The organism is Sphingobacterium sp. UT-1RO-CII-1 (genome assembly GCF_026711005.1).
In the GTDB taxonomy this organism is placed as follows: Bacteria; Bacteroidota; Bacteroidia; order Sphingobacteriales; family Sphingobacteriaceae; genus Sphingobacterium.
On the sequence record NZ_JAPPVJ010000003.1, the window covers coordinates 403,700 to 519,042 of the forward strand.

Below are 115,343 nucleotides of genomic sequence, written 5' to 3' on the forward strand. Positions count from 1 at the left end.
TCAAAACTAGATTCTTTAAAAAACTTAGAGAAGGCGCTTAGCATCAAAAAAGACGGTTTCAGTGCCGAGTTAGTTGCTTTCCCCCAACATGGCATATTTTATACGGAGTCTGCCCCTTGGCTTAAAGAAGCAGCTAAAATGGACATTGATTTCATCGGTGGCGTAGATCCTTATAGTCTTGATGGCAGTATAGAGCGCAGCATAGATTTCATGGTACAGCTGGCACTCGATCATAATAAAGGTATCGATTTACATTTGCACGAATCTGGCGATTCAGGCCTACAGACCGTACAATATTTAACAAAAAAAGTAAATGAGAACCCCGTCCTTAAAGGTAAAACAGCTATCAGTCATTGTTTTGTTTTAGGGCGCTTAGAAGGTAGTGCTTTGCAAAAAACAGCTGAAGATCTGGCTGCCGCAGAAATAGGTATTATGTCAACCGTTCCTTTTGGCAACCTAATTATGCCTATCCCAACATTACAAAAATACGGAGTAAAAGTATGCGCAGGCAATGATAGTATAATCGATCATTGGAACACATTTGGTTCAGGGAGCGTTTTGCAAAAAGCAAACGTAATGGCTGAGCTATATGGGTATGGCAACGAATATAAACTTTCCCGTTGTTTAGGGATAGCGACAAGAGGTATAACACCCTTAAGTGATAATGGAGAGATGGTTTGGCCCAAGGAGAATGATAACGCAAATTTAACTTTTGTCGATGCTAGTTGTTCTGCCGAAGCTGTAGCACGTATATCTCCTGTAAAGTCACTCATACACAACGGTAATTTAGTTTTTTAATAATGAATAAAATGACATATACTATTTTAGCTCTACTTTTTTTCTCACTGGGCTCATGTGACGATAGCACCCAGCTTACAGAAGATAATAAACAACCCTTAGAAAACACGGCAATGAATATAGCAGAAAAGAAAATTGTACAAGCAGTAAGTAAAGGAAACATAGAGGAGGTACAAGCAGCCTTAAAAAACGGAACAAACGTGAATACTACAGATGAAAAGAAGCACTCTTTATTATTGTTGGCTACTATTAATAAAGATTTAGCTATGGCACAATTACTTGTAAGCAATGGAGCTGATGTCAACCAACAAGACGATATTCAGGACTCTCCTTTTTTATATGCTGGAGCAGAAGGACAGGTAGAGCTTCTTAAATTATACTTAGCAAATGGAGCGAAGTTTGACGTTTTTAATAGATACAGAGGCTCAGCATTAATACCCGCATGTGAAAGAGGGCATGTAGAAGCCGTTCGACTGCTCGCAAACACCAAAGGTTTTCCTATTGATCATATTAATAGGTTGGGCTGGACAGGATTACTCGAAGCAGTAATACTGGGCGATGGCAGTAAAAAATATGTAGATATTGTACATATACTTCTTGAAGCAGGTTCAGATAGGAACATAGCAGATGCCGAAGGGGTCACACCTTTGCAACATGCAACAAACAGGAATTACACAGCTATTGCAGAGGTACTGAATAAGAAACAATAAATTATTTAATAACAAAAAGCACCTATTCGGATAAATAGGTACTTTTTGTTATTAAAGTTCAGGAGCAGTTATAATGCAAACTTTAAAAGTCTAAATAATTCCATTTGCCCCGGTACGGTTTATGGATCATTTGATTGGCAAATAAATCATCAAATTTTTCTTTCTTCGGATTCCATTTTAATGGTCTCTGTAGTTCATATGCAATATTCACCGCGTTACAGATGGTAGCCGTACGATGACCTACCTCCACGGGAGCAATTGGAGTTTTTCTACCTTTAATAGCATCTAACCAATCCTGATGATGATTATCTGCATGATACACAAGTTTATCTTTAGCAGAAAACACATGGTTTGCCAAGGGCTTAGGAGTAGTTTCTATAAAACCTCGAGAAACTTCAATGGAGCCTTCTGTTCCTAAAAATTGAATAGCATTTTCTTTACCCCAATGTTTATGATAAACACGCACCCCGTTAGCATAATCAAAAAATAAGCCCTCTACATCTCCCGCCTGAGGAGGTGGAGTAAAAGATATTGGCCCTGCTCCGTCCATATCCAGTGCCCACTGAACTATATCAAACATATGGGCTCCCCAGTCGGTTATATATCCGCCTCCAAAACCTCTGTACCCTCTCCACCAGGCCCAACTATTATCTTCAATTGGGGGAGATAATATAGGGTGATACCCCCGATATAATGATGGACCTATCCAATTATCCCAGTCCAAATAATCAGGGATAGGCATTGAAGGCAAATCACATTGTTTAACGGGCTCACCTACAGAAACGTTCACTTCACGGACTTCACCTATATAGCCATTTCTTATAAGATTTACAGCCTGTCTAAAAGTCGGCATTGAACGTTGCATACTACCGGTCTGTAATACGCGCTTGTATTTTTTGACAGCATCTACCATAGCTCTGCCTTCCCCTATAGTCAAGGATAATGGTTTTTCACAATAAATATCTTTACCAGCTTTTGCGCTATCGATAACATGCATTGCATGCCAGTGATCCGGTGAGGCCACGACAATAGCGTCGATATCTTTAGCTGCCAATAGCTCGCGATACTCAGCATAACCACGCACATTATTTGCTGGTTTTGCTGCTGTCATTTCTGAGGTTCTTTTTATAAAAGCCGACAATTTTCGAGAATCAACATCAGAGGCAGCTACAATCATTGTCTCCTTTAGTTCATTCATTGCACTGGCCAACCCAGCAGCTTGTTTACCGACACCTATAAAACCTAAATTAATACGATCGCTGGGTGCTAAAAATCCATTCCCACCTAAAACATGTCGTGGCAAAATAGCAAAACCAATACTAGCAGCAACTGTGCTTTTAATGAACTCTTTTCTTTTCATCTTTATTTTATAAGTTTTTCTTAACAACTATTTGAAGCACTTTATTAGGTTCGTAATAACCTGAACGGTTAGCTACTTCACATCCTTTTAGTTAGCATGAATTCTTATTCTATTTGAAGAAAAAAGCCTAAGAATCCGAGGCATTGTATTACAATCTTAATAGACGAGTAATCAAAGGGACATAAGTCATTCATTGTAACCATCTATTTATCAAGCAAGATAAAGATAGTTACATTTTATATTCAAAAAATGAAAAATTTAAAATTCTTTCTGCACTAGTGCATAAACTAGCTATTATTGACGGCTTCTATATCTTTAGTAACATCCTGCAGTATATCAAAAGCCACCTCCGCCATTTTATTTCCGCGATTATCCAACAAAGGATTCACTTCAACAACCTCAAAACAGACCGTCTTCCCAATTTGTACCAGACCTCGAAGCAAGGCTTTTATCTCCACGGGATCAAACCCTGCTGGAACAGGTGTGCCGGTACCGCTTGAAATACGTTCACTATCCATACTATCCACATCAAAAGAAATATAGATGTAGTCACATGCCTGCAGTAAAGTCGCTGTTTGTGACACACAAACTTCCACCCCTTTACGTCTTACATCTTCTACTTTAAAAAGACGGATACCTAAACGATCGATTAACTGATCTTCGGGATCTTCTGTATCTCTCACTCCAAAATAGACCAAATGTTCGGGTTGTAATTTCGGCTCTTCACTGCCTACTTTTTTAAGCTGCTCCCAATAACTGACGACCTCACTTTCTACACGGTTAACCTGGCACTCCAGATTATCTAAATGCATGGCTGCCGCTAAAGGCATCCCATGTAAATTTCCTGACGGAGTGGTGTAAGGTGAGTGTATATCAGCATGTGCATCTATCCAAATAACGCCCAAAATTTTCTCTGGAAATGCTGCTTTAATACCGCTAATTGTTCCTAAAGCTGATGAATGATCTCCAGAAAAAACAATGGGAAATTTATCATTCTGAAGGGTTTGTTTGATTATCTCCGCAACATCGACACATTGCTCCAATACCTGATCTATACGCTTTCCATATGGGCTAATGCTTTTTTCATAGATTGACTCATTACGCGTGGGCACATCAATATGTTCGTATTCATTAAAATATTGATTTCCTTTATTAATTGCGGCTATTTCCATAGCGTCAATTCCCATATCAGCTCCACGAGTGCCTGCGCCTATATCCGATCTGTTTTTAATGAGTTTTATTGTCTTTCCTTTCATAAGCCCTAGTGCCTGTCAAACAATTTCATCGTTTTCTCGATGATCTCCAAACTTTCTTTAACCTGATCGGCAGTAATGACTAATGGCGGCGCTAGGCGGATTTTATTACCATGCGTAGGCTTGGCAAGAAGTCCATTTTCTTTAAATTTAACACAGATATCCCATGCTAAAGTATCCTCTTCATCACAATCGATTACAATAGCTGTTAATAAGCCTTTACCACGGACTGTTTTAATCAAAGAATATCGTGTAGCAATATCACGTAAACCGGACATAAAGATATCCCCCATTTGTTTCGCATTCTGAGCTAAGTTTTCATCAATAATGACCTGCACAGCTTCTCTCGCCACCGCACAAGCTAAAGGATTCCCTCCGAACGTAGACCCATGTTCTCCCGGTTTAATTGTTAGCATCACATCGTCGTTAGCCAGAACAACTGAAACGGGCATAACACCTCCAGAAAGTGCTTTACCAAGAATCAACATATCCGGTTTACTCTCGCTTTTTTCATCTTGAAAATCGTAAGAAGCAAACATGCTGCCTGTCCGCCCCATGCCAGTTTGAATTTCATCAGCAATAAAAAGAACCTGGTGTTTATGACATAAAGCTTTTATGTTCTTTAAGTAATCTTCATCTGGTAGAATTATACCAGCTTCTCCTTGTATAGGCTCTACAATGAAACCCGCAATATCTTTATCTGTCTGTAATAGCTGTTCAAAAGCAGCAATATCGTTGTAAGGTACTTTTAATACACCTTCAATAAAAGGGCCAAAATCAGCCCGAGCTGTTTCATCACTGGATGCAGAAACAATAGAAATTGTACGCCCATGGAAATTATCTTTAGCAAAAACAATTTTGGCCTGATTTTCGGCAATCCCCTTTTTCAAGTAGCCCCATTTACGGCATAATTTCATAGCAGTTTCAACAGCCTCTGCTCCTGAATTCATTAATAAAGCTTTATCGTAACCAAAGAGCGTGCAGATATACTCTTCAAAATCGCCCAATTTATCGCTATAAAAAGCACGAGAAGTTAACGTAAGCTTTTCCGCTTGCTTTTTCAATGTCTCAATAATGCGCGGATGACAATGTCCTTGATTAACGGCAGAGTAAGCCGAAAGAAAGTCTAAATATTTTTTGCCTTCCACATCCCAAACATGTACTCCCTGCCCCCGCTCAAGCACTACAGGCAATGGATGATAATTATGCGCTCCGTATTTTTCTTCTTTTGCAATATACATATTGCTTTTCGTTGATGTAGTCATAAGTAAATATATTTACAATGTTCAAAAGCTTCCATAAAGTTATTATTTAAACTTATTTAGCTAAATATTGTGAAATATAACTTATTTTTAGGTTTTAAAAAAATAATTTAAAACCACCTGTTTCATTACAGCTCCTAAACTAGTAAAACAATGCCTGTATTAGATGACTTCGATACGCAGATCATAAAATTCTTAGAACAAGATGGAAGAATAGCCTATTCTGCTATAGCAGCCACCCTTGGTGTTTCTAACACGATGATACACCAACGGATTAACCGCCTCATAGAAAGCGGTGTTTTGACGGGTATAAAACCTGTGCTAAATGAAAAAAAATTAGGCTATGACTGGGGGTCTTTCACAGGCATAACGCTCGAGAAAGATCACGATTCAGGCCGAGTAATAGAAGAATTGCAAAAAATACCAGAGGTCGTTGAGTGCTATTACATATCGGGGAATTACACCTTATACATCAAGATAATTGCAAAAAACCATGAACATATGCGCAAATTGCTATATGAAAAGATAGACAGTATACCTGGAATCGCTAAAACAGACTCTATTATGGAATTAGGCTGTGCTTTTAAACGAAATATAGTGATGTCTTAATATAAATTATATAAAAGGCGGGCCAAAGCAGTTTTCTGACTGTTCTTTTCTAACAATAATTATTTGATGTTAATATTCAAAGATCTAACTCAATTCACTCATGTCTTTTATAAAATTTTTGTGCAAATAAAGAACTGCATTAAATTTTGAAGCTGTCTTAAAAAAACCTCACAATCGAATTAAAATAGGTATAAATGAAAAAAGCTTCAAATTTCTTTGAAGCTTTTGTAGTAGCGGAGACGGGAGTTGAACCCGTGACCTCAGGGTTATGAATCCTGCGCTCTAACCATCTGAGCTACCCCGCCGTTTTGGTGATGCAAATATAGCAAATTGTGCTGAACTCCAAAATGAAAAAATAAACAAAAGACACTTTTTTCTCTAAAAAAGATGCAACACATTCATTTTTAAACTCATAATAATTAAAACACCTGTATTAAAAATTAAATATTGGATTCTATTTTGAATTACAAAATAAAACAGTATTATTACGGACAACAATAAACGTGGGTGTTAATGTTTTAACAAAATCAATTATATGGAACAAAAGGTCGAACTTCGCTTAGAGTATGTTATAAACTCGTCACCAAGAATATTATTTCCTTTTATTCAAGAGCCTAATGCCCTTGCTCAATGGTTTGCAGATGATGTGAACTACAAAGACGGTATTTATGAATTTATCTGGGAGGACGAGGTTAATCGCGCTAAACTAGCAGCAGTCAAAGAAAATAAATCTGTACGCTTTAAATGGTTAGATGACACGCCTTACTATTTCGAAATTGAGATTATACAAGATGAGCTAACAAATGACGTTGCATTACATGTTACCGACTATGTAAAACCTGACAACTTAGACGATAGAAAAAAAATCTGGAACAACTCGATTGAGTATCTACAAAGTGTTATAGGCGCTTAAAAAATAGTATCTTTGTATCGAAAATCACTTCTATTTGTTTCTAACGATTCAAAAAGTATATGAAAAAGATACACTTACTAATTTTACAAGCATTCATCAGGCCTTTCGTGGTATGTTTTTGTATCGTGATGTTCATTCTGGTGATGCTGTTTCTATTTAAGTATATCGACGATCTTATTGGAAAGGGCTTTGAATGGTATGTTCTAATGGAATTAATAGGCTACCAATGTGCTATCCAGCTAACAATGGCCCTTCCGCTTTCTATGCTCCTATCCTCCATTATGACCTTTGGAAATTTAGGAGAAAGCTACGAGCTTGTTGCCATCAAAGCCGCAGGATATTCTCTGCGAAAAGCAATGACACCACTCATATTTCTTGTCACCATATTTGCCGGAGGCTCTTTTATATTTTCCGAATATTTTCTACCCGTTGCGAATTTAAAAATGTGGTCGCTCATGTGGGATGTTCGGAATAAAAAAGCAGACTTTCTAATTAAACCGGGAGTATTTAATAAAACAATACCTGGTTATTCGATTCGTGCGAAAAGTAAAAATGAGGACGGAACGGTTCTTTACGATCTGATGATTTATGATCACAGAGCAGGGTCAGCATCCAGCAATGTTTTATTAGCGAAAGAAGGTTATATGCACAATTCTGCCGATAACAACTTCATGATCTTACAACTAAAAGATGGTGTGAGATATGAAGAGTCTCGTGCAAAAAATGCGAAACGCTATGACCCAAGACAGCAATTTACACGCTTTAGGTTTAAATCGACAGAACAAAAATTTGACATGGGCACTTTTCAAATGAAAAGAACCGATGAGAATGCTTTTAAAAACCATTATGCTATGCTTAATTTAAAGCAATTAAAAGTCTATACGGATTCTAATAAAACACAAATAGACAGTTTAGGTAAAGGTTCATTTGCGGAACTCAAAAACTATATCAGTCTACTTTCTCCTTATTACCATCATAGCGAAGTAAAACATCAAGAGGTAAAAGAATTCAAAAATTTTCTTGAAGACTTTGTTCCAAAAGACCAAAAAAGAATGGTTATTAGCAATGCATTAGGCCAGGTGCAACAAATCAATAATACAATGGAGATGAAAGAGCCTGAATACAGGGCTTTTTTAGATAAGGATATTCGCTATCACTTGGAATTTCACCGTAAGTTTACACTTGCAGTTTCCTGTCTTCTGTTGTTTGCTATAGGCGCCCCTTTAGGTGCAATTATTCGTAAAGGAGGGCTAGGGCTACCCGTCATCGTTGCTATCATATTCTTTTTGATATATCATATCATATCAACAATGGCGGAAAAAGCTGCTAAAGAAGGTAGCTTAGACCCTATCATGGGCATGTGGATGGCTATTTTTGTACTAGCTCCTTTAGCTGCCTTTTTAACCTACAAATCGGCTACAGACTCTGCCTTATTTGATTCGGATCAGTACAAATTAAAAATTGAAGCTGCTTGGAGATGGTTACAGGGAAGATTTAAAAAAAATAACAAAGAGCAGTCTATTTGACAAGCTCATTATACAAATAGCAGCAAAGAGACTTACCTTTGCAATAGAAAGAATATTTAATATATGGAGATTAAACTGAACACAATTGAAGAAGCAATTGAGGACTTAAAAGCAGGGAAGGTCATCATTGTGGTCGACGATGAGGATCGGGAGAATGAAGGAGACTTTATTACTGCTGCAGAAAATGCGACACCTGAAGTTATTAACTTTATGGTTACACATGGTCGCGGACTAGTATGTGCACCACTTACTCAAGAACGTTGTAATGAGCTAAACCTAGAATTAATGGTAGGGCAAAATACAGCCGCTTATGAGACAAACTTCACTGTATCTGTAGACTTACAAGGCTACGGATGTACAACTGGTATATCTGCTTCCGACCGTTCAAAAACTATAAAAGCACTTATTGACCCTAACATACGTCCAGAAGAATTAGGTCGTCCTGGACATATCTTCCCTTTAATAGCTAAAGACGGTGGCGTCTTAAGACGTACAGGCCATACAGAAGCCACAGTAGATTTGTCCCGCTTAGCAGGCTTTCAACCGGCAGGTGTATTAGTAGAAATATTAAAAGAGGATGGCGAAATGGCCAGACTCCCTGACCTAATAGAAGTCGCTAAAAACTTCGATCTGAAAATAATAAGTATTGAGGATCTTATCGAATATAGACTTAAACACGACTCTCTTATACAGGAGGAACAGACCGTTAAAATGCCTACACAATGGGGAGACTTCAATTTGAAGGCTTTCACACAGAAAAACACAGGCGAACAGCATTTAGCTTTATATAAAGGCACATGGACAGAAGATGAACCAGTCTTAGTACGTGTACACAGTTCATGCGTAACAGGTGATATATTTGGTTCCTGCCGCTGCGACTGTGGTCCTCAACTACACAAAGCTATGGAGATGATCGAAAAAGAGGGAAAAGGTGTGGTTGTATACATGAATCAGGAAGGTCGTGGAATAGGCCTTATCAATAAGCTAAATGCCTATAAGCTACAGGAAGAAGGCGTAGATACAGTCGATGCTAACACACAATTAGGATTTAAAGCAGACCTAAGAGATTATGGTGTGGGAGCACAAATACTTAGACAATTAGGTGTTACAAAAATGCGATTGATGTCAAACAATCCGACCAAAAGAGCGGGCCTGATAGGATATGGACTAAAAGTAGTAGAAAACGTTCCTATTGAAATAGAACCAAACCCCTTTAACGAGGAGTACTTAAAGACAAAAAGAGATCGTATGGGGCATACGATTCTAAAAGAAATATAAAAGAAGATACAAAAAGAGAGCAATATGCTCTCTTTTTGTATTATAGCACATCTAGACAGCTTCACAATCAGTAATGGAAACACCTCAAGAAATAAAGAGTTTGCTAAATTCATCGGATATAGAGCTTATTGTGCTTTTCGACGGGGTATGCAATCTGTGTAATTCTACAGTAGATTTTATAATAAAAAATGATAAAAATAAAAATCTGCGATATGCTTCTTTACAATCTGAACTTGGCTCACGTGTTTTAGCGTATTTTAAGACAAGACCGGATAGTATTATTCTTGTTAGCCCTAACTACCTCTATACGAAAGCTGATGCAGCATTGCTGATTGCTAAAGAACTTAAAAAACCTTACTCCCTCTTATATTATTTACGGGTTGTACCCCTAAAAATACGTAACCTGATATACGATGTTATTGCAAAAAACAGATATAAATGGTTCGGAAAAAAAAATAGCTGCCGCCTTCCCAACAAAGAAGAACAAAAGCTATTTATTGAAAAGCTTTAGCAAAATAAAAACCTCTATACTACCAAATGTGGTAACGAAGCCCGAGCATCAAAAAATTAGCATCAACTTCTTCCCATTTAAAATTATATTTTACTTTGTAGCCCGTATAGACCGAAAGATCAACGGAAGGGAAATAATAACTAACTCCTGCCTGCCCATTTGCTACAGTAAAGTTATCTCTCTTATCTGGAATTGCCGTTACGTCCGAAGGAATCTCGTTGTATCGATAAAAATCCTGACTGGCCCCTGCCCCAAGGAAAATATTCCAATTTGTTTTTGTTTTATTTAAGAAAGAAAACAAATAGTCTGCCCCTACAGCAAAGTATCCATTTCTACCGTAGACCTGCGCTTGTACGGCCGATCTATTATCTACATCATATTTACTCTGTACACCAAATGTTCCAAGTGTTTTCGAATCAAGCTGTACATCTCCATAAAAACCAAAAGCCCATTTATTTTCCTGTGCTTTACCCATCAAAGCAATTAGAAATAGAGCGAAAAATACCGGTATTATTTTAAATCTCATTTTTGTTTATTTTGTAGCGAGCCGTATAGCTCTATTCAATATCTATAAACTTACACTTTGCTATAAAAGCAACCTTTACACATTCTCTATCCGAAGATTAGACTTTCTCTCCTTTTTCTTGTCTATATTTTTTGTAAAGCTTGATCAGTACCATCAACAGTATAGCTAGGCCGATTAAACCAAACAGCCCATAAAGCCAATGTATAGACGTTCTAAAAATAACTAAAAAAACAATAGCAAAAAGTAATAGCGTAGAAACTTCATTCCATAAGCGCAAATGATTTGAAGTCCACTTCAAACGTTCATTTGCTAACAAAAACATGATATGTTGACTCTTAAAATGATAAAACACCAATAAACCAACAAAGCATAATTTAAGCTGCATCCAGCTTTGTAATAAAAGGCCCGGAGATAAATAAAGCATAACAGAGGCAGAGATAATAGTTATGTACATTGCAGGTGTACTTATAACCCACCACAGTCGACGTTCCATTATCTTAAACTGTTCATGTAAAACATGGTACTCCGCTTGAGTTTTTCTCTTCGCTTCTACATGGTATATAAATAAACGGGGCATATAAAATAAAGCCGCCATCCAGCATACCATAAATATTATATGTAAAGATTTAGCGTATAGATAAACCATAATTAAAGGTGCAAATAAAAAAGCGGAAACTATATTTGTAAATCAAACTGTTTCCGCTTTATAATTTTATAGATAATTAATATCTAAATTCCTTAATAACCTCGACCGCATATTTCACGTGGTCAAACGGCATATCCGGCATAATACCATGCCCTAAGTTAAAGATAAAACCTTTCTCGCCACGCATACGTTCAAACAGCTCAAGAATTTTCTTTTTGATTACTGCTTTATCTGCATACATCACAATAGGATCAAGATTCCCTTGCACAGCTATCCCCTCAGGTAAAGATTGTTTCAAGTTCTTCAGATCAGCGTTCCAGTCTACCGAAATTACATCAGGTTTTGACTCAATCATTAGCGGTGCAAATACAGAAGCTGCTTTACTAAATGAAATCACAGGAACAGTTCGCTTTATATTATCAAGAATATATTTATTGTAACGGTGAGAAAACTCTTTATAATCGTTCCAGGATAAAGCATTTGCCCAGCTATCGAATAATTGAAGAGCATCTACTCCTGCATCTACCTGCATATTCAGGTAATTGATTGTCAAGTCAGCAATTTTTTGTAAAATACTGTGTGCCAGCTCAGGTTCATTATTCAACATTAGTTTAGTTTTTTTAAAGTCTCTTGTAGAGCCACCTTCCACCAAATAACTTAAAATAGTAAAAGGTGCTCCGGCAAACCCTATCAAGGGCAACTTTCCTGCTAAACGATGTTGAATTTCTTTGATAGCATCAGCTACATATTGCAATTTATCTAATGAGTCTGCGTTCAAAGCATCAGCATCTGCCTTAGTTCGCACAGGATTACTAAAACGAGGTCCCACTCCCTGCTCGAATGAAAGATTTCCTCCCATTGCTTCTGCTGTCACCAAAATATCAGAGAACAAAATAGCCGCATCAATTCCCAATAAATTAACGGGTAACATGGTAACGTCAGCCGCTATTTCAGGGGTTTTGCACATTTCTAAAAAACTATATTTGTTTTTTATCTCCCAATACTCAGGCATAAAACGTCCTGCCTGACGCATCATCCACACGGGTGGACGTTCCGTCTGCTGCGAATTAGCAGCTCTAATAAATAAATCGTTCTGTAAAATTTTACTCACTTAAATATGTTTATTTAATTCTAATTCTATTTTTTCCACAATATTATTTTGTCTCTCGGTAAGCCTAAGCTTCTTAACCAACTCAAGATAAGCAGGAACTCGATCATATCTTTTCTTCCTTAAATTGATATTAGCCAAGTTAATCAATACAAAGGCTTTCTCCGAATCGCGTTTCCAAGGCAAACGTGAGGCGAGTTGAAAATGATATTCTGCTTCATCCAAACGCTCTTCTTTTAAAGCAATATTACCAAGCATAAACTCGTAATAATGACGACGCCCTTTTCGTAAAGTATCAGGATTCTTAACTTCACTTAACAGACGCTTCGTCTTTTCATAATCCTGTTTGTGAAAAGCCTGTGTTGCTAAAAAAACTGTTCCCTCTCTATAATGACTCCAAACTAAATATCCTATACCTCCAGCTATATAAACAACAAAGTTAAAATGCTGATGATACAATGCATAAAGTAAAAAGACAACTGCAATAGCTATAACAATCAGTCTGTATTTCGTATTCATTTTAGCGCTATACTACAGGGTTGTCCGTGAACTTGTAACCTACCCCACGTATAGAGTGAAAGAAAACCGGGTGTTTCTGATCCGGTTCAAAATATTTACGGAATGTCAAGATGAAGTTATCAATGGTTCTTGTAGACGGGTAAACGTCGTAGTTCCATACAGTTTCTAAAATCTGCTCTCTTGAGACCGCTTCATTCTTACGTTCTATCAATAACTTTAGCAGCATTGTCTCCTTCTTCGTTAAAGAAGTAATGGTTCCATCCGCATGGTGCAGCTCGAAAGAATTGAAATAGATCGTTTTATCACCTATTACGTAAGAGTTAAATTCCTTCAAATCGTCTGGCTTTAAGCCACGACGGATTAAATTACCAACACGTAATATCAACTCTTCTAAATTAAAAGGTTTAACCAAATAATCATCGGCTCCTTTTTTCAATCCTGTAATACGGTCTTCACTACTATTTTTCGCTGTAAGGAACATAATAGGCACCTCAGTATTTTGCAGTCTAATGGTTTCTGCGACTTGAAAACCATCAATTTCAGGAATCATAACATCTAGAATAATTAGATTAAATCGTTCTTCCTTAAAAACTTTTAATGCTTTTTTTCCATCGGTTGCCGTAGTCACGCGATATCCTTCAAGCTCAAGGTTTAATTTGATCGCTTCTAAAAGATGCTCTTCGTCTTCTACTAATAGTATTCTTTGTTTAGCTTGCATAGTTTTCAAATGTTACTTCAAAAATACTCCCTGATGGAGTGTTATCTTTCACTTTTATAGAGGCATTGTGCTTTTGCAACACTGTTTTCACAATGTACAGTCCCAAACCAGTACCTTTAGCTTTTCGAGTAGATTCCTTTCCTACTCTATAAAATTTATTAAATATAACTTTTTTCTCTTCATCTGGTATACCATGTCCATGATCTGCCACGGAAAACAAGAGTTTTCCTTCCTCTTTTTCAGCAAGTTTCACTACTATATTAGCACAAGGAGGCGAGTATTTTATTGCATTTTCAATAAGGTTATTAACCACATTAGTAATAGCAAACTTATCGGCATAAATATATACGCCTTCCTGAATATCAGTTTTAATAATTTGTGTACTGCAGGCATTCTTCTGTAACCTATCAACAACATCATTAATAACCTTAGTGAATTCAAAATCTTCCTTAGGTAAGTTAAAACTTTTGCTTTCAAGCTTCGTTGTCAATAAAACATTTTCAACTAAATCATCCAAGCGTTCAATGTCTTTTAGTGAATTGGATAAGAAGCTTTTCTGTTGTTCTCTATCCAAATCTCTTTTAAGAATAGTTTGAATATATAGTTTTACCGATGCAAGTGGTGATTTCAATTCATGGGTGACAGCAAGTAAAAAGTTTTGTTGCTGCTGTTGATCCTTATGCTCACGAATAATCAGTTTTTTTAAACGGATAGCCCCCCAAAGAAATATCAATAAAAAGAAAACTCCTTCCCCTATGATCATTACTTTGCGTTCGGGTTCATAATTCACTAAAAGATACCCCCACCAAAAGAGCTGCGTAATAGCATAAAAAACCAAGAAGTAAAATAAAACCAGCGCTCTCTTCATATATGTGAATATCAATGTACACAAAAATAAGTAATTGCTGATAGCAATTAAAGCAACAGCTTACATTTTGACACTAATACGAAAAACTATTTCTTTCAGTTGAGTGAGGCTCAACGTATCCGTAAAGCAAACACAGTCTCCCAACAATTATGCTGATTTTTTGTAAATTTGTCTATGTTTTTAAGCAAGAAAGATATTTTCTTTGATTTGGATCACACTATTTGGGACTTTGATCTAAATGCAAAAGAAACCTTACACGAATTATATTACAATTACCGTTTTGATCAGTTATTTAACACGAAAAACTCTGATTTATTTATTGAAACATATACTGTAAATAATCACAGATTGTGGGATCTCTATCATCATGGTAAAATCGATAAAAAGACACTTCGCAAAGCAAGATTTGAAGATACGTTTACCCAATTAGGTGTTGACCCTTCCTTATTTCCTGTTGCTTTTGAAGAGGAATATTTAGCCATTTGTCCTACAAAAACAAATTTGTTCCCTCATGCCCACGAGACATTAGCTTATTTGTATAACAAATATACACTTCATCTTATTTCAAATGGATTTAAAGAAGCTTGTGAAAAAAAACTTAAGCACAGTAAGTTATCTCCTTATTTCAAAACAATAGTTATCTCTGAAAATGTTGGTGTAAATAAACCTCACCCCCAGATTTTCGAATATGCTGTTACAGAAGGCAATACTAACAAGGAATTGTCTATTATGATTGGAGATAATTTAGATGCTGACGTTCGGGGTGCACAAAATTTCGGAATGGACGCTATATTTTTTAATCCTACAAAAATAGAAAAACCGACAGATGTAAAACACATGATTATGGATCTAAAAGAATTACAATCTGTACTATAACGACAATTCCATTTAACAAACAAGGGGTATATTTTCTTGAAATACACCCCTTGTTTAATAGGTTTCAAAAACTTAATTACAACGCCTTAACTGTCACGTTTTTAAGCCACACATCATCGCCATGATCTTGGAAACCAATAACTCCTGACTTAGACTTACCACCAACATTACTCAGTAAAGTAAAAGCCAACGGCCATTTTTCAGCACTAAACTTACTGCTTTGTAAAAGTTCTATCCATTCTGGAGAACGCAAATCATACTCCACAACTTTAACATCATTTTGGTAATGTGTTACTTTGCCCTTGTTTACAACTATTTTAGCTTTATTCCATTCACCAGCAGGCTTCGCATTCTGTGGATTTGCAGGAATCATGTCATACAAAGATGCAGATTTACGATTGCCATTCACTCCCTGCTTCGCATCGGGATGATTCTCATTATCCAACAACTGATATTCAGGACTGGAAATATAAATAGGCTGGCCTTTTACTTCTTTTGCTAAAAAGAATACTCCCGAATTTCCTGCGTGAGAAATTTTCCATTCAAACTCTAATTCGAAATTCTTAAAATCATATGCAAAAATGATATCACCGCCCTCTGGTTTTTCGATTCCAGCAGGAGATTTAGAAAATTTCAATGTTCCATCTTCTATCGACCACTTAGAAGGGACATGATCTTTATTATAGCCTCTCCACCCTTCTAAAGAAGAACCATCAAAAAGTATGTAAGCCCCGTTAGCATTTTTCTTAAAAGACTTTATATTAACTTTTGACAGATTATTCAATTCATAACTTGGTACTTCTATTTTACCAATTTTACTTTGTCCCATACTTGGAGTTGCTAAAGATAACAATGCAAAAGCTCCAATAACGCCTGCAATTTTTCTATTCATATGTTTATAATTTATTTTCTTAATACAATTATTGTGAAAGATATATATCATATGTTTCACAAATTTAATTTATCATGCTAAATGAGTATAAAAACCTGTCGTCTTAATTCCCTTTAAAACACATAGCATGAACATCTAATATTTTTAAGTATTCGTTTAGTTTGATTATTATCTAATTTAACGCAGTATCATCTTTCTCTTTTGCTATTTTTCACGTCTCTTGAAAGATGATTGTGCCAATAAAGATAATAAAGTTAATGAATTTATCTAAAATCCAACACCTCCCATTTCTTCATCTCCTCCACTATACTCACTACGGTTATTCTTTTTGTTTAAATCTTGGATTCCGAAACGATATGAGAAAGACAAATTAAATGTGCGAGGCATCCATCTATGTTCCATTTTAATAAGCTGATTAGGCAAATGATTTTCCATTCTAAACTTACGGGTATTAAACACATCACGAACATTGAACATAACTGTTCCTTTTCCTTTAAGGATGTCTTGTCGTAAAGCCACATCAACCCCGGTCATAGACTTCATTTTTCCCTGCAACCATTCTTGAGGCGCTCGATAGTCCGCACGGATCTGCATAGATGTTGCTTTCGCAAATTTAACATTGGTATTGATATTTCCATTCCAACTAAAGTTTTCCGCTTCATTGGCTTCAAACTCTTTATACGGTGTAGTATGATTATAGAATACGTTGACATTCGCTGTCGCATCCCACCATTTCAATAAATTCACTTTGGAAATCAACTCCACACCAGCGGCATCTTGCTTCGCAACATTCTCCCACCTACTGTATGTAACATTACTCTTATCACCAACAATATGAGCTATCTCTGCAGGGTCTCTTAAGAATGGGCTCGTCATATCACTAACGTGTCTATAATAAGCGGAAGTTATAAAATTCCATTTTTCATAAAATTTAGCAAAACTAAGCTCAAAAGAATGTATATCTTCAGGCAAAAGGTCTGGGTTTCCTTGTCGGTAATTTGTTTCATCCGAAATATTTAAAAACGGATTAACTTGCCATCCTCTTGGTCTTTGCACTCTTCGGGTATAAGACATCTGTACTTTATCACCTTTTTCTCCTAACTCATAGGTCAGGAAGAGACTTGGGTAAACTCTAAAAAAGTCCTGCTTTCCCTTCGTTACTCTTTTATCCTCATCTGCATCAGGATCTAGATTATAATACGTCGAATTTAAATATGTCTGCTCTCCTCTTAACCCTACCTGAACACCTACTTTTTCAGTCAACATACGTTGATAATTAGCATACAAAGCGTGTACGCTATTTTTTAAATCAAAATCATTACTCACCGTATAGTCGGGCTTATATTGCCCAGAAGCAGCATCCATAAGCTCAGACCATTGCGAGTCTTCACTATTTCGAACAATACCACGATAACCTGCTTCAAACTTATGGTTTTCGGCAAAAGGCAACACATAGTCTGTCTGAAAATTCCAGTTCTTTCCTGATTCACTTGTTACATTATTTCTTTGCAGAGGGGCGATTCCACTAGCATAAGTCTGATAATAATCATTTGTACCATCTTCCTTATCACTGCCGTACGTGACATTTGCAGTCAGTTCCTCTCCTTCTCTTTTCAGCTCTTGTTTAAAATCAAAAGTAAGATCAAAACCTAAGTCATCCTCATACTGTTGTGTATTTCGTTCGGAACTTGCTCCGTAAGCTGGTATATTAAAATATTGATAATTTATATAAGAGCGACGATCATTGTCTCGCACACTTACGTTAGCACCAATACTTAATGTTGTCTTAGGTGCGGCATAAAAATCAGTTCCAAAACGAATTGTGTGGCTATTATTTTTACGTTTATTTTCTGTCCGACTTATAGTCTGCTCGCTCTTATCGCTTACAAGCCCATCGATCAACTGTATATTATCATTAAAACTATCGCCAGGATTATTGCGTCTAGCATAGTTATAGCCTCCAAAGAAATTGAACTGACGATCTCGATAGTTGAGATTTAAGCCTGCACTATAATTGTCATAAGATCCTCCGGTTGCCGTTACATTGCCATTTAGACCCGTACGGATATCCTTTTTCAATACTATATTAATTATTCCAGACTGTCCTTCTGCATCATATTTAGATGAAGGATTAGTAACGACCTCCACTTTGGCAATTGAGTTTGCCGGCAACGATTGTAATAAGCTATTTATATCTGAGCCTGCCATAGCTGACTCTTTTCCATCAATCAATATTTTAACACTAGTAGAGCCCCTTAGAGATACACTACCATCCGAATCAACTTGTATCGTAGGTACATTCTGTAAGACATCACTAGCAGACCCTCCCACACTAACTAAACTTTGAGATACGTCAAAAACCTTTTTATCAATACCCAATTGAACATCCGGCACTCTACCTTCCACAACAATTTGCTCTAAAACACTCCCATCACTTTTCATGATTATGGTTCCTAAATCTAATAGTTGCTCTTTATCAACCTTTATCGACTCTTTAAGAACATCCAACATTCCTAAAAATGTGATACGCAACATATATGTTCCATAATCCACACTTTCAAACATTATTTGCCCATTGACATCACTTTGCGCACCATCAACATAGGTATTGCTTCCCTGTTTAAGAAGGGCTGCACTAGCTCCGATCACAACTTCTTTAGTTTCACTATCAACTAGAGTGATTTTTATTTTACCTTTTTGAGCGATTGAGAAGAAAGGGATAAGAATAAGAAAGAAAAATAGGGGTGATTTTTTAGTGTACAACATTATAAAGTTCGTTCGTTTTCACAAAAAAACAAAATAATACCAAGCACTCAACTATCGTAACCGCATTATTACGAACAACAACTATTCTACAGAAACAGTTAACCCCTCTGATTTGAGTATTTTACGATAGATTTCCATTTCTGTAAATGAGCCTTCTAAGACAGCACATTTACCTTCATTATGCACTTTCCATGCAATCTGTTCGGCCTGCACTTCAGTATATTGCAAATGCTTCATCAAACATACAATCACGTGATCAAAAGTATTGATTTCATCGTTCCATAAGATCAATCTATTTGAAGGTTTAATAGCTGATAATATTTCCTCCAGCGTAAAAGTTTCTTGCTCAGTCTGTACACTCATTTTACAAAAATAGCTATTTTTTAAAAATTACGTAGCTTTGCTTGTGATCTAATAGAATATATTTATGTATCAATCAACTATTGCGGGCATTGGTTATTATGTCCCGAAGAACGTCTATACAAATAACGACCTTACCCGCTTCATGGATACAAGTGATGAGTGGATACAGGAAAGGACTGGAATTAAAGAACGCAGATACGCAGATAGGCTGGAAGAAACAACCACGGGAATGGGAGTCGAAGCGGCAAAAATAGCGATAGAGCGTGCAAATACAACAGCCCAAGATATAGATTTTATAATTTTCGCCACACTATCTCCTGATTACTACTTCCCCGGTTGCGCAGTCCTTTTACAGCGGGAAATGGGTATGAAAGAAATCGGAGCACTTGACGTAAGAAATCAATGTTCGGGATTTATTTATGCGCTGTCTATTGCTGATCAATTTATAAAAACAGGGATGTATAAAAACATCTTAGTCGTAGGCGCTGAAAAGCAATCTTTTGCTATTGATTATGCGACGAGAAGTCGAAATGTATCTGTTATTTTTGGAGATGGAGCTGGCGCCGTTGTTATGCAACCTACAACAGAGCCCGGTAAAGGAATTTTAAGCACACACTTACATTCGGACGGCGCCGAAGCCGAAAAGTTAGCTTTATACTACCCAGGCGCTTCAGCAGGAAAATGGTTAGATAAGAAACCTACTTTACCCGAACAGGAATTAGGCGGATTGTTTATGACAAAAGAAATGCTAGAAGATGGCTCTATCTTCCCGCACATGGATGGACAAGCTGTCTTTAAAAAAGCTGTAGTCAAATTCCCGGAAGTAATTCATGAAGCACTCAGCGCTAACAATTTATTGACCACTGATATCGACTTATTAGTTCCGCACCAAGCCAATCTACGAATTTCCCAATTCATACAAAAAAATCTGGGTCTACGAGATGATCAAGTATTTAATAACATTGAAAAATACGGTAATACAACTGCAGCATCTATCCCTATTGCTTTATCGGAAGCCTGGGAACAGGGTAAAGTTAAAAAAGGCGATTTAATTTGTTTGGCTGCATTTGGAGCCGGTTTTACTTGGGGGGCCGCACTGATTAGGTGGTAACTTTATTTTGATAAAAAAAACGGGCACCCAAAGGCCGCCCGTTTTTTTATATTTCATACACAAACTTTACTTAAGCCTCTATTTCGTCTTTTTTTCTATTCGCTCGCTCTGCTGCTGCTTTCTTCACTCCTTTTTTCGGAAAGCCTGATCCAAATATTACATCCCAAATATAAGAACTTACACCAAATCCTTTTTCAGGGTCAGCATAGTGATGTAACATATGATGATCTTTAATACGTTTGAACAAACCTGATTTAAAATTTGCGTGATGCATAGCATAATGGCACTCGTCATATATGAGGTAACCAAAAAGAAAGCCTGCGAAAAAGGCAGATAATGTGAATTCGCCAAAAAACCAACTCAAAATAAAATATATAATAGCGGCCATAGGAATACTTGCCGATAAAGGCATTACTAAGCGCAATCTATCTTTTGGATAATCATGATGTACACCATGGAAAATAAAATGTATCCGTTGTCCCCACGCTGAGGTAGGATGATAGTGAAAAATCCAGCGATGTAAAACATATTCTGCCAGCGTCCAAAATGCCAACCCAAATATGAAATAACCAACCACACTCCCTGTCGTCATCTCTCCTATAGCATAAGCCTTATAGATTAAATAGACGATAACCGGAACCCAAAAAATAATAGGTACAAGATAATGAACCTTTGTCAACGACTCTAAAAAATCACTTTTAAACATTCTTTGTGATTCCGTCGAGTTGGATACATATAACTTCTTTGCCATAAAAACATTACTTTTCCAATGTCCAAAAATAAGAAGTATTACTGCCTAATCAAAGTTTTGCAATTTGAACTTTTTCACTTTTTTGTCAAAAGATCAATTAACCTTTCATATTCCACATGTATATGTCTTGTTCTAATTTAATTTTCTCTTTATCCAGCATCTCTCGCACAACCTTCAACTTCACTACGTCATCGCCCGTGTTAAGCGCCTCAATTAATGTTTTAATATCTTTTCCTCCAGCTCGTAATAACGCTTCAATTTCTTCTTCTAACGCTCTCTCTATACGCTGTCCATGACTTTTCATTAAACAAAGATCGCAAGCTCCGCATTCTGTTTGTTCAGGTTCTCCAAAGTAATTTTGCAAAACTATACTTCGGCATTGCTTCTCTCTTAAATAACTTTCAATAGCTAATAATTGTTTTCTTTTTATTTCTTTTCGTTCAGCAATAAATTGTGTGTCGATATATAAGTTTTTATAATCTATCCTAGGTCTAAGAAACTCCAATTGGGGAGCATCTGTCTTGGGTAGGTAGGAAGCGAACTGCAACTTTTCCAGCCCCGTTAAAAGCTCTACTACGGTCTGATAAGAACTTTTTAATTTGCGTGCTAATTCATATTCATTAATATTGATATAAAAATCAAACGCACCACCGAAACTTCTTAAAATCAACTTAATTACCGCGTCATAGCGTTCGGATTGAACTTGCAATTTATACAATTCCTGAAAATCAACTTCAAACTTAAATCTGGAAGGTATAAAAACTGCTTCCGAAACGGCTATCCATCCATCTCGTTCTAAGAACTTTAAAGCACTCAAGGTCGGTCTAAGTTCAAGTTGATATTTCCGAGAAAAAGCTACGACATCAAAATCTAGTGATAAACCTACTCCTGCCCCGTAAGCCATTTGAAAATAATTTCCCAAATAATGATAAACCTGATGAATAAACTTAGCAGAAGGAAAACTAGTGTTAAAATTATCCCACAAACGATCCACATCTGCCTGTTGGTACATAAGTACCGGAAATGCTTTTTTTCCATCCCTTCCTGCACGTCCCGCCTCCTGATAATAGGCTTCTAAAGAATCTGGTATATCTAAATGCAAAACAAAACGAACATCAGATTTATCGATTCCCATACCAAACGCATTGGTCGCAACAATAACACGGACTCTATTATTTGTCCAAGCCTCTTGTTTTAGACTTCTTGTATTATTATCCAGTCCAGCATGATAAAAATCTGCCGTTACACCATGGTTGTTTAAGTATGCTGCAACTTCTTGCGTTTCCTTTCTATTTCGAACATAAATGACTCCCGTACCGCCTAATTTATGGATCATGCGTAACATACGCCCCATTTTGTCCTCTTCTTTCAGCGCCATATACGCAAGATTCGAACGCCTAAAACTAGTTCGAAAAACATTTGGCGATATGAAATTTAGCTTTTCCTGGATATCGTCTACAACCTTAGGTGTTGCTGTCGCTGTTAAAGCTAGAAAAGGTACTTTGGCATGTAATTTACGTAACTCCGTCAGTTGTAAATAAGGTGGACGAAAATCATACCCCCATTGCGAAATACAGTGTGCTTCATCAATTGCGAATAAACTCACTTTCATATAGCGGATCCGCTCCTTTACCAAATCGCTATATAGTCGCTCAGGCGATAAGTACAAGAATTTTATTTTCCCGAACACACAGTTATCTAAAGTAATATCTATTTCTCGTTTAGACATCCCCGAGAATATAGCAACAGCTTCAATTCCTCTCTTCTTCAAGTTCTCAACCTGATCTTTCATCAAAGCAATAAGCGGACTTATTACAATGCATATCCCCTCAAGCTGCATAGCAGGAATCTGAAAACAAATAGATTTCCCTCCCCCTGTGGGCATTAGAGCAAGTGTATCTTTTCCTTCCAAAATGGAATTAATAACATCTTGCTGTAATGGGCGAAAACTATCGTAACCCCAATATTTTTTTAATATAATTAGACTTTTATCTTCCACAGATTAATCTTGCTTAGACCAAACATAAGAAAAATTATCTTTCAATATATAATAGCTCCGTTTCAGGGAATCTGCTTGCTGAATTAATTGATTAACATTTTTTTCCGTATTCGACCCATCAAAAATATAAGGAACATTGGGTGCTTCTTGTAGATTTAAATTTTGTCTACCTTTTACATTTTGTCGAAATAGTATCAAATCACAGTCTTCCAAATCCGGAGGCACATACTCACCATGGATTATAGCTACCTGAAGACCATACCCCTTCAAAACAGCAGTAGAATCCGCTGTAATTTTAACCTTTTCAAATTTCACAGAATTTATAGTAGTGTAGCGCTCAATATCAGGCCAGGTATTATATTTTATTTTACTATGTTGTAGAGACTCAACATTGGAAAATAAAGAAACTTTTCCTCTCTTAAAAAAGGCGATGGCAAAATCGTTGTTGATGTTGTAAATCTTAATGCCATGAAAAGTACTAAGTCGAAAAACATTTAAATAAAAAGTCGTAACAAGTATTATCAATAGCAATAAGGACAACATAATTTTCAACCCCACTCGCTTATTCCAACCTAGCGTTACAAACACAATAATACTATAAAGCAAGCACACGTGTAGTATGGAAAAATCCACACCGGACACTACAGCGTAGGGTAAACGTTCTACAGAATATAGACCCGACAAAATAAATTCATTTAGGTATTCAATAACAGCACCTAAAAATTTATTTAAAAAATGAAATGGGCTAAAGGCTAGAACAATACCTACGTACATCAATAAAGTGGAAGGAATAGCAATAAATAGATTCCCTAAAAGAAAATAATTAGGGAATTGATTAAAATAATAAAGCACCAAGGGGGCTGTAAATAGTTGCGCAGCGATTGATATAAATATGTACTGCTTTATTTTATTAACTAGTTTATGCTTAACGACAAAAGTAGTATTAAGCAAAGGATACATCGTAAACAGACCTAAAACCGCTGTATAAGATAATTGGAACCCCACATCAAATAATAGTTTTGGGTTAATCAGAAGTATAAAAAATGCTGACGAAAACAATGTATTTAAGTTGTTTTGTTTTCTACCACTTAATTCCGCCACAAGAAAAAAAGAAATCATTATACCGGCCCGCAATATTGCCGGAGCCATTCCTGTTAATACAACATATACCCAAACAGCAAACAACACAATATACAGACGAACGAGACGTCCATTTCGATAACGATCAAGATACCGTAACAAGCTATTCAACAAGAAAAAAACAATACCAACATGTAAACCCGACACACTTAATACATGAACAGTACCTGTTTTCACAAAAGCGTCTAGAAGATCTGGTGAAAAATCTTGTCTATAACCAAAAATTAAAGCCGAACTCACTTGAAGTGCAGTGGAGTCAGCAATAAAACCCTTAAATTTATCTACCAGATTTTCTCTAAATTGAAGCGCCTTACTGATTATGACATTTCCCTTACGAGCATATAACAAACTAATATTTTCCTCTTCAACATAAGCTTGGTGATAAATATTTTTATTTTCTAAATATTGAGCATAATCAAATTGCTTCGGATTGTAAGCTTTAGAAACAGTTGTAGTCCGGTTAGGAATAAGTAATTGATCACCATAGAAGTAATGGTTTACATCTGATGTTTTTTTTATCGTAAGCATAACCCGTCCTTCTGCGGGTTTCATTTCTAATAAAGAATCTATTATATAATCTATTTGAAAAGGGAACCGCCAGTTTTTGTCATTTTCGATAGGTTCATCGGCTATTTTACCAATAAGGTACACCCCAGATTGATACTGATAGTAATTATTACTGCTACGCGGTTCATTAAACTGGTGCACCAAGCCCCCAAGCAGCACTAAAATAATAAAAACAAGCAGGGAAGACCAGCGACTCATATCGCTTTTACATAGAAAATTTAGATATAAAAAAACACTTACTGCTAACAGAACCACAATAAAAAAAAACTCATTGCTTAGCAAAGAAACTGGCAAGCACGACCGCACAGCGATACCTAAAGCAAAGTACAAGAAGATACGGACAAAAGGCATCCTTCCTTTTTCTAATACAATGACATCCTTTACCATTGATATCTAAATTGAATTTTTATATCCGACCTTCTATTTCCTTCACTTTTTTCCAATCCCGAACCCACAGAATCTTCGTTTCTATATACTGTAATCGCATAGCGTAACCAAAAGTCTACATGACGCCCTAAACGATATCTGGCATTTATATAGCTACGCCATCCTTTTTTATTATATAAGGGGAAAGAGCTTGCATAAAGAACATCATTCTCATAAGCATAAATTCGCGTTTCATAAGAGTCCGTGTTAAAAAAGGCTAAGCGGCTATTAAGCTGAATCTTCTTATTTAAAGGCTTCCAGAACACATCTTGATAAACAAGCCCACCATAATCTTGTACACCGTCTTTCTCATAAAAGGCGGCTTCAACTCTCGACCGTATTTCCCAAATTTCATTTAACTTGTACCTAAAACTCACACGGACCTGCTGTCTTTCCACATCTGCCAGATATCTTTCCGGAACAATAGCTGCCGTATTTTCTTGTTTAAACCTATAGCGATACCGAAAAGATAATTCTCCGATCTTGTACCAACTATAGCTCAGCTGCGATAAAAAATCAGCCCCAGAACTAGGCGCATCGACCCGATATCTTAACCAAGGAAATTTAAATAAATCTATGTAGTTAAGCCATGAAAAGGTTCTATTTGGATGATAAACGATTCCTGTATAAAGCCCAGTTTCATTGGTAGTGGCTCTAGTTTCACCTAAGCCTTGAGCAAAAGCAGAGAAATATTTCTTATCATAATTTCTATAATTGAAAAACAAAGAAAGTTTTGGGTGAAGACTCGCAATGACACCATTATTTGTTGCCCAACCTTGAGACAATTGATGAGCAAACTCACCATATAAAAAAATATTACGAAATGTATATTGATAATTAAACCCAACATTGGTATTATCTGGCTTTCTAAAAGCATACAAATTTCGCAAATTATCTTCTGGCATATAGGGTGCATTCAACCTATTATAAAGAGCCAAAAAACCAAGTTGCAATCGCTTATTTTTATAGCGCCAATCAACCCCAGTTGTAAATTGTTTAATAGCATTCCGATACTGCTGCTCGGTCTGCGTACGATGCAAGCCTGATTTTGAAATACTTTTAATTACTGATCCTTCATTTTCAATTATTAAATTCCCTGACAGCTTACGCCACGAAACAAAGGGCGTCACCTCAAATTTACCCGCAGTTAAGGTAGCAGCTACTCCTCTTAGATAATCAGATTCATTCATAGAAGTATAACTATTTAGCCCAGCTGCTTGCCGTGCGCTACTTGTTATCATAGCCCCTTTTCCAAAGCTCAACCCATTCCATAATACTAAGCCCTGACCTGATTGCAGACTATAATCTCCTAAAACTATGGATTTAAAAATCCCTTTATTTCGGATATAAACACTAAAACCATAATGATCAAAACCATACCGTTGCTTCTCTTTAAAAAAGGGCTCGCCAGCATCTTTCTTCATATTAATAGCTAAACGAATATCATTTTGATAATTCATCCTATAACGTAACATATAACGATTGGGGTCGCCTAAATATCTTGAACGACTGGAATCTCTAACATGATAACCATGTTGTTTTTCTAAGATCCGGCCATAACGAAGCATTAATTGTTGCTCGCTATTAGTTATAAAATCTTTAACACTTGTCTTTTCAAAATAACCTTCATTGACCGTTATAAAAGGTTCAAGCAATTCAACTGTTTTTACATCAAAGCCAGATACAACCTGTAGCTCTAGTATAGAGATAAAGTTCCCTGTCTGCGCACGATGCTGAAGTAGAGATGTTATTTGAAAAGGATTTAAAAAAAGTAATTCGGTTAATTCCGTCCCATCTGTTTTATTAATATCTATAGGATGCCTATAGTAATAACGTAATCGTTCCGTAAATTCACTAATATCTATACCTTCTTCGAGCTCATCCATTACCTGCTCAACGATCTGCTCTTCCACCAAATTTATGTCCTGAGCTTTAGCTCCATGAGATATTAAAAACAAAACAATAAAACAGAGCCCTGATAAGTAAGACCAACACATTTTAGAAGGCATAAGACATCGCTAATTGAGGAGACATATTTAAGTACCTATGGTAGGTAAAAGAAAAATCTACAGTCCATTTACCATCTGCAAATCCACATCCTGCAGTATATTGTAAAGGTCCCGAGCTCGCACCTGTACGCATGCAGAACAAAGGAGTAAAGAAATAACTGACCCCTGCTCTATACAATATATCCGTCGAAAAATCCTTTACCACATCAGCAGCAATATGTATATCGGAACTTATTTTATATAAGAAGCCTATTCCCAACTCACGCTCTAAACGTTCATCTACCGTTGTACTCAACCTACTATTCCCTATATTTTTAAAGAGAATGGCTGTCTGCAAAAAATCAGTCCACTTATACATGAAAGACAAATCTGCCGAAAATGTAGACTCACTTTGGTATTGTTTAACTGCATAAAGATGGTGGTTAGCTGACAAAGATGCCGTTATAGTATTTCCGAAATTTTTAGAATAAGAAAGACTTGTGCGCACAAAACTATTTAAATCAAAAATGCCGTAGTTTACAAGAGCTAATCCTACAACAGAATTATTTTTTAGTGGCAAACCCAACAAAATTGCTTGTGTTGCAATATCAGTAGCTAAAAAGTGTTGTTGATACGCCCCTGCTATTGTCGCTGACTTAATATCTACAGCCCCCACTGGATTATAAGCTAATGCAAACACACCCGATTGGGCTAAACTGGCTCCCCCCATACCTTGAAAAGGAGCTGGAACAATATGTTGCGCTGACAACTGATAAGAGGTCAGCAGCATCACTAACAACCTGATTATCATGCTTAAAATAATTAATTAGTATAACTCAATAAAAGCTTTACTAAATAGGAAGCATAATAATAAAGTAATATAGAACTAGTCTTAGTTATATAGTGTCTTAAAAAAAACAGTTTATAAATTATTAAACAGCGATTTTCAATCTATCAACAGTATAGAAGGAGTTTTGAATAAAAATAAAATTTTTAATAAATGAATTGCTTTTATATAAAACTTAAAAATGGAACGACCATTTGTAACACAAAACAGCAGAAAATAAGATAATTGCGTTTTACTTCTTACGTAAAATTCGTCAAGAACCTTCTTTTTAATCAACTAAAAAACAAAAGGTTACTAGACAACAAAAGTATAAATCGAGATAGAAAACCTCTTATTTACAATATACTCTCCAAGAAGAAAAAATGTTTGATCAAAAAAATAAAGGACTAATTAAAATCCCTTTTTAAAAAAGTTTAATAAAAAAAGGCCTTCAATATGTTGAAGACCTTTTTTTATTAATACGGTTAAATATTAACCATTCGACAAAGCCGCCGCACCGGATACAATCTCAGAAAGTTCCGTTGTAATAGCTGCCTGACGCGCTTGGTTATAGGATAATTTGAGATCACGCAATAAATCTCCTGCGTTCTCTGTTGCTTTATCCATAGCTGTCATACGTGCTCCATGCTCTGACGCATTCGAATCCAATACAGCTTTATATAATTGTGTTTTAATAGCTTTAGGTATTAGCTCTTCAATTATTTTTTCCTTTGAAGGCTCAATAATATACTCTACTTCTGTAGATTTAGCATCTGCTTCATTTTCAGGCGGCAACAATGGTAAAAGCTGTTCAGAAACAAGCTCTTGCATAGCTGCGTTTTTAAACTGATTATATACAATTTCTACACGATCAATTTCACCAGCTTTAAACTGATTCATAATTGATTCTGTAACTTTAGAAACGTCTAAAAAGTTTAAGTCCGAATACAAATCATGATTATTACCAATAACATTAAAACCACGCTTTTCAAAAAAGTCATGTCCACGCTTACCTATAGCTACTATACTAAGGTTTCCACGTGCATGTTGCTCGGCATACTTTCCAAATATCAGATTATTCGCAGTTTTAATAGCATTGGCATTGAAAGCACCTGCTAGACCTCTATTAGAGGTCATCACAACGATCAAAACCTTAGTAGGCTCACGATCTTGCGTATACGGCGAGTCGCTACCTTCTACAGAAGCAGAAACCTGTGCTAATATTTCTCTCAGTTTCTCTGCATACGGGCGCAACTGTACAATTGCATTCGTAGCACGTTTCAATTTAGCCGCAGCAACCATTTTCATTGCTTTGGTAATTTGCTGCGTTGATGTAACCGAGGTTATTCGATTTCTTACTTCTTTTAAATTTGCCATAATTTCAGAATAGTAAGTGTCTTTCAACACTTACTTTTAAATTCTAATTAATATTTTGCTGCTAATTCTTTAGCTACTGTATCTAATACATTTGTTAACTCATCTGTAAATTTACCAGCTTTCAATGCCGATAAAACTTCAGGATGACGCTGCTCAAGCTGAGTTAAATACTCTTCTTCGAATTGGCGCACTTTATCCACAGGCACAGTACGGAACAAACCTTTCGTACCTGCGTAAATAATCGCAACCTGCTTATCAACAGCAACTGGAGAATACTGTCCTTGCTTTAGAATTTCTACGTTACGTATACCCTTATCAAGAACGGCCTTTGTTGCCGCATCTAAATCAGAACCAAATTTAGCAAATGCCTCAAGTTCACGGAACTGAGCTTGATCAAGCTTCAATGTACCCGCTACTTTCTTCATTGATTTAATCTGCGCATTACCACCAACACGAGATACTGAAATACCTACGTTAATAGCTGGTCTGATACCTGCGTTAAACAAGTTAGACTCTAAGAAAATCTGACCATCCGTAATAGAAATTACGTTTGTTGGAATATATGCAGAAACGTCACCAGCTTGTGTCTCAATAATAGGAAGAGCAGTTAATGAACCACCTCCTTTTACTAAATGCTTAATAGATTCTGGTAAATCGTTCATGTTACGAGCAATATCATCAGACTCATTGATTTTAGCAGCTCTTTCCAATAAACGGGAGTGCAAATAAAACACATCACCTGGATAAGCTTCACGTCCTGGTGGGCGACGTAGCAATAAAGAAACTTCACGATATGCTACAGCTTGCTTAGACAAGTCATCGTATACGATCAATGCCGGACGGCCCGTATCACGGAAGAACTCACCAATTGCAGCACCTGCCATTGGAGCGTAAAACTGTAAAGGAGCAGGATCTGCTGCAGAAGCAGAAACAATTGTTGTATAAGCCATTGCTCCTTTTTCTTCCAAAACACGTACAATGTTAGCTACAGTAGAGTTTTTCTGTCCTACAGCTACATAAATACAATATACCGGTTCACCTGCATCATAAAACTCTTTTTGGTTTAAAATAGTATCAATACATACAGCTGTTTTACCAGTTTGACGGTCACCAATAACTAACTCACGTTGTCCACGGCCAACAGGGATCATCGCATCAATAGCTTTAATACCTGTTTGAAGTGGTTCAGTAACCGGCTGACGATAAATTACGCCCGGAGCTTTACGCTCGATAGGCATTTCGTACGTCTCGCCAACTATTGGTCCTTTACCATCTATAGGCTGTCCTAACGTGTTTACAACACGTCCTAACATACCTTCACCTACTTTAATAGATGCAATACGCTTTGTACGTTTTGCTGTATCTCCTTCTTTAATATCGTCTGAAGAACCTAAAAGTACAACACCCACGTTGTCTTCTTCTAGGTTTAATACGATACCTTCTAATCCGTTATCAAATTCAACCAATTCACCGGACTGAACTTTGGTTAAGCCGTATATACGTGCAATACCGTCACCTACAGTAAGTACGGTACCTACTTCTTCTAGTTCGGCTTCTGATTTAAAGCCTGACAATTGCTCTCTAAGAATTGCCGAAACCTCATCTGGTCTTACCTCTATCATGTTGTTATTATAAGGGGTTTTTGATTTTATTTCTTAACTCATATTAACCAAGTATTAAATACCTTGGCTAACAAAATGTTTTTCTAATTTATTCAATTTACCTGCAATACTTACATCTATCTGTCTGTCACCTACACGCACAATAAACCCACCTATCAACGTCGGATCGACAATATTTTTCAAGATAACCTGTGCATTAACCTCTTGTGTTATTTTATTTTGCAGTTCAGCTAAATTTGTTTCTGATAACACAGTAGCTGATGTAACAGTAGCTTTTACAATTCCCTTTTTCTCATTGTATTCACGAATAAACTCTTCCATAATATCAAGAAGTATATTCGATCTACCTTTTGAAACCAAAATATTGAAAAAAGCTACAATTAGCTGATTCGCTTTATCTTTAAAGATAGCAGCCAAAATATTCTGTTTCTTATCAACAGCAATAATAGGGTTTTTAAGCACAGCCAATAGCTCGGAGTTAGATTTCAATATCGAGATCACTGCCTCAACATCTGACTTAACTGCATCCAAATTATTCTGTTCTTCTGCTAGCTCAATAAGTGATTTCGCATATCTAGATGCTACTGTAAAAATTGACATATTACTAATTTAAAACTTGAATGACCAATTAATTTAACCTCACGTCTTTTAGCAAGTCGCCTACATAAGCTTCTTGTTTAGATTGGTCTTCAAACTCTTTTGTTAAAACTTTACGCGCAATATCCAAAGATAGTGAAGATACTTGATTCTTAACCTCGGCTAAAGCTTTGTTCTTCTGATCTTCAATCTCTCTTTTTGCGTTTTCTATTAGCTTACCTCCCTCAACCTGAGCCTGCTCTTTTGCTTCGGCAACAATTTTATCTTTCAGCTCTTTTGCTTCTTTCAAAATAATATCACGTTCCTCACGAGCTTGCTTTAATAATTGCTCATTTTCGTTTGTTAAACGAGCCATTTCCAATTTTGCTTGTTCGGCAGCCGCTAAAGCATTCTCAATATTACTTTCTCTCTCTTTGATTGCGGAAAGTACTGGCTTCCAAGCAAATTTAGCTAAAAGAAATAATAAAATTAAAAAGCTAATCGTATGCCAAAAGACTAAACCAATTTCAGGAATTAATAAATCCATATGATGCTTATATAAGTTATATGTATATTACTATTTATATTTTTTCAACTTTAAAATTAATTAAAGAACCTGTTGGCAACCCCAAAACAGGTTCTTTAAAAACAATGTGTATCTGATTATCCGTTAGAAATCATAGATACAACCACAGCAAATAACGCAACAGCCTCGATAAAAGCAGCAGCGATTAACATTGCAGTTTGGATTTTTGATGCTGCTTCAGGTTGGCGAGCTATAGACTCCATTGCAGATGCTCCAATTTTACCAATTCCTAAACCAGCTGCTAGAGCTGCTAAACCCGCTCCAATTGCGGCTAATGTACCAGTCATATTAATATATATTAGTTAAAAAAAATCTTAATGTTCACTACTCTCATCAATAGCCATTCCAATAAACAATGCCGATAAAATCGTAAAGATAAACGCTTGTATAAACGCAACTAACAATTCAATCAAAGCAATAAAGATCGTAAACAATACTGAACCACCAGCAATCACACTCGCATTAAATAGGAAAGGCAAACATAATAAACAAAGCACTAAAATATGCCCTGCAGTAATGTTTGCAAAAAGACGAATCATCAAAGCAAAAGGTTTCGTAAATACACCTATGATCTCTACAGGAATCATCAACGGTTTCAGCCACCATGGAACTGGTGGGTTAAATATATGTCCCCAATAGTTTTTATTACCATTAAACAAGATAATGATCATGGTAAAAACTGCAAAAACCATAGTTACTGCAATATTACCTGTAACGTTTGCCGAACCTGGAAAGAAAGGAATCAACCCTAAAACATTTAGAAACCAAATAAAGAAGAAAACGGTTAATAAATAAGGCATGAAACGTTCATATTTATGTCCTAAGTTAGGAATAGCAATTTCATCACGAACAAAAAGGATTAATGGTTCGAAGAATGACTGAACCCCTTTAGGTGCTTTTCCTGCATTTTTCTTATAACCTCTAGCCACTGCCGTAAAAACAACAAACAGTAAAGCTATTGTAAACAGAATAGTGAAAACATTTTTAGTAATCGAAAAATCTAAAGGACGAGCATTTGATAGCTTATGGTCTTCATTATAGTTAACATATGCACCCTGTGAGTTTGTGATATCATCAGCATAATAAATCTTACCATGATACTTAACAAACTTCTGTCCTTTCTTCTCTACAATTTTAGTAGCATCATCATTACGTTCAAATTCGCTAGACGAAAAAGTGACAATACCATTGTCGGTATATAGAATCACTGGCAAGTACAAACCTACCCATTTTACTTTACCCTCAGCATCACCACCCCAAATTGTAAACTCATGAGAATCGCCGATGTGATGAAAAATAAATTCAGTGATATTAAATCCTTTTTTCTCTTTAGTACCAATTTCCTCATTAGTGACCTCAATTGACTCATTTTTGCTATCGTGAGCATACAAATTTGAAGAAAGAAAAAAGAAAGAAGCTAGAAAAACGCACAAAACTGACAAAGTCCTGATTCTTCCTGATGTTAAAAAGTGGCTTAATTCCATTTATACTGTGTTTTTACCTATTTTATTTTGCGTCGCAAAATACGTAACAAAATGATAACTTCAAAACACGACATTAATAAATATATACAAAAAAAATTCAGACCTAAAATCACTCGATTTTCATCAGGAAAACGATACATAACAAAGATAAAAAAACTAAGAGAAACAATCATTTTAATCGTCATCCCACCTAAAATACCGACAACACCTAGCTCCGAATTATGCATCATACCTAAGTACGAAACTGTAAAAGCTAAAGCCGTTACAAGGAATAAAAAAACACACAACTCAACATAGTAATTGCTTAAAAAAATAAAGTCAGTATAATTTTGTAAAAGGAGGATTCCCCCAAACACTAATAAACTACTCCCAAGCAGCAAAGTACTAAACGAAAAAATATCTCTAAGCTTCTCCAATTAATATTTTATTTAGATTTCTTCTCTATTCTTTGAATTTGTTTCACAAGCTGATACAGGGATATTAATAAGGCAAATAAAGTAAGTCCAATGGTACCCCATTTATTATTTATCTTAAAACTATTATCTAACCACGCCCCTCCCCAGTACCCTACAAAAACTATCACAACCATTTGAAAAGGTATACCTATCCAATTCACATTTATTCTTAGCTTTGTCCTTTTATCATCTTTCATTACACAAAAATAATTAATTACCTTTGAATTTTAGCTCAACAACACGCTGACCAATTTTTATATCCGGATAATCAAAATCGTTACCTAATATCATTTTGAGTTCGGAGGATGATTTCTCTGGGTTACTTTCAATCACTTCCACTATTTTCTTAAGTTTAGCTTCATCGATCAACTCTTCCGCATCAATATCTGTACCCACAAAATTAATTAAATGCCCATATATTGTACCTGATACCATGTCTCTTTTCTTAGCTATCTCATCGATTGTCAAGCCATCCATAAACATATCTAAGGAAATTGTTTTGGTATCTTTCGTAATATCTTCATCATCCGATACCCGAACAGAACTATCTTTAGACTTCTCCAAGCGATTCACTTCATCCACTACTGTAGATAGGTCTCCGCTCTGTGTTAATATATCTGCTATCGTTAAGCAATGATTTAGCTGTTCTTTTTTTCGTCTAAAGTCCAACAGTAACGAGCGGAGCTCATCCACATATTTTTTTGTCCTCTTTTTTATTTTCCAATCTTCAATATGCTCCTGTGTTGCTAACAACACCTCCACATCAAACTTAGAAAGAAACCAAGCGACAGCGGATTTTGTACGGTCACAAATCTTATCATAATCCAGTGCCTGTTTATCACTTAGCATCGCATACAATTGTGTGATAAACTTATTAGCGACCTTCTCTTGCTCTTGTAGCACACCTAGCATCTTCTCCAAATACAGCAATGCTTCGGCCTTGCTATCAATATTACGCGAAGACAATGATTCTTTAATTTCAGAGGTTCCTTCCACTAGAGCATTCCAACGAAAACTTTGCAGCAAAATTTGTCCTAAATAGTTTCGTTGGCATATCTGTAATATTTCATCAACTTTCCCTTCCGAATTCATCCGCTGCATAAAATCTACCACTTGCCCATCTGTCCGTATAGAATGCATAGGTATTTTAGATTTTAAAACTAAACCTTCCAAACTCGTCAATCTACTCAATGCAACATAAACTTGACCTGCTGCAAAAGAAGTCCCAGCATCAATCACTGCTTTATCAAATGTTAACCCTTGACTCTTGTGTATTGTTATCGCCCAAGCTAAGCGCAATGGGAATTGCGAAAACGTCCCCATCACCTCTTCCTCTATCTTATCTTCCCCTTTATTATACTTATAGCGAATATTCTCCCAGGTCTCTCTTTTTACGATTACATCGTCAGAGCCATCTGCAAAACCTACCACCACTTGATGTTTATCTAAGTTCAGTTCCTTAACTGTCCCGATCTTTCCATTATAGTATTTTCTATCCTCACCACTATCATTTTTAATAAACATTACCTGTGCATTAACCTTTAGTGGCAAAACTTCATCCGCTGGAAAAGAAGAATTTTGGAACTCATCTTTTACAACAGCTTTCACATTATGCATTGTGCCCGCTAATTGCATCAATCTTTCTTGATTTATGCTTTCGGCCAACTTATTATGTGAAGTTAAAGTAATATACTGTTCATTATCTGCTGGCTTAAAATCTTCCTGATAGTGTGCATTTAACAACTCTAAGTCTGCTGCGGTACAGTTATTATTTCTGATATTATTCAGCAGCCTGATAAAATCACCATCGCTTTGTCTATATATTTTATTGAGTTCTAATAAAACAGATGGATTTTCTCTTAACACTTTGGCATCAAAGAAAAAAGGACTGGTATAATGCTCTCTTAAAACCTGCCACTCATGATCGCGCACAACAGGTGGCAACTGATACAAATCACCTATAAATAGCATCTGAACACCGCCAAAGGGTCTCATATCCCGTCTAACCGACTTCAAAATAACGTCAATAGCATCTAGTGTATCTGCCCTTACCATCGACACTTCATCAATAACCAGCAGCTCCAGCTCTTGTAATATTGCTCGCCGTTGTTTTGTCAGCTTAATAGTTGAGAACAATCGACTTTTATTATAAATATGGCTGTCTTGCTCATCCCATTTCAACTCATAGTTTTCAATAAACGTCCCGAAGGGCAGCCAAAAGAGAGCATGCAACGTTGTTCCACCAGCATTCATGGCTGCAACACCTGTCGGAGCCGTAATAGCCATTTTTTTATATGAATTTTCCCGTATATATTTTAAAAAAGTTGTCTTTCCTGTCCCCGCTTTCCCTGTTAAAAAAATCTGTTGATTAGTTTGATTAACAAAAGATACAGCTTGCATAAACGCTCTATTATGTTCGTCAACTTTTGATACTGCCATTGAATTTTGCTCCTTTTTTTAGTATAGGCAAAGATATAAATATATAATCTTTGTGAATAACCTTATATCGAATCTCATTTTTTTTATCTTATTTTTGAATAAAAATAAACGACTTTTAAATCATAAACAGAAATGGCAGAATATATTGACAAAGGAGAACTATTCAGTCAAATAGAACAAAGCTTGACTTCGCAGGGTTTTACGATTGAAAACATAGATCAAACACGACCGTGGGGAGGTTTTTTTGTAATAGATGAAACACAGGCGCAAAAATTTGCAGATCATTACTTTAATGGTTTAGATACTCAAAGTTTAAAAATATCAGAAAAGCTAAGTCCAAAAATACTAGTTGTAGCTCCACAAAAGAGGCTATCTTGGCAATACCATCACCGCCGTGCAGAAATATGGTGCGTAACACAAGGAGAAGTGGGTGTCATTACCAGTAACAACGATGATGAGAACGAGCTTAAAAGATTAAAACAAGGAGATGTTATCCGTCTTGAAAAAGGCGAACGTCATCGTTTAATTGGCTTAGAATCATACGGTGTCGTTGCAGAAATATGGCAACATACCGATACCAACAACCCATCTGATGAAGATGATATCACTCGTATACAAGATGACTTTGGACGATCATAGCCGTTAAACCGGGCTTACTCTGTCCATTATTATGTTAGTTATAACATATTATTAATTAACAAAAACATCCCTTAGCCAAAAGGAAAAACACCTCTTTGTTTATTAGGATATTTATTTTTATATTTTTGCTTGTACTTAGCAATATTAATTTTAGATAGAACGCATGACAACATATAATGAAGATAGTATACGGTCGTTAGATTGGAAAGAGCATATCCGCCTACGTCCAGGTATGTACATCGGTAAACTGGGAGACGGTTCTGCCTATGATGATGGCATCTATGTATTGTTAAAAGAAGTGGTGGACAACTCTATAGACGAGTTTGTAATGGGGGCAGGAAAGACAATTGAAATCACTGTTCACGATAATAAAGTTTCTGTGCGCGATTATGGAAGAGGTATCCCTATTGGCTCTGTTGTCGATGTGGTTTCTAAAATAAATACGGGAGGGAAATACGACAGCAAGGCATTCCAAAAATCTGTCGGCTTAAATGGTGTAGGTACCAAAGCTGTAAACGCACTATCCAACCAATTCACAGTACAATCCTATAGACAAGGTGTGACAAGAATTGCGCAATTCAGCCGAGGAGAACTTGTAAGTGACGAGCAGAAAGACACTACCCAAAGAAATGGAACTTCAACAAGCTTCTATCCTGACGATAGTATTTTCAGAAATTACAAATTCCGTTCAGAATTTGTAGAAAATATGATCTGGAACTATGTGTTCTTAAACTCAGGACTAACTATTAGCTATAATGGGCAGAAATTTGTTTCGGAAAATGGACTAAAAGATCTATTAGAAAGAAACATTGATAATGAAGCCATGCGCTACCCCATTATACACCTAAAGGGGGAAGACATAGAAATTGCATTAACCCACGGGCAACAATATGGTGAAGAATATTATTCTTTTGTTAACGGCCAGCACACCACACAGGGCGGTACGCATCAAGCGGCCTTCCGAGAAGCTTTAGTAAAAACAGTTAGAGAGTTTTACAAGAAAGAATATGATGCTGCAGATATCCGTTCGTCGATAATAGGTGCTATTGCCATTAAAGTACAAGAACCTGTTTTCGAGTCGCAGACAAAAACCAAATTAGGATCGCAAAGCATCGGCCCCGACGGACCGACCGTTCGAACGTTCATCAATGACTTTCTAAAAAAGGCATTAGATGATTATTTACATAAAAACCCAGACACTGCAGATGCCCTATTAAAACGCATCCTACAGTCAGAAAGAGAACGTAAAGATATAGCTGGCATCAAAAAACTAGCTAATGAGCGTGCAAAAAAAGCATCCTTACATAACAGAAAGCTACGTGATTGCAAAATACACTTTACGGACAAACATGAACGCAATCAGGAAACCACTCTATTTATAACGGAAGGGGATTCTGCGAGTGGTTCGATTACAAAATCCAGAGATGTCCAAACACAAGCCGTTTTTAGTTTAAAAGGAAAGCCACTAAACTCGTTTGGGATGTCTAAAAAGATAGTGTATGAAAACGAAGAGTTCAATTTATTACAGCATGCATTAAATATTGAAGACGGACTAGATGGCCTACGATATAATAACATTGTAATTGCCACAGATGCCGATGTGGATGGTATGCATATTCGTTTATTACTTTTAACTTTCTTTTTACAATTCTTCCCCGATCTAGTAAAAGCCGGACACGTTTCTATTTTACAAACCCCATTATTTCGGGTGCGAAATAAAAAAGAAACAATCTACTGCTACTCAGATGAAGAACGGCAACGTGCAATAGCAAAATTAGGAGGTAAGCCAGAAATCACTCGCTTTAAAGGTCTGGGTGAAATTTCACCTTCTGAGTTTGGCCTATTTATCGGTAAAGATATTCGTCTAGACCCTGTAATCTTATCAAAGGAAAACAAGATTCCACAGTTAATGGAGTATTACATGGGGAAAAATACGCCAGAAAGACAAAAGCATATTGTTGAAAACCTGCGTATAGAAGTTGACTTAGAGGAAGAATTAGCGCAAGCAATTCCTGCTGCCATATAAAACATTTACACTTTGCTCAAGGCTTAAAATAAGCCTTGAGCAAAGTTTTCTGATTAAAAACCATGACCAACCAAACCTTAATTTTAATTCAATGCCGTGATGCCATTGGGCTCGTTGCACATGTATCCAGTATCATAACAAAACATCAGCTCAATATTACTACTATGCGCGAGTATGTAGATGATGTTAATCAGCAGTTTTTTCTGCGTGTGGTATGCAATGGTATATCGCCCAATATAAGTGATCTGGAAAAAGATCTCCAAGAGCATCTACCTGCAAATGCTACTGTACGCATCAATCCGCCGCATCAAAAAAAATTAGTCATCCTAGTGACCAAAGAGTACCATTGTTTAGCCGACATACTCGTACGACACTTTTTCAAATCACTAAATGCTAGTGTACTTGCCATAATAGGCAACTATGATCGACTTCAAGGTTTTTCAGAAAAATTTGACATACCTTTTCACCTTGTTTCACATGAAAACAAAACAAAAGAGCAATTTGAGGCCGAGCTAATCCAAGCTATCTCACCCTATGACACGGATTATATCATCCTTGCAAAATTCATGCGAATACTTTCCCCCTCTTTTGTGGCTACGTTTGAAAATAAATTAATCAATATACACCACTCTTTCCTTCCTGCATTTATCGGCGCAAGCCCTTATCGCCAAGCACATACGCGTGGTGTAAAAATAATAGGCGCAACAGCTCACTTCGTGACAAATGACCTCGATGAAGGCCCTATTATTGTCCAACAAACAAAACGAATTAACCACAGCTACGATGTAGCCCGACTGATTACGGCTGGGCAAGAAATTGAAAAGGCAGTACTAAGTGAAGCCATACAACTACTCACCGAGGATAAAGTAATGTTACACGGCAATAAAACGGTTGTATTTGAGTAATCTTCCCTTATCTTTTTTATTCAAATGATATAAATCATCTTTTTTAGCCAGTACAATTACTTTATAAAGGTCTAATTATCTTTTCCTTTGTAGAAGATACATTAACCACATGAAGCACTTATTTCATATTCCCGTATTGGGTTTGGCGTTTTCTATTGACTCTGCTGTGAAAGTAGCGAGGTATGGTATATCAAGCACTTTATCAATTGTCGATGACGAACTTATTGAACGCATGAGACTCTATTATTCAAAAGAATACAACTACCAAACCTCTGCCATCACAAAAAAAGAAGAAGACTTTAGGGCCAAACGCATCACAGCTTACTTAGACCTCCTAGCTTTAATTATAAATAAACAGATTCAAGACCTCAAAAAAGAAGACTTTGTAGCAGGCACTGATCTAACAAAGTACTTTGAACTTTTACCTGAAAGCACAGAAGAAAAGCAACTGTATAATAGCATGCTATTGAGCGATGACATACAAGTGAAACAAAAACTGCAAGACACATTACGTAACCTTGTTAGCCCCGGAGCTATCGACGTAAACATCATGTCAAAGCTTGATAAAGTAAATTACGATAAAGATGGGCAGGAGTTAGACGCAGCATATTGTGATGCAGTTGCTGCCTTAAGAGGCTTTGCTAACTCTAAATTAAACTCATCTGTCATACTTTCTGCGGGAATGAACCCGAGACTCTATAGCCAGCTTGCCGAATTAAATGCTTTCAAACCGGATAAAGATGGTCTATTACCAAAAAAAGTCATCTTAAAGGTCTCCGATTATCGTTCTGCGCTAATCCAAGCTAAATACCTAGCAAAAAAAGGCGTATGGATTTCCGAATTCCGAGTCGAATCTGGATTAAATTGTGGGGGGCATGCTTTTGCTACAGATGGATATCTCCTTGGTCCAATTTTGGAAGAATTCAAACAAAAGAAGCAAGAGTTAATTAATGAATTATCAGCCACGTACCTCGCATACTGGCATGAAGAAGGCAAACAACTTAAATCTGCACCTAAAATACGGTTTACCTTACAAGGGGGCATAGGTACAGCAGAAGAACAAAACTTCTTACTCCAGCATTATGAATTTGATGGAACGGGTTGGGGTTCCCCTTTCCTACTCGTACCCGAAGCCACAACCGTAGATGATAACACGTTGTATGATTTAGCGCACGCTAAAGAAGAGGATTTCTATATCAGCAACTCTTCACCTTTAGGTGTTTTGTTTAATAACTTTAAAAAGAGCACTGCTGAAGCTAAACGTCTGGAAAGAATAGAAAAAAAACGTCCAGGCAGTCCCTGTTTAAAAAAATACCTGGTCGCTAACAAAGAGTTTTCAACCCAACCTATCTGTACCGCTTCAAGGGAATATCAAAATAAAAAGATATTACAACTTAATGAGCTCAACCTCACGGATGAAGCGTACAAAAAAAGCTTCGACGAAATAACAGAAAAGACCTGCCTTTGCGAAGGTTTAGCAACCGCAGCATATATTAAATACGATATTGCAAAGCGAAAAGAAGACACTTCAGTTTCTATCTGCCCTGGGCCGAACACGGCCTACTTTAACGGCATATATTCGTTAAAACAAATGGTAGATCATATTTACGGCCGCGTAACACTTAATTTAGCGCCTCACAGACCGCACATGTTTATTAATGAACTACAACTCTACATTGAATATTTTGAGCGCTTCATAACTACAAAAGTCAATGACAATAAACAGCTTAAATTTGCAGAAAAGTTCAAAAATCAACTTTTAGATGGCATAAGTTACTACTTCTCTATATTTGATAAATTGAGTACTTTTCAAGATTTTAAAGAAGATAGCTTCTTAAAACTATTGCGAGAGAAAAAACAAAAATTAGAGCTCGCCGTACTACCATCTCCTTTAATTTAAAACTACAAACTACTCCATAAAAAAAGGTTATTTAACCATACAGTTGAATAACCTTTTTTCCTCAAAATATACGTAGTATCTCTATTTTGATATTTTTCTAAATTTACCAAAAACTCCAAGCGGCAATTTCGACCCTGCCGAAGCCTGCAGGTAAAGTTCGCCTACTTCTAAATTTTCAACCTTTGGAAGTGATGTACGAATCAGGTTCTCAACAATCACAGATGAGAAACCCAATGAGTAAGTATTTAATATCAAAAAATGCTCTGATGGGTCAAGTAACTTTACCACATCCCGCATCATCTCTGTAATATGGTCTTCTAGTTTCCACTTCTCCCCCTTAGGTCCATGCCCGTAAGCAGGAGGGTCTAAAATTATACCGTTATACGTATTGCCTCGTTTTAATTCTCTTTTCACAAACTTAAGAGCGTCCTCTACCACCCATCTTATATCCGTTAGCCCAGACAGTTCTTGATTTTCATTTGCCCAAGTCACGACCTGCTTTATCGAGTCAACATGTGTAGTGTCCGCACCTGCTGCTTTAGCAATCAAAGAAGCGCCTCCGGTATATGCAAAGAGATTAAGTACTTTAGGAGTCTTAGTTTTAAAAGATTTTACTGTGGAAGATATATAGTCCCAATTGACTGCCTGTTCTGGAAAAACCCCAACATGCTTAAAGGATGTGAGCCCTAAACGAAGTTTAATAGCTACATCATTATTTTTATACGAAACATACCAACGGTCTTTAGTTTTTGGACTTTTCTTCATCCAATCGCCCGTTGTTGCCGATCGTCCATTAAATTTTATGTGATAACGTTTCTGCCATTCATCTTCTGACAAAGATTTTGGCCATACTGCCTGCGGTTCGGGTCTTATGAGAATCACTTCACCAAAACGTTCCAACTTCTCAAAATTACCACAGTCAATTAGCTCATAGTCTTTCCAATTTTCTGGAGACAATAATTGTATGTTCGTTTTCGTCATGGCGAAAAAATAGAATAAGATGTAAAAATAAATCCCGCAAAAGTACCAACTTATTCCCGCCCCTACAACATAAAACCCAGAGGATATTTAAATCATTTACTTTATAGCCTCCCTTGCCGCTTTCATCAATGGGCTTGCAAAAACAAAATCATTCAGTTCAGGAGCATCAGACTGTAACATATCCTTATTAGACCCCTCCCAAAACTTCTGTCCTTTATATAAAAAAAGGATATAGTCACCAATTCCCATCACCGAGTTCATATCATGCGTCACAACAATGGTTGTACATTGATATTCCTCAGTCAGTTCTTGAATAAGCTCATCTATCAGAATGGAAGTAGCAGGATCCAATCCTGAATTTGGCTCGTCACAGAATAAGTATTTTGGCCCCATACTAATGGCCCTTGCAATACCTACCCGTTTTTTCATTCCTCCTGAAAGCTCAGCAGGATATAATTTATTTGTATTTTTCAGATTAACCCGCTCAAGACAAAAATTCGCTCTATCAAGTTTTTCCTCTTTGCTCATGTCGCTGAACATATCCAATGCGAAAACAATATTTTGCTCAACAGTCATGGAATCAAATAATGCTGAATTTTGAAACAGCATACCTATTTCTCGTCGAATAGGGACCCTTTCTTCAAAGGTCATATCGGTGAACAGCTGCTTATCGAATAAAACTTCACCTTCATTAGGCTCATGTAACCCCACTATACATTTCAGGAGTGTGCTTTTTCCAGAACCTGAGCCTCCAATGATTAAGCTTACCTTTCCTGGTTCAAAAATAGCATCAATCCCACTTAACACTATATTATCACCAAATGCTTTATGTATATTTTGAATCTCAATCATTTCTATCCTTAAAAAAACATGTAAATACGGCGTAAATTATAATAAACTAAAGCATCAGTGCTGTAATTATATAATCGCAAACCAATATCGTAATACAACCGATCACTACCGCCTGCGTACCGGCTTGCCCTACTTCTAAAGCCCCGCCTCGTACGTTAAAACCTTTATAAGCAGGCACAGTTGTAATGACAAAACCAAATATAAAAGCTTTAGCCAAAGCGACTACTATTGTAAAACCATTAAAGCCTCCTTGTATACCTTGTATATAGTCATTCGGAGCTACTGCTCCGGATAAAGCTCCACCGATCAAACCACCGGTAATAGCACAAAAAATAGCTATAACAACCAAAACCGGCATCATCACAACCCCTGCTATCACCTTAGGTAAAATTAAATAGCCGGGAGCATTAATACCCATAATCTCTAAAGCATCAATCTGTTCTGTAACACGCATTGACCCAATTTGAGAAGATATAGAAGAGCCCACTTTACCCATCAGCACCAAGGCAGAAATGGTAGGGCCTAATTCTAAAATGTTAGAATCTCGGTTAATTTGCCCTATAACGGTTGATGGGATTAGGTCTGACACCAACTGGAAGGCAATCTGCAAAGTCATGACCGCACCTATAAAAGTGGAAATAATGACAATCAAACTGATTGATCCTACGCCTATTTCATTCATTTCATGAAAGATCTCTTTTATGTATATGCGCCACTTTTCAGGTTTTTTAAAAACCTTTTTTAATAACAATACATAGGCACCAAAATGATGAAATATCATAAAAACTATAACTCATTGATTAAACATTACCGCAAGATACACATTTGTAGTTAAGATTTCTGACCGTTTTTTCTCTTTATTTTCATTCAGATATCTCTTAATTTTCAAAAAAACACAAGCTAACTGTTCTACATTTCACCTCCCCTATTTAACATTGGCCAATGTAGTTAACAGCCTTACTTGTATGCTCGATAAACGTGCTATTTACAATTTACCCTATATTTTTCAATATTGCAATTACAATAACTAACTTTGCGGTAACAGATGAGCACGAAAAATACGATCAAATTAGCAGGAGGGTATTGCAACTCCAAGACAAACTATCATAGGTTTTTAACCAGAGAAATCAATATTGGTCATATTCCTATGGGAGGCAATAACCCTATACGTATTCAAAGCATGACAACAGTCGACACGATGGATACAATGGGGTCTGTCGAGCAAACTATCCGAATGGTAGAAGCCGGTTGCGAATATGTACGCATTACAGCGCCAAGTATTAAAGAGGCTGAAAATTTAGCTAATATAAAAAAAGAGCTCAAACTCCGCGGATACGATGTACCGCTAGTTGCAGATATTCATTTTACACCCAATGCTGCAGAAGTCGCAGCAAGAATTGTAGAAAAAGTAAGAATTAATCCTGGCAACTATGCTGACAAGAAAAAATTCCAGCAGATTGAATATACAGAAGCAGAGTATCAGGGAGAATTAGATCGTATTTTTAAGAAATTCACACCGCTTGTAAAAATCTGTCAAGAATATGGTACTGCGATGCGTATCGGAACCAATCACGGTTCTTTATCAGACCGTATCATGAGCCAATATGGAGATACGCCTGAGGGTATGGTAGAATCTGCCTTGGAATTCATGCGCATGTGTGAAAGCTTAAGTTATCATGACCTTGTCGTTTCGATGAAATCGTCAAACCCACAAGTCATGATAAAAGCCTACAGACTTCTAGTAGAGCGTATGACCGCCGAAGGAATGAATTATCCGCTTCATTTAGGGGTTACAGAAGCTGGTGATGGCGAAGATGGTCGCATCAAGTCTGCCGTTGGTATAGGCACGCTCTTGGAAGATGGTATCGGCGATACAGTACGTGTATCACTAACCGAAGAGCCAGAGTACGAAGCTCCTGTAGCCATAGCACTTGTTAATCGTTATATCGACAGAAAAAACAATTTAGAAAAATCAAGCGCGAGCGATATAATAAACATCGCAAACGATACCTCAACAGAAGCATATTTATCAAAAGAGGTAAATACATTTGTCGGCGGTTCTTTAGTACCTCGAGTAATAGTAGATATCTCAGGCGAAAATCTTAAAGACCCTTTCATATTAAGCAACGTAGGCTATCGTTACGATGCCATTAACGACAAATATCACATGGGCGATCAGTCTGTAGATTTTGTTTACTTAGGCACAAACCTACCGTCTTTTACTTTACCTGGAAACTTAAAAGTAATATACGATTATGCCACTTGGGCAGAATTAAAAAACAAGGCAAACAAACACCCGCTTTACAGTCTGGCGACATATAATGCTGCCGAATTAAAAGATGCCGCATTAAACCTGATTGAACTGACAAATGAAGATCTTTTAAGTGAAGACTTTGCTGCACTAGAAATCAGTGATAATATAGTATTCATACTAGAAACTCAGCAGATTCATGGAATGGCAGACCAGCGTCAGTTCTTCAGAAATCTACAATCTTTAGGTCTACAAGTTCCGGTCATTATCAAACGTTCGTACGCAAAAGAAGATTTCAGTGGCTCATTAGGCGATATTATGAGCCCAGAAGAACCTATTTCAAAAATACAGATTTATGCGGCCACAGATATGGGCGCACTACTTGTAGATGGGCTAGGATCTGGTATTTGGATTGACTCTATAGCAACGCCGATAGATAAAATTGCTTCGCTTTCTTTTGGCATACTACAAGCCACGAGATCTAGGATATCCAAAACCGAATACATTTCATGTCCTAGTTGCGGACGTACCCTCTTCGACCTGCAAGAGACCACGCAAATGATTCGCAGCAGAACCAATCATCTAAAAGGGTTAAAAATAGGGATTATGGGATGTATAGTGAATGGCCCTGGAGAAATGGCTGATGCAGATTATGGTTATGTGGGCGCTGGCCCAGACAAAATAACGCTCTATAGAGGAAAAGAAGTGGTTAAAAAGAATGTTAGCTCAGCCAATGCGCTTGATGAACTTATTGAAATCATTAAAAATGATGGGCATTGGGTAGAAGCAGAATAAGCAATTACTACCTAACAGATATACGCTTAACAATTGTTTCTGTTCCTGAAGTAACACGAACAAAGTAAAAACCGGTTGATAATTTAGAATTCGTATCATAGGATAGGTTTTGCACCCCTTCATCCATTCGAGTGTTTGCTAAGTTTAAAACTTCACTCCCTAACGCATCCATTACTTTAATAGATACAACCTGTTGTTTATTTAATTTAAACGTTACGGTTATTTGCTCCGCAATGGGATTATAAAACACCTTAACATTTGTTATTATTTTTTCCACCTCTTCATCTACCAATCCTGAAGGCTGAGCAGAAGATTTAAAGACATGAGTAAGATTTGATGGCGATTTTAGGTTATAACGCATAGCGAATGCTCCATGCGAGGTTAATATCCCCACACTCAAAATCATCACTAACACTATATTCCTAACTATTCCTATCATTCTTACTTTTAGACTAACAAAGAGATCTTCGGTTTAAAACCTAAATATACACTTTTTATTATCAATGTATATATACAAAGTTATATCTTTTGATCCCAGAACTAACATAATGTTAAAAAAAAACACCCCTTTTAACAATTTTTAACAAGATTACACGTTGTATTTAAATTTAGCATAAATTTGTCGCCGGTTTTACGTGCATTTTGAGCACAATATACGAGTATGAAAGCAACAAAACTACAAGATAACCACAAGCTTAGCCTTGCTGGACTGCTTATAAGTTTAGGTATTATTTTTGGAGATATCGGCACTTCGCCTTTATATGTGGTCAAAGCTATTTTTAACAAAGGCATTATAGAAAAAGACCTGATTCTAGGAAGTCTGTCCTGCGTATTCTGGACATTAACTCTTCAAACAACTATCAAATACGTCTGGATTACTTTAAATGCAGACAACAAGGGTGAAGGCGGAATTTTGTCGCTCTACTCCCTTGTAAGGAAAAAAGCAAAATGGTTAATAATCCCCGCTATAATCGGGGGTAGCACACTCCTTGCGGACGGGATGATCACCCCTGCTATTACAATATCTTCCGCCATTGAGGGATTAGCCATTAACAACCCTACCACGCCCACTACGCCAATCGTTATAATTATCATCAGTATACTATTTCTCATCCAGCGATTTGGCACTTCGATTGTCGGCCGAATCTTCGGGCCATTAATGTTGATATGGTTTACGATGATAGGAGTATTAGGTTTTTTATATGTAAAAGAAGTGCCGAGCATCTTTCAGGCTATAAACCCCTATTATGCAATCAGTACTATTATTAGCCATCCAAATGCCCTCTTCTTAATCGGCGCTATCTTTCTATGCACCACAGGTGCCGAAGCCTTGTATTCGGACATGGGGCATTGCGGGAAGGCCAATATTAGAATCAGTTGGATTTATGTAAAAATAGCACTCATACTAAATTACTTTGGGCAGGGAGCCTGGTTGTTAAAACATGCCGGGACAGCTATTGGAGAACAGAACCCTTTCTATGCGATAATGCCTCCTAGCTTTGTGGTTTACGGAGTAGCTATCGCTACTATAGCAGCAGTTATTGCCAGCCAAGCGATGATATCCGGTTCTTTCACTTTAATTTCAGAAGCTGTACGTCTAAACATATGGCCTAAAGTTACTATACGCTACCCAAGTGATCATAAAGGCCAGCTCTATGTGCCTTCTATCAATCTTATTCTCTACATCGGGTGTATGCTGATCATAGCCGTGTTCGAAAAATCCAGCAATATGGAAGCTGCATATGGTTTAGCTATAAACATGACCTTTATCATGACTACTATCCTGATGTGCTTTTTCTTAGCTCGGGTACATGTACCCAAAATTTGGATAATTATTTTCGCTTTATTCTATTTTACAATAGAGTTTTCCTTCTTATTGGGCAATTTCGTAAAAATAGAACACGGGGGCTGGCTAACACTCCTATTAGCTTCTGTATTATTTATTGTTATGTTCTCCTGGCATAGTGCGCGAAAAATTAAAAACAGGTATGTTAGGTTTGTTAACATTAAATCATATTTTCCGATGATTTCCGAACTAAGTGAAGACACTTCTGTACCTCTTTTTGCTTCGCACCTGGTATATCTGACCAGTGCAAACAATAAAGATGAAATTGAGTCGAAAATCATTTATTCTATTATAAATAAGAAACCTAAAAGAGCCGACGTTTACTGGCTAGTCCACGTAGATGTCATGGACAATCCGCATACCAAAGAATACATAGTGGAGCAGCTTATACCAAACAAGCTTATACGTATAGATTTTAAACTGGGCTTTCGTGAAGAACAGCGCATCAGTCTTTTATTCCGCAAAGTAGTTGAAGATATGGTCAGTAAAGGTGAAATTGATATTACGAGCAAATACAACACCTTGCGCAAACATAAAATAGCAGGCGACTTTAACTTCGTCGTACTTGAAAAAACATTAACACCAACGAGCGACATAAGATGGCATGAAAAAATAATACTCGACATCTACAAACTATTAAAACGATTCAGTTTATCGGAGGAGAAAGGTTTTGGTTTAGACAGTAGTTTTGTCACTCTAGAACGTGTACCTCTCAATATACCCGACACCAAAGAGGTTGTTCTACATCGGTTAGATAAGCCTGTATAAAACTTATATCGAAAAGAAAGAAGGGGTGACATCAGCCCTTCTTTCTTTTATTTTTCTATTCCTAATCTAGATTTTAAATTATTTTTAAGCTTCGAATTTTTATAGCCATATAGAAAATAGATACCCAAACCAATAATTAACCAAATAAGAAAAATAAACCAATTACTAGTTCCCAATTCAGTCATTAAATACAGGTTGACCAAGATTCCCATTACCGGTAGCAGAGAAAAACTATGTTTAAAGCTCAACACGGCCAACACCAACCACGTCCCCCAAAATACCACTACTAATGATTTATGGAGAATTACCTCTTTTGTGCCCAAAGTTTTCCATTCAGCCAGACTATCCTGCCCGTAATAAAACTGCGCTATAGCAGCTACAATAAAACCTAAGGCAACCAAATATTTACCATTCACATAAGGCACCCGAAATTTAGCCTTTTTAGACAGTCCTGATTTATCCATATATAACACGCCGCCGCATACTAATATAAATGCGAAAAATGTGCCGACAGAAGTTAGGTCAACAAAAAAATCCATTTTCAGAAAAAGGGCCGGTATAGCCACGACAAACCCTGTCACAATAGTTGCAAATGATGGTGTTTTATACTTCGGATGTATCTTTGAAAACTTCTTCCACAATAAACCATCACGGCTCATGGTCATCCATATCCGGGGTTGAGCTAGCTGAAAAACTAACAAAGCACTTGTTATCGCTATTACAGATGTCACGGAGATAATACCCGCCATTTGATCAAAACCTACGTATGAAAAAACATACGCTAATGGATCTTTCACATTTAAAGCCGTATAATTCACCATACCGGTCAGCACTAAAGTTATCGCCACATACAAAACCGCACATATAACCAAACAATAAATCATAGCTCTCGGGAGATCCCGCTGTGGGTTTTTACATTCTTCTGCTGTGGTCGATATAGAATCAAAACCGATAAAAGCAAAAAACACCGCAGCAACACCACTCAGCACTCCTTTCATACCATTTGGTGCGAATGGTGTCCAATTTTCAGGTTTCACAAAAAAGGCGCCTCCTATAATTACTGCTAAAATAATACCCACCTTAATAATCACCATAATATTACTGGCTTTCTGCGACTCCCGAATACCGATATAAACAAGCAGGGTCACAAAAACGGTAATTAGCCCTGCCGGAAGATCAAAAATTATAGGAATATCACCTATTCTAGGAGCACTTTCATAAGCTTGTACTGCAATTTTATCAATACCTTCCAATTGCTCAGCCCCTATCTTCAACATCTTCTCATGCGCTTCCAAGGCATAACTAGGCGCCATGGTTAACCATTTAGGGATTATTAAGCCAAAGCCCTCACACATGGACACAAAATATTGAGACCAGGATATTGCTACAACCATATTAGAAACAGCATACTCTAACACCAAAGCCCAACCTATTATCCATGCGAAAAGCTCGCCAAAAGCGACATAGGCATATGTATATGCGCTTCCCGAAACAGGAACAGTACTTGCAAACTGAGCATAAGATAGTGCTGTAAACACACAGGCAAAAGCTACGAAAACAAATAAAAGAGAGACAGCGGGGCCGCCATTATACGCTGCCAGACCTATTGTACTAAAGATTCCAGCCCCAACTATCGCTGCAATACCTAACGACACTAAATCGCGAACGCCCAATATTTTTGCCAATCCGGAACTATGATTTTTAGAATCTTCCAAAATTTGGTCAACGCTTTTCTTCCTGAAAAGTTGATCTTTCATATTTGTATAGAATAATTGCTGTTTACTTTTGTATCAACAAAGATGATAATTTTAATTTATCTGACAAGCCGACCTCGGTTTTATTGACGTTCTTTTATTTCCAGATACTATTTAAAGGAGTAATCGTTTTCACCAATTCTTCGGTCTTATCCAGTTCCCCAAGATATGCTGTATAAAGGGTATTATACTCTTCGATATACTCGTCTAATAATACGTATACATCATTTGTTGTTTTTAGAAACTCCTTTAGGTCTTTATCCAAACTTGTTATATCTACATTGCTATCCTCGGGATGCTTCGTTAATATTTCGTCCAATAGTGTGAAGTTTGCGGGGTCTATATTTGCTGCTGTTCTTGTAAAATACTTTTGTACAATCTCTCCGTAGAGAGTCTGTTTAGGTCCTAAATGGTCGTAAAATTTTATTAAGTTCTGTTGGTGTTTATATACTGTATTGCAGTAGTCCCGAAGCTCTATCTGCAGCTTCATATCTAAATCAATGTGCAGGTTGGGGTTTCCAAAATCTATCTGTGGCTTGTAGAAATTATAAATATTTTCTAACTCTTTTCTACCCCCTATCAGCCTATTTAAATCTATATAGTAGAGCATGGCGTCTGCTTTTTCTTTTTCAAACTCTACTTTCATCTGCCACACAGTATTATGTGCATATACATAATTTTGTAATGCTTGTTCCTCTGCTACAGAATAAATACGTTCTTCCTTAAGTTTTAAGTGGTAAATAATTTCTCGCAGTGGATGTCTTATTAGAATTGTTTCCATTTTTTATCTTTCTGTCCGACTATGCACAAATCTATATTTGCTATTAGCCCTGGATTTTACAATTGGTAAACTAAACTTACATAAAAAACCCACATGAATGAAATACAGTATTGAAATTCACATTTATGCAGGTTTTTTTATGTTCATCTGCCTAGAAAGTTTGACCTATTGGCAGAATCTTTTGAAAAAGCAAGCAGAGAAACTTTATACGAAGTTGCCCTGCTTGCCAGATTCACACGACCACGCAGCGTGCAGTTTCACTGTAGTTTATCACAAGCGGATCAGAGCTAAGATATGCAGCTCTAAATTCATAGACTTTCAAATACTCGAGATTCGTCAGAAGTGTTTTCGAACTAGAACTCAGTACTTTTGTCCACTGCGCTTCTTCATCCGCTTTCCTGTATTCGAACTGGTAGAACCGTGCCGGCTTCCAGTGCTTTACACGAATATGCACGCTGTTTGTGCCCGGGTGCAACACTTCAGCGCGCAAGTCAGTCGGTTTTGGTGCTATACCTATAGGTGTGCGGTTGTCTTTTGAGGGGGTAAACCCAGCGGCTAAAATTAACGCAGGATCGCCTTGCGCAATAGTTTCGACATACAACGATAGGTTGTACAGCAATTTTTTTAGCGCAATTGCGTGCTGGTTTTTTAATACCACTTGTCGCATGTCGCGAAACCTAGCTTCTGTCATGCTGCGTTTAAATGTTTCTATTGCCGCCTCCAAATCATCCATAGTTGGGTTGGGCTCTGTGAAAATACTGGCATTTTCTCTTGTTTTTACCAGTACTGATTCGGCGTAGTGTAGCAGCTTTGCTGCGCTTCCGATTTTTGATAATAATGTTGGCTTTGCCATAATAATAAAAATTTAATTAAACCATCTGTTTCATTGTACTACAAACGTAGAGACGAAAAACCTATAAGAGGTGGGGAATCGAGCCAATCTGAAAAACAGAGCTCACTTTCTGCTGGCTAGATATTATACCTTTAGCATAATTGACTTTGCAAAAAGTTCATTAAGCATCTGTAAAAGCTGTTTTTTAGGTCTTTTTTCTCATTCTGCAGGCAGAAACTTGTAAACCTTCTGCAGAATATTTCATTCTGCATATACGATGCAGTATTTAGTAGTAGTTTTACGGTGGTCTGGATGCAGAATTTTCTATTCTGGTGCCACTCTGCTCCTATCTGAGCACACGATGCGGTATTTAGTAGTAGTTTTACGACGGTCTGGATGCAGAGTTTTCTATTCTACTATCAGTCTGTTTCACTCTGCATGCACGATGCGGTATTCAGCAGTAACTTTAGGTTACTCTGCATGCCGAGCTCTCTCTTATGTTGCCATTCTGCTTCTTTCTACGTGCACTGTATTGTGTTTAGCAGTGGTTTGAAGTCAGTTGTATGAGGTGTATCAGCTAGGGACAGCTAGGACAAATCAATATACTATCAAGATCGCTTTTGATAATATGGCATACGTAATCCTAATTGTGCTTGTTGCGTTTGAGCCCTATAATTTCTAGGGCTTTTTTGAAATTTTCGTTTAAATACACTGCTGAAATATTTAGGACATGAAAAGTGCAGTGTATAGGCAATATCACTGATCGGTAGTTCTGTAAACATAATTAGCTCACGGGCTTTGTGAAGCTTGAGGTGTAAGATTAATCCGTTCACTGTGTGCGGCCTGCCTTCGAAGCTCCGTGTTAAACTTCTCACGCTGAGATGCATTGCTGACGCTATTTTTTCTAAGGTTAGATTTTCAGCATAATGTGTTCCGATGTATTTCACTGCTCGATGATAATTTTGAATATCACTTTGCTCGGGCTCTGGACTTATCGGGCTTTTGTTTTCTTGCAGAATATGATTGAGTAGCTTTAAGTTCCATGCCGCCATCATTATTGGCCCGCTATAGGGCAGGAAGTCGAGTTTCCTTAAGGATTCTAAAATACTGATCAGTCGAGCCGAAACTTTGGCTTTACCCACAGGCCAATCTTGCGTCTGCTTGCTTGCAAACTCTTTGAGAGGGGCTAAAGCTGGAAACTCTTCTGCTAGTGGCTCAAATGTTAGTTGCCGAAACCTCACTGCAAACAACCAAAATTTTGTTTTATAAATATCTATATCTAACTGATTACGCTTACTGGCCAATGTAAATGTTTCACCATATTCGAGGTTAATCTGTGGCTCGACATTGAGTTTATAGTCACCCAGCAGAGCAATAAATATCCAGAGGGAAGGGCTTTCTTGTTTCAAGCTAAGTTTATCGTTGCCTTCGCTTGCTTGGTCTTTTACTTCTATCCATTGAAAATCATTATTCTTAAAACTACGGTGTCCCAAAGCGGTCTGTATGGTTTGCACAGGCATGCTATTCAGAAAGGACAGGTAGCCGCTGTATTTTGTTGATGCTGGCACCCCATGCCTAGCTGAGAGATGGGCGAAGTTTAATGACATAATCTAAATAAGTTGGATAATTAAACCAATATACAGATAAATATAGTTGTTTCACATTGATGGAAGTGTCTTCTGCAGGATAAGCTTGATATATTTTCTGTCGCTATAGCCCGATCTATTAAATCGTCAGCGCGCGGGTAAATAGAACCTTAACGACACCCCGCCGTGCACGCGGTTATAGCGGCCGTTCTTTAATTTCATAAATACTAATCAAACTTAATTCATGGAGTCAAATTCAACCAAAACAGTTAAACAATATGTTTACTAGTAATAAGATATAAGTTATTTTAATACAAAACATTGAAAATAAACTACAATATTTTGGATTGTAGGAATATTACATTTGTATCGTAACTAAACATAAAACTAGACTGATTATGAAATATCTGTTCATTTCTTTACTAATTGCATCATGCCTTCTGACATTTGGACAACATAACGAAAGCCAAATTCAACATACCAAAGTGTTTCACGAGAAAGGTATGTATGCTGGCTGGCCCGCCAACCACGGAATATGGATATGGGACAATGAAATACTCGTTGGTTTCTCAAAAGGCTACCATAAAGACATGGGGCATAGCAAGCATAATATTGATCGCGACAAACCTGAGGTACATCTTTTTGCCCGAAGTCTAGATGGCGGGGCTACATGGACTATTGAAGATCCCTCCAAGAAAGGTTTAGTATCTCACGGATTCTCTGCAGGCAAAGCACGAAAAGATATATCCAAACCAAAAAAATTAACACAGAAAATAAATTTCAAACACCCCGATTTTGCAATGACGCTAAGGTCTAACTCAATTTCAGCAGGGAGCTCTTGGTTTTGGTATTCTTACGATAGAGGGAAAAGCTGGGATGGTCCATTTGAATTAGCACAGCTGAAGCTAAAAGGCACGGCCGCAAGAACAGACTACTTAATAGATAGTGAAGATCAGTGTACAGCTTTTATTACCGTTGCAAAGGCGAATGGTGAAGAAGGACGAATAGCAGCTATACGTAGCAAAGACGGAGGAATGTCATGGAATTTTTTATCGTGGATAGGTGACGAACCTGAAGGCTTCGCTATTATGCCGGCTTCGGTACGCCTATCGGAAACAGATATTATAGTGGCACAAAGAAGAAGAGAGGAAACTCAGCGGTTTATCGCTTTGAGCCTCTCAAAAGATAACGGACGCACCTGGGAATCTCTGAATAACCCTGTGGAAGATACGGGAATAGGCAACCCGCCTGCAATGATCAAACTACAAGACGGTCGGTTATGCTTAGTTTATGGATATAGAGCGGATTACGAAAGTATTCAAAAAGGCACTAAAACAAGTGGCATCAGAGCTTTATTGAGTAGTGATAACGGACGGACTTGGAGCAAAGAGTTCGTATTACGCAAGGATGGCTCAGGGCAAGACATTGGTTATTCCAGAATCGTACAACGTAAGGATGGAAAGATCGTCATCGTTTATTACTTCATGGACAGCATTACAGGACCTGAACGGTACATAGGATCTACAATATGGACACCGCCAGCAGAATAAAATAATCTTGAGAACTTCGTTTCTCTAAATTTTAAATGCACTCACACTGTCTTAGCCTTGACAGTGCGAGTGCATTTAATCATTTTCTGCGTGCCTAAAACTAAGCTATAGCGGTATCAGATCTAAGTGAAGAAGGTGTTTAGCAAGCCACTGGTGAGCTAGGGGAAAACACACGGCTTCAGTATGGCTTTATATTCCATTCTATTGGTTTCAATCTATCCGCTACTGTTGTCAAAGTTTTTAGTATGTCCCTTTCGGATGGAAGTTCGCTGAAAACCAATTCGCTGAAACTTCCTGTGTAAACATCTTTGATTTTATTACAAGTATCTTCCGTATCAGAAAAAATAATTGCTGTCGTTGGGTGATTGCCTAACCACTCATTGTTGTTCTTGAAACTTATTATGTCATCATTTTCTACTTGCAAAAGCATTAATCAAAACGCTATTTCGATTCATGAAGTCTAGTGGATTTCATATAGAAGATTCCCATGTTACTGATCTTGACAGACTCGAAAAATTATTCATGCTTATCTTGATAGCATGACTGTGGTGCTATAAAGTTGGAAACTATATTCATGCACAGATTCGACCCATTAAAATAAAAAAGCATTAAAGAAAAGCCGTATCAACCATCAAATATGGACTTGATTATATCGCAGAATGTTTATTATCAGGATTCAATAAGCTAAACATCAATCTAATCCAATTTTTGTCATGTACTTAGATTATGTTTATAACTCCGTTGCCAAACTCCGTGCTTGACAATACAAGTTTACAGAGCAACGGCTTAGAAAGCTAAACCTTATAGATTTAATTCATTCTTCTCGTTTTTCTCATACAGCTGCACTGTCCTATTTTCTAAAAGGTACAATCTATCCGCTATTTCACTAATTATACCACGATGCGTGATAAAAAGAATGGATATACAGTGTTCTGTTTTCAACTTTTGGAGCAAAGCGAGGATAAAGGATTCCGTAGTGGCATCCAGTGCAGAGGTAGCTTCGTCCAACAATAATAATTGTGGTTTTTTATATAAAGCCCTTGCCAAGGCAAGAATCTGCCTTTGCCCACCGGACAGTCTGACACCGTCATCTCCTAACGGGGTCTGATACCCCATAGGCCACTGAATGAAGAATTGGTGAAATCCATAATTCTCACAGAATATCCGAAACTCTTCTATGGAACATGGTTTGTCCATTACTACATTTGAATAAACATTCCCGTTAAAAAGCTTGATGTCCTGCGGTACTGTAGCATAAATTGACCTCCATGCTAAGGTTTTAGTCAAGTCTTGCGTATGACCATTTACCGACGTACAGCCGCTATCTATTCCGTACAAACCTTGAATAAGCTGTAAAAGCGTACTTTTACCAGCTCCGCTATAGCCGACAATGCCAACAAGTTCGCCCTTGTTCACTTCTAAATTCACCTTTTCAAGTAATTGCTGCTGCCCCTTGAATCGAAAGCCGACATTTTGCAGGCATAAGCTGTCAAAGCTTAATTCACGCTGTTCTTCATCGATTACTTCCTCACGCGTATTGGTCAGATCATACATTCTGTTAAAAGCAACCTTAATTTCCTGTATCTGCAAATTAATCTGTGCCAATCGCACGACCGCAGGTAAAATAGACGAAACCAACGAAATGATAGCAATGATAGTGCCCACGGTCATTTTATCCTGATAATACAGGTAAACACACATCGAGATAACAGCTACCGTAATAAAAGAAGCTAATACATCAACTTTAGCGGTTAATTGATTGCCATACTGCCCCAGTTTAAATACAGCCTTTTGATACAAAGAGAATACGTTCTTGCCTATATCAGCAAAAAATGCATGCGCATGATTCTCTTTAATAGCAGAGATGGCATTCAACGTGTTGATATAATAGCTTTCTGTATGAGCATAGGCAGTCATAACCTCCTTTTGACCGAAAACGAACCTTTCCGTATAACTGTATATCAGAAGAATGATGATAGGAATAAATATCAGGGTAAGCAGCCCAACGGGCAAAGAATAGACAAACACCGCGACTAAACTAACTATACTGATCAACAGATCAACAACGACATTACCCACCATATAGTTGATATTGCGTTGGATACGCTGGGTATCATTCAGACGTGCAATCATATCGCCGCTTTTACGGCTGTCATAAAATATCTTGGGCAACCGTAGTATTTTGTCGATAAAATAGCCTGTTAGCCGTTCATTATAGGCCTGTCCTTGCCTGAGCATCACATGCTGGCGAAGGTATGACAGCAATGATCGGCTCAACAAAACGACAAATAGCAAGACCAACCCTACAACAATATATTGGCTGTTTCTATCCGGTAGGAACTGGTCAATCAGCTTTTGGGAAAAAATAGCCGTGGACAAACCAATAACAGCAATAAAAAACCCAAGCAGAACACTGATACCCAACAAAGGAACATCTTCCCGCAGATTATCGATAAACCAGGTTCTTTTTTCTTTTGCCAATGATTTTTCTGCTTGTCGGAAATTATTGTTAGGCGTCATCGTCAATGCGCTTTTGCTTGCCCATAATTTGATGAGCTCATCTGGAGAAAGAAGTTTCAACCCCTCAGCCGGGTCGCCTAAAATTATCTCTTCTTTACTGGTGGAGTAACCGAGATAAACCATATAATGCAGTCGCTGACCATCCAACAATAGATGGAGAATACAAGGTTCTTCCTGCTTCAAGAGATGCTCCACATCCATCTCGTAGCCTTCCGCATCCAACCCAAACTCCGAAGCTGCCTGATAAAGCCCAAGCATGCTGGTGCCGTTTATATTTGTGCCTGTTCCGATTCGAATATCTTCCGAAAAAGCGATACCACCATGCCACTGAATAACGGTCTGAAGAGCTGCCACACCACAGTCGGATTGATCCTGCTGTCGGACTATTATTTTTTTCAGCGCCTTAAGGGAATAATTTTTTTTCATTGCAACGCTATTCATTGGTGAGTTCTTCAATGATTTTTTCTGTTTTTATCAATCCTTCATGTTTGACGACCATATTCCCTTTGACATTGTAGACAATTGTTGTAGGTGTGGTTGCTGTATCGAAAGTCTGTGGAAAGAGCAGGTCTGCGTCATACAATAACTGGAAGTGTGGATATTTGTGCAGTTCTATCTGTTCGGCGTATGCCCTTAGCTTCTCTTCCGGTGCAGGCGATACAAAGAGCACAGCCATATCGTTAAAAAGATGTTGCTTGTCTAACATATCCTTGACCTGCTCCTGGCAAAAAAAACAATCCGGGTCGATTTGTACCAAGCATAAGGCAGAATCTCCGATATATGTTCTTATGTGGATGTCTTTCTGTTGTCGCATATCCCGAAAGGTAATATCCGGCATCGTAGCAATCTCAACAAGTAATTGCTCTTTCTTCCGCTGTTTGGCCATCGTAAAATAAAGCAGACTGACAACCAACGCAGTAATCACAAAATACAGGCTGTAAATAATGATTTTCTTCATAATTTATAACTAATCGGTATCGAATAAGAAATTGCTCGGCTAAGCGGGCGATATGGTTACGGTAAGGAACATCACAAAAGCAACCCAAAGCAGCAGAGCCGGCAAATAGGATTTGATGACCAGAGAAAAGGACTCATCCAAACTGTTGTTCAAAAGTTGTTTTAGCCCATAAGCCAAAGCTATCCAATATGCCACTTCAAAGACACTAAGTGTTTGGAAAGGGTAAATCCACAGGGCATCTATGCCTTTTGGGTTTACAAGATTGAGCAGAGATAAAGGGGCAAAATACTGAACATCTTCTAAGGTAAGTTGCTTGGGCGTTACATTGATCCAGATGACTTGTATCACCAAAGGAATAATAAAAATAAAGTCCGCTTTTAGAGCTATACTGAACAGATCTTTGAATCGCACTTTCATATCTGCCAAGGTCGTGGCGGTATATATTATCGCTGAGGTTATAGAAACTCGAAGAAAAACCAACAATACCAAAAGAACATAACCCAACCAAGCATAGCGATGCCCTTGCTCAATCAGGGTTTTTATCTGTATCTCCGAAAGATTGTCTCTTAAGCTATCGTAATACAATTCTTTCGTCGGAGAATAGTTATTCATGTAGAATGCTATGCCCAAATAGATAAAAATCAGGACACAGAATAGTGAAAAACTATTGTATAAAGGTTTGGAATTGGTTTTTTCTTGCATAGGAAAATTTATAATGGAAGACAAAATAATACCATGTCAGAAGCATGGTTAAATAAACATTTTATTTTAGACATTTTAATCTTCAAGATCTTTCCTTTTTTTCTATCCATCCATAAATAATAACAACCATTGAAACTAAACCAATAAAAAATTGAATAGGTTTTTCCCAAGACGCAAATTTACTATCCTCTACTCCCCATATGAAAATCAGTAAAAATAGGAATAACACTATAACTATAAAGCTTAACACTCTTAATATTATTTTAAAAAGGTTGTTTGTCATTGTAATATGGGTTAATAAAACGGTATTGTTAATTTAAAGAAAATATGCCCTTGAAATTAACAATACCGAGCAATTAGAAAAAATATTTTATGTTTTTATTTACCACCATCCAAATCCTCGTCCTACAGCATAAGCTCCACAACCAATTGTAATCAACACAAAGACAACTTATTTCTTCTTTTTTACTAAAATGTAGACTATTATCAAAATTATATTAGCGAATAATACCTTTTTATATAAAATGTCGTATTTTATATAAAAGAAAGCAACTAATACCATGACAATGCTAAAAACTACAACAATAAATAATTCAGATTTTTTTGTCATTTCCTCCTATTTAAAATCAAAGGCTATAATAAAAATACAATTACAGCCTTTGATTAAGCTTTTTAGGCAACTTTACCAATCTCCAAATAATACACCACAACCTACAACAGCAATAGCTAATCCTGTCCCCCCTGAAGCAACAGTTGCTCCTATTGCTAGTCCACAAAGAATTCCACTTACGAAATCCTGTCCATCACCTTGTGCACTAATCTTCTCCATTTCTTCAAAATTGATCTTTTTCATATCTAAAAATTTAATTAAAATTATCTATTTGATCCACTATCACTTACTAAACAGGCTAATGTGCTAACAGCAGCACCAACAAAAAAGGTAGCCGGAGTAAAAAGCAGACCTAGTCCAATTCCACATACAACAGCTTGTGCATTAGACTGCCCACTCTGGCTCTCCATCTGTTCTAAATTTAATTTTTTCATAATTGAAATAAATTTAAGTAAAATAAATTATGTTTATAACTCCATTGTCAAGCTGTGCACATTTGACAATACAAGTTTACGGGACGCCCAATTAAAAACCTAAACCTTATATGTTTAAATTATAGTTATAAGCTCTAAATTATAGCTTATATGTTTAAAAGGGGGCTATTTCCTGTTTTCGGCATCGTTTATTTGTCTTTTCCCTTTTCGGTCAGCAATTCCACTTTCACATTGATGTCCAATATAACGGCTATCTGATGTAACCGTTCAATATCCAGTTTAACTGTTCCACGCTCTATTCGTGAGTATACATTTTGGGATATACCCAGCTGTTCCGCCATATATTCCTGACTGATACCCTTTCTGATACGCTCCAACCGAATGGTTTCTATAAGTTCTTTGTATATTGTTTTTTTTCAATTCCATAATCAGATGAATATTTACCTCTTCGCAGGAAGTTATGAGGCAGCACAACGCGCAGCCATGATATATTCATTCTTTGCCATCATACAAGAAGCATGAGGTAAACCCGTTCCAATGGTTGAAGCATACCCTAGAAAATATAGCCTCAATCAATCACAAGGAACTTTGGAAGCTTTACCCACAAAACTTCTATAAATCAGCTGAACTGTAGTTCATAGGGCGGATACCTCTCACCTTTAAAAATATCCATGATATAAAAATACGTATTTAAAGTTAAATGAATAGCTCTATAACTAAATAAGAGGAGTCTATAAAACTCCTCCTATTTATTATAATCTATATTAATCGTTTTTTTTTCTTATTCACTATATACAATTCCCAAAATAAACCAAGAGAAAGTAAAAAGGTTGAGATTACTCCAGAGAGTTGTATAAATATGTTTTCACTTTCACTAATACCATTTTTTAATAAATCATATATGTTTATGCCTAAAAAAAATAAAGCACTATATAATAGTAAAAATAGGATTTGTCTTCGATTTTTCTGAAAAAAATTCATAATAAAAATATTATTTGCAACTACCTGCTAAATCAACACTTCCCCAAATAAAAGAAGCTGCAAATAATCCTGCTCCTATTGGACCAGTAACTAAAAAGGCTCCAGCTAAAGTTAATCCTAAAGATATTGCAGAATCTGCACAGTCACTAAAAACTTTTCCTCCTTGAAGTTTTTCCATTTGGTTTAATTCTAATGTTTTCATTCTAAAATAAATTTTAATATAAACACTAGCAATAAAAGTATCATATTAACAGTGTTTATTGTTTAACTTTTCCATGATTTTTTAGGTCACTCAGAGCTTTATGACCATTCTTGCAAAAATATTTTTAGTATTCTTATGGTAACTTGGATTCAAGTAAAATAAATTATGTTTATAACTCCATTGTCAATATCCGTATTTGACAATACAAGTTTACAAATATTTTTTTCTAAAAAAAGACTAAATCAGCTTATAAATAGTAGTTTAGATTCTTTGAAAATTCTTTCGGTAACGATTTGGTAATGGTGCTGATTGCATTCACCTTTACTCAAATTCCATATAAATCTTAAGTAAAGATACAAATTTTATACTCCTAGATCATATACACTATGCGTAACTTTGATGGAAAAGTGACTATAGACTGCTACAATCTTACTTTGATATGCTGATCTCATATTGATTTTCATTGTTGATTCTAGTTAGTTTTGAGGTTCTTTTTTTGCTTATTTCAAAAAACAAGCCCCCCAAGCTCCTTAAAGAGTGAATTATCATATCGATTTTCATCCTTAGAAGTGACTTTCCTTCAACATCCTTCTGGATCTTCAAGGAGACGATATATATCGACATAATTCATTAATTGATTTCTGATCAGAGACACCATATTTGAAAATGCTCATTGGCGTTTTACCTTACTTTTTACCAATGTAATTAATAGATTAGCCAGCATAGCTGCCCATATCTGTATTTCAATGGCATTTTCATTGTCTCCCAAGAAATATTTAAGCGGAAAGTTCTGTTTTAGCTGCTTGAATAGTAACTCAATTTGCCATCTTTGTTTGTAACTCAACGCTATTTTCTCTGCAGACAACTCAAAATTATTGGATATGAACTCGAATAATCGTTTGTTTTCATCGTCCCAGTAAGCAATACGCCTGGTACGGTGTTTATTCTGTTTGTTTTGTCCGTAATAAAACAATATTAAATACAATAAAACAATGGTTATTTCTAAATTAATTTACTTGTATCTTAGTTTATTCCTCTTAATGGGGACTAGCTATGGACAGACTTTACCCAACTTACCCTATAGTCCAGGTACTAATCTCGATCAAGTAACGCCTGTCGGTACGCTTGTTCTAGGAAATGGTTATGAAATGGTCAATGCGCCATTTGATGATGTTAGATATTGGCATATACTGAGTATGCGATATGAGAACCCATAAAATTATTATACGACGCAAATCGCGGGTGAGTTTTTCGGTAATAGATTAAGTTTTTTAAATGATTGCAATATGGGGCTTTCGAACTCTGCATTTTCGCTACGAAAAATAAGTCTTTTTTCTCTCACCTTAACACCACTCAACAATTGATAGTTTAATGAGATAGCCTCGACAATCTTCTCAAACTTTTCATAATAGCATTTATCAAAAGTGTCGAAAATCAAAAAATTGTCATCATTAATCTTTGACAAGTAAATATGCTACCGGATACCTTTTACAAGGATTTTCAACAATCCTCCAGCATGCCTAACAGATTCCGTTTCAAACAAAGATATGATAAAGTATGAAATCAAATTAGCTTCCAAAGTACTTGGAAAGCCGAAAATACACCGAAAGAAATATTTCGCCTCATTATCAAAAGCAAGAGGCTTAAGTTCAGAAATAGTTCCACTATATGCATACTCTTCGGAATGGTTCATTTTAAACGTTTTCATCCCTCTTTCGATTAGATACCCTGCATTATCCCCAAAAATTAAAAATAGTTCACAAAACCCATAGCAAAATCTCTGATAAATATATCGCTGATTCTTTAAGTTCCGATTTAAGTTTTTCGCTCCAAGACGAAATTCAGACTTATTAAATGTCAGAGCACAGTCAATGCCATTAATAGTTTCAAAATCAGATTCAATTTTATAATCTGTTTCCAAACCTAATCTTCGTACACATTCTTCTGTAGATCGAATAAAAATTTTCTCAAAAGATAGCTTATCACTCATTTAGAATACTATTTATTAATCCAAAAGAAACAATCGTGAGCCAATTATGAGCCAATTATTTCGTAATAACTTCCTGCCCCTTTTCCAGTATTTCTAAAAACACCATATTCAACTAACACTGATAAATCACGGGTTGCAGTTGGTTTGGCTACTAAATTTATTTCTTGATACTCTCTATTCGTAATTTTCCCTTTCTCTTTCACCTATTCAACAGCTTTTAACTGTCGCTCGTTTAAGCCAAGTTTCGTTAACTGTTCTACTGTCAATTTATTTTTGAAAAGGGTTACTGAAAACCCTCCGTCTTGTTCGATAAGTTCGGGTTCGGGAAGTTCAGCGTTTCGTTGTAAAATTCTTCCATTTTGTTTTTGATTGATACGATATGATACCCACAAAAGATCGTCTTTAATCAAAATCACTATTTTCTTTTACAAGTTTCCTCATATCAGTGTTGAACGATTTTTCTTTCGATTGTAAAACAGAGAAGAAACTATTATCGGTTTCTTCAACGATTTTAATTGCCTTTTCCAAAATTGTCTTTCCGCTTTTTGAAAGAGAAATGTTTTTTGCCCGTGTGTCGGTTTGGTGTTCATGTCGATTGATAAACCCTTTTTCCTGCAAGGTTCTCAAAACTTTTGATACCATCATTCTGTCGGTATTGCTGTGATTGGCAATATCAACCTGTGTAACCGTTTCATTGCTTTTGGAAAGCCACGCCAATACGGCTAATAAAACGTATTGAGTATGCGTTAAGTCCAGTTTATCCAGTGCTCTTTTCATCTTTCTTTGCCAAAGCATACTAACCTGCCAAAGTAGATAGCCCGAACTTTCTTCGGGTTGTTCGTGATAAAACTCTACGGTATTATTCATAAATTTTCTTTTAACATTAACGAAGAAATCAAGTCAAAATCTTTTTTGTTTATTTCTAAAATACCAAAGCGAAACGGATAGCCCCAACTTTTTTTATTAGGTATAAATTCCAACAGATTAATTAACGGTATAATGGAAACTTCTTGACAATTTAAAAAGTCGATATTTCTTCTGAACGGACAAAAATTTTCTGATATCTGAAATGGATATACTTCATCGTCTTTCACTTTTCCTATCGCTGTAAATTTCTGACATTTATCTGTCTTGCCAAAAGTTTCCTTACCCGAATAATAAATAACAAAATCGTCTTTTTGCATTCGTTTTAATGGTGTTGCCTTTCCGTGACAGGCTTGTGCAATTCCTTGTTCTACCCCCGTTTTTACATGGTCTTTTGACGCTACGACAATCCAATACTTTGTATCTTGCATATTTACGGTATTAAAAGATTGACATATTCAGAACGATAAGCATAAACCAAAAACACATTCATCAGAAATATAAATAATCCTGGACCGACAACAGGCGGAGCAAGGAATACGTGAAATAACAGAATATTGATAGAAATAGGTAATAAAATCATTAGTACCAATGGTGTGAAATAGCCCAAAAGCAAGGCAATTCCGATAATTAATTCCGTTCCCTGAATAAATGTCAATAAATAACCTGTTTCATTAAAAGCATTCATTACCATTTGAGCCTTTTTGGGCATTTTTGGTTTGAATGCTTTAATAAATAAAGCGTTTACAGGGAAAACTACCAATATTATTCCCAATAAAATCCGTACGATAAATGTTGCTAAAACCATGTTAACTGCGTTTGTTGTCGCAAAGATAATATACTCGACAACAATATAAAATATTAAACTCTTTTTTTACCGTTCACTTTGCGTGAGGCATAGAACTTACAAGCAAATCACAACCTCCTACCTTTCTTCTTCATTCGGTTGGCGAACTGTTCTTCTTCGTAGTCCTCGCCCTCTGCTTGGGGCAACAAGCTGAACAATCCCAAATCGGTACTCTGCGAATGTTCCTGCGAGATAAATTAAAAAACTTCTCTCGTTGGTTGGTTCGTGGAATTTATCAATACTAATTCTTGGATTTCAGTTAAGTTGTTTCTTACAAAAAGTTAATATGCGAAAAGGTCTCTTAACAAAAAGGATAGTAAAGTTAACGGATATCAATAATTCTGCACGCATATCGCCCCAAATCGTCCCTCGCTGTGTCACCCGTTGGTGACTTATAATGATTCGTTGTCTTAATATCTGTTGATAGAATGGCTTTCTTTTTTTCTATTTTTTCTTGGAGTGCATTTAATTGGGTGGCAGGATTACCTTCGCTTTGCTCGGTGATCCTGTGTATAGGGGTGCCACAAGAAATATAAAAGCTTCGCTTCCTTTTCTTGTATTATAGGCTTACACGAGCAAGCTCGCGACCCCTTAAAACAAGAAAAGCCGTCTGTTTTGCAGAGAGCTTTTATTTTCTTGGTCGGGGTGGCAGGATTGCTTCAGCCCCACACCCCCCAACACATCCCTGAATCTCCTTCGGATCGAACCACGGTTCTCATCAGCCAACCCCGTAAACGAAAAAAGCCCTAACTTTCGTTAGAGCTTTTTTTGTCGGGGTGGCAGGATTCGAACCTACGACCTCCACATCCCAAATGTGGCGCGATACCGGGCTACGCTACACCCCGATTAATTTGGTATCACCTTTTTTGTGTGGCACAAAGGTACAATAATTTAACATTAAAACAACTTATTTAAAAAAATATGTCCAAAAGCCCCACAAACATCACACAAACACCACAACACTCTATTCTTTATCAGAAAGAAACAAAACAACAACTCATAAATAATGAAAATATTCTTATTATCCCATTGTATTATAAAATGTTTTACCTTATCTTTGCACGCACTTGCAAAGTGTATAAATAAAAAACTTGCAAAGTGTTTTTAAATTAGAAATAAAAGCTGTAATATTGCAATCCGATTTTTACAGGATATAAGTCGTTAATAATACTCAAAATCATGGATTTAGTAAAATTTGTAGAAGAACAAGCGGTAGTAAAAAATGAAGTTCCCGCTTTCAAAGCAGGAGATACCATCAGCGTTCATTATAAAATTCGCGAAGGAAACAAGGAGCGTGTCCAGGTATACCAAGGGGTAGTTATCCAATTAAACAGCGAAGGCAACAACGCTACTTTTACTGTTCGTAAAATGTCTAACGGTATTGGTGTTGAACGTATTTTTCCTGTAAACTCACCTAACATCGAAAAAATCGATATTAACAGTCATGGTAAAGTACGCCGTTCGAAATTATTCTACCTACGTGGATTAACAGGTAAAGCTGCGCGTATTAAATCAAAACGCATTTAATTTTAAACGCTTGTTTACAACATAAAAAAAGGCTTCCTTAAAACAGGGAAGCCTTTTTTATCCCCCTCCCTTTTCCTCCCATCCATTAAATAAAAACAAGATATCTCCCACCCCAAACGCCGAGGTTTCACTTTTTCTAAAATCCCCATGATAAAGCATTAATTTAATTTCAGATAATCTTTAAAAAACCTTATCTTTGTATCCCGTACATCAAGCAAGTTTCAGCAACAATTCTGTCGCTTAATCTTCTTGAAATTCCATCAAATACTATGAGTAAATACATCTTTGTTACGGGCGGCGTAACCTCGTCGTTAGGGAAAGGCATAATAGCAGCATCTCTTGCCAAACTCCTTCAAGCTCGCGGCTTTAAAGTAACCATCCAAAAGTTCGACCCTTATATTAATATTGATCCTGGCACTTTAAACCCCTATGAACATGGAGAATGTTATGTAACAGAGGATGGAGCGGAAACCGACCTTGATTTGGGCCATTACGAGCGTTTTCTTAATGTACCTACGTCTAGAGCAAACAACATCACTACAGGACGTATTTATCAACACGTTATTGAACAAGAACGTGCAGGGGCTTATTTAGGAAAAACAGTACAAGTTGTTCCTCACATCACAGACGAAATTAAGCGCCGTATGTTATTGCTTGGCGAGAACAATGAATATGATATTATTATAACCGAGCTAGGCGGTACAGTAGGAGACATCGAATCTTTACCTTTTATCGAGGCTGTTCGTCAATTGCGCTGGGAGCTTGGCAACAACGACTCTTTAGTTATTCACCTTACTTTAGTTCCTTATTTAGCTGCTGCGGGCGAATTAAAAACCAAACCTACGCAGCACTCTGTTAAAACACTACTAGAATATGGTATACAACCCGACATTTTAGTTTGTCGTACAGAACACAAATTAACCCACGAAATAAGAAAGAAACTAGCGCAGTTCTGTAATGTAAATATCAATGCTGTTGTTGAGTCTATTGACGCCCCTACGATTTATGACGTCCCTCTTAATATGCTTAAAGAGCAATTGGACAAAACTGCTTTGGCGAAGTTAAAACTATCTACCAAAAACGACCCCAATCTTGATAGCTGGAAAGTATTTTTAGGTAAACTAAAAAACCCGACCAATGAGGTCACTATCGGACTGGTGGGCAAGTATGTTGAACTTCCGGACGCTTACAAATCTATCATAGAAGCATTTGTACATGCTGGCGCTAATAACGAAACGCGAGTAAAATTAAATTTTATTGCTGCAGAAAGCATACACAACGAAAATGTACAAGAAAAACTCAAAGGTCTGGATGGTGTTTTAGTAGCACCGGGATTCGGAGAGCGCGGACTGGACGGAAAGCTAGCTGCCATCAAATATGTCAGAGAAAACAACATTCCGTTCTTCGGAATATGCTTAGGTATGCAGTGTTCAATCATTGAATTTGGCCGTAACGTTCTAGGCCTAGCTGATGCCAATAGTACAGAAATGGCGCCTGAAACCCAAAACCCTGTTATTAATTTAATGGATGACCAAAAAGATGTAACCGACAAAGGTGGAACAATGCGTCTGGGCGCTTATGATTGTGAGCTAAAAAAAGGCACGAAAGCTTTTGCTAGCTATGGCAAGACAAAAATATCGGAAAGACATAGACATCGTTACGAATTCAACAACGACTATCTTAAACAATATGAAGAAGCCGGCATGATTGCCACAGGCATCAACCCAATAACTGGATTGGTAGAAATTGTAGAAATAAAAAATCACCCTTTTTATATCGCCACACAATTTCACCCAGAATTAAAATCAACAGTTGCAAATCCTCACCCACTTTTTGTTAGCTTTGTAGCCGCCTCTTTAGCCAATAAAAACTGTTAATAAAAAGAGATAGGATATTAAAATATAAATAAAAAACACAAAATGGATAGAAATACCCTAATTGGTTTAGTCCTGATTTTCGGCATTCTAGCTGGTTCATTTTACTTAATGAAGCCGACAGAACAGGAACTAAAGCAAGAACAATTACTTCAAGACTCTCTCAAACGAGTAAGAGCCGGTGATATTTCAGTTGCAGACACATTAAAAGCAAACACCATAACAACGGTAGATACAGCTTCACTTAGCGCTCAACCTTTTGGTATGGCTACAATAGGTGAAGAACAAGTTATCACGTTAGAAAACGAGCTTATAATCGCTAAAATAAGCTCAAAAGGTGGCCGGGTAAAATCAGTAGAACTGAAAGGTGAAGAGAATTATGACGGAAACCCACTACTGATATTTGAAGGAGAAAACAATAAATTCGGTTTCGTTTTCAAAGCTAATGGTGAAAATATCAACACAAACGAGCTAAACTTTACACCTCAGGGCGGAGACATTAGCGTAGTTGAAAACAATGAGCAATCATTAACCATGCGTTTAAGCTATAGTGAAAACCAATATTTAGACTATACTTATACTATTAAAGGCAACGATTACAATGTAGGGCTTGACGTAAAGGCTGTAGGAATCCATAATTTAATGGACCCTAAAACCAACACCATCATGTTGGATTGGCAGACTACTTTGTTACGTAAAGAGTTAAATGCAAAGTCGGAGCGTGAGAAATCAAGTATATTTTTCAAAGAAGTTGACGGCGACGTAGACAATCTTTCGGAAACAAGTGATGACTCTGAAAAGCCTAAAAACAGTTTAAGTTGGATTGCCTTTAAGCAACACTTCTTCACATCTGTGCTACGCTCAAACCAACCGCTAACAAACACAGAATTAACTGTTACAGCTGATAGCGACCCGGAAGTAATTAAGCATTATAAAGCATTAGCAGATTTAGAATTCTCTGCTCAAAAAGACAACCATTATAGTTTTAGTTTCTTTTTTGGTCCCAACCAGTACAAAATTCTTAAAGCACAGGGGAATGAATACCAAAAAATTATTAAAATGGGCTGGGGTCCGATGGGCTGGATAAACAAATTCATCACGGTACCTCTTTTTGACGTCCTTGAAGGGTTTAATGTTAGCTACGGAATTATCATCCTGATATTAACAATTTTCCTAAAAGCTGTCCTTTTCCCATTAACATATAAATCTTACCAGTCGATGGCTAAGATGCGTGTACTAAAACCTCAACTGGATGAAATCAAGGAAAAAGTAGGCAGCGACAATCCTATGTTGCTACAGCAAGAACAGATGAAGCTCTATAAACAAGTTGGCGTAAACCCACTTGGTGGCTGTCTTCCATTGCTATTGCAAATGCCTTTTACATTGGCCTTCTTTTTCTTCTTCCCTAACCTATTTGAACTTAGAGGGGAAAGTTTCCTTTGGGTAAAAGACCTGTCAACATACGATGCTCCAATTTCGTTTTCAGCGATCCCGCTAATCGGGATAGACCACATTTCATTAATGTGTGTACTCATGACGCTGACAACTCTATTGACTACATGGTACAACAACTCGACATCGGGTGCGGCGAATAACCAAATGAAATATATAGGTTACTTCATGCCACTGATATTTTTCTTTGTTTTAAATAACTTCCCTGCGGGACTTAACTACTATTATTTCCTTTCAGCGGTTTTCACCTTCTTAACGCAAGTTGCTATTCGCCAATTTGTTGATGATGAAACAATTTTAGCAAAAATAGAGGAAAAGAAGAAAAACCCGAAAGTACAGAAGAAATCATCTTTCCAACAAAAAATGGAAGATATGATGCGCCAACAACAGGCTAATCAACAAAATAAGAAATAAAAAAAGAGCCGCTCACTAAATAACGAGCGGCTCTTTTTTTATACCGGCCTAAACAAATGCACTAAATCCAGTGATGCTACGCCCGACAATCAAGGAGTTGATCTCCTTCGTCCCTTCATAAGAATAAATTGCCTCAGCATCAGCCAGGAAACGGGCTACATTATATTCTAATAAAATACCATTACCACCCATTACCTCTCTCGCACGCGAAACTACATCTCGTGTTCGCATCGTACAAAAGACCTTTGCCAAAGAAGCGTGTTCATCTTTCAGTTTCCCTTCATCCTGTAACTCCGACAACCTAAAGACTAAAGTTTGCATCGCTGTTAAATTCGATAACATTTCGACCAGATGATTTTGAATCAACTGAAATGAAGCAATGGGTTTACCAAATTGCTTACGTTGCAGCGTATAATCTAATGCATTCTCATAAGCTCCTCTAGCACAGCCGACAGCCATCCAGGCAACACCAGCACGTGTCATTTGCAAAACCTTAGCGGTGTCCTTAAAACTATTTGCTAAAGGCAGCCGATCTGACTCGGGCACCAAACAGTCAGTTAACGTAATGAGCCCATTTTGAACAATACGCAAAGCCATCTTCCCTTTAATTTTTTCGACCATAAAACCAGGATTCTCTTTCCTAACTATAAAACCTTTAACCTGATTATCGTCTAGATCTCTTGCCCAGATGATACTAATATCTGAAAATGTAGAATTGCCTATCCATTTTTTCTGGCCATTGAGCAACCATCCATCTTTTGTCCTTCTACAAGTTGTTGTTAATCCACCAGCAGTAGCGGATCCCACATCAGGTTCCGTTAGACCAAAAGATCCGATCTTTTCCATTTTTTGCATTTTTGGCAACCATTCTTCTTTCTGCTCTTCAGAACCGCACATATAGATTGACCCCATTGCCAAACCACTTTGTACACCTAAGAATGTCGCTATGGAAGGATCAATACGGCCAAATTCTGCAGCAATTATCCCATCCATCAAAGAACTTCCTCCGGCACAACCGTAACCTTCATACACATACCCGCATACGTTAAGGCTAGCTAATTTTGGAATAACCTCGAAAGGAAACTCATCATGCAACCAGTACTTGTTTACGATAGGTTTAATTTCCCTTTCTAAAAACTCACGTACTTTTAACTGCAAAGCACGGTCTTCGTCCGATAGTTTCATTTCTATTCCATAAAAATCAGCGTTGATTGGAGGAACTTCTCTTTTCTTAGCCCCGCTCGTCAACATTTTCTCTACAGCTTTCAACTCCTTATCATCCATCTTAGATATAGCAGTAACAACTGCTTCTATATCTACTTTCTTTGCAATGCTCTCTAGTTTTTTAAAATCAACCGATTTTAGCAACTGTATAATGCTTTTCATTTTTCTTATCATAATCACATCCGATTATATATTTTCCATTTATTTTTTCACAAACAAAAAAACTATTTGTATTACTGTAAAACAATATTACCTTTGCACCTGCTTTTAAGGAGAACTACACAGAAATGTAAAAAGTTTTTATTTTTTTTCAAAAAAGCTGGGTTACCTTTTAAAGGTAATGGTATTAAAGGATAAATAAACAAGTTTGTTTCAATTAAATAGAAAATTAAGTAAAATGAAAAATTCATTCAAATTCGGATTCTTAGGTTTAGCTTTAACTATTGCTTTCGCATCATGTGGTAACGAAGCTACTACAACTACAGAAGAAAAAGCTGGAGAAGTTGCTACAGAAATTGAAAACGTTGCTGATTCAGTTGCTGATTCATTAAACAACGTTGCTGATTCAGTAAAAGCTGAAGCAGATTCAATCGCTGAGAAAGTTGAAAACGTTCAGTAATTCGAATAGTATTTAAAATACTTCTAAAAGCCTGTACAAATTGTACGGGCTTTTTCTTTGTTCCAATAAATTGCAACAAGCGCCTGATTTTCTTATTTTTGTTGAAAATTTATTAAAAATGAACTTATCCCCCCTAACAGCTGTTAGCCCCATAGATGGAAGATATTATACAAGTACAAATTCACTATCAGAATATTTCTCAGAGTTTGCTCTAATCAAATTCCGTGTACTTGTAGAAGTAGAATATTTTATTGCGTTATGCGAATCGGGCATTCCACAATTATCTCACTTTGATGGGTCGCTAAACGATCGTCTCAGGAATATTTACAAGAATTTTTCAGTAGATGATGCACAGTGGATAAAAGATCAGGAAAAAATCACAAACCACGATGTCAAAGCCGTAGAATACTTTTTAAAAAATGAGTTTGAAAAACTTGGCTTACATGACTCCTTAGAGTTTATACATTTTGGATTAACTTCACAAGACGTCAATAACACAGCTATACCTTATGCTTGGAAGGCTGCTATCAACAACACATACCTCCCTCTTATTGATGCTCTACTTCAAACTTTAAAAACACAGGTAGAAGAATGGAAAGATGTACCCATGTTGGCACGTACACATGGACAGCCAGCTTCGCCTACCCGCTTAGGTAAAGAAATCAAAGTGTTTGTTGAAAGAATAGAAATTCAATTAAATACTTTAAAGACCATTCCGTTCTCTGCAAAGTTTGGCGGAGCTACCGGTAACTTCAATGCACACCACGTTGCCTACCCTACTATAAACTGGGTAGACTTTGCAAACAAGTTTGTCTCGGAAAATCTGCAACTTAACCGTTCGCAAACTACGACGCAAATAGAGCACTATGACAACCTTGCTGCCGGATTTGATGCGTTAAAACGTATAAATAACATTTTAATAGATTTGTGCCGAGATATGTGGACCTACATATCTATGGATTATTTCAAACAAAAAATTACAGCCGGACAGATAGGCTCGTCTGCAATGCCACATAAAGTCAACCCTATTGATTTTGAAAATGCAGAGGGCAATTTAGGTTTGGCAAATGCACTCTTCGAGCACCTAGCTGCTAAGCTCCCCATTTCCAGATTACAAAGAGATCTGACAGACTCTACTGTATTAAGAAATATAGGCGTACCTTTTGCGCACTCTATTATTGCCCTTAACTCGACTATCCGAGGTTTAAACAAACTTATTCTTCACGAACCTAGTTTACAAACAGACTTAGAAAAAAACTGGGCTGTTGTAGCCGAGGCAATACAAACAATATTACGCCGAGAGGGCTATCCAAAACCTTATGAAGCATTAAAAGATTTAACACGCACAAATACGCACATTAGTAAAGAAAATATTGCTGCATTTATTGATGGATTAGCTATTTCCGATGACGTTAAAAAAGAAATAAAAGCTATATCACCAAGCAATTACACGGGAGTTGCCCTGTAAGCTTTTACCTGACGATGACCGGCACTTATTAACTTTTAACGTATATTTGTTTTTGAAAAAATTAGAAACATGGCAACTATTAACGTATATACAGAATCAACTCCTAACCCAGCCACGATGAAATTCTTGGTAAACAAACTATTAATCAATGGTAGTTTGGATTATCCTTCTCGTGAAAAAGCAGAAGAATCTCCGTTTGCTAAAGAATTGTTTAAATTTAATTTTGTAGAAGGAGTGTTTTTTGCAAGCAACTTTGTTACAGTTACAAAATCGGAAGGGATAGATTGGTCAGATATTGAAGCTATTTTAAAAGATTTTGTAAAAGGAGCGGTAGAGTCTGAACTGGCAGTAAAACCCATAGAACACTCTGAAGAGGTTGACTTCGAAGGATCGGAAATAGAAATTAAAATACAACAGGTACTGCATGATTATGTACGCCCAGCTGTAGAACAGGATGGTGGAGCAATTGCTTACCGTTCTTTCGATCAAGGTATTGTCACTGTTGAGCTTCGTGGCTCGTGCAGTGGATGCCCTTCATCAACAATTACATTAAAATCAGGCATTGAAGGTTTACTTAAAAGAATGGTTCCTGAAGTGGAAGAGGTCGTAGCTGAATCTATGTAAGAGCTATTGAATTATAAATAAGTGAAGGCGGACCTAGGTCCGCCTTCACTTATTTATAAGAAAAAAACAAACATACTTTTCCTATTACATGAAGAGATCGCTTCTATGTTGTGAGCTCTCCCCACCCCTACCTGAGATCTAAAAGCTACAATGCTCTTACTATGTATTTAAACAAAGAGTCTTAAATAAAAAATCACTAACTTTGCCTTTCAAATAATCGAAAAATTATATATCAAAAATGAGTGCAGATATTAACAAACTTGAACAGATCGCTACGCAAGTAAGACGTGACATTGTTCGTATGGTTCATGCCTGTCAGTCTGGTCACCCGGGAGGTTCTTTGGGATGTGCAGATTACTTTGTTGCATTATACTTTCATGCAATGAAACACGACCCCAAATTCAATATGAATGGTATAGGCGAAGACCTATTCTTCTTGTCCAATGGTCATATTTCCCCTGTTTTTTATAGTACTTTAGCACGCGCAGGTTATTTTCCAGTTAGCGAACTGAGTACTTTCCGTAAAATCAATACCCGCTTACAGGGCCATCCGACTACACATGATAACCTACCAGGTATACGTGTAGCATCAGGCTCTTTAGGTCAAGGTCTTTCAGTAGCTATCGGCGCAGCACAAGCTAAAAAACTTAACGGCGACACAAACTTAGTGTATGTACTAATGGGAGATGGCGAGCAACAAGAAGGTCAAGTTTGGGAAGCTGCCATGTATGCTCCTCATAATAAAGTAGACAACTTAATAGCAGCTATTGACTATAATAAAGCACAAATCGATGGCTCAACAGATACAGTGTTATCACTTGGCGACCTACGTGCTAAATGGGAAGCTTTTGGCTGGGATGTTCTTGACGTTGAAAAAGGAAATGATATGGCTTCTGTTGTTGCTGGTCTAGCTGAAGCTAAATCACGTACAGGAAAAGGAAAACCTATTGTTATCCTTCTGCATACTGAAATGGGTAATGGTGTCGATTTCATGATGGGTTCGCACAAATGGCACGGTATTGCGCCTAATAATGAACAATTAGAGAGTGCTCTAAATCAGTTACCAAGCACTATTGGAGATTATTAATTTTTAGATACGAGATCTCAAGCGTAAGCTAGTTTTAAGAGTAATAAACAGCTTATACTTCTCAATTTTAGTAAGAATGAAAAAATATACATACACTGAATCAAAAGATACACGTTCTGGTTTTGGAGCTGGGTTAGTAGAGGCTGGAAAACAAAACGAAAACGTTGTTGCTCTTTGTGCAGACTTAATCGGGTCTCTGAAGATGAATGATTTCATTAATGAGTTTCCTGAGCGTTTTTTCCAAATAGGTATTGCAGAAGCCAATATGATGGGAATCGCAGCCGGTTTAACAATAGGTGGTAAAATACCTTTCACAGGTACATTTGCGAACTTCTCCACAGGTCGTGTTTATGACCAAATACGTCAATCTATTGCATATTCTGGAAAGAATGTGAAAATATGTGCTTCACATGCGGGGTTAACCCTAGGTGAAGATGGTGCTACACATCAAATACTGGAAGATATCGGTTTGATGAAAATGTTACCGGGAATGACTGTTATTAATCCTTGTGATTACAATCAGACTAAAGCAGCAACTATTGCTTTGGTAGAACACGAAGGTCCGGTTTACTTACGTTTCGGCCGTCCGGTAGTTCCTAACTTTACCCCTGCCGACCAAAAGTTTGAAATTGGTAAAGCAGTAATGCTTAACGAAGGTGCAGATGTTACTATAATTGCAACAGGTCACTTGGTTTGGGAAGCTATACAGGCGGGTGAAGAGTTAGAGAAACTAGGCATTAATGCTGAAATCATTAATATACACACAATTAAGCCACTTGATGCTGACGCTATACTAAAATCTGTTACTAAAACAGGCTGTGTAGTTACTGCGGAAGAGCATAACCGTCTTGGAGGCTTAGGTGACAGCGTTGCACAATTATTAGCAAGCAAATTGCCAACTCCACAAGAATTTGTAGCAGTAGATGATAGCTTCGGCGAGTCAGGTACACCTGCAGAACTTATGGATAAATATGGTTTAAACTCTGCTGCTATTGTAGCGGCTGCACGAAAGGTAATTACAAGAAAGTAAGCTTTTTAAACAAATGGATGACGCCCTAATCATTTCTAAATTTGCTGATGAGCGTACGCGTGAAGAAGCGTTCGGACATTTGTTAGAAAAATACCAACAAAAACTATATTGGCATGTACGTCGAATGGTCATTAACCATGATGACGCCGATGATGTTATACAGGATGTTTTTATTAAAGTATGGCGTAACCTAGACAAGTTTCGAAAAGATTCGCAACTCTACACGTGGTTATACCGTATTGCGACAAATGAATGTATAACATTCTTAAATAAGAAAAAACAAAAGCAGAACCTGTCGTTAGATGACGACAGTTCTGCTTATTTAGCAGAGTCGTTATCCGACAGTTCATATTTCAATGGTGATCAAGCACAAATGAAACTTCAGCAAGCTATTCTAACACTACCTGAAAAGCAACGCTTGGTTTTTAATATGAAGTATTTTGAAGACCTAAAGTATGACGAAATTTCAGAAATCGTAGGTACTAGTGTAGGAGCATTAAAAGCTTCCTATCACTTAGCGGTAAAAAAAATAGAACAGTTTCTTACCACTAACGATTAAACCTTTTGATTTTTTTTTATTCTATATTGGTAGCATGAAAGAAAAAGGTATATATCATAACGGAGCAGAAGGTATCAGCCTTCCCGAGATACTACGTAAAAATCCCTTTACCGTACCTGATAACTATTTTTCTGAATCAGCAAATACTATTCGTAAGTTAATTACTATTGAAAAATCGAGAAACAACTTGGAGTCTACAGCTGATCTCCCAGTGAATTATTTCGAAGATTTAAAACAACGTATCCTAGAACAAACGAAGCTTGAAGGCTATCTAGAAAAGCCAGAAAACTTATGGGCAGTTCCAGAAGACTACTTCGCTAACTTAACGGAACAACTTAAAGCCAAATCACGTATAGACACCATTACGAAAGATAATGTAGGCTTTACAGTACCCGAAGATTATTTTAACGAGCTCTCTTCTACTATTGCGAGCACCTTGGCTGAGCAACGTTTAAAACAACAAGCATCGGCAAGTGGCTTTGAAGTTCCAGAGCAGTACTTTAACAGAAGTTCTGAACTTATTAAAGAAAAAGTTTTTCAAACCGCTCATTCTAATAAAGTTGAAAAAACTATTAGGCGTCTGCCTATACAAAAATGGTTAAACTATGCAGCAGCAGCTTGTATTAGTTTTGTATTAGCTTTCGGTGCTTATTATGCTTTAAAACAAGAAAATATTAACCATATAGAAGAGCCAGCTCTTTCAAGCATATCAGATGATGAGATTATCAATTACCTTGCCTCATCAACCTGTAATGAAGATGTTTATTATATAATGGAATACATGTACCACCCGGGCGATTCGGACGGTATTTGCAAACATGTTGAAGAAGATGACATCAAGGACTATTTAAATTATATGCTATAATGTTTCGTATTCAGTTTTTTTTCATCACTGCTTTTTTTTCTATTCTACTCATCAGCGAATCAGCTGTTGCACAAGACAGGGATTCAAAAAGATTTGAGGCAATTGAAAATGAAAAAATAGCTTATATCACTAAAGAGCTTAATTTAACCCGTTCTGAAGCTCAGAAGTTTTTCCCGATTTACAATCAATACACAAAAGAAGTATGGGCTGTACGCTCGGCAAAAACAGGCTCTGCTGCTAGCAGCTCATTACAGAATAATAAAAACTCATTCCGGGGCACTGGCCAGCGGGATATTTTATCCTATGATGCGCAGGAGTTGAATATAAAAAAACAATATCGAAATAAGTTCGCTGAAGTAATAGGTAACTCCAGGGCCGCTCAGTTTTTTGAAATCGAACAGGACTTTAGAGAATTGCTCTATAAAGAATTACAAAGAAGACAGCGCTAGATAAAATCAGCGCTTTTTTTATAAAAACCACCACTACATCAGTACTATTTTATATCAGCTATACTTTTTGCAACAATAGAGTATACTGACATAATTTATATTCTTAATTTTATCTTTTTATATATTACTATGATTAGCAATCGAGAACTTTTTCTTCAGAACACAGCGCAAACGTCTACTTCTCCACGCTTATTTGAAATTGTAAAAGCAGAGGGAATCTATCTTTACGGCCCTAATGGAGAGAAATATATAGATTTAGTGTCAGGTTTTAATGTCAGCAATATTGGTCATCGCCATCCGCGTGTTATTGATGCTATCACAGATCAGATAAATCGATATTTACATGTAACAGTCTACGGAGAATTTGTTCAGGCCCCACAAGTACAGTTTGCCACCGCATTATTAGAGATCTTACCAAGCAGTTTTCAATCCGTTTATTTCACAAACAGTGGTGCTGAAGCTGTTGAGGGCTCGATGAAAATAGCAAAAAAATTCACAGGCCGGCGTCAGATAATTGCGACAGAGAAAGCATACCACGGCAGCACACAGGGAGCTCTGAGTCTAATAGGAAATATAGATTACCGCACAGCGTATGCCCCACTTTTACCCGAAATTGATTTTATCAAATTAAATGATAGCAAGTCATTAGAAGCTATCACCGAAAATACGGCTGCAGTAATTATTGAAACAATCCAAGGTGAGGCCGGTGTTCGTGTTCCTACTCTTGAATTTATCACATCATTGCGCAAAAGATGTGATGAAATGGGAGCACTTCTGATATTTGATGAAATACAGACAGGGTTTGGACGAACAGGCCGAATGTTTGCGTTTGAGCATTTTAATGTACAGCCTGATATATTAATGTTAGCCAAGGGAATAGGTGGTGGTATGCCATTAGGAGCTTTTGTAGCCCGTAAAGAAATAATGGATGTTATTAAAGACAACCCCATCTTAGGACATATTACCACATTTGGCGGGCATCCAGTAAGCTGTGCAGCAGCAAAAGCCTCTTTGGCTGTCATTCAAGAAGAAAAACTAGTTGCACAAGTAGAAGCCAAAGCACAATTATTTAGAAGAGAACTAGAATCTGACAAAATAAAGGAGATTCGCGGATTGGGCCTCATGATGTGTTTACAACTGGAATCATTTGAACAGGTATACAATGTGAGTAGCTATTGTGCTGCCAATGGATTAATGATTGATTGGTATTTACATTGTGAAACAGCCCTGCGTATTGCCCCTCCATTGACTATCTCTGAGGAAGAAATTAAAAATGCATGTAAAATAATAAGAGAGGCTCTTGATAAATTCTGTTAAATAACTTAATTTCAAGATCTAATCAACTTATACAACACACAATGGAGTCTAGAAGAAACTTTATCACAAAGAGCCTATTAGCATTAGGTAGCACTGCTGCCATAACCCACACTATAGCAGCAAATGAGCGTATAACAACAAACATAGCAAGGATCAATATCAAAAAAGATGCTGTAATATTATTTCAAGGTGACTCTATAACGGATGCCGGAAGAAATAAAGAAAATATGCAGCCTAATGTGGCAAATGCTTTTGGTAACGGCTATGCTATGTTAGCTGCAAGTGAGCTTTTAAATAACCATGCTTCTAAAAACTTAGCTATCTACAATAAAGGAATAAGCGGAAACCGTGTCCCCGATTTGATCAACCGATGGGAAAAAGATACATTTTCCATTAACCCTGATATTCTAAGTATCCTCATAGGCGTAAATGACTTTTGGAGAACAAAAGATAGTGGAGCTAGCAACAGCCCTGCCCAGTTTAAACAGCAGTATCAACAGCTTCTTGAACAAACTCTACAAAAGTCTCCAAACGTTCAACTTATTATTGGAGAACCTTTTGCTGTAAAGAATGTAAAACACGTGACCGAGGATTGGTATCCAGACTTTCCAGAGTACCAACAAGTGACAAAAGAAATTGCAAAGGAGTTTAAAGCAACTTTTATACCCTATCAATCTGTTTTTGATAAAGCTGAAAAACATGCCCCGGGAAGCTATTGGACGACTGACGGTGTGCACACAACATTAGCTGGTGCTAATCTTATGGCACAAGCATGGCTAAATGCTTTTAAATAAACACAAGGTATTATTAAAATAAAAAAAGCTCGATTCAAACAATCGAGCTTTTTCACTTAGTTATGGGCTAATAAATATTCCTTAAACAAACCATAATCGACAGGCATCTCGACTGTTTGTTTTTTCTCACTCCCAAGAGAATCCACTCCTTTCGGAGATTTCACCTTAACAAAGAGCTCTTTATCTATAGCATCTGGAAATTTGCATGGGTGGGCAGTAGACAGAAAAATTGACGCAAAATTACCTTGATTATGGCTTTTGTAAGCTTGAGCAGCCTTAAATGCAATTGCCGTATGTGGGCAGGCTATGTATCCATACTTATCGTATAATTCCTGCATACCTTCTTGTGTTTCTTGGTCTGTATAGGTATACGAGGATATTAGCTGATTCAAGTCAGACAAAGAATTTGCAAACATATCCTGTATACGCACCCAATTACTCGGGTTTCCTACGTCCATAGCATTAGCCAATGTCTGGACAGAGGGTTTTGGCTCATACTCGCCACTCAATAAATAACGTGGAACGGTGTCATTCACATTTGTTCCTGCAACAAAATGCTTTACCGGCAGCCCCATTTTATAAGCTAACAAGCCTGCACCAATATTGCCAAAATTACCGCTAGGTACTGTAAAAACGCCCTCTTCAACCCCTTGTGACTTCAATTGCGCATAAGCCCAAAAGTAATAAAATGTTTGTGGTATCAAACGGGCAATGTTGATAGAGTTAGCTGAAGTTAACCTAAGAGATGTTTTCAATTCTGCATCATTAAAGGCTCTTTTCACAAGATCTTGGCAATCATCGAAAGTACCGTCCACTTCTATAGCACGTATGTTCTGTCCATTGGTTGTTAATTGTTCTTCTTGCACTTTAGATACTTTACCTTTCGGGTACAGTATAGTAACACGAGTGCCTGCTACACCTAAAAACCCAAGCGCAACTGCTCCTCCCGTATCGCCAGATGTGGCAACAAGCACATCTAACAATTGATCGTCGGCACTCGAAAAGTAGCCCATAACCCGACTCATAAAACGTGCACCAAAATCTTTAAAAGCAAACGATGGCCCGTGAAAAAGCTCTAAAACGGCGAGATCTGCATCAAGAAATTTAACGGGGGCATCAAAGTTAATCGCGTCATAAACAATCTTCTTTAGGTCGTCAAAAGGAATGGCATCTCCAATAAGCGCATGGGCAACTTTTACTCCGATTTCCTGTAATGAATACTGCTGAATATTTTTTATAAAAGCGGCATCAAGTTGAGGTATAGATTGGGGCATATAAAGCCCATTATCAACAGGAAGCGAATTAAACACAGCGTCGCGAAAAGACACTTCAAGAGACTTATTATTTGTACTGTATAATTTCATTATTTATATCTTTATTCAAATGTGTATAATCTGTTTTTTTATTACTTAAACAACCCTCGGTCCATTCAGGTTGACAGCAGACACATACTTAAAACTTTCAATATCACAATTTGTTAAATGTTCCTGAATGCGCTCGACAACTTGTTCTGCTCCCTCCTTCCCTCTTGATATAGCAACTACAGATGGTCCAGAACCCGAGATACCAAAACTTAAAACACCAACTTCTTCCGCTATACGTCTCATTTCATAAAATTCAGGAATTAAAATTGCTCGGGTTGGTTCGATCAATACATCCTTCATACTTCTACTAATCAAACTATAGTCAGCTTCATACAAACCAGCCATTAATCCAGCTATATTTCCCCACTGTGTAACCGCATCTTTTAATAATACCTTTTCTTTTATCAGTTTTCGAGCATCTCGTGTAGGAACATCTACCTTAGGGAAAACAATACCTGCATATAGCTCTTCAGGGACTGGCAATTTAATGATGTCCAAAGGTTCATGCCCTCTAATCAATGTAATACCTCCCATTAAAGCAGGTGCAACATTATCAGCATGACCATGCCCGCAAGCAAGGCGCTCCCCTTCTACACAATAAGGCATCAACTCGGCTTTTGTCAATGGCCGCCCTAATAGCTCATTAATAGCAAATAAACCTGCTACTGTGCTTGCTGAGCTTGAACCCAAACCACTCCCTATAGGCATATGTTTGATAAGCTCTATTTCAACACCGATCTCCTTCTCCATGCCTAAATCGATAAGCAACATCTTCACACAAGCACTCACTGTGTTTTTATCCGCATCCAAGGGCAACCTGCCTTCATCTCCCACTATAGATCGTATTCTCACGCCTGGATTTTCAACTCTGTACATTATTACCTCGTCGCCTGGATAATCTACAGCAAATCCTAAAATATCAAAACCGCATATCATATTGGCCACCGTAGCGGGAGCAAAAACATGTACTTTATCTTTTATTCCTGCCGGGTTGACCCGTAAATTACTCTCAAGAATAGTATTACTATAATTCATCATTTTCTTTTTTTAATTCTTACTCTACGAAGAACTACTTATTAACTATTTATACGCCTACATTGACAAGGTCAGCAAATACACCTGCTGCAGTAACCTCTGCGCCTGCTCCAGGTCCTTTTACTACCAAAGGCCGCTCTTTATACCTATCTGTCGTAAAGGAAATAATATTATCACTTCCAGATAGACTATAAAAAGGATGTTCACTGTCCACGAGCTCCAAAGCAATAGATACTTTACCGTCTATCAACTTACCTATATACCTAATCACCTTATTTTCAAGCAATGCCTTCTCTTTAATAGCCTTGAAATAGCCTTCCTCTTTCAGCAACTCTGCATAAAAATCTTCTACAGACTTTGCTTTCAGGCACGACTCTGGCAATATTGCACCTAAATCAACATCCTCTGCTTCAATAGCATAACCGGCATCACGAGCCAAAATCAACATCTTTCGCATAAAGTCTATTCCGCCCAAGTCATCTCTCGGATCAGGCTCGGTATAACCTAACTCTTGCGCTTTTTTTACAACTTCATAAAAAGACACATCTCCTATAAAATTATTAAATATATAAGATATTGTTCCTGATAATATGGCCTCTATCTTCACGATTCTATCGCCACTCAACATCAGATCTTTCAGTACCCGAACAATAGGTAAACCTGCTCCTACATTTGTCTCATAGAAGAAATCTACGCCATACTTCCTTGCGGTATCGTGCAGTAATTTATACTGTTCATAGGCTCCTGAGTTTGCAATTTTATTACAAGTAACGATCGAGATAGTAGATTTCAATATATCAACATAATGCGTAGTTGGTAAACTACTTGCTGTATTATCTACAAATACACAATTGGGCAAATTCATGGCTTTCATCCGTTCAATAAAAACAGTCAAGTCTGCTTTCTCTCCATTCTCATCTAAGCTTTTATCCCAACAGGCTAAGTTTATCCCATCATTTTCAAATAACATCTTTCTAGAATTAGATATCCCTACGACTTTAATTTCTATATCACTATGGTCGACTAAAAAAGCATGTTGTTCACGGATCTGCCTAAACATTGTTGCACCAATATTTCCTGTTCCTAAACTAAACACGTGTAATGTTTTTTTCAGTTGTGAAAAGAAGGCATCGTGCACAGCATTTAAAGCTTTCGCTAAATTCTCTTTACTGATTATAACAGATATATTAAGTTCTGAAGATCCCTGTGCAATAGCACGTACATTAATACCGTTGCGTCCTAAAGCAGAAAACAATCTCCCAGACATTCCAGGAGTTCTTTTCATGTTCTCTCCCACTATAGCCAGTACCGACAGGTTATCTTCTATAACAGGCATAACTAACATATTCGCTTGCAACTCGAGCTCAAACTCCTGTTTAATTATTTTAAGCGCTTGAGCAGCGTCACTTGGATGTACGGCAAAACTGATACTGTGCTCCGAAGATGACTGTGTTATGAGCACTACATTTATTTGCGCTCTGGCCAAGAGCGTAAACAGCCTACCACTAAAACCGGACTTCCCTACCATACCACTTCCCGATAAATTAATAACAGATATATCTGCTATAGAAGAAATTCCTTTAATAGGATAATTAGACTCACCGCTATCAAACTGAATCGTTGTTCCTTCAAATTCGGGCTCAAAAGTATTCTTTATGACAATAGGTATTTTCTTCAGAAAAGCAGGAATCATCGTTGGCGGATAAATCACTTTTGCCCCAAAGTAAGAGAGCTCCATAGCTTCTGTGTAAGACAGAACCCGCTGCGAAAAAGCCTTTTTAACAATCCGTGGGTCAGCTGTCAGCATCCCATTTACATCAGTCCATATTTCAATAGACGACGCATCAAGAACCGATGCGAAGATAGCTGCTGTATAATCAGAACCGCCGCGTCCTAAAGTTGTTATTCTATTTTCATCGTTAGATCCAATGAAACCGGTCACAAAATAAAGTCGATCGGAACGATCTTGAAATAAGCTCTTAATTAGCGTTGCAGTATATGCTTCATTAATATGTGCATTGCCAAAGTTAGAGTCCGTTTTTATATATTCTACAGCATTGATATAGGCGGTTTGCTCTATATATTGCTCCATAATTTTAGACATCAGGAAAGTAGAAAGTCTCTCCCCAAAAGATATAATAAGATCCCTACTTTGTGTACTTAATTCTTTAATAGCACTAATACCCTGCAAGATATCATCCAACTCATTTATTAACAATTTTAACCGCGTAAAAACCGGATTCTGATATTTGACCGAAATTAATTTTCTAACAATCTCAAAATGTCTTTCTTCTAAATCAGATAAATCATCTTCAAAAGGGAGGCTATCAGCTGCGTTATCTGCCATGGCAGTTAATAAATTGGTCACTCCTGACATGGCAGAAAAGACAACCAAAGGTTGCTCACCCCGCTCATATGAAGACTTTACAATGTCTAAAACAGCCTTTATGCTTTCTACATTGCCTACAGATGACCCTCCGAATTTTAATACTTTCATTTCAATTGTTATGTTAAGTTATAAATAGTGTCAGTAAAAAAATCAATAATCAGTTATTAGTTACTAGCAATAAAAAAAGCCTTCCACTTGTCGAGGAAGGCTCTATTTTATATGCACATATTTAATTACACAATAGAATTACTCCCTCCGATGACTTATCCCGGTGGTAATAATAATAATTGTAATTGTTGTACCTAATATCATGTCTTATTGAAAATCAATTCAAATATAAAACAATTATTTTTAATATATCAAGCATTTGACCAATAATTTATCAAATCATTAATAAAAGTACCTACAGCGTGCTTTTCCAATATTTAACACAAGGGGCGTGAGAATACTTTTCAACGCTCATATGTTAAAAATAGTTAATATTCTGTTAAATATCCTCCATTTTGTTTGGAAGCGTAGGCATATTGTAGTAGATTTGCCACAGTATCATTGAAACACAATCGAATTAATTAACAGAAGGTGAACTAATTAGGAATAAATGGACTTTAAGAAACTAGTAGCAGGAATGCTCTTATTTTCAGCATTATGCTCTGTATCCCAGGCTCAAACATCAAAGCCTAACTCTACCTCAACCGACCCTGATAATCTAGCTAAAGAATATTTCTCTCAAATAATGGGTGTTGCTACAAACGCAATGTCCAATACTAAACTATATCAGTTTGTTTACGAATGGTTGGGAACTCCCTACCGTTTAGGAGGAGACTCGAAAAAGGGAATAGACTGCTCTAAGTTTTCACTAGCCGTTTATGAGAATGTCTTTAATACAACCATAGGATATAACAGCCGTAACCAATATGCCAACGTTAAAACTATTTCAAAGAAAGAGCTTCAGCCCGGAGATTTAGTTTTCTTTAAAATCCGTAGTAGAAACATCACACACGTTGGTGTTTTCTTAGGTGATGATAAATTTGCGCATGCCTCTACAAGTAGAGGGGTAATGGTAAGTGACTTAAATGATGCCTACTGGAAACGCTACTTTTATAACGGTGGTAGACCACCTGAAGATGCACGTGTCATGACGGCTGATGCAAGTACGGAAGACAATCTTAATTTAAATTAAAGCTAGTAACATACTAATAGGAAAAGGCCTGAACGACTGTAAAATGTTCAGGCCTTTTTTAATGGAATAGGCCAGTCGGGGAGTAAAGTTTTTATAGTCTATAATGCACTCAAATAAGGATTATATTTAAAAAATTAGTACTTTTACTCATATACAATAAACAAACATGTCTAATAAAAGAACTCTTATTTTAAATAAGGAACAGATTCGCCAAAAGTCTATTCGGATTGCCTATCAGATTTTAGAAGACAATTTTGAAGAACCATCCATTGTACTAGTCGGCATTGCCGAACGCGGTTATATATTTGCGCAAAGATTACAAAAGATTCTACGCGAAATTTCTCCTAACAAAGATTTTGAACTTATCAAAATAACTATTGCTAAAGATAAACGTAGCTTAGAGGGTTCTACAGATAAACCGATAAATATAGCCGAAAATAAAGTTATTGTTTTGGTAGATGATGTACTGAATAGTGGGCGTACACTAGCATATGGGCTTGGTGTATTCTTAAATATTCCTCTTAAACGCATCAGGACAGCGGTTTTAATAGACCGTTCACACCATCAGTTTCCCCTTTTCAGTGATTATTACGGGCTGAAGCTATCTACAATTCTAAAAGAACATGTCGAAGTAGAACTTCAAGAAAGTGATAATAAAGAAGATGCAGCTTGGCTATACTAAGCTGCATAATTATTACAAGGCGTTAATCTTCCTGCTGCTCTAACAAGGAGATAATTTTATTGGTTGCCTCATCCGAATACAAACCATAACTGTTAACTAATACGCCCTTTTGCTTACCGTCTTTCGAAGATATGGCATAAACTATAGCTTGATCGTCGGGATCACTTTGTCCTTCAAACCTAAAATATCGATCGATTTTAAACTGGTTGGGATCTAATTTTGTTTTCCCAGGAACAAATACCATATGATCTTCTACAACATTAAAATCAAGTGTATACCCTTCCGTTCTTAGTTTATCCAGAATATCGGATAATGATGTCATTGCCTTCATATTTCTACTCTTTTAAAAAACCTAATACAATATAAACAATATTAAAGCTTTTAAGTTTACTAAAACTCAAATATTACATAGATATCTCAATAGTTGGCAAACTTAACCTACGGTAACTAAAACAATTATAGCTTCTTGGAAGCGAGCGCTGTAAGCTTAAGCTAATGTCTATAGACCTCTTTCTACAGTATTTGACAAATACTAGAGAATTGATAGTAAAAAAATAAGGGTTAAAGTGATTTAACCCTTATTTTCAATATGGTCATTTGCTAGGAACAACTGACCCAAACATGATCAGCAATTATTTATCTTTTAATTTTACATCTCGCACTTTCACTCCCGTAAATGGGCGCGTACCTGGTCCTGGCGAATTGGTATACTCAGCCGTTATACGTAATACTGTGGCATCATGAGCTGGGGCACTATCTGCTGTAATTACCCCTTTTACTGGAAGACTTTTTTTAGAGCTAGCTTTATCATCTGAAAGTGATAAAATCCACTTCACTATTTGTTCTGCTTCTAAAGCTTTCATATCGGGATGTGCTGCCATAGCAACTTGCCCCCAAACACCACTACCACCCTTCATAACCTTATCTTTCAAATACGAAACCGCATCATCACGTTTCTTGTATTTCTCTGACACCTGCATATAAGAAGGTCCCACACTAGTTCCCGACAGCTTGTGACAGGACTGACAATCGGAAGCCATCATCAGGCTACGACCTAATACAAGTTCAGAAACCTGCTGATGCCCAACACTAGCTTTTGCTACCTCTTCTTCTTTTAAGTATTTAACAGAAACAACTAGATTTTCTTCATCCAATGCACGTCCAGAATCATCAATTTTCACTTCATAATCGATGCGATCTCCTATCTTATAACTATTGTCGCTGTTATTATTCAAAACAATATCAACTACCGGAGGTTGATTCCCAGCATACACAGCTATAGATGCCGATTCACTTTTCGCATTGTGAACATCTTTCACTACAACACTTATTTCATATTCGCCTTTTTTATCAATAACATAATTTAAAACAGGCTCATCTGTTTCCTTGATAACATCACCAATTTTCCAGGAATATGACATTTTATCTCCTTCAAAATCGGACGCATCAATTGTTGCTTTCAAAGTAAATGGCAAATTACCACTCATTTGTTCTACTTTTAACTCTCCTACTTTCGGTGGTAAATTACCCTGAATGTAATCTATTCTGACTATACCTGCATCGGCATTTTTCGAAAACCATCCACTGCCATACTCTAACACATACAGCCTTCCATCTTTTCCCACCTCCATGTCTATAGGATTGGCAAACACCTCTCTTTCCATAAAGGGCTCCATCTTCTCAAAATCACCATTTGGAGCTATAGTAACGGCTTTCACCCATCGGCGTATCCAGTCATATACGATTAGCTTACCATTATAGTATTCAGGATATCTCGTTTCTTTAGGAAACATATCTGTATAGTAAACAGGTCCTGCCATTGCGTTTCTTCCACCTGATCCGACTTGTGGAAAATCAGCCGAAGCACCATAAGGATACCAAATATAAGCAGGCTGTGCAGCAGGTAAATTTACTAACCCCGTATTATTAGGTGATAAATTCATTGGCTTTTCTGGATTAAAAGGGTCGCCAGACTTACCGCTATTATAATCATACTGCCTATATGCATAATTATCGCCTACAAAAAATGGCCATCCATAAAATCCAGCCTGACGAGCTTGATTAATCTCATCATAGCCTCTTGGGCCTCGTGTCTCTAAACTGTCATTACTAGCATCCGGCCCTACTTCACCCCAATACAGATAATTATTTTTTTGATCCACAGAGATTCGGTAAGGGTTACGATTTCCCATCACAAATATCTCTGGACGAGTTTTTTCGGTACCTACTTCAAATAAATTGCCTTTCGGAATACTATAGCTTCCATCCGCCTCTACCTTAATCCGTAAAATTTTACCTCTTAAATCGTTGGTGTTCCCTGAAGACCGACTTGCATCGTACTGTTCAAAGCCTTCACGTCCATCTATTGGAGCAAATCCTTTATTCTTATACGTAGTTGGCTGATCAAAAGGTGTAGAGTTGTCACCCGTAGATACATACAACAACCCATCGCCACCAAATGCAATAGATCCACCAGTATGACAGCAAATCTGACGTTGAGAATAAAACTCAAGTACTACCTTTTCAGACTTCATATCTAAGCGTCCATTTTCAAATACAAAACGAGACAACCGGTTAACAGATGTATCTGCGGGACTATAAAAGGCATATAAAAATTTATTGCTTTCAAAATTCGGATCTAAAGCCAATCCCATAAACCCTTCTTCAGCATTAACATTTTCCACACCACTATGATGATAAACATCAAGAAAACCTGCTTCGACTACTTCTCCACTATTTTCTTTAAAAAGCATCAACTCTCCGCGACGCTGAGCAACCAAAATATCATAATTTGGAAGAATAGCCATCTCGGTTGGTTCAAAAAGTGAACCTGACAAAAGCTGTGTCTTCACAAAACGCTGTCTTTCTGGCACTTCAAGTGTTTTTGCTTTACTGTAATCTAACTTGCGGTTCTCACCAATAGCATATTTGATTCCCCCAAGAAAATGAGCTAAATGCAAGGAATCACTATAAGACGCTATAGAATGTCCAAAGCCACTAAAGAAAGAACGACCTCCATCATATTCATGATACCAGGCCATAGGATGATCTTCACCATTTTCACCACCTTCATAGGAGCTTTCATCAATCGTGATCAAAACATTAATAGCTGGATTTATCTTCTTATAATTATACCATTCATCATCATAAGAAAATGTAGACGGTAAGTTTTTAGTTGATTCATGATTGGCGTTTACAACAGTAAAATTAGCATGTTGAGGACGAGGGTGATTTTTAAAATAAGCACCAACCAACCTTCCATACCAAGCCCAGTCATATTCTGTATCAGAGGCAGCGTGTATGCCAACGAAACCACCACCGGCTTGAATGTACCTTTCAAATGCTACTTCCTGATAGTGGTTTAGCACATCTCCTGTATTATTAAGGAAAACAACAGCAGAGTATTCACCTAATTTTTCTTCATTAAACCACTCCGCATCTGTTGTGGTATCAGCTTCAATGTTATTCTCTTTCATCAGCTTTAACAGTGCTTCATTTCCCGCAGGGATAGATTCATGATAAAAAGCTGCAGTTTTGCTAAAAATCAATACTTTTGGAGGGCCCTTTCGCTTGTTACAGGAGTTCATTCCTACAATAGCTAGGAGCACCATTAAAAAGATAAAATTTCTTTTAAATAATTTGAGGTTTCTTTTCATTTTTAATATAATGTGGTCAAGGTTTTTTTATTTGTCGTAAAGTACTAAAATGATTAATTAAGCACAATCATTAAAGCACTAAACATGTAAGTTTAATGATACAAATTCACTCCAAGAATATACAGAGTCCCCCCTTGTCTCCAACAACAACTAGGCATTACCGATACTCTTTTAAAACTTCCTTATTAAGATTGTCTTATTCTCAATTTCTGGCCAATTTTTAAAGAACTTGAACTCAAGTTATTGTCCGATTTCAGCTGCGACACTGTTACTCCCTTATGTCTTGCTGCAATATGGGATAACGTATCCCCTTTCTTCACAACATAAGCTAAAAAAGAACTTTTCGTTATTGTGGTCTTTTTTGTATTGTGACTAGCCAAACGAACAGGTTCATCTCTTTTAATAGCCAGCGTACGTCCAGTAATCTTACTTTTCGCAGTTAAATTATTCCACGCTCTCAAGTCCTGAACAGACACGCCCAGTTTATTTGCTATACCACCTAATGTTTCTCCTTTACCTACAGTATAAGTTTTAGTCTCTGCTAAAAGCTGCTTTCCAGAACCATTAACCTCATTGGGAATTAATTCATTATTTAGAGCCGCATACAATAAACTATCATTAAACTGTTCTGTCGTTGGTAAGACAAGACGTTTAGGACTTTCCACACTTGCTTGGACTATTGTCTTTTTATATGATGGATTAAATTGTTTTACTGTTTCCAAAGGTAAATCTACCGCCTGCGCAATTTGTTGAAGGTTAACGCTTCGATCAACCATTATTACTTTAGGCTTCCAATCAAAATCTGTTTCAGCCACTCCGATACCAAATGTCTCTGCATTTTTCATGGCATAAGTCATTGCCACAAATTTGGGAATATAATTCTGTGTCTCTTGTGGCAAATAAGGAGATAAACTCCAAAAATCAGGATTATCCAGACCTGATCTTTCTATTGCACGTCTCACAGCCCCACGCCCACAATTATAAGAGGCAAGTGCAAGCAACCAGTCACCGAACTCCTCATAGGCATCTTTGAAGTAACGACTTGCTGCATAAGATGCTGCATAAGGATCTTTACGCTCATCAACATGGCTATCCATAGTTAAATCATAATATTTAGCCGTTCCGAACATAAACTGCCATAAACCAACTGCACCTGAACGTGAAACTAAATGAGGGTCTAAGGACGATTCAACAACAGAAATATACTTGATTTCATCAGGCAAATTATTCTCTTGAAGTACTTGTTCAAAAATGGGGAAATAATGCTGAGACAATCCTCTCAGTTTGCTCATATAAGGATTATAGTTTTTTGACACATACCGATCTATATAATCTTTAATCTTATCATTATACGCTAGAGGTATTATTCTTTGTGTCTTTCTAAGGCGATCATAAATAAGCGAATCTTGATAAGTAGACAAGGGAATACTGTGCGAAAGCTGTTTTAATGAATCTAAGCTCTGAAGGATACTATTTCTTTGCAAGGTAGCGACTTCTTGAAACTCTAGAGATATTCCGTCATTTTCAAATTCTGTTATATCTTGTGCGCGTACCAACATGACCTGACCTACGACAAATAGTATCAGCCCCATACATAATCTAACCATACATATTTATTTCTCGAGCTAATATTTTATTAGCCTGAACAACAAATCATTAAATAAGTTCACACCGACTAGGGTGTGAAAAATATTTTCACAAAAAACTAAAGAGTTTCATGGTTTCATGAAACTCTTTAGTTTTTTGCCGTCATTGACATTATTATTTTTGAGTAGTGTTATCTGTTTTCTCTGTCTCGTTATCTGGCATAGGCTCTTCACGCTGTCCTTCTTTAAACTCCTTAACTCCTCTTCCCAAACCACGCATTAATTCTGGAATTTTCTTTCCTCCAAATAATAACAATACAATCACTACTATAATAATAATCTCTTGGGTCCCGATAAATAATAATCCCGTTGTATACATAATTTCTAATTTCTTATCTCGCCTTAACTACCAGCGTATTACAAATATATAATTAAAAAGTTAAATTTCTTGTAACTATTTTGCTAACCATGAGGTTGGATCTGTTGCTGTTTGCCCTTGGAACACACCAAAATTAACTACAGAGTATCCTGCATCAGGATCATCATCGGCAGTACCTATCTGCTGTCCTCGCGCTACTTTTTGCCCTTTCTTAACCGCCGAGCTTTTCAAATTTGAATACGATGTAAAGTACTCACCATGTTGAATAACAACTACACTTCCAATAACCTGCACTACATCTCCATCAAAAACAGCTCTTACTGGCGCATTCGTAGAAGTTCTGATTCCCACATCCAGATGATCGATCCGAACATTTCGCTCGACAGTTTCAAAACCAAATTTTCGCACCACATTCCCTTGCCCTACAGGCCAAGGCAACCTTCCTCTATTAGATTTAAAATCTGCAGACAATTTAGCCGCTTCAGGGGTTGAACGTAATATTTCACTATCCGACTTCCTAGGTGTTTTCTTTTCTACCTCTTCTACCGTTTTACCTGTACGTTGCGCCTCTGCTTCTGCTTCTTTTCTTCTTGCTTCCTCTGCTTTACGTCTTTCTTCCTCAATTTCTCGACGAATAGCAGCTTGAATTTGTGCGTCAATACGTCTCTTCTCTTGCTGTTTTTGACTCAATTGCCCTTGGAAACTTGACTCTTCCTTCTTCAATTCGCTTAACTCTTTAGCGTGTACAGACCTGTCTTTCGCAATGATAGCCTTTTCATTCTCCTGTTCTTTCAAGAGGTTATTTTGTGTCACGCGGTCACGCTCTAATTGTGCAATCTTTAATTCAATCTCTTTTTTTGTAGCTTCTATCTCTGCAGCTTTTACTTTACGGGCATCACTAAATTGCTGTAAATATTTAATTCTTTTAAAAGCTTGGTTAAAATCTTTAGAAGCAAAAATAAACATCAATTTATTATAACTGTTCTTATTTCTAAAGGCAAAAAGAATCATCTTTTCATAATCTACCTTCATTTTTTCCAGTTCCGCCTTCAGGCTATTTACTTGCTTCGTATTAGTCTGTATACTATTATTAATAAGCCTCAGTTCTGCATTTATGGTATTAATCTTGTCTTCACGCAACCCCAATTGCCTGCTCAATGCATTCACCTCGCGTTGTGAAAGGATTTTTTCTTGAGTTTTCTCACGTAAAACTTTTGTTAGCTCGGCTATCTCGGCATCAATTTTTTCGCGTTGCTTTTTAAGCTCTGCACTACTTTGAGCCGACACAAACACTACACTACAAATGAAAAAGAAACTAAATAGTATTTTTTTTAAATCCATGAACTGTTATTCTCTAATATACTTCGGATTAACACAAGCTTACAAAAGTAAGAATTTTTATCTAAGTGTTCGACTTTATCTATCAGAAAGACACCCTACTTTTTCCGCATTTTTACTTGTAAATCAATTGAAACCACACCTATCACTTTATTACCTTATATCGTTCAGAAACAGAAAAAGGCATTTCCACAGCCGTATTAAAGTCTACTTTATTATAGCTTATTTGTGCTTTCAGCGCCAATTCTGATCCAGAAAAATTAAATATCACCGTATGTGGAAAATTATATCCTTTTGTCAACGTGTGATCTCCATAATAAGTTTCTAGATTGTGTGTTCCATTTAACTCTTGTAAAAGAAAGTTAAACGGCCTATTATCTGCGTTTACACGATATTGATAGGATAAATTCTGTTGTGTGCCAACAACTATAAACTCATCTTCTGCACTGGCTACCTGTACATTATCAGTGCGCAAAAGATTAGGAGAAACATTCCCTAAAAAAATATCCTGTAATATATTAAATGTGATACCCTGATTGACATAATTATAAATATAATCAAATGGCTTCTCAATATATTCTCCCTGCCACTTGTTCAATATTTTCACCCGATCAGGAGCAATAAGTATCCGCGCGACCTCTACTCCCAGCATCGCTGTAACAGATATCCAGATAGCTTTATCTTTCTCAATACGTACGTGAATATTGGCATCATGTGTTTTTTTATCCAGTTCTATAGTTGCTTTTCCTCGCCCAGAAAACGTAAGAAAATCCAAGTTACTTAGCTCAAAACTTTTGATGCTCGCAGCATTTCCCGCTTCGACGGCTGTCGGCAGATCGGTAGTTGGTAAATTTATTTTCTTTTTTGTCTTACAAGAGGCAAATACCGTAAATAGCAAAACAAAGCAACAGACCCTACTCCACATAATTTCTATCCGTTATTTTTTTCTTCAATCGTTCCATATCAACCTCTTCACTATTGTTTAGTGCTAATGCTTTTTCCCACTGCTTAACAGCTTCTTTGCTACTACCCGTCTTAAATAAAATATCGCCGTAATGTTCATATAAAACTGCAGAAGGTTTAGAGCTGCGCACTGCTTTCTCAATCCAAACCAGAGCTTCTTTATATTTTTCCTGCTTAAAAAGCACCCAAGCATATGTATCTTGAAATGTCCCCGACTCCGGATCCAACTCATTAGATTGTTTTGAAAGCTTTTCTGCCAATTCCAACTTTTCATTTCGCTCCGACAGATAATAAGCATAATTATTCATTGCCGTTGCGTTGGTACTATCTAGCTTGATAGCTTCTTCATAAGCTACATCTGAAACAGCAGCCTGCTTAAGTTTATGATACACATCTCCTAATCCTGCATAAATCAACGATTGTAAATAAGCATTCTCCGTACTACTATTATCCAGCGCTCTTTCCAACATTTTTCTTGCATTATCCATATCATCATGCACGATATAAGCTATACCTGTAAAGTATAACAACATTACGTTATTAGGGTTCGCATTCAATGCTTCAAACCCATGGGCAATCGCACTTTGTGACTCATTCATTGCGAGCTCCACATTCATCAGCATACGCCAGGCATCCACATGATTAGCATTTAAACCGACAGCTGTTAAAAACAACGCCCGCCCTTCTGCTAATTTCCCTTGCCTCCACATCACATCACCTTTAGCAACATGGCTATCAGCTATACGAGGGTATTTTAAAACCAAAACGTTTGCCAGTTGCTGCATTTGTTCCAATGTAACATCTGTTCGTCCACTTAAAATAGTAAACATCACGCGGTGCTTATCTCCATAATCTATATTAGAAGATTCAAATGCTTTATTTAGCACTTCAAAAGCCTGTTTATTTCTTTTACCTGCAGCATATGCATCTGCCAAATCTAAATACAACAAATCATCTTTTGTATTTTCGACTCCCTTCTCCAAAATTTGAATAGCCTGCTTTACATTCTTTTCACTTATATAGATATAAGCCATAGCACTGTAAACCTGCCTAATTCTTGACTTATTATCTGCCCACGGCTTTAGCACAGTCAAGGCTTCATCCTTTCTCTGCAAATCACCTAAAATTTCCGCTTTAATAACATCTAGCGTATCAGAAGCGCCAAATTTATTCACAGATATATCATATATTTCAAGAGCTTCTTCCGATTGCTTACTGGCGTGTAAAAGCATCATTTTCTCTCTCATCAATGCAGCATTATTAGGATTATCAAGTATCACTTTATCCAAAACATTAATAGCAGCTAATAAATCACCACTTCCTTTATATAGTTCAATCAGGTAATTTGCATATAATATATTGGTCTGCTCCAACTCATAAGCTTTCACAGCTAACGGGACTGCCATTTCAAAATTACGCGCCTGTCCGAATAAAAGAGCCTTTGCATAGTATACTTCTGCTGCATCCGGATATTTTTCAATGATACCATCTAGTATATCAATAGCCCCGATAAGATTACCAGTCCGAAGCTGACCTTCTGCTAACATCAGCTCATTCTTATAAGGTTTTTCCTCCACAACCTCCTGCGCATTTCCATGAACACTCAGAAATAATAGGACCGTTATCCCAATATAAAATATTTTTTTACTCAAACTCATTTGATATTTTTAAAGTTCCTCACTTGTAACTTCTATAAAGATGACAAAAAAAAGCAAAAGTTTAACTACGTAATCTTAAATCATGTTAAATTTACAAAAAGTAAAAATCATTTTTATTTTACAAACTATTTCTCGTACCTTTGCAGACCTCTTTGTAGTGATTATATCGAGGATATATTATTATTTTAATTAATTAAACAAAAGCAAGTGAATACGTTAAGTTACAAAACTGTCTCTGCCAACAAGAACACCGTCAACAAAGAGTGGATTGTTGTTGATGCTGAAGGCGAGATTTTGGGGCGCTTGGCTAGCGAAATTGCGAAAGTAATTCGTGGCAAACACAAGCCTTCATTCACCCCACACGTAGACTGCGGTGACAACGTGATTGTTATCAATGCAGACAAAATCCGATTGACAGGAAACAAATTAGGCGACAAAGTATATGTTCGCTATACAGGCTACCCAGGTGGTCAGCGTTTTGTTTCTCCTAAACAATTATTGGCTAAACATCCTGAGCGCATTATCGAGAAAGCTGTACGTGGTATGCTTCCTAAAAACCGCCTAGGTCGTCAATTGTTTAAAAACCTTTACGTTTATGCAGGTTCAGAGCATAAGCATGAGGCACAAAACCCAAAACCAGTTAAATTTTAAGGAGAGCAAACATGTCAACAACTAATACTTCAGGAAGAAGAAAAACCGCTGTTGCCCGCATTTACTTAACTGCTGGTAGCGGAATCATTACCGTAAATGGTAAAGACTACAAGGATTATTTCCCAACATTGCCATTGCAATACATCGTTACTCAATCTACTGAGGTAGCAGGTGTTGCAGGAAACTTTGATGTGAAAGTTAACGTTCAAGGTGGTGGCGTCAAAGGACAAGCTGAAGCTGTACGTTTAGCAATTGCTAAAGCGTTAGTAGAGCTTGACCCAGAGGTAAAACCAGCTTTACGTGCAAAAGGCCTAATGACTCGTGATGACCGTATGGTTGAGCGTAAGAAACCAGGACGCCGCAAAGCACGTAGAAAATTCCAATTCAGTAAACGTTAATCAAGGGAGGATCAAAAAATGGCAAGAACAACTTATCAGGAATTATTGGATGCAGGTGTCCACTTTGGCCACCTTACCCGTAAATGGGATCCGAAAATGGCAAAGTACATTTTCATGGAGCGCAACGGTATCCACATTATCGACTTGAACAAAACTTTAACCAAGTTAGAAGAAGCTGCTTCAGCTATCAAACAAATAGTAAAGTCAGGTCGTAAAGTATTATTCGTAGCAACGAAGAAACAAGCGAAAGAAATCATTGCTCAGCAAGCGAAAGAGGTTAATATGCCTTTCGTTACAGAGAGATGGTTAGGTGGTATGCTTACAAACTTTGCAACAGTTCGTAAGTCTATCAAAAAGATGTCTAACATCGACAAAATGCAAAAAGATGGTACATACGATGTATTATCTAAAAAAGAAAAGTTGATGATTCAACGTGAGCGTATTAAGTTAGAAAGCCTTTTAGGAGGTATCGCTGACTTGAACCGTTTACCTGCAGCTTTATTTATCATTGACGTGAGAAAAGAGCACATTGCAGTAGCTGAGGCTATGAAGTTGAATATCCCTACTTTTGCAATGGTCGATACAAACTCTGACCCATCTAACATTGATTTCCCAATCCCATCAAATGATGACGCTACGAAATCAATTACTTTAATCGCTAGCATTATCGGAAAAGCTATTCAAGAAGGCTTAGACGAGCGCAAACGCGACAAAGAAGAGGACGCAGAAAAAGAAGCTGCTGCTGCTAAAGCTGCAATCGACAACGGTGAAGCTAAAGAAGAAGCTAACACTGTAAAACGCCCTCGTAAAGAGAAAGACGGAGAATAATATTCTTATATTAAAACCGGATGGACACGTGTTAGCTCTTGAAGATACTCTTCAAATTCAGCAGCATGCGTTTGTCCGGTTTTTTGTTCCTTAACAGAAGCTTAACTTTAAAATGGTATAAAAAATGTATACTTGCTAAGCTTTAGATCAGTAAAATAAATAAAGAAATAAAAACATGTCAGTACAAATTTCTGCTTCAGATGTAAACAAATTGCGTCAACAAACAGGCGCAGGTATGATGGATTGTAAAAAAGCGCTAGTAGAAGCTAATGGAGACTTCGAAGCTGCTGTTGATTACTTACGTAAAAAAGGTGCTAAAGTAGCTGCAAGCCGTCAAGACCGTGAATCTAATGAAGGTGTTGTTATTGCTCAAGCTGCTGCTGATGGAAAATCAGGAGTTGTGGTTGAAGTAAACTGTGAAACGGACTTCGTAGCTAAAAATGCTGATTTCGTAGCTTTTGCTGAGAGAATTGCAAATATTGCTTTAGAAAACAAACCAGCTACACTAGACGAATTAAAAGCATTACAAATCGATGGTAAAAACATCGCAGACGCTTTAATCGAACAAACAGGAGTTATTGGTGAGAAAATTGACGTTTCAAACTATGAAACTGTAAATGCAGAAAAAGTAGTAGCTTATATCCACGGAAACTACCGTTTAGGCGTTTTAGTAGGACTTTCAGCTGATACAGAAGGTGCTGACGAAGCAGGCAGAGACGTAGCTATGCAAATTGCAGCTATGAACCCGATCGCTATTGATAAAGACGGTGTAGATCAAACAACTATTGATCGTGAAATTGCTATTGCAAAAGAGCAAATTATCGCTGAAGGAAAACCAGCTGAAATGGCAGAAAAAATTGCACAAGGTAAATTGAATAAATTCTTCAAAGATAACACCTTGTTAAATCAAGAGTTTGTTAAAGATTCTTCAAAAAACATTTCACAATTCTTAGATTCAGTTTCTAAAGGATTAACGGTTACAGCATTCAAGCGTACTCAATTAGGTGGATAATAACCTTAACTTTTGTGAACTAATTCATCTTCACAAATAAATAATATAATAAAAGCCTGTTCGTCTACTCGACAAACAGGCTTTTATTATATCCGGTTATATGTTAAAATATTACGAATTACTTTTTTAAAGTATCTTCAAATAACCTGAATATACGTTTATATTCATCAGTCCAGCTTGATGGGTGTACAAAGCCATGGTCTTCGACCGGATATACAGCTAAATCCCAATTATCTTTACCTAACTCTATAAAACGCTGGGTTAAACGCACAATATCCTGAAACTGTACATTCACATCTACCATCCCATGCAACATCAGTAAATTTCCCTTCAAAGAATCTGCAAAATAGATTGGCGAACTTCGTTTATAAGCAATGGGGTCATCCACCGGAGTATTTAAAATATTAGACGTATAACCATGGTTATAGTGTGCCCAATCAGTAACAGATCTTAAAGCTGCTCCTGACCTGAAAACATCAGGTTCATTAAACAACGCCATCAACGTTATGAAACCACCATAAGACCCTCCATAAATACCTACATTCTCAGGGTTTACATTATAGTTGTCAACCAGATACTGTACACCATCTACATGATCCGACAAATCTACTCCCCCCATGTGTCTATAAATTCCTGTACGATGATCCCTACCATAGCCCGAACTTGCTGTATAATCAATATCGATTACCGTATAGCCCAAATCTGCCAACATATTGTTAAACATATACTCTCTAAAATATTGGCTCCACCAGAAGTGTACGTTTTGCAAATATCCTGCCCCATGCACAAACACAACAGCAGGTCTATTAGGATGCTGCTCTTTAGGTGTATATACCCGAGCATATACCTCATTACCGTGTCGGTTTTTAAAACTAATCATATCCGGCTTCCTCCAGGCATAACTATCAAATTCTGCTGTAGTCGACTTGGTGATCTGTAAGGCTTTGCTCCCTTTTTTATTTTCTTGCAAATAAAGCTCCCATGGTTTGTCCATATAGGAGTGGTTCACAGCCAACCATTTCTCATCAGGAGACAATAAAACTTCATTCCCACCTTTCAACTCTGTGAGCTGTTTCATCTCTCCGCCAGTTATAGGTAAAGTATAAAAGTGTTTTATCCCCGGATGTTCTTTATTAGCTGTTATGTAAAAATATTTTTTATCAGCCGATAGCTGCACAGCTTGCACTTCCCAATTACCTTGTGTCAATTGTTTCTTACTTTCTGTCGATACATTATACGTATATAAATGTGAATAGCCGCTTGCCTCGCTTTGAAAGTAAAACTGATCATCATCAATCCAAGTAACATCGCGTCCAATGCCTGGCCCTGCCACCCACGCTTCATCACGTTGCCTGTCTATCAACGTCACATTACTTGTCGATGGATCCACTTTTAAAATCCAGAAATCTTTATTATCAAGAGATTTTACAGTAACAACACCATCCTTCCCATTGCCGGACCATCTTACAGTTCCCCAATTCACATCCCTATTTTCATTCTTTTCGCTACGTTCTTTCAACTGTTCAGGATAATCTTTTAGATAATCTGGCAAATCTTTTATCCCGCTAATCTGATTTACATCCAATCTCATAGATGTATCGCGGTCTACAGAATATACAAACGACTCGCTAGTCCCATACGTCGCTCCAACTTTTGTGCGGATAAGCATATTGCTTACATAGCCCGACTCTGTTACATATTCGGGCACTTCGGTTACTTTACCTCCACGATTACGATAATGTAACCGATAGCTAACATATTTGCCATCGGGGCTAATTGAAAGCCCTGACAACCCTGCATCTCCATAGTAGATGGGCTTAGGCATTAGTTGCTCTTCTTTATCTGCCTGCGCTTCTTCTTTTTCCTTCTTCTTTTCTTTCAAAACGTCAAAAAGAGCCAATTGATCTTCCTCCAACCACAAATCATGATCAGATGTTCGGTTATGTTTTGCTAATCCGCTTCTCGGATTAGCTCCACTTAGAAAATTTGTCAATTGCACGACAGCTCGCTTTTCTCCCTGCAAAAGAAATACATTACTCCCCCGCTGATAAACGATATCATTATTATTCAAAAAACCAATAGGTTGCTCCTGCTCTACAGTAGTGGTCAAACGCTCTGTTTTTCCATCTTTTATCGTATATAAATAAACATCTCCACGCTCAACAAATAAAGCCAACGACCTATCCTTGTTAAAAATAAAATTTTTCAACCCTTCTTCTCGTCTTTCATCAATGGAAGATAAAGCATATTTCTTCGTGTTTACGTCCAATTTATACACCTCACTTTTAGCCTTATTATCGGGGTTCCATTCAAAAAAAAGATATCTACTATCTTTTGACCATAAATAATCTGTCGGTGGTGTTCCCATCCATTTCGGATCACGCATTATTTTTTCCACCGTTAAACTATCCAATGTTTGACCACTAACACCAAGGACCAAACATGTTATAAAGCAAAAATTTAAAAAGATATTTTTCAGCATCGTTTATTGTTTGATGCTAATTTAGTTATTATTTAATGAAATAATAGTGACAAACACTTATATAGGACAGACAAATATCTTAAACAAAAAACACCTTTTTTTCGGACTACATTTTGCGTATTTTGTTCATCATAAGAGCAGCTCATGAAAGAAAGACAGATCAATAACAACTCCATTAATCAGATTATGCTGATTATTATCATCATACTGATCAGTATATTAGTATTTAAAAATTTGACCTATTACCTACCCGGCTTTTTAGGTGCAATTACACTATACATATTATTTAGATCTTGGTATTTCAAGCTCACCGAACAGAAAAAATGGCGCAAAGGACTAACTAGTATTTTATTTATTGTTTCTTCTGTTGTATTCATTGTATTACCCGTTTGGGCAATAATAGAATACATCGTATCTCAGATCACTGATTTTCTAGACAACAAAGAGGAAATCGTCGAAAAGTTCAATACATTAAAGGCTTTTATGAGCGATAAGCCCTTTCTACAGGATATAGACCTTTCAGATGCTGCTTTACTGACTTTTGTGCAAAATTTAACACGATATGTTCCCAATATTCTAAATTCAGTAGCAGAAGTAGCCATTAATATTGTAGTTACTTTCTTTGTTCTTTTCTTTATGCAAGTTCATTCAAAAAAGATGGAAAAAGCGCTATATAGAGCTATTCCGTTTTCCAGAACGAGTAAAAAAGAAATTTGGGATGAGGTCAACATGATGGTTAGGTCCAATGCTATAGGAATTCCGATTTTAGGTTTTTTTCAAGGGCTAGTTGCCGTTTTAGGCTATTGGATCTTTGGCGTAGACAACTATATATTACTAGGTCTACTAACCGGTATATCATCCATTATCCCGATTGTCGGGACGATGGCGATTTATATCCCCATCTGCCTTATTACTTTAGCCCAAGGCGAAGTGGCTAATGCTCTTGCTCTTTTCGCCTACTGCTTTGTTATTGTCGGTGGAATTGATAATGTTTTGCGTTTCACGATCCTAAAAACTATCGGTGACGTTCCTCCTATGATTACGGTATTTGGTGTACTACTCGGCTTAAAACTTTTTGGCATGTTGGGTTTAATATTTGGTCCATTGATATTATCCTCTATAGGTTTACTTATTAAAGTATATAGCCAAGAATATGGCAAAGGTTTCACACAAATGCAATCCATCAGGCGAAGTGTACGTGTGTCACAGCCTGATAAAAACACGCAGTTAAAAAAAAAATAAGTCAGCAAGATTTGGATTTTTATTATAAAAAAAGAAAACCATCTTTGTTTATGGATTCAGAACAAGACCTTCTTAATTATAAACGCGTGGCGGCAGCAATTGAATTCGTTCAAGGACATTTTAAAGAACAACCGCCATTGGCAGCGATTGCGGAGCATGTACACCTTAGTGCAGATCATTTTCAACGTTTGTTTCAAGACTGGGCCGGCACAAGCCCTAAAAAATTCTTGCAATACACCAGTCTACAGTATGCCAAAGAAGTACTTATCCAACGAAACGCTAACTTATCCGAAGCTACTTTCTTAACAGGATTATCCAGCAGCAGCAGATTACACGATCTATTTGTCAAAATAGAAGCTATGACTCCAGCAGAATATCAACACGGGGGACGAAATCTACAAATAGATTATAGCATATATCCTAGCCTCTTCGGCAACATACTTATAGCATCAACAACAAAGGGCGTCTGTTCACTCACATTCGAAGATACCGAAGAAGGTAGTATCGAGTATCTACACAAACTGTACCCTCAAGCCAAATTTAAAAACGCAGTTAGTCCGTTTCATTTGCAAGCACTTTCTTTTTTTCAAAAAGATTGGAACACTATACAAGAAGTAAAATTACATCTTCGTGGTACAGATTTTCAGATTAAAGTGTGGGAAGCTTTATTAAAAATACCATTTCAAAAACTAAGCTCCTATCAACAACTTGCCTGTTCTATAGGTCGCGAAAAATCTTCAAGACCAGTAGGAAATGCTATAGGTGCCAACCCGATCGCATTTATTATCCCTTGCCATAGGGTTATACAAACCTCAGGCTTATTAGGTGGTTACAGGTGGGGGTTAACCCGAAAGAAAGCACTTATTGCTTGGGAAACCGCACAACACAGTAGAAAAGATGATGGAACTGTTTGATCAAGATAGCAATCCAAATAATAATATACTCCCTTACGGTGGAACTGTTTACTATTACGGCAAGCTATTTCCTAAAATAGAAGCTGACAATTTCTTCCAAATACTTTTGGATGAACTACTCTGGCAACAAGATCAGGCTGTTATTTTCGGCAAGCATATATACACCAAACGAAAAGTTGCCTGGTATGCCGACCAACCATTTACCTACACATATTCGGGTATAGAAAAGACAGCGATGCCGTGGCACCCACAATTACTGCAAATAAAAGCTTATGTTGAAGCTGAAACCAAAGAAACCTTTAACTCCTGTCTCTGCAATTTATATCACAATGGAACGGAAGGTATGGCTTGGCATAGTGACGCAGAAAAAGACCTTAAAAAACATGGGGCAATAGCATCGTTAACGTTGGGAGCACAACGTAAATTTGGATTTAAGCACAAAACAACCAAAGAAACTATTTATCTATACTTAGAGCATGGCAGTTTACTCATCATGAAAGATGATACACAAGACAATTGGCTACATCGATTGCCTCCTACTTTAAAAGTAAGTTTACCGCGGATAAACCTAACTTTTAGAAAGATAGATAAAAGCTCATAATCAGACAATTGTCATAAATATTGATGAATTGTTTGTTTAAAATCATCTTCCCCCTCCAAAACCCTTGCAAGCAGATTTCCTACTATTTATTTAGTTAACTTGCTTAAAACAGAAGTCATTATCAAAGTAGATCGACTTTGTTACAGGGAAAAAAGAAGGCTTTAGAAAGAATAAAAGCTATTCCACAAACTCATACAATAAATTTATGCACATGAAACAATTAGAAGATAAGGTAGCCATTATTACTGGAGGAGCATCCGGCATTGGTAAAGCGATCACTGAACTATTTGTCAAAGCAGGAGCAAATGTAGTTGTTGCAGATCTTAATGAAAAACTCGGTCAACAACTTGTAAATACTATTGGTGAAGGAAATGTTGTATTTATTAAAGCTGACGCATCATCGGTCGATGATAATCGAAAAATAGTTGAAACAGCTATTGAGAACTTCGGAGCACTGCACATAGCGGTCAACAACGCAGGTATAGGTGGTGCTGCGGCTCCGGTGGGCGAGTATGATATCGCAAATTGGAAACAAGTAATTGACATTAACTTAAACGGTGTTTTTTATGGAATGCATGCCCAGCTTCCCGAAATAGAAAAAGTAGGAGGTTCCATTATTAATATGGCTTCTATACTTGGAGCTGTAGGTTTTGCAAATTCTGCGGCTTATTCAGCTGCCAAACACGGTGTGGTGGGACTCACAAAATCTGCAGCATGGGAATATGGCACAAAGGGTGTTAGAATCAATGCGGTTGGGCCTGGTTTTATTTCAACGCCCTTAGTAGATCAAGCCATGGATCAACAAACTCAAGATTATCTAGCAGCTCAACATGCTATGCAAAGGCTTGGTAAAGCTGAAGAAGTTGCAGAGCTCGTACTTTGGCTTGCCTCTGATAAATCAAGTTTTATTACGGGTTCCTACTACCCTGTAGATGGGGGCTATTTAGCAAAGTAATAACATATCTTAACAAAATCGCACTTCTATAGAAGTGCGATTTTGTTAAGATATACCTCTATAAGAAAGGTTTACGCTAGGAAGCGTATCCAATTATTTAAAAAAATGCAATGCTTCTGCGACAACAAAGTTGCTTCCACCGATAAAAATCATATCCTGCTCGCTATAAGCTGCTTTCGCAGCGCTAATAGCTTCCCCTACATCTCCATAATCAACGCCTTTCAATCCGTATCTTTCAGCGGCAGCCTTCAATTCTTTAGCAGGCATAGCCCTTGGCATAGACGGGCTACAAAAATAATACATACCAGAACTAGGCAACAATGGTAGCATGTGGCTAAGATCTTTATCCCGCATTGCTCCCAAAACAATATGCAATTGTTTATAGCTTATACTTGCTAAGTTTTCAACCACTTCTCGAATGCCATCTTCATTATGTCCTGTATCACAAATGATATAAGGGTTTTCAGATAAGACCTGCCAACGTCCTTGCAACCCTGTGTTAAGGCGGACATCCCTTAAGCCTAGATTTACAGCTTCATCATATACTTTCCAACCTTGGTTTCGTAATTCGTCTATAGCCGTTAAAACACCTAATACATTTTTTCTTTGATACAAACCTGATAACCCTACGTAGTAAGTTTTTATGGCATTATCTATCTTCTTCTTTACATCTAAAGTCAAACCTTCAGAAACTCGTTTATAGGCTACTACTTCCAATTCATCTGCTGCTACACGCAACGGGCTTTTCATTTCATTAGACTTATCTTCAAAGACTTGAAAAATAAGATTATCTCTTTCCGATAAAACGACTGGCTTTTCCTTTTTTATAATACCTGCTTTTTCACGTGCAATCTCTTCCAAAGTATTTCCAAGCAGATCAATATGATCTAGTCCAATATTCGTTATTAAAGATAGTTCGGGATTTATAATATTGGTGCTATCCAGCCGCCCTCCTAAGCCTACTTCTACTATAGCAATATCTACCTGTTCTTTAGCAAAATGATCAAATGCCATTGCAACAGTCACCTCAAAAAAAGAAGGGCATATTTCTTCTATATCATTTTTATAACGTTTGACGAATGCAATTACTTCTCCTTCGGAAATCATCTCTCCATTTACACGGATACGCTCTCTAAAATCCAGCAGATGAGGCGAAGTATATAAGCCTGTCTTATAACCGGCTTTAGCTAATATGGAAGCTAGCATATGCGAACTAGAACCTTTACCATTAGTTCCAGCTATATGAATTGACTTAAACTTGTTCTGTGGATTGTCTAACAAATTACACAGGCGTAAGGTATTACCTATGTCCTTTTTAATGGCTGTTGCGCCATCACGCGTAAACATGGGTAATCTTGCAAAAAGATACTCAATTACGTCTGAATATGTTTCCATGAAAAAAAGAAATTACACACAATAGAACCCTAATTTACGACTGACTCTAGTCATATTTACATTTAAAAAACACACAGGCTAGACACAGCGTAAATACAATCCTACCACATAAAAATATGAAGACCTCAGTTCGCAAAAGTTTAGCATTCGGCTACCTTAATTTAAAATTAAACACCACCACACCACTTTGCGAATCAGGGGCATTGGGTAATTGATTTAGGCGAGATCCCATTACTGCGCGCTCGCACTTTTCCAATAAAGCTCTACTGGAAATCGTTGTCCCCCGTACACCCGCTCTTGCATAAGTTATAACTCCATTCTTATTCACTTTAAATTCAACAGCGACTCTTCCCGCCTGCTGTCCATCATCCTGAATACTGGGGCGTACTTCAAAGCGACGATTTGCGATGGTTAACATCATATCACCATCACCTGATCCACCTTCACCGTAATTACTTGCCAAAGGATCACCAAGGGCACTTCCTTGATTTCCGGCTACATTGCCTGTACCATCACCGGTTCCCGTTGAATTATTCTTCTTACCCTTATATAAAGCGTTGGGATTTACGGCAGGTTTTGCTTCTTTTTTCTCAACGGTAGCTACATCTGCATTTGCAGTAACCGGTTTTTCTTTTTTAGGTATTGCAGGTGCATCTTCTACATCTTGCGTAACGACAGACTTATCGGCAATCTGCTGCGAAGGTGTAGGCACCGGCGTTTCAGTAGGGTCTATCTTATCTGGGCGTACATTATTGGCCTCTTCATCCATAGATGGCTCGTCTACACTCATATAATCATCGCCCATTCCCTCTTCTGCAGTTCCATAATTGACGATGATTCCGCCCATCCCATATCGAGGCATTTCACTACCAAATACAATAAAAAACCCGATCAGCACCAATAAGCCCATCACTGCAGCTGATAAACCCAGTGCCTTCGGTAAATTATTTTCCTCTTGTCCTTGATAATACATATAAATACTTTTTCTTAGTTTAAAGCTTTCCTATTTTTTACTAGAAAATTTGAAACTAATCCTTTTTAGGTTCAGTAGCTAACACTAATTTCACCCGGTTCCTATTAGCAACATCCATAACGGAAATTACATTCTGAATCGGCACTGAACTATCTGCATACAACATAATAGTCAAGTCCTCTCCTCCGCCCATTTGCGCTTGAATCATCGGTTCCAATTGCTCTAAACTCATAACTTGCTTATCTACATGATACTGTAGATCGGCTGTAATAGAAATAGTCATTGTCTTCTTCGCTACCGATTGTTCGCCTGCACTAGACTTTGGCAATAAAAGTTTAACCACCTGCGGATTAGATACAGCCGAAGCCAATAAGAAAAACAACATCAAGAAAAACATGATATCATTTAACGCTGCTGTATGAACCTCTGCTGTGGGTCTATTTCTTCTGTTTCTTAAATTCATCTTAATCCATTAAAAAATGCTTAAACGCCCGGTTCATCCAATAAATCTATAAACTCTACTGCTTCTGTTTCCATGCGTAAAATAAGACGGTCAACCATCATATTTAAAACATGATAACCTATATATGCCAAAATACCAACAGTTAAACCACTCGCTGATGCAATCATCTTTACATATAACCCTCCGGACACAGAACCGATATCAATTCCACCCGCAACTTCAACTTCACGAAAAATAAGAATAACTCCAAAAATTGTACCCACAAAACCAAGCATAGGTGCTATACCCGCAACGATACCTAGAATATTAATATTCTTCTCCAATTTAGAAACTTCCAACTTACCAGCATTTTCAATAGCTGCTTCAATATCTTTAATAGGACGTCCCACACGTGCCAAGCCCTTCTGTAACATCCTACCTAAAGCAGTATTACTGTTACGACAAATTGCAATAGCTGCATCTAAACGTCCGGACATTACGTTGCTTTTAATTTGCGACATAAGTCCAGCATCTGCTTTAGATGCTTTACTAATTGTTATATAACGTTCAAAAAATATTACCAATGCTAGGAATAATAAAAAAACAATAGGGACCATAATCCAACCACCTCTCATTAGCATTTGAAGCAGGTTTAAATTTTCTTCCGCTGTTGCCAACTGTACTGCTTGTTGCTGAACTGTATTTAAAGAGTCCATTGTTAAATTGTCTTGCATAAATGACATAATCGTTTTATATATTTTTATTAGGTTGTTTTACTATTTAATTTTATCAGGCCACGCGTCCTTAATAATATTCTTCTGTACATAAATAAGAGCCGAGTCCGCCTCTTCTTTTGTCCTATAAGAATCCCAAATCACTTTCTTTCTATTCTTAGCCATGTTACTTGGGATAACCCGTACTTTATCATAGCCCTGTTTATTATAAGTACTAGCTTGTTCATAAGCTTGTTCAAGAGTTTTATGCGAACCAATAACAATCTGCCAACGATGGTCAGCTGGTACTAAAACATCTTTTTCTTCAACTTGGACGGAATCTTGATCCACTGCAACTGTATTCAAAGAATCTACAGCAAGTAAAGAATCAAGCTGTGCCTCAACAATGCCTGCTGTATCCACAGTTTCCTCCGTTGTATCTATAACTACTGGCACTAGTGGGGGTGGTTCTAGAATATTTTTATCATCATTAATGAAATAAAGAGCCGCCAGTATTCCCACAGCAACTAATGCAAGCACAATGTACCATATTTTATTATTGCGCTTCGGTTCTTCTTCAAAATCATCAAAAGCGATATTATCAGGTGCAAATATCGGCGTTTGTGGTACTACCAGAGCTTGATCTTCCTTAATTTGATCGACATCAACTGTTGATAAAGTTTCTTTATTTTCCTCTACAATAGTTGGTTTAACCTCTTCAACTAGCTCTTCTTTAAGCTCTGTCTTTTCGATTTCCTCTATAGTACCTTCAACTGTAACTGGTGCAGGTCCTGGTATCGGTTCTAAATTGAAACCCGACAGATCGAGAGGTTTAAATACATATCCCCCACCAAAACTCAAAAGATAGCCCAGATCATCCAGTTTCACCTGTCCGTCTTCAGTAACACGCTGTATGACTTCTTTTACAGCCCCTTCAACATATGTCAAGGCTGCACTATAATCTAAAGACTCTAACTGTTGTATGTATTGAACAAAATCATAACCCTCCGCGCCACTTGGATCAAATTCAATATAGGTAATAGGAGGAAGATATACTTTTTTATCCTCGTCATAACTTGCGGGGGTATGGTTCTTCTGAAAAACTCCCAATCCAACAACTACGACCCGCTCCTGTCGCTTTAATAAATTAAAAACGTTTTTACCTAAATTCATTCTTCTTCAATTAGCTACAAAGTTATAATCTTCTCTGCTTAAAAAGAAAAGTTTAAACCACCCAACAAGTTAAATCCTAGCTTTGGATAATACATGTATGTCTGGTACTCTTTGTTAAAAATATTATTTGCCCTCACAAATACACCTAACTGTTTAGTTGCCTTATATTCTGCTCCTGCACTAAGATCAAAAAATGAAGGAACTTCTTTAGACATAAAAGCACCTTCAGGCTTTAATGTTATTGGGTTATAATCATATACTTTAGCTTTAGAGCTACCATGGAACAAAGCTTCTGCATCTATATATAGTTTTTCAGAAATATTGAATCGAGCGTTAGCAGCTAAACGTATTTCAGGCGTATGCCAAACTTCCGTTTCTTGGGCTGCAGTATATTGATCAACATTTAAGCGCCCGCCTAAATTCACTAATTCAGAAAGTCGGATATTAATCTCTCCCTCAACACCAATATGTTTAACGGCTTTATCACCATTACCATCGTAAACAATATCAAATAAATAAGGCTTGTCAAAATTATTGACAAATAAAGGTAGTCCTTCTATTTTTCTATAGATAGCCTTTGCTTTATAACCAAATGTAGCACCTGCATTTCCTTTAATACCCCCATACACATGAAGACGCTCAACCATATTTTGGATATGCATACCTGGACCTAAATATGGATTTGCCCGTGCAAAATCGCGATAGGATGCTTTTTTGACTCCACCATCAATACCTCCGAAAATATGAAGGTAACCCGGAGCAAGTCCAAAATCAATTTCAGCAGACGGGAAAATATTAAAGCTTGTACTGTCACCAAATTCAGGAACCATATTAGCCCCCAATGTAATAGCATAATTCTCGCCTTTAAAACTTATATAAGGATTTAAAATTGCTAATGAGTTTTTTGTCACGCCGTCACTCGCTACCCTATTTGTTCCATCTACTTTATTTAAATCTAAACTAAGATTAGCTCCTATATTAAATGTTCTAACCCGTTTATTTAAATAAGCTGAAAGACCAAAAGAGGTTTCCTTCGCATCGTAGTCATCACCGAAAGAATAGGCATCTATTTTTGCCGAATAACTCAATGCATCTTCGTTATCAGCACTGTTATTACTCGTTAACTCGCCTGAGAAATAGATGTCATTAAATGACTGTTTCGCAATATTTGTGTTGAGTGGCGTATTATTATCACTTGCAAATGGAACTCCGTAGAAATTCGTCCCATTTCTATTGTATCCGATCAATCCATCAATTGTAAATTGCGGAAATATACGTCTACCAAAAATACCGACCTCCTGTTTAGAAAAACGCTGTCCTTCCAAGCTACCTTTCTGATTAAGGTGCTTTACAAAACCACCTACACGCATATCTTCATACTCATCATACGAAAAATAAGCTTCACCTAAAAAAGTACCTAGATTTCCGACCCCTGCTCTCACATAATTGCTATGCTGTTCGCGTACTGCTGCAAAAGGAGTTTCTTCTATTTTCAGTTCTTTAAGACCTGTATTTATATCTAGTTTTTTATCAGCAATATTATTATAAGACAACTTCGGCATATAACTCCGCTTATTCGTCATATCCGGGCTACGTCTGATCTTCACCGCATCCGCAAGAAGAGGTTTATAGTCACGTACAACATCAAAAGAATCTATCGTAACCGGTCTTGTAGGTTCTGTCTGTGCTTGTCCTTGAATACCCAAAGCCACCAACAGAGCCACCAAAGCGTAATTCTTAAAAACTGTTTTATGCAATTTCATCATTCTACCTATTCTTGTTATTTCAATTTTTCTAAACGAGATTTAGCTTCCTTAAGAACATCATCTTTGTCATTGTCGTAATTATCAATTACACTTTCCAAAGTCGACTTAGCTTGAAATTTATCTCCTTTTCCTTTATACGCATCAGCCATAATAATAAAGCCTTTAGCTACCCAATAATCGTAAGAGGAGAAAGTATCCGATATATCAAATGCAGATTCAATAACTTTATCATACTGTTTTGCTTTTAATTGCTGTTCAGCAACACGGTATCTCGCTTCTGCTCCATAGACCGTTTTACTTTTCAACGCTGCTAAATTAAACTCTTTCAATGCATCAGCGTTCTTGTTTTCAGCGACAAAAGCTTTACCTGAATACAGGTGAGCCATACCGATATCTTCTTCCGAAGACTTCTCGTATTCCTTCACCAGTTTAGCATAGTTCTGCGTTTCAATATAATCACCTATATTGAAATAACTGATCAGTAAATTGTTAATCGCAAAACCATAATTTGACTTATACTCTGAGGTTAATTCCAGCTTTTTCAGCACCTGAACTGCCTCGTTATATGCTTTTTTCTTCAAATGCATCTTAGAGACGCTGACAAGTGTTTGTTCTGTATAAGCACTCGTCCAATCGTTCATAATGATATTAAAGTCGTGCAGAGCTTCTTCATCTTGACCTAATCTAGCATAACTTTCACCACGCACAAAACGAGCGTGTTTCTCATGTATAGGTTTAGGGAATTTATCAAAATAAGCATGTATTGCTTCTACCGCTCCTTGCCAGTTTCCTCTATCAAACAGTGTTTTTGCTACACTGAACATGTGCGAATCTTGCTCTGCTGTACTAAGATCTCCGATATTCGTACTAGTAGCATAGCGTATATACCCTGTTGCATCCCCGCGATCTAAATATATATTTTCTATCGAACGCATCGCCTGCTTCGCTTCATCGGTCGTTGCATACTGATCAACAACACGCTGAAAAGTACTTAATGCGGCATCATTATTATCCTGATTGTACTGCACCAGACCGATCGTAATCAATGCACGAGGCACATAGCTGCTTCTGGGATAATCTTCAACCATCTTCTGCAGACCTTTAATAGCAACCTCATGATCCCCCATCATAAAATATGTGTACGGAATTTCAAAAGCTACATCATCTGCATAATTTGATTTCGGGAATTGCTTAATAACCCCATTCAGAGTTGCAAGCTTGCTTGTATTATCTCCCTGTAACCCTTGTATAATACCGCGTTGAAATAGCGCATAATCCTGACTTGGGGCTTTAGAACTAATTAAACGGTTGTAATACTCCATCGCACGTCCATAATTTTTCATACCGAAGTATGAATCTGCTAAACGGGCGATCGCATCATTTCTTGTATTAATTTCAATGCCCTCACGGCCACCGGTTGCTAAGAAGCGTTCAAAATAATTAGCTGCTGTATTGTACTTATCATTCCGGAAGGCAGCATAAGCTAATGCATAATTTGCATAGCTGTAAACATCTGTCTGCCGGGCAGCAGGCAATTGTAAAAACTTATTAAAATTAGTCACAGCCTCACCGTACTTACGCACTTCGTACATAGCCTCTGCTTTCCAATAGTGTGACAAGGCATATATTTCTTCATCATGACGATTAGCTTCGGAACGCATAAACATAGAGATAGCATTCTCAAAGGCCCGTTCATTATAAAACTCCAACCCTCTATAGTATGTAACTTTTTGATAAGCCGTATTTGCTTCCTTACCTCTGTTGCTTATACTTTCTAGAATATCTACAGCTGCACGGTAACTTTTTGTACTGAGGAGCACTTCTGCAAGAAGTGTTTTAGCT

Annotated in this window: 108 protein-coding genes, 2 tRNA genes and 1 pseudogene (2 of these 111 running past the window's edge); 42 read left to right on the plus strand and 69 right to left on the minus strand. The window is 37.1% G+C overall.

The features are described 5' to 3' along the window. A protein-coding gene (locus ORI89_RS09120) for an amidohydrolase (RefSeq protein ID WP_268230155.1) crosses the window boundary here: on the plus strand, positions 1-798 show its 3' portion. 537 nt of this gene lie to the left of the window's left edge; 798 of the gene's 1,335 nt are visible here — the last part of the coding sequence; its start codon lies off the left edge, out of view; it ends in the stop codon at positions 796-798. An 11-nt stretch (positions 799-809) separates the two neighbouring features. Then, positions 810-1,508: an ankyrin repeat domain-containing protein gene (locus ORI89_RS09125; protein ID WP_268230156.1), complete on the plus strand. Its 699-nt coding sequence runs from the start codon at positions 810-812 to the stop codon at positions 1,506-1,508. Between the two features lie 82 nt (positions 1,509-1,590). Here ORI89_RS09125 and ORI89_RS09130 read toward each other — a convergent pair whose 3' ends face one another. The 3 genes from ORI89_RS09130 to rocD form a co-directional block, all read right to left on the minus strand. Continuing rightward, positions 1,591-2,868 (minus strand): Gfo/Idh/MocA family protein, encoded by a 1,278-nt coding sequence (locus ORI89_RS09130; protein WP_268230157.1) that lies wholly within the window; start codon positions 2,866-2,868, stop codon positions 1,591-1,593. A gap of 287 nt (positions 2,869-3,155) precedes the next feature. Beyond that, positions 3,156-4,124 (minus strand): arginase, encoded by a 969-nt coding sequence (locus ORI89_RS09135; protein ID WP_268230158.1) that lies wholly within the window; start codon positions 4,122-4,124, stop codon positions 3,156-3,158. Positions 4,125-4,129: 5 nt separating this feature from the next. After that, positions 4,130-5,386 carry an ornithine--oxo-acid transaminase gene (rocD, locus tag ORI89_RS09140; RefSeq protein ID WP_268230159.1) on the minus strand — a complete coding sequence of 419 codons (1,257 nt, stop codon included), beginning with the start codon at positions 5,384-5,386 and terminating at the stop codon, positions 4,130-4,132. A 150-nt stretch (positions 5,387-5,536) separates the two neighbouring features. On the opposite strand from rocD, the gene ORI89_RS09145 reads away from it, so the two are divergent. Then, positions 5,537-5,992, plus strand: a complete 456-nt coding sequence (locus ORI89_RS09145) for an Lrp/AsnC family transcriptional regulator (protein ID WP_268230160.1) — start codon at positions 5,537-5,539, stop codon at positions 5,990-5,992. A gap of 231 nt (positions 5,993-6,223) precedes the next feature. Here ORI89_RS09145 and ORI89_RS09150 read toward each other — a convergent pair. Next, positions 6,224-6,297 (minus strand) — tRNA-Met (locus tag ORI89_RS09150). 230 nt (positions 6,298-6,527) lie between these two features. Between ORI89_RS09150 and ORI89_RS09155 the strand changes: the two genes are divergently transcribed. The 4 genes from ORI89_RS09155 to ORI89_RS09170 all read left to right on the plus strand — a co-directional run bounded on the left by ORI89_RS09155 (position 6,528) and on the right by ORI89_RS09170 (position 10,220). Continuing rightward, the gene (locus ORI89_RS09155; protein WP_268230161.1) at positions 6,528-6,905 is read left to right on the plus strand and encodes an START-like domain-containing protein; all 378 of its coding nucleotides are present in this window, start codon (positions 6,528-6,530) and stop codon (positions 6,903-6,905) included. A 59-nt stretch (positions 6,906-6,964) separates the two neighbouring features. After that, entirely contained in the window at positions 6,965-8,431 is a 1,467-nt protein-coding gene (locus ORI89_RS09160) for an LptF/LptG family permease (RefSeq protein WP_268230162.1), read from the plus strand. A 63-nt stretch (positions 8,432-8,494) separates the two neighbouring features. Beyond that, positions 8,495-9,709 (plus strand): bifunctional 3,4-dihydroxy-2-butanone-4-phosphate synthase/GTP cyclohydrolase II, encoded by a 1,215-nt coding sequence (locus ORI89_RS09165; RefSeq protein ID WP_268230163.1) that lies wholly within the window; start codon positions 8,495-8,497, stop codon positions 9,707-9,709. Between the two features lie 73 nt (positions 9,710-9,782). After that, the gene (locus ORI89_RS09170; RefSeq protein ID WP_268230164.1) at positions 9,783-10,220 is read left to right on the plus strand and encodes a thiol-disulfide oxidoreductase DCC family protein; all 438 of its coding nucleotides are present in this window, start codon (positions 9,783-9,785) and stop codon (positions 10,218-10,220) included. 19 nt (positions 10,221-10,239) lie between these two features. On the opposite strand, the gene ORI89_RS09175 is transcribed toward ORI89_RS09170, so the two are convergent. The 6 genes from ORI89_RS09175 to ORI89_RS09200 all read right to left on the minus strand — a co-directional run bounded on the left by ORI89_RS09175 (position 10,240) and on the right by ORI89_RS09200 (position 14,605). Continuing rightward, entirely contained in the window at positions 10,240-10,746 is a 507-nt protein-coding gene (locus ORI89_RS09175; RefSeq protein ID WP_268230165.1) for a hypothetical protein, read from the minus strand. Between the two features lie 97 nt (positions 10,747-10,843). Continuing rightward, positions 10,844-11,392 carry a CopD family protein gene (locus tag ORI89_RS09180; protein ID WP_268230166.1) on the minus strand — a complete coding sequence of 183 codons (549 nt, stop codon included), beginning with the start codon at positions 11,390-11,392 and terminating at the stop codon, positions 10,844-10,846. A gap of 76 nt (positions 11,393-11,468) precedes the next feature. After that, complete coding sequence (gene hemE, locus ORI89_RS09185) at positions 11,469-12,503, minus strand: uroporphyrinogen decarboxylase (protein ID WP_268230167.1); 1,035 nt, start codon at positions 12,501-12,503, stop codon at positions 11,469-11,471. Then, the gene (locus ORI89_RS09190; RefSeq protein ID WP_268230168.1) at positions 12,504-13,019 is read right to left on the minus strand and encodes a hypothetical protein; all 516 of its coding nucleotides are present in this window, start codon (positions 13,017-13,019) and stop codon (positions 12,504-12,506) included. It lies immediately after the preceding gene. A 7-nt stretch (positions 13,020-13,026) separates the two neighbouring features. Next, on the minus strand, positions 13,027-13,737 hold the full coding sequence (locus ORI89_RS09195) for a response regulator transcription factor (protein ID WP_268230169.1): 711 nt from the start codon (positions 13,735-13,737) through the stop codon (positions 13,027-13,029). After that, positions 13,727-14,605, minus strand: a complete 879-nt coding sequence (locus ORI89_RS09200) for a sensor histidine kinase (RefSeq protein ID WP_268230170.1) — start codon at positions 14,603-14,605, stop codon at positions 13,727-13,729. Before ORI89_RS09200 ends, ORI89_RS09195 begins: the two co-directional genes overlap by 11 nt. Positions 14,606-14,779: 174 nt before the next feature. On the opposite strand from ORI89_RS09200, the gene ORI89_RS09205 reads away from it, so the two are divergent. Then, positions 14,780-15,481, plus strand: coding sequence for a YjjG family noncanonical pyrimidine nucleotidase (locus tag ORI89_RS09205; RefSeq protein WP_268230294.1), 702 nt, complete (start codon positions 14,780-14,782; stop codon positions 15,479-15,481). Between the two features lie 76 nt (positions 15,482-15,557). Here the strand turns inward: ORI89_RS09205 and ORI89_RS09210 are convergent, their stop codons facing one another. The 3 genes from ORI89_RS09210 to ORI89_RS09220 form a co-directional block, all read right to left on the minus strand. Next, entirely contained in the window at positions 15,558-16,373 is an 816-nt protein-coding gene (locus ORI89_RS09210; RefSeq protein ID WP_268230171.1) for a 3-keto-disaccharide hydrolase, read from the minus strand. Positions 16,374-16,640: 267 nt separating this feature from the next. Continuing rightward, positions 16,641-19,139, minus strand: coding sequence for a TonB-dependent receptor domain-containing protein (locus ORI89_RS09215; protein ID WP_268230172.1), 2,499 nt, complete (start codon positions 19,137-19,139; stop codon positions 16,641-16,643). An 81-nt stretch (positions 19,140-19,220) separates the two neighbouring features. Continuing rightward, positions 19,221-19,502, minus strand: coding sequence for an ATP-dependent Clp protease adaptor ClpS (locus ORI89_RS09220; protein WP_268230173.1), 282 nt, complete (start codon positions 19,500-19,502; stop codon positions 19,221-19,223). 64 nt (positions 19,503-19,566) lie between these two features. Here ORI89_RS09220 and ORI89_RS09225 point away from each other — a divergent pair, with 64 nt between their 5' ends. After that, positions 19,567-20,613 (plus strand): 3-oxoacyl-ACP synthase III family protein, encoded by a 1,047-nt coding sequence (locus ORI89_RS09225; protein ID WP_268230174.1) that lies wholly within the window; start codon positions 19,567-19,569, stop codon positions 20,611-20,613. A 70-nt stretch (positions 20,614-20,683) separates the two neighbouring features. Here ORI89_RS09225 and ORI89_RS09230 read toward each other — a convergent pair whose 3' ends face one another. The 13 genes from ORI89_RS09230 to ORI89_RS09290 all read right to left on the minus strand — a co-directional run bounded on the left by ORI89_RS09230 (position 20,684) and on the right by ORI89_RS09290 (position 36,849). Further along, a complete protein-coding gene (locus ORI89_RS09230) occupies positions 20,684-21,364 on the minus strand; it encodes a sterol desaturase family protein (protein ID WP_268230175.1) in 681 nt (226 codons plus the stop codon). A 97-nt stretch (positions 21,365-21,461) separates the two neighbouring features. Continuing rightward, the gene (locus ORI89_RS09235) at positions 21,462-23,363 is read right to left on the minus strand and encodes a RecQ family ATP-dependent DNA helicase (RefSeq protein ID WP_268230176.1); all 1,902 of its coding nucleotides are present in this window, start codon (positions 23,361-23,363) and stop codon (positions 21,462-21,464) included. A 3-nt stretch (positions 23,364-23,366) separates the two neighbouring features. Continuing rightward, positions 23,367-25,457, minus strand: coding sequence for a ComEC/Rec2 family competence protein (locus tag ORI89_RS09240; RefSeq protein ID WP_268230177.1), 2,091 nt, complete (start codon positions 25,455-25,457; stop codon positions 23,367-23,369). Further along, complete coding sequence (locus ORI89_RS09245) at positions 25,451-27,454, minus strand: ComEA family DNA-binding protein (RefSeq protein WP_268230178.1); 2,004 nt, start codon at positions 27,452-27,454, stop codon at positions 25,451-25,453. The genes ORI89_RS09240 and ORI89_RS09245 overlap by 7 nt, the downstream gene beginning before the upstream one ends. 40 nt (positions 27,455-27,494) lie before the next feature. Then, positions 27,495-28,295, minus strand: coding sequence for a hypothetical protein (locus ORI89_RS09250; protein WP_268230179.1), 801 nt, complete (start codon positions 28,293-28,295; stop codon positions 27,495-27,497). Between the two features lie 507 nt (positions 28,296-28,802). Beyond that, the gene (atpG, locus tag ORI89_RS09255; RefSeq protein ID WP_268230180.1) at positions 28,803-29,687 is read right to left on the minus strand and encodes an ATP synthase F1 subunit gamma; all 885 of its coding nucleotides are present in this window, start codon (positions 29,685-29,687) and stop codon (positions 28,803-28,805) included. Positions 29,688-29,734: 47 nt separating this feature from the next. Further along, a complete protein-coding gene (gene atpA, locus ORI89_RS09260; protein ID WP_268230181.1) occupies positions 29,735-31,309 on the minus strand; it encodes a F0F1 ATP synthase subunit alpha in 1,575 nt (524 codons plus the stop codon). Positions 31,310-31,363: 54 nt separating this feature from the next. After that, the gene (locus ORI89_RS09265; protein ID WP_268230182.1) at positions 31,364-31,909 is read right to left on the minus strand and encodes a F0F1 ATP synthase subunit delta; all 546 of its coding nucleotides are present in this window, start codon (positions 31,907-31,909) and stop codon (positions 31,364-31,366) included. Between the two features lie 28 nt (positions 31,910-31,937). Further along, positions 31,938-32,432, minus strand: a complete 495-nt coding sequence (locus ORI89_RS09270; protein ID WP_268230183.1) for a F0F1 ATP synthase subunit B — start codon at positions 32,430-32,432, stop codon at positions 31,938-31,940. A gap of 116 nt (positions 32,433-32,548) precedes the next feature. Beyond that, positions 32,549-32,758: an ATP synthase F0 subunit C gene (gene atpE / locus ORI89_RS09275; protein WP_268230184.1), complete on the minus strand. Its 210-nt coding sequence runs from the start codon at positions 32,756-32,758 to the stop codon at positions 32,549-32,551. 27 nt (positions 32,759-32,785) lie between these two features. Further along, positions 32,786-33,955, minus strand: coding sequence for a F0F1 ATP synthase subunit A (gene atpB, locus ORI89_RS09280; RefSeq protein WP_268230185.1), 1,170 nt, complete (start codon positions 33,953-33,955; stop codon positions 32,786-32,788). A gap of 424 nt (positions 33,956-34,379) precedes the next feature. After that, a complete protein-coding gene (locus tag ORI89_RS09285) occupies positions 34,380-34,607 on the minus strand; it encodes an AtpZ/AtpI family protein (RefSeq protein ID WP_268230186.1) in 228 nt (75 codons plus the stop codon). Between the two features lie 13 nt (positions 34,608-34,620). Then, positions 34,621-36,849: a helix-turn-helix domain-containing protein gene (locus ORI89_RS09290; RefSeq protein WP_268230187.1), complete on the minus strand. Its 2,229-nt coding sequence runs from the start codon at positions 36,847-36,849 to the stop codon at positions 34,621-34,623. 132 nt (positions 36,850-36,981) lie between these two features. On the opposite strand from ORI89_RS09290, the gene ORI89_RS09295 reads away from it, so the two are divergent. The 4 genes from ORI89_RS09295 to ORI89_RS09310 all read left to right on the plus strand — a co-directional run bounded on the left by ORI89_RS09295 (position 36,982) and on the right by ORI89_RS09310 (position 42,319). Beyond that, a complete protein-coding gene (locus ORI89_RS09295) occupies positions 36,982-37,488 on the plus strand; it encodes a phosphoheptose isomerase (protein ID WP_268230188.1) in 507 nt (168 codons plus the stop codon). 163 nt (positions 37,489-37,651) lie between these two features. Beyond that, positions 37,652-39,514, plus strand: coding sequence for a DNA topoisomerase IV subunit B (locus tag ORI89_RS09300; protein ID WP_268230189.1), 1,863 nt, complete (start codon positions 37,652-37,654; stop codon positions 39,512-39,514). A gap of 62 nt (positions 39,515-39,576) precedes the next feature. Continuing rightward, entirely contained in the window at positions 39,577-40,419 is an 843-nt protein-coding gene (gene purU / locus ORI89_RS09305; protein WP_268230190.1) for a formyltetrahydrofolate deformylase, read from the plus strand. A gap of 109 nt (positions 40,420-40,528) precedes the next feature. Further along, positions 40,529-42,319 carry a hypothetical protein gene (locus tag ORI89_RS09310; protein ID WP_268230191.1) on the plus strand — a complete coding sequence of 597 codons (1,791 nt, stop codon included), beginning with the start codon at positions 40,529-40,531 and terminating at the stop codon, positions 42,317-42,319. Positions 42,320-42,400: 81 nt separating this feature from the next. Here ORI89_RS09310 and ORI89_RS09315 read toward each other — a convergent pair whose 3' ends face one another. From ORI89_RS09315 to ORI89_RS09325, 3 genes are all read right to left on the minus strand, one after another. Next, positions 42,401-43,300, minus strand: coding sequence for a class I SAM-dependent methyltransferase (locus tag ORI89_RS09315; RefSeq protein WP_268230192.1), 900 nt, complete (start codon positions 43,298-43,300; stop codon positions 42,401-42,403). A 96-nt stretch (positions 43,301-43,396) separates the two neighbouring features. Next, complete coding sequence (locus tag ORI89_RS09320) at positions 43,397-44,152, minus strand: ABC transporter ATP-binding protein (RefSeq protein WP_268230193.1); 756 nt, start codon at positions 44,150-44,152, stop codon at positions 43,397-43,399. A 46-nt stretch (positions 44,153-44,198) separates the two neighbouring features. Beyond that, a complete protein-coding gene (locus tag ORI89_RS09325; protein WP_268230194.1) occupies positions 44,199-44,933 on the minus strand; it encodes an MlaE family ABC transporter permease in 735 nt (244 codons plus the stop codon). A 264-nt stretch (positions 44,934-45,197) separates the two neighbouring features. Here ORI89_RS09325 and ispG point away from each other — a divergent pair, with 264 nt between their 5' ends. Further along, positions 45,198-47,198, plus strand: a complete 2,001-nt coding sequence (gene ispG / locus ORI89_RS09330) for a (E)-4-hydroxy-3-methylbut-2-enyl-diphosphate synthase (protein ID WP_268230195.1) — start codon at positions 45,198-45,200, stop codon at positions 47,196-47,198. A gap of 7 nt (positions 47,199-47,205) precedes the next feature. Here the strand turns inward: ispG and ORI89_RS09335 are convergent, their stop codons facing one another. Beyond that, positions 47,206-47,637, minus strand: a complete 432-nt coding sequence (locus ORI89_RS09335) for a T9SS type A sorting domain-containing protein (RefSeq protein WP_268230196.1) — start codon at positions 47,635-47,637, stop codon at positions 47,206-47,208. A 222-nt stretch (positions 47,638-47,859) separates the two neighbouring features. On the opposite strand from ORI89_RS09335, the gene ORI89_RS09340 reads away from it, so the two are divergent. Then, positions 47,860-49,812 (plus strand): KUP/HAK/KT family potassium transporter, encoded by a 1,953-nt coding sequence (locus ORI89_RS09340; RefSeq protein ID WP_268230197.1) that lies wholly within the window; start codon positions 47,860-47,862, stop codon positions 49,810-49,812. Positions 49,813-49,859: 47 nt separating this feature from the next. Here the strand turns inward: ORI89_RS09340 and ORI89_RS09345 are convergent, their stop codons facing one another. The 3 genes from ORI89_RS09345 to ORI89_RS09355 all read right to left on the minus strand — a co-directional run bounded on the left by ORI89_RS09345 (position 49,860) and on the right by ORI89_RS09355 (position 53,014). Then, positions 49,860-51,569, minus strand: a complete 1,710-nt coding sequence (locus tag ORI89_RS09345) for an amino acid permease (protein ID WP_268230198.1) — start codon at positions 51,567-51,569, stop codon at positions 49,860-49,862. A gap of 94 nt (positions 51,570-51,663) precedes the next feature. Further along, a complete protein-coding gene (locus ORI89_RS09350) occupies positions 51,664-52,347 on the minus strand; it encodes a hypothetical protein (protein ID WP_268230199.1) in 684 nt (227 codons plus the stop codon). Between the two features lie 232 nt (positions 52,348-52,579). Next, complete coding sequence (locus ORI89_RS09355) at positions 52,580-53,014, minus strand: hypothetical protein (protein WP_268230200.1); 435 nt, start codon at positions 53,012-53,014, stop codon at positions 52,580-52,582. Between ORI89_RS09355 and ORI89_RS09360 the strand changes: the two genes are divergently transcribed. Then, positions 53,013-53,147 (plus strand): hypothetical protein, encoded by a 135-nt coding sequence (locus ORI89_RS09360; protein ID WP_268230201.1) that lies wholly within the window; start codon positions 53,013-53,015, stop codon positions 53,145-53,147. The genes ORI89_RS09355 and ORI89_RS09360 overlap by 2 nt on opposite strands. A gap of 640 nt (positions 53,148-53,787) precedes the next feature. Here ORI89_RS09360 and ORI89_RS09365 read toward each other — a convergent pair. Continuing rightward, entirely contained in the window at positions 53,788-54,786 is a 999-nt protein-coding gene (locus ORI89_RS09365; RefSeq protein WP_268230202.1) for a helix-turn-helix transcriptional regulator, read from the minus strand. 377 nt (positions 54,787-55,163) lie between these two features. Here ORI89_RS09365 and ORI89_RS09370 point away from each other — a divergent pair, with 377 nt between their 5' ends. Then, positions 55,164-56,315 carry a sialidase family protein gene (locus ORI89_RS09370; RefSeq protein WP_268230203.1) on the plus strand — a complete coding sequence of 384 codons (1,152 nt, stop codon included), beginning with the start codon at positions 55,164-55,166 and terminating at the stop codon, positions 56,313-56,315. 178 nt (positions 56,316-56,493) lie between these two features. Here ORI89_RS09370 and ORI89_RS09375 read toward each other — a convergent pair whose 3' ends face one another. The 7 genes from ORI89_RS09375 to ORI89_RS09405 all read right to left on the minus strand — a co-directional run bounded on the left by ORI89_RS09375 (position 56,494) and on the right by ORI89_RS09405 (position 61,916). Then, a complete protein-coding gene (locus tag ORI89_RS09375) occupies positions 56,494-56,745 on the minus strand; it encodes a hypothetical protein (protein WP_268230204.1) in 252 nt (83 codons plus the stop codon). A gap of 371 nt (positions 56,746-57,116) precedes the next feature. After that, positions 57,117-59,261, minus strand: coding sequence for a peptidase domain-containing ABC transporter (locus ORI89_RS09380; protein WP_268230205.1), 2,145 nt, complete (start codon positions 59,259-59,261; stop codon positions 57,117-57,119). 7 nt (positions 59,262-59,268) lie between these two features. Further along, a complete protein-coding gene (locus ORI89_RS09385; protein ID WP_268230206.1) occupies positions 59,269-59,793 on the minus strand; it encodes a redoxin domain-containing protein in 525 nt (174 codons plus the stop codon). 39 nt (positions 59,794-59,832) lie between these two features. Beyond that, positions 59,833-60,405: a hypothetical protein gene (locus tag ORI89_RS09390; RefSeq protein ID WP_268230207.1), complete on the minus strand. Its 573-nt coding sequence runs from the start codon at positions 60,403-60,405 to the stop codon at positions 59,833-59,835. 772 nt (positions 60,406-61,177) lie between these two features. Then, positions 61,178-61,348, minus strand: a complete 171-nt coding sequence (locus ORI89_RS09395; protein ID WP_268230208.1) for a hypothetical protein — start codon at positions 61,346-61,348, stop codon at positions 61,178-61,180. Between the two features lie 20 nt (positions 61,349-61,368). Next, positions 61,369-61,539 (minus strand): hypothetical protein, encoded by a 171-nt coding sequence (locus ORI89_RS09400; RefSeq protein WP_268230209.1) that lies wholly within the window; start codon positions 61,537-61,539, stop codon positions 61,369-61,371. 188 nt (positions 61,540-61,727) lie between these two features. Then, on the minus strand, positions 61,728-61,916 hold the full coding sequence (locus ORI89_RS09405; RefSeq protein WP_268230210.1) for a helix-turn-helix domain-containing protein: 189 nt from the start codon (positions 61,914-61,916) through the stop codon (positions 61,728-61,730). A 64-nt stretch (positions 61,917-61,980) separates the two neighbouring features. On the opposite strand from ORI89_RS09405, the pseudogene ORI89_RS09410 reads away from it, so the two are divergent. Continuing rightward, positions 61,981-62,173 (plus strand): annotated as a pseudogene (locus tag ORI89_RS09410) (IS66 family transposase); the annotation flags it as partial. 357 nt (positions 62,174-62,530) lie between these two features. On the opposite strand, the gene ORI89_RS09415 reads toward ORI89_RS09410, so the two are convergent. Both ORI89_RS09415 and ORI89_RS09420 read right to left on the minus strand, forming a co-directional pair. Then, positions 62,531-62,722, minus strand: coding sequence for a hypothetical protein (locus ORI89_RS09415; RefSeq protein ID WP_268230211.1), 192 nt, complete (start codon positions 62,720-62,722; stop codon positions 62,531-62,533). 670 nt (positions 62,723-63,392) lie between these two features. After that, complete coding sequence (locus ORI89_RS09420) at positions 63,393-63,707, minus strand: transposase (protein ID WP_268230212.1); 315 nt, start codon at positions 63,705-63,707, stop codon at positions 63,393-63,395. 7 nt (positions 63,708-63,714) lie between these two features. On the opposite strand from ORI89_RS09420, the gene ORI89_RS09425 reads away from it, so the two are divergent. Next, on the plus strand, positions 63,715-63,939 hold the full coding sequence (locus tag ORI89_RS09425; protein WP_268230213.1) for a hypothetical protein: 225 nt from the start codon (positions 63,715-63,717) through the stop codon (positions 63,937-63,939). Between the two features lie 257 nt (positions 63,940-64,196). On the opposite strand, the gene ORI89_RS09430 is transcribed toward ORI89_RS09425, so the two are convergent. The 7 genes from ORI89_RS09430 to ORI89_RS09460 form a co-directional block, all read right to left on the minus strand. After that, complete coding sequence (locus tag ORI89_RS09430) at positions 64,197-64,712, minus strand: hypothetical protein (protein ID WP_268230214.1); 516 nt, start codon at positions 64,710-64,712, stop codon at positions 64,197-64,199. Positions 64,713-64,756: 44 nt separating this feature from the next. Next, entirely contained in the window at positions 64,757-64,915 is a 159-nt protein-coding gene (locus ORI89_RS09435) for a hypothetical protein (RefSeq protein WP_268230215.1), read from the minus strand. Beyond that, positions 64,916-65,104 (minus strand): hypothetical protein, encoded by a 189-nt coding sequence (locus ORI89_RS09440; RefSeq protein WP_268230216.1) that lies wholly within the window; start codon positions 65,102-65,104, stop codon positions 64,916-64,918. It abuts the gene before it with no gap. A 10-nt stretch (positions 65,105-65,114) separates the two neighbouring features. Continuing rightward, positions 65,115-65,579, minus strand: coding sequence for a MarR family winged helix-turn-helix transcriptional regulator (locus tag ORI89_RS09445; protein ID WP_268230217.1), 465 nt, complete (start codon positions 65,577-65,579; stop codon positions 65,115-65,117). Beyond that, a complete protein-coding gene (locus tag ORI89_RS09450) occupies positions 65,576-66,007 on the minus strand; it encodes an EVE domain-containing protein (RefSeq protein ID WP_268230218.1) in 432 nt (143 codons plus the stop codon). Before ORI89_RS09450 ends, ORI89_RS09445 begins: the two co-directional genes overlap by 4 nt. Positions 66,008-66,009: 2 nt before the next feature. Next, positions 66,010-66,384 (minus strand): DoxX family membrane protein, encoded by a 375-nt coding sequence (locus ORI89_RS09455; protein ID WP_268230219.1) that lies wholly within the window; start codon positions 66,382-66,384, stop codon positions 66,010-66,012. An 810-nt stretch (positions 66,385-67,194) separates the two neighbouring features. After that, positions 67,195-67,268, minus strand: a tRNA-Pro gene (locus ORI89_RS09460). A gap of 334 nt (positions 67,269-67,602) precedes the next feature. Between ORI89_RS09460 and rplS the strand changes: the two genes are divergently transcribed. The 3 genes from rplS (at position 67,603) to yidC (ending at position 71,690) form a co-directional block, all read left to right on the plus strand. Continuing rightward, entirely contained in the window at positions 67,603-67,950 is a 348-nt protein-coding gene (gene rplS / locus ORI89_RS09465; RefSeq protein WP_268230220.1) for a 50S ribosomal protein L19, read from the plus strand. A gap of 269 nt (positions 67,951-68,219) precedes the next feature. Further along, positions 68,220-69,827, plus strand: a complete 1,608-nt coding sequence (locus ORI89_RS09470) for a CTP synthase (protein ID WP_268230221.1) — start codon at positions 68,220-68,222, stop codon at positions 69,825-69,827. 42 nt (positions 69,828-69,869) lie between these two features. Further along, positions 69,870-71,690 (plus strand): membrane protein insertase YidC, encoded by a 1,821-nt coding sequence (gene yidC / locus ORI89_RS09475; protein ID WP_268230222.1) that lies wholly within the window; start codon positions 69,870-69,872, stop codon positions 71,688-71,690. A gap of 48 nt (positions 71,691-71,738) precedes the next feature. On the opposite strand, the gene ORI89_RS09480 is transcribed toward yidC, so the two are convergent. Further along, positions 71,739-73,076: an acyl-CoA dehydrogenase family protein gene (locus ORI89_RS09480; RefSeq protein WP_442800878.1), complete on the minus strand. Its 1,338-nt coding sequence runs from the start codon at positions 73,074-73,076 to the stop codon at positions 71,739-71,741. A 235-nt stretch (positions 73,077-73,311) separates the two neighbouring features. Between ORI89_RS09480 and ORI89_RS09485 the strand changes: the two genes are divergently transcribed. From ORI89_RS09485 to ORI89_RS09530, 10 genes are all read left to right on the plus strand, one after another. Further along, complete coding sequence (locus tag ORI89_RS09485; RefSeq protein ID WP_268230224.1) at positions 73,312-73,533, plus strand: hypothetical protein; 222 nt, start codon at positions 73,312-73,314, stop codon at positions 73,531-73,533. A gap of 118 nt (positions 73,534-73,651) precedes the next feature. Then, positions 73,652-75,001, plus strand: coding sequence for an adenylosuccinate lyase (purB, locus tag ORI89_RS09490; protein WP_268230225.1), 1,350 nt, complete (start codon positions 73,652-73,654; stop codon positions 74,999-75,001). 69 nt (positions 75,002-75,070) lie between these two features. Next, positions 75,071-75,625, plus strand: coding sequence for a NifU family protein (locus ORI89_RS09495; RefSeq protein WP_268230226.1), 555 nt, complete (start codon positions 75,071-75,073; stop codon positions 75,623-75,625). Between the two features lie 238 nt (positions 75,626-75,863). Next, complete coding sequence (locus tag ORI89_RS09500; protein ID WP_268230227.1) at positions 75,864-76,712, plus strand: transketolase; 849 nt, start codon at positions 75,864-75,866, stop codon at positions 76,710-76,712. A 76-nt stretch (positions 76,713-76,788) separates the two neighbouring features. Continuing rightward, positions 76,789-77,742 (plus strand): transketolase family protein, encoded by a 954-nt coding sequence (locus tag ORI89_RS09505; RefSeq protein WP_268230228.1) that lies wholly within the window; start codon positions 76,789-76,791, stop codon positions 77,740-77,742. A gap of 13 nt (positions 77,743-77,755) precedes the next feature. Then, a complete protein-coding gene (locus ORI89_RS09510; RefSeq protein ID WP_268230229.1) occupies positions 77,756-78,301 on the plus strand; it encodes an RNA polymerase sigma factor in 546 nt (181 codons plus the stop codon). 34 nt (positions 78,302-78,335) lie between these two features. Next, positions 78,336-79,166 (plus strand): hypothetical protein, encoded by an 831-nt coding sequence (locus ORI89_RS09515; RefSeq protein WP_268230230.1) that lies wholly within the window; start codon positions 78,336-78,338, stop codon positions 79,164-79,166. Continuing rightward, positions 79,166-79,615 (plus strand): hypothetical protein, encoded by a 450-nt coding sequence (locus ORI89_RS09520; protein ID WP_268230231.1) that lies wholly within the window; start codon positions 79,166-79,168, stop codon positions 79,613-79,615. The genes ORI89_RS09515 and ORI89_RS09520 overlap by 1 nt, the downstream gene beginning before the upstream one ends. A gap of 129 nt (positions 79,616-79,744) precedes the next feature. Then, positions 79,745-80,932 (plus strand): aspartate aminotransferase family protein, encoded by a 1,188-nt coding sequence (locus ORI89_RS09525; protein ID WP_268230232.1) that lies wholly within the window; start codon positions 79,745-79,747, stop codon positions 80,930-80,932. Between the two features lie 41 nt (positions 80,933-80,973). Next, positions 80,974-81,726 (plus strand): SGNH/GDSL hydrolase family protein, encoded by a 753-nt coding sequence (locus ORI89_RS09530; protein ID WP_268230233.1) that lies wholly within the window; start codon positions 80,974-80,976, stop codon positions 81,724-81,726. Between the two features lie 56 nt (positions 81,727-81,782). On the opposite strand, the gene thrC is transcribed toward ORI89_RS09530, so the two are convergent. Genes thrC through thrA form a run of 3 tightly spaced genes read right to left on the minus strand, consistent with a single transcriptional unit; the run spans position 81,783 to position 86,622 of the window. After that, positions 81,783-83,090 (minus strand): threonine synthase, encoded by a 1,308-nt coding sequence (thrC, locus tag ORI89_RS09535; protein WP_268230234.1) that lies wholly within the window; start codon positions 83,088-83,090, stop codon positions 81,783-81,785. 45 nt (positions 83,091-83,135) lie between these two features. Next, the gene (locus ORI89_RS09540) at positions 83,136-84,128 is read right to left on the minus strand and encodes a homoserine kinase (protein WP_268230235.1); all 993 of its coding nucleotides are present in this window, start codon (positions 84,126-84,128) and stop codon (positions 83,136-83,138) included. Between the two features lie 46 nt (positions 84,129-84,174). Beyond that, positions 84,175-86,622, minus strand: coding sequence for a bifunctional aspartate kinase/homoserine dehydrogenase I (gene thrA, locus ORI89_RS09545; RefSeq protein ID WP_268230236.1), 2,448 nt, complete (start codon positions 86,620-86,622; stop codon positions 84,175-84,177). A gap of 490 nt (positions 86,623-87,112) precedes the next feature. Between thrA and ORI89_RS09550 the strand changes: the two genes are divergently transcribed. Together ORI89_RS09550 and ORI89_RS09555 are read left to right on the plus strand one after the other, a co-directional pair. Then, positions 87,113-87,694, plus strand: coding sequence for a C40 family peptidase (locus ORI89_RS09550; protein ID WP_268230237.1), 582 nt, complete (start codon positions 87,113-87,115; stop codon positions 87,692-87,694). Between the two features lie 166 nt (positions 87,695-87,860). Beyond that, a complete protein-coding gene (locus tag ORI89_RS09555; protein WP_268230238.1) occupies positions 87,861-88,376 on the plus strand; it encodes a phosphoribosyltransferase family protein in 516 nt (171 codons plus the stop codon). Between the two features lie 22 nt (positions 88,377-88,398). On the opposite strand, the gene ORI89_RS09560 is transcribed toward ORI89_RS09555, so the two are convergent. The 7 genes from ORI89_RS09560 to ORI89_RS09590 form a co-directional block, all read right to left on the minus strand. Next, positions 88,399-88,707: a phosphoribosylpyrophosphate synthetase gene (locus ORI89_RS09560; RefSeq protein WP_268230239.1), complete on the minus strand. Its 309-nt coding sequence runs from the start codon at positions 88,705-88,707 to the stop codon at positions 88,399-88,401. 301 nt (positions 88,708-89,008) lie between these two features. Continuing rightward, complete coding sequence (locus tag ORI89_RS09565; protein ID WP_268230240.1) at positions 89,009-92,032, minus strand: ThuA domain-containing protein; 3,024 nt, start codon at positions 92,030-92,032, stop codon at positions 89,009-89,011. Positions 92,033-92,217: 185 nt separating this feature from the next. Next, complete coding sequence (locus ORI89_RS09570; RefSeq protein ID WP_268230241.1) at positions 92,218-93,639, minus strand: LysM peptidoglycan-binding domain-containing protein; 1,422 nt, start codon at positions 93,637-93,639, stop codon at positions 92,218-92,220. A 154-nt stretch (positions 93,640-93,793) separates the two neighbouring features. Then, positions 93,794-93,997: a twin-arginine translocase TatA/TatE family subunit gene (locus ORI89_RS09575; protein ID WP_268230242.1), complete on the minus strand. Its 204-nt coding sequence runs from the start codon at positions 93,995-93,997 to the stop codon at positions 93,794-93,796. 75 nt (positions 93,998-94,072) lie between these two features. Beyond that, positions 94,073-95,338 (minus strand): murein hydrolase activator EnvC family protein, encoded by a 1,266-nt coding sequence (locus tag ORI89_RS09580; protein WP_268230243.1) that lies wholly within the window; start codon positions 95,336-95,338, stop codon positions 94,073-94,075. A gap of 142 nt (positions 95,339-95,480) precedes the next feature. Then, on the minus strand, positions 95,481-96,260 hold the full coding sequence (locus tag ORI89_RS09585) for a DUF4292 domain-containing protein (protein WP_268230244.1): 780 nt from the start codon (positions 96,258-96,260) through the stop codon (positions 95,481-95,483). Continuing rightward, positions 96,250-97,956: a tetratricopeptide repeat protein gene (locus ORI89_RS09590; RefSeq protein ID WP_268230245.1), complete on the minus strand. Its 1,707-nt coding sequence runs from the start codon at positions 97,954-97,956 to the stop codon at positions 96,250-96,252. Before ORI89_RS09590 ends, ORI89_RS09585 begins: the two co-directional genes overlap by 11 nt. Before the next feature lie 207 nt (positions 97,957-98,163). Between ORI89_RS09590 and rplM the strand changes: the two genes are divergently transcribed. The 4 genes from rplM (at position 98,164) to tsf (ending at position 100,845) form a co-directional block, all read left to right on the plus strand. Further along, positions 98,164-98,607 (plus strand): 50S ribosomal protein L13, encoded by a 444-nt coding sequence (gene rplM, locus ORI89_RS09595; protein ID WP_268230246.1) that lies wholly within the window; start codon positions 98,164-98,166, stop codon positions 98,605-98,607. Positions 98,608-98,618: 11 nt separating this feature from the next. Then, positions 98,619-99,005, plus strand: coding sequence for a 30S ribosomal protein S9 (gene rpsI, locus ORI89_RS09600; RefSeq protein WP_268230247.1), 387 nt, complete (start codon positions 98,619-98,621; stop codon positions 99,003-99,005). A gap of 18 nt (positions 99,006-99,023) precedes the next feature. Continuing rightward, positions 99,024-99,833, plus strand: a complete 810-nt coding sequence (gene rpsB, locus ORI89_RS09605) for a 30S ribosomal protein S2 (RefSeq protein WP_268230248.1) — start codon at positions 99,024-99,026, stop codon at positions 99,831-99,833. Positions 99,834-100,008: 175 nt separating this feature from the next. Further along, positions 100,009-100,845 carry a translation elongation factor Ts gene (tsf, locus tag ORI89_RS09610; protein ID WP_268230249.1) on the plus strand — a complete coding sequence of 279 codons (837 nt, stop codon included), beginning with the start codon at positions 100,009-100,011 and terminating at the stop codon, positions 100,843-100,845. Between the two features lie 118 nt (positions 100,846-100,963). Here tsf and ORI89_RS09615 read toward each other — a convergent pair whose 3' ends face one another. Then, a complete protein-coding gene (locus ORI89_RS09615) occupies positions 100,964-103,327 on the minus strand; it encodes a S9 family peptidase (RefSeq protein WP_268230250.1) in 2,364 nt (787 codons plus the stop codon). A gap of 144 nt (positions 103,328-103,471) precedes the next feature. Here ORI89_RS09615 and ORI89_RS09620 point away from each other — a divergent pair, with 144 nt between their 5' ends. The 4 genes from ORI89_RS09620 (at position 103,472) to ORI89_RS09635 (ending at position 107,039) form a co-directional block, all read left to right on the plus strand. Then, positions 103,472-104,569: an AI-2E family transporter gene (locus tag ORI89_RS09620; protein ID WP_268230251.1), complete on the plus strand. Its 1,098-nt coding sequence runs from the start codon at positions 103,472-103,474 to the stop codon at positions 104,567-104,569. Positions 104,570-104,619: 50 nt separating this feature from the next. Next, complete coding sequence (locus ORI89_RS09625; protein WP_268230252.1) at positions 104,620-105,483, plus strand: bifunctional transcriptional activator/DNA repair enzyme AdaA; 864 nt, start codon at positions 104,620-104,622, stop codon at positions 105,481-105,483. Continuing rightward, on the plus strand, positions 105,467-106,084 hold the full coding sequence (locus ORI89_RS09630; protein ID WP_326494309.1) for an alpha-ketoglutarate-dependent dioxygenase AlkB family protein: 618 nt from the start codon (positions 105,467-105,469) through the stop codon (positions 106,082-106,084). Before ORI89_RS09625 ends, ORI89_RS09630 begins: the two co-directional genes overlap by 17 nt. 211 nt (positions 106,085-106,295) lie before the next feature. After that, a complete protein-coding gene (locus ORI89_RS09635) occupies positions 106,296-107,039 on the plus strand; it encodes an SDR family NAD(P)-dependent oxidoreductase (protein ID WP_268230253.1) in 744 nt (247 codons plus the stop codon). A 93-nt stretch (positions 107,040-107,132) separates the two neighbouring features. Here ORI89_RS09635 and ORI89_RS09640 read toward each other — a convergent pair whose 3' ends face one another. The 7 genes from ORI89_RS09640 to ORI89_RS09670 form a co-directional block, all read right to left on the minus strand. Beyond that, positions 107,133-108,434 carry a bifunctional folylpolyglutamate synthase/dihydrofolate synthase gene (locus ORI89_RS09640; RefSeq protein ID WP_268230254.1) on the minus strand — a complete coding sequence of 434 codons (1,302 nt, stop codon included), beginning with the start codon at positions 108,432-108,434 and terminating at the stop codon, positions 107,133-107,135. A 151-nt stretch (positions 108,435-108,585) separates the two neighbouring features. Continuing rightward, positions 108,586-109,407, minus strand: a complete 822-nt coding sequence (locus ORI89_RS09645; protein WP_268230255.1) for an energy transducer TonB — start codon at positions 109,405-109,407, stop codon at positions 108,586-108,588. A gap of 55 nt (positions 109,408-109,462) precedes the next feature. Continuing rightward, the gene (locus ORI89_RS09650; RefSeq protein ID WP_268230256.1) at positions 109,463-109,870 is read right to left on the minus strand and encodes an ExbD/TolR family protein; all 408 of its coding nucleotides are present in this window, start codon (positions 109,868-109,870) and stop codon (positions 109,463-109,465) included. A 20-nt stretch (positions 109,871-109,890) separates the two neighbouring features. Then, the gene (locus ORI89_RS09655) at positions 109,891-110,592 is read right to left on the minus strand and encodes a MotA/TolQ/ExbB proton channel family protein (protein WP_268230257.1); all 702 of its coding nucleotides are present in this window, start codon (positions 110,590-110,592) and stop codon (positions 109,891-109,893) included. Positions 110,593-110,625: 33 nt separating this feature from the next. Then, positions 110,626-111,735 carry a hypothetical protein gene (locus tag ORI89_RS09660; RefSeq protein WP_268230258.1) on the minus strand — a complete coding sequence of 370 codons (1,110 nt, stop codon included), beginning with the start codon at positions 111,733-111,735 and terminating at the stop codon, positions 110,626-110,628. A gap of 38 nt (positions 111,736-111,773) precedes the next feature. Continuing rightward, a complete protein-coding gene (locus ORI89_RS09665; protein WP_268230259.1) occupies positions 111,774-113,501 on the minus strand; it encodes a TonB-dependent receptor in 1,728 nt (575 codons plus the stop codon). A 14-nt stretch (positions 113,502-113,515) separates the two neighbouring features. Beyond that, positions 113,516-115,343 carry the 3' portion of a tetratricopeptide repeat protein gene (locus ORI89_RS09670; protein ID WP_268230260.1) on the minus strand. Its footprint extends 1,202 nt past the window's final position, so the window shows 1,828 of its 3,030 coding nt (coding positions 1,203-3,030); the start codon falls outside the window, past its right edge; its stop codon occupies positions 113,516-113,518.

Excerpts from the sequence above, each read along its gene's own strand:
- ORI89_RS09125 (WP_268230156.1), top strand. The coding sequence starts at position 810 with ATGACATATACTATTTTAGCTCTACTTTTTTTCTCACTGGGCTCATGT.
- ORI89_RS09130 (WP_268230157.1), bottom strand. The coding sequence starts at position 2,868 with ATGAAAAGAAAAGAGTTCATTAAAAGCACAGTTGCTGCTAGTATTGGT.
- ORI89_RS09135 (WP_268230158.1), bottom strand. The coding sequence starts at position 4,124 with ATGAAAGGAAAGACAATAAAACTCATTAAAAACAGATCGGATATAGGC.
- rocD (WP_268230159.1), bottom strand. The coding sequence starts at position 5,386 with ATGACTACATCAACGAAAAGCAATATGTATATTGCAAAAGAAGAAAAA.
- ORI89_RS09145 (WP_268230160.1), top strand. The coding sequence starts at position 5,537 with ATGCCTGTATTAGATGACTTCGATACGCAGATCATAAAATTCTTAGAA.
- ORI89_RS09155 (WP_268230161.1), top strand. The coding sequence starts at position 6,528 with ATGGAACAAAAGGTCGAACTTCGCTTAGAGTATGTTATAAACTCGTCA.
- ORI89_RS09160 (WP_268230162.1), top strand. The coding sequence starts at position 6,965 with ATGAAAAAGATACACTTACTAATTTTACAAGCATTCATCAGGCCTTTC.
- ORI89_RS09165 (WP_268230163.1), top strand. The coding sequence starts at position 8,495 with ATGGAGATTAAACTGAACACAATTGAAGAAGCAATTGAGGACTTAAAA.
- ORI89_RS09170 (WP_268230164.1), top strand. The coding sequence starts at position 9,783 with ATGGAAACACCTCAAGAAATAAAGAGTTTGCTAAATTCATCGGATATA.
- ORI89_RS09175 (WP_268230165.1), bottom strand. The coding sequence starts at position 10,746 with ATGAGATTTAAAATAATACCGGTATTTTTCGCTCTATTTCTAATTGCT.
- ORI89_RS09180 (WP_268230166.1), bottom strand. The coding sequence starts at position 11,392 with ATGGTTTATCTATACGCTAAATCTTTACATATAATATTTATGGTATGC.
- ORI89_RS09190 (WP_268230168.1), bottom strand. The coding sequence starts at position 13,019 with ATGAATACGAAATACAGACTGATTGTTATAGCTATTGCAGTTGTCTTT.
- ORI89_RS09195 (WP_268230169.1), bottom strand. The coding sequence starts at position 13,737 with ATGCAAGCTAAACAAAGAATACTATTAGTAGAAGACGAAGAGCATCTT.
- ORI89_RS09200 (WP_268230170.1), bottom strand. The coding sequence starts at position 14,605 with ATGAAGAGAGCGCTGGTTTTATTTTACTTCTTGGTTTTTTATGCTATT.
- ORI89_RS09205 (WP_268230294.1), top strand. The coding sequence starts at position 14,780 with ATGTTTTTAAGCAAGAAAGATATTTTCTTTGATTTGGATCACACTATT.
- ORI89_RS09210 (WP_268230171.1), bottom strand. The coding sequence starts at position 16,373 with ATGAATAGAAAAATTGCAGGCGTTATTGGAGCTTTTGCATTGTTATCT.
- ORI89_RS09215 (WP_268230172.1), bottom strand. The coding sequence starts at position 19,139 with ATGTTGTACACTAAAAAATCACCCCTATTTTTCTTTCTTATTCTTATC.
- ORI89_RS09220 (WP_268230173.1), bottom strand. The coding sequence starts at position 19,502 with ATGAGTGTACAGACTGAGCAAGAAACTTTTACGCTGGAGGAAATATTA.
- ORI89_RS09225 (WP_268230174.1), top strand. The coding sequence starts at position 19,567 with ATGTATCAATCAACTATTGCGGGCATTGGTTATTATGTCCCGAAGAAC.
- ORI89_RS09230 (WP_268230175.1), bottom strand. The coding sequence starts at position 21,364 with ATGGCAAAGAAGTTATATGTATCCAACTCGACGGAATCACAAAGAATG.
- ORI89_RS09240 (WP_268230177.1), bottom strand. The coding sequence starts at position 25,457 with ATGGTAAAGGATGTCATTGTATTAGAAAAAGGAAGGATGCCTTTTGTC.
- ORI89_RS09250 (WP_268230179.1), bottom strand. The coding sequence starts at position 28,295 with ATGATAATCAGGTTGTTAGTGATGCTGCTGACCTCTTATCAGTTGTCA.
- atpG (WP_268230180.1), bottom strand. The coding sequence starts at position 29,687 with ATGGCAAATTTAAAAGAAGTAAGAAATCGAATAACCTCGGTTACATCA.
- atpA (WP_268230181.1), bottom strand. The coding sequence starts at position 31,309 with ATGATAGAGGTAAGACCAGATGAGGTTTCGGCAATTCTTAGAGAGCAA.
- ORI89_RS09265 (WP_268230182.1), bottom strand. The coding sequence starts at position 31,909 with ATGTCAATTTTTACAGTAGCATCTAGATATGCGAAATCACTTATTGAG.
- ORI89_RS09270 (WP_268230183.1), bottom strand. The coding sequence starts at position 32,432 with ATGGATTTATTAATTCCTGAAATTGGTTTAGTCTTTTGGCATACGATT.
- atpE (WP_268230184.1), bottom strand. The coding sequence starts at position 32,758 with ATGACTGGTACATTAGCCGCAATTGGAGCGGGTTTAGCAGCTCTAGCA.
- atpB (WP_268230185.1), bottom strand. The coding sequence starts at position 33,955 with ATGGAATTAAGCCACTTTTTAACATCAGGAAGAATCAGGACTTTGTCA.
- ORI89_RS09285 (WP_268230186.1), bottom strand. The coding sequence starts at position 34,607 with ATGAAAGATGATAAAAGGACAAAGCTAAGAATAAATGTGAATTGGATA.
- ORI89_RS09290 (WP_268230187.1), bottom strand. The coding sequence starts at position 36,849 with ATGGCAGTATCAAAAGTTGACGAACATAATAGAGCGTTTATGCAAGCT.
- ORI89_RS09295 (WP_268230188.1), top strand. The coding sequence starts at position 36,982 with ATGGCAGAATATATTGACAAAGGAGAACTATTCAGTCAAATAGAACAA.
- ORI89_RS09300 (WP_268230189.1), top strand. The coding sequence starts at position 37,652 with ATGACAACATATAATGAAGATAGTATACGGTCGTTAGATTGGAAAGAG.
- purU (WP_268230190.1), top strand. The coding sequence starts at position 39,577 with ATGACCAACCAAACCTTAATTTTAATTCAATGCCGTGATGCCATTGGG.
- ORI89_RS09310 (WP_268230191.1), top strand. The coding sequence starts at position 40,529 with ATGAAGCACTTATTTCATATTCCCGTATTGGGTTTGGCGTTTTCTATT.
- ORI89_RS09315 (WP_268230192.1), bottom strand. The coding sequence starts at position 43,300 with ATGACGAAAACGAACATACAATTATTGTCTCCAGAAAATTGGAAAGAC.
- ORI89_RS09320 (WP_268230193.1), bottom strand. The coding sequence starts at position 44,152 with ATGATTGAGATTCAAAATATACATAAAGCATTTGGTGATAATATAGTG.
- ORI89_RS09325 (WP_268230194.1), bottom strand. The coding sequence starts at position 44,933 with ATGATATTTCATCATTTTGGTGCCTATGTATTGTTATTAAAAAAGGTT.
- ispG (WP_268230195.1), top strand. The coding sequence starts at position 45,198 with ATGAGCACGAAAAATACGATCAAATTAGCAGGAGGGTATTGCAACTCC.
- ORI89_RS09335 (WP_268230196.1), bottom strand. The coding sequence starts at position 47,637 with ATGATAGGAATAGTTAGGAATATAGTGTTAGTGATGATTTTGAGTGTG.
- ORI89_RS09340 (WP_268230197.1), top strand. The coding sequence starts at position 47,860 with ATGAAAGCAACAAAACTACAAGATAACCACAAGCTTAGCCTTGCTGGA.
- ORI89_RS09345 (WP_268230198.1), bottom strand. The coding sequence starts at position 51,569 with ATGAAAGATCAACTTTTCAGGAAGAAAAGCGTTGACCAAATTTTGGAA.
- ORI89_RS09350 (WP_268230199.1), bottom strand. The coding sequence starts at position 52,347 with ATGGAAACAATTCTAATAAGACATCCACTGCGAGAAATTATTTACCAC.
- ORI89_RS09360 (WP_268230201.1), top strand. The coding sequence starts at position 53,013 with ATGTCGCGAAACCTAGCTTCTGTCATGCTGCGTTTAAATGTTTCTATT.
- ORI89_RS09355 (WP_268230200.1), bottom strand. The coding sequence starts at position 53,014 with ATGCGACAAGTGGTATTAAAAAACCAGCACGCAATTGCGCTAAAAAAA.
- ORI89_RS09365 (WP_268230202.1), bottom strand. The coding sequence starts at position 54,786 with ATGTCATTAAACTTCGCCCATCTCTCAGCTAGGCATGGGGTGCCAGCA.
- ORI89_RS09370 (WP_268230203.1), top strand. The coding sequence starts at position 55,164 with ATGAAATATCTGTTCATTTCTTTACTAATTGCATCATGCCTTCTGACA.
- ORI89_RS09375 (WP_268230204.1), bottom strand. The coding sequence starts at position 56,745 with ATGCTTTTGCAAGTAGAAAATGATGACATAATAAGTTTCAAGAACAAC.
- ORI89_RS09380 (WP_268230205.1), bottom strand. The coding sequence starts at position 59,261 with ATGAAAAAAAATTATTCCCTTAAGGCGCTGAAAAAAATAATAGTCCGA.
- ORI89_RS09385 (WP_268230206.1), bottom strand. The coding sequence starts at position 59,793 with ATGAAGAAAATCATTATTTACAGCCTGTATTTTGTGATTACTGCGTTG.
- ORI89_RS09390 (WP_268230207.1), bottom strand. The coding sequence starts at position 60,405 with ATGAATAACTATTCTCCGACGAAAGAATTGTATTACGATAGCTTAAGA.
- ORI89_RS09395 (WP_268230208.1), bottom strand. The coding sequence starts at position 61,348 with ATGAAAAAGATCAATTTTGAAGAAATGGAGAAGATTAGTGCACAAGGT.
- ORI89_RS09400 (WP_268230209.1), bottom strand. The coding sequence starts at position 61,539 with ATGAAAAAATTAAATTTAGAACAGATGGAGAGCCAGAGTGGGCAGTCT.
- ORI89_RS09415 (WP_268230211.1), bottom strand. The coding sequence starts at position 62,722 with ATGAAAACATTAGAATTAAACCAAATGGAAAAACTTCAAGGAGGAAAA.
- ORI89_RS09425 (WP_268230213.1), top strand. The coding sequence starts at position 63,715 with ATGGTTATTTCTAAATTAATTTACTTGTATCTTAGTTTATTCCTCTTA.
- ORI89_RS09430 (WP_268230214.1), bottom strand. The coding sequence starts at position 64,712 with ATGAGTGATAAGCTATCTTTTGAGAAAATTTTTATTCGATCTACAGAA.
- ORI89_RS09445 (WP_268230217.1), bottom strand. The coding sequence starts at position 65,579 with ATGAATAATACCGTAGAGTTTTATCACGAACAACCCGAAGAAAGTTCG.
- ORI89_RS09450 (WP_268230218.1), bottom strand. The coding sequence starts at position 66,007 with ATGCAAGATACAAAGTATTGGATTGTCGTAGCGTCAAAAGACCATGTA.
- ORI89_RS09455 (WP_268230219.1), bottom strand. The coding sequence starts at position 66,384 with ATGGTTTTAGCAACATTTATCGTACGGATTTTATTGGGAATAATATTG.
- rplS (WP_268230220.1), top strand. The coding sequence starts at position 67,603 with ATGGATTTAGTAAAATTTGTAGAAGAACAAGCGGTAGTAAAAAATGAA.
- ORI89_RS09470 (WP_268230221.1), top strand. The coding sequence starts at position 68,220 with ATGAGTAAATACATCTTTGTTACGGGCGGCGTAACCTCGTCGTTAGGG.
- yidC (WP_268230222.1), top strand. The coding sequence starts at position 69,870 with ATGGATAGAAATACCCTAATTGGTTTAGTCCTGATTTTCGGCATTCTA.
- ORI89_RS09480 (WP_442800878.1), bottom strand. The coding sequence starts at position 73,076 with ATGAAAAGCATTATACAGTTGCTAAAATCGGTTGATTTTAAAAAACTA.
- ORI89_RS09485 (WP_268230224.1), top strand. The coding sequence starts at position 73,312 with ATGAAAAATTCATTCAAATTCGGATTCTTAGGTTTAGCTTTAACTATT.
- purB (WP_268230225.1), top strand. The coding sequence starts at position 73,652 with ATGAACTTATCCCCCCTAACAGCTGTTAGCCCCATAGATGGAAGATAT.
- ORI89_RS09495 (WP_268230226.1), top strand. The coding sequence starts at position 75,071 with ATGGCAACTATTAACGTATATACAGAATCAACTCCTAACCCAGCCACG.
- ORI89_RS09500 (WP_268230227.1), top strand. The coding sequence starts at position 75,864 with ATGAGTGCAGATATTAACAAACTTGAACAGATCGCTACGCAAGTAAGA.
- ORI89_RS09505 (WP_268230228.1), top strand. The coding sequence starts at position 76,789 with ATGAAAAAATATACATACACTGAATCAAAAGATACACGTTCTGGTTTT.
- ORI89_RS09510 (WP_268230229.1), top strand. The coding sequence starts at position 77,756 with ATGGATGACGCCCTAATCATTTCTAAATTTGCTGATGAGCGTACGCGT.
- ORI89_RS09515 (WP_268230230.1), top strand. The coding sequence starts at position 78,336 with ATGAAAGAAAAAGGTATATATCATAACGGAGCAGAAGGTATCAGCCTT.
- ORI89_RS09520 (WP_268230231.1), top strand. The coding sequence starts at position 79,166 with ATGTTTCGTATTCAGTTTTTTTTCATCACTGCTTTTTTTTCTATTCTA.
- ORI89_RS09525 (WP_268230232.1), top strand. The coding sequence starts at position 79,745 with ATGATTAGCAATCGAGAACTTTTTCTTCAGAACACAGCGCAAACGTCT.
- ORI89_RS09530 (WP_268230233.1), top strand. The coding sequence starts at position 80,974 with ATGGAGTCTAGAAGAAACTTTATCACAAAGAGCCTATTAGCATTAGGT.
- thrC (WP_268230234.1), bottom strand. The coding sequence starts at position 83,090 with ATGAAATTATACAGTACAAATAATAAGTCTCTTGAAGTGTCTTTTCGC.
- ORI89_RS09540 (WP_268230235.1), bottom strand. The coding sequence starts at position 84,128 with ATGATGAATTATAGTAATACTATTCTTGAGAGTAATTTACGGGTCAAC.
- thrA (WP_268230236.1), bottom strand. The coding sequence starts at position 86,622 with ATGAAAGTATTAAAATTCGGAGGGTCATCTGTAGGCAATGTAGAAAGC.
- ORI89_RS09550 (WP_268230237.1), top strand. The coding sequence starts at position 87,113 with ATGGACTTTAAGAAACTAGTAGCAGGAATGCTCTTATTTTCAGCATTA.
- ORI89_RS09555 (WP_268230238.1), top strand. The coding sequence starts at position 87,861 with ATGTCTAATAAAAGAACTCTTATTTTAAATAAGGAACAGATTCGCCAA.
- ORI89_RS09560 (WP_268230239.1), bottom strand. The coding sequence starts at position 88,707 with ATGAAGGCAATGACATCATTATCCGATATTCTGGATAAACTAAGAACG.
- ORI89_RS09565 (WP_268230240.1), bottom strand. The coding sequence starts at position 92,032 with ATGAAAAGAAACCTCAAATTATTTAAAAGAAATTTTATCTTTTTAATG.
- ORI89_RS09570 (WP_268230241.1), bottom strand. The coding sequence starts at position 93,639 with ATGGTTAGATTATGTATGGGGCTGATACTATTTGTCGTAGGTCAGGTC.
- ORI89_RS09575 (WP_268230242.1), bottom strand. The coding sequence starts at position 93,997 with ATGTATACAACGGGATTATTATTTATCGGGACCCAAGAGATTATTATT.
- ORI89_RS09580 (WP_268230243.1), bottom strand. The coding sequence starts at position 95,338 with ATGGATTTAAAAAAAATACTATTTAGTTTCTTTTTCATTTGTAGTGTA.
- ORI89_RS09585 (WP_268230244.1), bottom strand. The coding sequence starts at position 96,260 with ATGTGGAGTAGGGTCTGTTGCTTTGTTTTGCTATTTACGGTATTTGCC.
- ORI89_RS09590 (WP_268230245.1), bottom strand. The coding sequence starts at position 97,956 with ATGAGTTTGAGTAAAAAAATATTTTATATTGGGATAACGGTCCTATTA.
- rpsI (WP_268230247.1), top strand. The coding sequence starts at position 98,619 with ATGTCAACAACTAATACTTCAGGAAGAAGAAAAACCGCTGTTGCCCGC.
- rpsB (WP_268230248.1), top strand. The coding sequence starts at position 99,024 with ATGGCAAGAACAACTTATCAGGAATTATTGGATGCAGGTGTCCACTTT.
- tsf (WP_268230249.1), top strand. The coding sequence starts at position 100,009 with ATGTCAGTACAAATTTCTGCTTCAGATGTAAACAAATTGCGTCAACAA.
- ORI89_RS09615 (WP_268230250.1), bottom strand. The coding sequence starts at position 103,327 with ATGCTGAAAAATATCTTTTTAAATTTTTGCTTTATAACATGTTTGGTC.
- ORI89_RS09620 (WP_268230251.1), top strand. The coding sequence starts at position 103,472 with ATGAAAGAAAGACAGATCAATAACAACTCCATTAATCAGATTATGCTG.
- ORI89_RS09625 (WP_268230252.1), top strand. The coding sequence starts at position 104,620 with ATGGATTCAGAACAAGACCTTCTTAATTATAAACGCGTGGCGGCAGCA.
- ORI89_RS09630 (WP_326494309.1), top strand. The coding sequence starts at position 105,467 with ATGATGGAACTGTTTGATCAAGATAGCAATCCAAATAATAATATACTC.
- ORI89_RS09635 (WP_268230253.1), top strand. The coding sequence starts at position 106,296 with ATGAAACAATTAGAAGATAAGGTAGCCATTATTACTGGAGGAGCATCC.
- ORI89_RS09640 (WP_268230254.1), bottom strand. The coding sequence starts at position 108,434 with ATGGAAACATATTCAGACGTAATTGAGTATCTTTTTGCAAGATTACCC.
- ORI89_RS09645 (WP_268230255.1), bottom strand. The coding sequence starts at position 109,407 with ATGTATTATCAAGGACAAGAGGAAAATAATTTACCGAAGGCACTGGGT.
- ORI89_RS09650 (WP_268230256.1), bottom strand. The coding sequence starts at position 109,870 with ATGAATTTAAGAAACAGAAGAAATAGACCCACAGCAGAGGTTCATACA.
- ORI89_RS09655 (WP_268230257.1), bottom strand. The coding sequence starts at position 110,592 with ATGTCATTTATGCAAGACAATTTAACAATGGACTCTTTAAATACAGTT.
- ORI89_RS09660 (WP_268230258.1), bottom strand. The coding sequence starts at position 111,735 with ATGAATTTAGGTAAAAACGTTTTTAATTTATTAAAGCGACAGGAGCGG.
- ORI89_RS09665 (WP_268230259.1), bottom strand. The coding sequence starts at position 113,501 with ATGATGAAATTGCATAAAACAGTTTTTAAGAATTACGCTTTGGTGGCT.